The following is a 113716-nucleotide window of genomic DNA, read 5'->3' as shown; positions in this document are numbered from 1 at the left end:
GGCCCCTGATCGCCCGCTCATAGTTCCGGCGAAAATCATCAGAGCCGCATTCGCCGTGGATTTCAGGCGAGAACCCTTTCCGGCGAAAACGGTAACGGCGTTTTTGATGGCGATCAAAATACGCAATCACGCCGGGAAACTCGCGCTTGATCCGGCGAGCCATCAGAGATCACCCCAAGTATCATCCTCATCCTGCAAGGGCAGCGCCGCTGCGTAAACGTACAGCTCATTCACCAGCCACAAGCGACGAGAGCCGACACATCGGGGCTTTGGCATCGCGCCAGATAGAACCAGCTCCGAAAACTTGCCGGGTGATAGGTTCAGCATAGCAGCGGCGGCGGACTTGCTGACGCAGATTGCGGGCGCGTTTGATGGAATTGCAGAGTTTGCCATATTCATACCCAATAAAAGTGCCCGGTGAGGCGAGGATGAACCTCACCGGGGCTTTGAGGGATGCTTGGTCTCAGGCTCCAAGCATCCCGAAACGTGCGACAGGAGGAAGGTTGAAAAAACCTGCCGCACGATCTCAGTGGCGATACGCCGAACCGTCAGCTTATGCCGAGGGGCTCAGATACTAGCCGCGATGTCCCGTGAAACCCGCGCCAAAATCCATGCGAACCTTGTATTCGATGCCATCAACCTCAAGGCCCTCGCGTGTGAAAAGCTGAGGCCCGGTGGCACCATCAAGGTAAGCGTGCTGCAAGCTGTCAGGCACGCCCGGAGCGGCGCAGAGATACCACGCGCTAGGGCTGGCAAGGCGAGGCTCAACAAGCAACCGCAGCTTGCCCGCGAAGGGGTTTGCGTTGGCAACCTAACTTGCTGCGATCTCAGTTAAGACCTGTTCAGCGAGCGTTTCCAGCTCAGGCGGAACCACAAGGAAGGCGGGCACCACATTGATTGCCTCACCTGCCAAGCCGGTTTGGCGACGCATGTTGCCGCAGGGGTTGCCCTGAGCCCGCGCAGAGGACCGGGCTTTGCCAGCCGCCACCCGATCACCGCCCGCGCCTTGATGGATGCGATATGCCTTGATGGCCGGGACATGAAATCAATCCTCAGCGCGGCGGGCTGGTCGGGCCATCAGCGCGACACGGCAACGCTCATAGTCTGCGCTGAGGAATGCCTTGAGGCGATGGCGCAAGCGCTTGGGATCGTCCCGGCCACGACTCGCGCGCAGAGCGAAGAAATCACCGCATCCCAACGGGCTGACCAACAACAACAACCCTGATCTGTAGGTGCAATAATACCCCAATAAAACCGAAAACATGCGGCGCGAATTACCCGCATGAGCCAAGGGGTCAGGAAGGACCCAAGGCTGTCAAGCCGCCCCTTCGACGAGGTAAAAATGACCGCGCGCGCCACCCCGCCCCGTCAGCGTGCTACGCAAGCCAAACCCATCACTCTACGCCTATCACCAACCGGCCCGCATACCCCTGATCGAAGCGGGACAAAACGATCTTTTCCGGTGCTGTACCACCCTGTCCCGGTGATAGTGGAGTGGGACATGGTCTCGACATTGACTGCGCCACCGACGCCGGGATGCAGCCTTGTCAGGGCAAAGGTTTGAGGTTTTGAGCCTGCGCGATGCCGACCGACCAAACGCAACAGGCCAGCAGCTTGCAATGTGCTACGTGCGGCGCGGAGGCGAGGCTTGGAAAGGTTCAGCAGACCCGCCGCCCGCATCGTCAAAATCCGAGGAAAAGCGTTGCCATGATGATGGCCGTGCTGATCCACCAGCAGCACCAGTAACGCGATAGCGTCTCCATTGGCTTCACCGCGCAGCGCATCCAAGGCCAGCCGTTGCACCGGAAAAGCACTGTCACGGCCCCGATAGATGCGGTTTTCAAGTCGGCGCTTCCAAGCCCATGCGGCTATGTCTGCCAACTCACCATCGGGCATGGTTGCAGGATCAATTCACCAATCATCACGGATGCCCGCAAGGTTGGCTTGTAGTTCTTTGTTATCGTCCGCCAGTTCAACCATCCGCATCGCCTCCTTTACAAGTTCAACGTGTCGATGCCCGGTCAAGATGGGGTCAGCCACCTGGCTTGCAGTGCCGCGCAGGCGTGACAGGGCATCTATTCCAAGCAAAGGAAGCGGAGTATTTGTTCGACGCGGATCGATTGATTTAACCGCGAACATCAGGAATCTATGCCGCCCCCTGAGACTGTAACTGTTCAGAACAAAATCCTATTTCGCGCCCACTTCTGATCCGTTCATCAATTGGTCACGGCGATCTACTTTCACCAAACCGCCCTTGCTGGGAGCATCTATGGCTAAACGCGCCCAGCCAGCCAGGTTGCGAGTTCTCGCTGCGCGGCTTCGAGTGTTTCGGTGTTGATCGTGCGGGTTACAAGCGCTCTGTTCAGGGCGCGCACGCGTTTATTGAGAGTCAAGTGCTCGTCCGCTTCCGAAACGACGCCCAGCTTTTCGTAGAGTGACAACAACCGATTCTGGACCGTTCTCAATGACATTCCACGGCGTTCTGCGATCAGTTTGTCCTGAAGCCCCAATGCCAGATCGAGCAGAACGTCGTACTCGCTTTCATCGAGCCGTGTTCGTGGCGACGCGCCGCGTTTTTGCAAACGGTGGATCTCGCGATCGACCATGATCTGCCCTTCAATCAGCACAGCGCGCAAGGCCAGTTTGAGGCGCGCCCGTGACGCCGTTTTAAGGACGTAGCCATAGGCGCTGTCTTCGGGCACGATCTGAGCAATGCCGCGCAGATAGGCTTCATCTGCATAGTTCGACCAGAACAGGATACGGCTGTGCGGTCTTGCCGCCCAGATCGAGCGGGCAGCCTCGATGCCGTTTCGGTTCACCATCTGCAGATCCATCACAATCGCTTCGACCTCGGTCTGGCGCGCCGCGTCTTCGCCCGCAGCACCGTCGATGGCATGAACAATTTCCGTCACTTCCGGCAAGGCTTCGGCCAGTGCGTCCTGAAGATAGGTCGCATGGAATTGATCATCTTCGACAATCAGCACCTTCACAAACGCTCTCCCAACATCACACGCAGCGTGCAGCCGCCGTCGTTCAGCAGGTCGAGATCGGCAGAGATCAGCCTTGCGCGGGTGCGCATGTGGGCAAGGCCAGAGGTTCGCTGCTGCTCTGCCGGAAGGCCGCAGCCATCATCGCGCACCGTCAGGACGAGCCCGGAATTGGCTAGCGATTCAATGCGAACCTCGATACGGCTGGCTCCGGCGTGGCGTGCGGCATTGTTGATCGCTTCTTGCGCGATCCGAAACAACGCAGTGCGCACTGTCGGGGCGAGGCGATCCGGTGCACCATTAGTCGTGTCGACAACCAGAACTTCGATCTGCTGCGACTCGACGGCGCGTTCAAGGTGAACTTGGACGGCATGAACAAAGCCGAACAGCTCCAGCAGCGTGGGCACCGCTGTATCGATGATCCGCCTCAGATCACTGATGATTTCCTTGATGCGGTGGCTCAGATGCTCGCTTTGCGGTGCAGCATCCCCTGTGATCTCGCGGAGCATTCTCGTGAGATCAGCAAGCGTTTGATCATGTAGGTCCATGCCGATGCGTTGGCGTTCCTGTTCCAGCGTCTGGGTCAGTTCCAGCGCACCACGGCGCAAGCCTTCTTCGCGGGCCTGTGCTTCTTGTCTGACCTGTGTGGCACGCTGCGCCTGTTCGGCAGTGTGCAGGGCGTGGAAATAGGGCGATAGCACATCTGCCACGTGTTGGGCCCGCTGGACTGTTTCCTGATCGTATAGCTCGGGGGTCGAGTGTGAAATGTTCAATGTACCGATGTGTTGGCCCATGACCTTCATCAGCACATGTACACGCGACCTCAATTGGTGATTCATGATCGGTTCCGAGCAGGCGTCCTGAAATGTCTGGCGTGGGTCGTGCATCGCATTCTCGCACAACATGTAATCGCATTTTCCGGTGATCAGGTCGCGAATTGGCGAGGCCTCAACCCGTGTACTGGTTCGCGACCAACGGGTCTGAATGCCGACTTCGTAGCTGGAGAGCCAGCCGGGTCTGTCTTTCAGGCACAGGTCGGCATGGGTGAACGGGATGACTTCGGCAATTTCGTCGGCCACGGCCTCGAGCGCCGATGCGATGTCGGTACGCTCGGCGAGATGTGCCGAGATGCGCAGAAAGACATTGCCCCTTGCAGGGGGCTGTATTGGATAGGTCATATCTCCTCCCGTCGCGCGGTGCGCGTCCCCGCAATTCTGGCAAGCATTTGGCGGAATTGGAACACCCGGAACCGTAAAGTCGTTGCGGGAACCCGCAACATCTCTGCGGGGTGCTGCCTTTACAACCGTAGAACCGGACAACATGATCCCCGAACCAGAGCCCTTTTCGGGCCGGTATGCAGCGCATGGATTCATGCGTGACAGGGAGGAAAACATGACGACTTCGAAGTTGCTGCTGAGTGCGGCAGGGCTTGCCATGATCGCTGGACTGGCTCAGGCCGACACCTCTGACAAGCGCATTGCGCTGTCCAACAATTACGCGGGCAATTCGTGGCGGCAGGCCATGCTGCAAACCTTTGAGGACACTGGCAAGCAGGCCGTGGCCGACGGTGCCGTTGCAGCGGCAGACGCTTATACGACCTCCGAGAATCAGGCGACGGAGCAGGCCGCGCAAATCCAGAACATGATCCTGCAAGGTTATGATGCGATCGTATTGAACGCAGCGTCACCGACCGCGTTGAACGGTGCGGTAAAAGAGGCCTGCGATGCAGGCGTCACGGTGGTCAGCTTTGATGGCATCGTGACTGAGCCCTGCGCATGGCGAATTGCGGTAGATTTCGCAGCGATGGGCAAGGAAGAGGTCGATTACATCGCGACACGCCTGCCGGACGGCGGCAATCTGCTGGAAATCCGCGGACTGGCCGGGGTCTTCGTTGATGACGAAATCTCCAAGGGTATCCACGAGGGCGTGGCCGAGCATTCGCAATTTGAGATTGTCGGCTCAGTCCACGGTGACTGGGCGCAGGATGTGGCGCAAAAGGCGGTTGCGGGTATCCTTCCATCGCTACCGGATATTGTTGGGGTCGTAACGCAAGGTGGCGATGGGTATGGCACCGCACAGGCGTTCAAGGCCGCGGATCGCCCGACACCATTGATCGTGCTGGGCAATCGTCAGGACGAATTGCAGTGGTGGGCCGAACAGCGCGACGCCAACGGGTACGAAACCCTGTCCTTGTCGATCGCGCCGGGTGTTGCTTCGCTGGCATTTTGGGTCGCGCAGCAGGTGCTTGACGGTAACGACGTGCCAAAGGATCTGACCGTGCCGTTTCTCAAGATCACACAGGACACGCTTGACGAGTCTCTGACCAGCACGCCGGAAGGGTCTGTCGCCAACGTGACCTATACGCTGGAAGACGCACAGCAGGTCATCGCCGACGCCAAGTGATCCCATTGCGGCGGGTCGTCCTCATCGGCGATCCGCCCTGAATTAACACAGAATGGAGCGCTCATGTCGGATCATGAGAGCACCCCGATCGTGACGCTCGTCGACGCGGCCAAGCATTTTGGCCCTGTTCGGGCGCTGGACGGGGTCAGCCTGATCGTCACTCCCGGTGATTGCATCGGGCTTGTCGGTCACAACGGGGCAGGCAAGTCGACGTTGGTTAACCTGATCAATGGCGGGCTCACGCCGTCCTCGGGTTCCATCGCGTTTTCCTCCGGCGGTAGCGCGCTGGAGGCCGGCGTGCGTTCGGTGTTTCAGGAACTCTCGCTTTGCCCCAATCTGACTGTCGCGGAAAACTTGCGGATTTCGCACAGCGCCCTGAAGGGTCCGAATTGGCGGCGGCCCGCACGAGCCGAAATCCTGAAAAGCTTGGATACCATCTTTCCCGGTCACGGCATCGATGCAAATGCCGAGGTCGATACGCTGTCGATTGCCGAACGCCAGATGGTCGAGATCGTCATCGGCTTTGCCCCGCGTGGCGGCACGGCGCGGCTGGTCATTCTGGATGAACCGACCTCGTCGCTAGATGCAGGCATCGCTGATCAATTGCTGGCGCATGTCAAACGCTTCTGCGCCGAAGGCGGCGCGGTCGTTTTCATTTCCCACATGATGGGTGAAGTGTTTGACGTTGCCAGCCGTATCGTGGTGCTGAAAGACGGCAAGGCTGTGGCCGAACGCGCGACCGACGAATTCACCCGGCAGGGCCTTGTGGATGCGATGGGTCATGTGACGGCCGAAGCCGCCGATGCCACTGGTGTCGCGCGCGAATTTGGACCCGAAATTGTTCGTACAGAACAGGGTTTGTCGGCGCGCAAGGGCGAAATTATTGGCCTGTCGGGTCTTGCTGGGCATGGGCAAGCCGAAGCATTGGCGCAGCTTTATCTGTCGCGGTCGTCGTCCTGGCACGCGGATAAATCGCCCGAATCCGTGTTTGTCGCAGGGGATCGTCAACGCGACGGGGTGCTGCCGCTTTGGTCAATCCTGCGCAACATCTCGATTTCGGTGCTGCAGCAATGTGCAAAACGCGGGTTGGTCGATCACGAGGCGGAGGCCCGGATCGCCGAAACGTGGAAAGCGCGCATCGGTATCCGCACGGACAACATGACAAACCCGATCCTGTCCCTGTCAGGCGGCAACCAGCAAAAGGTGCTGTTTGCCCGCGCGCTTGCCTCGCCAGCCCCGGTTGTGATCATGGATGATCCAATGCGGGGCGTCGATGTGGGGACGAAACAAGATGTCTACGCCATGATCCGTGCCGAGGCTGCAAAAGGCGGGACATTCCTCTGGTACTCGACCGAGACCGAAGAGGTTTGCCAATGCGACAGGGTGTTTGTCTATCGCAATGGCGTGATCAGTGCCGAACTGACCGGGAGCGACATTACCGAGGAGAAAATCCTTCAAGCGTCGTTTGAGATGCAGGAGGCATCATGAGTTTTCTTGCACGTCACCGGATCATCCTGCCGGTGGTCTCGCTGACGATCCTGCTGGCGGCGACATTCTACATGCAGCCGCGCGCGATGAGCTATTTCGGGCTGAACCTCTTGTTCAACCTCGCGGTGCCGATCGCATTGGCAACGATCGCGCAGATGATGATCATCATGGTCAATGACATAGACCTGTCACTTGGCACCTTTGTCAGTCTTGCGGCCTGCGTAACCGCGACGTTTCTCAACGATACGCCGCTGTTGGGGCTGCTCATCCTTCTTGCGCTGATCCTGTCCTATGCGTTGCTTGGGGCGGTGATCCATGCGCTGGAATTGCCCGCCATTGTGGTGACGCTGGGAATGTCCTTTGTCTGGGGGGGACTGGCGTTGTTCATCCTGCCCTCGCCCGGTGGGTCCAGCCCCGAGTGGCTGCGCACGCTGATGACCATAAAGCCGCCATTTGCACCCATGGCCGTGGTGGCCGCAGTCATCATCGCGACCGTCACCCATCTGCTGATCATCCGCTCCGGCATCGGGACGGTGTTGCGCGGTGTCGGAGGCAATGCGCGGTCGGTGCAACGCGCCGGTTGGCCAGTGATCCGGCTCAAGGCGCTGGCCTATGGCTTGGCGGGGCTCTTTGGTGTGCTCGCTGGCATGGCGCTGGTGGGGTTGGCGACCTCGGCGGATGCCAACATAGCCTTACGCTATACTCTGTTGTCAATCGCCGGGGTGATCCTTGGTGGTGGCGAATTCACCGGCGGTAAGGTCAGCCCGACGGGGGCGGTGATCGGTGCGCTGACCCTGACGCTGGCTGCGAGTTTTCTCAGCTTTATGCGCCTGTCGCCGGATTGGCAGATCGGAGCTCAGGGGGCGATCCTTATTCTTGTACTGACTGCGCGCCTGATCTTTAGCAGGAAGGGGACCGGCGCATGACTTTTCTGAGCAAACCCTGGCTCTGGTCCTGGCTGGCCGCTGCCGTCGCCTTTGCCCTGATCCTCGGGCTGACATCGGGCCGGGGTGCTGGTGAATTAGCCTATGCTGCGCTGTCCTTTGGGGCATTCGCCGCCATTGTGGGCCTTGGGCAAATGCTGGTGATCACCTTGGGGCCGGGCAATGTGGACCTGTCCATTCCCGCGACTATGACGCTGTCCGCGACGTTGGCGCTAAAGGGGATGAGCACGGATCCCGGCACCGCGCTCTTGGGTCTTGGCATCGCGCTGGCCGTGGGGGCGGGTGCCGGGATCGCAAATTACGCACTGATCTTTCTGCTGCGCCTGCCGCCGATCATCGCAACGCTGGCCGCCTCGCTGATCTTCCAATCGCTCGCAATCTGGTCGAACCGGGGCCTGCGGATCAAGCCCCCCGAAGGCTTGGCCGACTTTGCGACCGGGCGGTTCATGGGGCTGCCCAATGTCGCGTGGGTGGGGCTGTTCATGGCCATCATTGTCTGGATCATCCTCGAGCGGTCAGTATGGGGGCGCTGGTTGCTGGCGACAGGCCAGAATCTTCGCGCGGCTCGCCTTGCGGGGGTGCCGGTCGAATTGGTGCGTGCTTCAACCTATATCTCGGTTGCCATGTTTGCGGGGCTTGCCGGTTATCTGCTGGCCAGCTTTTCCGGCGGTGCGGCGCTGAACATGGGCGCGGAATATTTGCTGATGTCCATTGCGGTCGTCGTGATCGGCGGCAGCTCTATCGCAGGGGGTAACTCCAACGTGCCGGGCGTCTGGGGTGCGGCATTGTTCATGTTTCTCGTGGTCTCGATGCTCAACAGCTATGGCGCGGGGGCAGGGGCCCGCAATGTGCTGACCGGGGCCATCATCATCACCATTGTCATTGCCGCCAGCACAAGGAGGGCCCGCGCATGATCACCATGCCGTCACATCTGGAAATCCATGACGACCGGTTCGCCAAGCTGGTGCATCCCATGTCGACCCTGGACGTGATCGCCGAGGGGTTCACCTGGACCGAAGGCCCGGTCTGGTTCGGTGACCACGGTTGCCTGTTGTTCTCTGACATTCCCAGCCAGCGCATCATGCGCTGGTCCGAGGCCGAAGGCGTTTCTGTCTTTCGTGCCGGATCATGCTTTAACAACGGCAACACGCGCGATCGGCAGGGGCGGCTCGTCGGGTGCAGACATGGTGCGCGCGACGTGGTGCGAACCGAGTTTGACGGCGCGGTAACGGTTCTTGCGAGCGCGTTTGATGGCAAGCGGCTGAACTCGCCCAATGACGTGGTGGTTAGTTCGGATGGTGCCGTTTGGTTTACCGATCCGACCTACGGCATCCTCTCGAATTTCGAGGGCTATCGTCGCGAACCGGAACAAGCCAATCGCAACGTCTATCGTCTGTCGCCTGACGGAGCGTTGAGTGTTGTCGTCAGCGACTTCACCCAACCTAACGGACTGTGTTTCTCGCCTGACGAAACGACGCTGTACATTTCCGAGAGCGGGTCGAGCCATGCCGATGCCGTTCCCTCTGTCATCCGCCAGTTTGCGGTTGAAGGCGATGCGCTGCGGGAACGTGCGCCCTTTGCCGAGATCGACACCGGATTGCCGGATGGAATGCGGTGTGATGTGCGTGGCAATCTATGGTCCTCGGCCGCGGACGGGGTTCATTGTTTTGGCAAGGACGGAACGCTGCTCGGAAAAATTCTGATCCCGCAGGTGGTTTCGAACCTGTGCTTTGGCGGACCGGACGGCCAGCGGATGTATATCACTGCGACGCGGTCGGTCTATCGCGTCTTTGTGGATGTGGGTGGTGCCGAACCCTGGACACGTCCAAACGACTGACCTTTGGGTCAGGGTTCGAAGTACCAGTGCATGACGAGCAGGGGACCACGCGCAGAGGCTGTTCTTCCAGTCCTCGCTGAACGCCATCCTTTGCACGTAGGTTATGTGCGACTTTTCATGGCAGCCTGGCTCAATCTTGTCGCGGTCGCATGATCGAGCGGTTCGGACGAGGGGGTCATTTGCAATCGGGCGTAAAGCGCGCGGAAAGGTTCTTGCTCCAGCAACTTATGAAATCGCGCGTGACGCCATTCGACGGCGGCCCGATGTAGTATTGCGAGTTTTGGGTCCGCGTGCAGTTGGGCGAGAATGGGGGCGCTGAGCGGTCGGATCTGGGCGATACTGTCGTCGGAATCGGTGTTGAAATTGCGATCGACCCAATAGTCCATGCCCAGCATGTGATCACTGTGGACCGCACGACCCCGATCGGCCTTGAGCACATAGCTTTCCATCGCGCCCAGCGGATAATGGTTAAGTTGCACCAGTTGATAGTTGGAGCGGCCATAGTTGGAGAATAGTCGCCGGGACTTGAACTGATCGTCCAACTCGCGGCCCTCTCCGTCAAACCAGCGCGCATCCGGGAGTTTGTCAGGGTGGGGCGCGCGTGGCCGGTGAACGCCCAGTTTTCCGTAGGTTCCGTCGTTGCGGTAAAACGTCTTGAACATGGCCGATCGCCACGGCCAGAACATGATCACCGGAGCGCAGCGGGTAAAGGTTTCGGTGATCGGGGCGTCGGCATAGCCGCGAACGCCCGCATTGCCAAAGAGCCTCCAGGTCAGCGCAATTGCTGTCGCAGCAGGCAGTGCGGCCAGCAGAGCCGAAAGGGTATGATCGCCTGTGTGAATGTTGACGAACTCGTCAATATCTAGAGACAGAATCCAGTCAGCGGATTGCACGATCTCAAGACGTTCCGCCTGTTTCAGAGCGGTGAACTGGATACCTCGTTTGTCATAAGGGCCATCGTTTCGGCAATGTGTCAGCCAGCCCATCTCGGCCAATCGATCAAGCATCGTGTCCGTGCCATCGTGGCAATCGTTGGAAAAAACGAGTATGTCGGTGAACCCGACGGCACGATGATGAGCGAGCCATTCCAGCAGGAATGCGCCTTCGTTGCGAACCGTAAGAACCGCGAGAAACCTCACCTGCAGAGCCGCCCGTGCATCTCAGGTTTCCATATCGAGTGCGAGCGCATAGGCAACGCGTTCGGTCTCGGTAAGCTTGATCGCCAGCGCCTGTTCATAGAGTTCCTGAAACTCGGGATTCTTGCGAAGCTCGCGGGCCTTGGCGCGGTGCCAGTCACGACCCTTTTCATGCCACTTGCGCAACGCATCATCCTGCATCAACCGGTCATATTCGGCGCGGACTCTTGGAATATTGCGCTTGATCGTGATGTCGCGAAAGTCGGACCAATCCATGCGAATCCAATAGTTTATGCCGATAGAACGGTCTACGTGCAGCGCCCGGCCGCGCTGCCGTTTGATCAGAAAACTTTCCGCACTGCGCAAGGCATAATGGTTGAGCTGCAACAGATCATATCCGATTGATCGGCGCGAATTGCGCCAACCGTTGTTGGCGACCTCCTCGGTCATGTCCTGACCTGATCCGTTCACCCAGCGAACCTGATCGCGCAGGTCTTCGTCAAGCTTGTTGGGCCGATGGCAGCTGATCTTGCCATAGGCGCCGATGTTCTTGAACATGGTCTTGAAACCCCATGCCGTGTGGGGTTTCGGGCAATAGGTCGGGGCACATTTTTCGAACTGATCGATAACAAATTCATCCGCCAGCCGGGTCACACCGTCATGACCAAAGAGCCGCCAGGTCATGGCCACATTGGTCGCATCTGGAACCACGGCGAAAAAGTCGTCCAACGTGCCGTTGCCGGTGCGCACGTTGATGAATTCGTCAACGTCGATGTGGATCAGCCACTCTGCGTTGCGGATCACCTTTTCTTTGCGCGACATGTTCAGCGCGTGTTGCTGTGGTGACTTGCCCCGCCAATCGTCATTGTTGCGATGTTGAACGATGCCCATTTGTTGTAGTCGGTTCAGGATCTTGTCGGTGCCGTCGGTGCAGTCATTGGTATAGATCAGAAAATTATCGACGCCGATGGCACGATGATAGGCGATCCATTCGACGATATAGGGCGCCTCGTTCTTCATGCAGCCGACGATGACGCGCCCGGATGAACCCCTTGGCAGGATGCGTTGAGGTGCCAAGGAATAGGCTGCGGCCAGCTCTTCTTCGTTCACCGCACCCAGACGGTTGTGCGGCGCATAGGAGGATTTACGCAGCTTGTCGAAATTCTGCACGGCGAGCGGCGGCATCACCGCGCGCGCCGCGGGGCTGAGCCCTGCGGCAATATCCGGATTGGTGGATGGAGCGGGTTTTTCTTTGTGTGCGGCATTCGTGGCCTTGTCGATCCGGTACATGAAGGCCAATAAATATTGGGTCGCGCGAAAACCGTTGCCCGGATCGGCCTCGCTCCATTGCTCTTGAGCGGATGGAGGGCGGAGCGTCTCGGCGTTCAGAGCGGGATGCGTCTCGACGAGGTTCTGATTGTCCTTGGCGAACCTGTTCGAGATCGCGGACAGCGTTCGAGGCGCAATCGGTTCACCCTCGATTTCGGTTTCAGCCAGCAATGCCTGCCACAGATCAGGCGGAATGATACGCTGCCCGCTTCTCGTCAGGTGGTGAAACAGCACATTCATCTGTCGCGCGCGTGAAAGCCACGCGGCCGAAGGCGGTGGTGAAAAGGGCTCTGCTTGAGTCTTGCCCAAGGTCGGGGCGATCTCGAACAACGAACGGATGACATCGGGTGCTGTGTCAGAGGTCAGTTTCTGACGGTAGTCTGGGTGCAGCGTGACGCTATTCGGGCCAAAGCCGCTTTCCCAAAACTGAACAACTGCGGCATAGTCGAGCCAAAAGGGCGCGTTATCTGACGTTGGCCCTGTGCCAGAATGACCCGCGCCGTCGATTGCGGATTGCCACCAATCCTTGGATGTCGCGAGGCCCAGTTCCCGTTCAAGCGGGGCGTGCCGCCCGGTCATCACCTGAGCCTCATAGTGCCGGACAAGCGCTCGCGCCTGTTCATCCACTTGCGCAACGATACGGATGTCATCAGAAAACGGGCTGAGCAGGGCCTTAAGCCGCTCCAATTCGCTGGTTAGACAAAGGGTCTGACCCAATTGGGCGTTTGACAGGATCAGCGTATCATGTTGATGGGTCGCAATTTCGCGCGCAAGGTCCGCACTCAATTGCGCATGCAACGCGCCTTGCTGATCCGGGTGCGCCGCATCGCTTTCCGCCATGCCCCGCGCTGCCCGGCACAAGGCGGCGCTGACATTCTGAGGAAACAGGATGCCCTTGGCGATCATTTGCTCGCGTTTGTCGGCCATGACACGCTGAATTCGATCCGAGACCGAAGCGCCCAACCCGATGTGAAGCCAGATGCGCATCAATTGCTCCCGAGACGTTCGCGGATGGGATTGGCGTTGAGATGACCCCACCAGGGCAAATCGCGCCCCAGAAAGACGGATATTCTGGAGCGTGCGTCGGGGTCCGCGATATCAAACTCCAGAAAATTGGGGTCATCCGCAAAGAACCGGGCAAGGGCGGCATAGTGGCCTTCGACCCATTGCATACGTTGTTTGGTGGTGTCGCCATACCCTTGCGGCAGACCGGGGATCACGCTGTCGGGTAGCCGCTTCAGACCCAGATCGGACCAGGCCAGCATGGATTGCGACAGCTCGAATGCATCACGGCGAGAGGCCAGAAAACGCACCTCGGGATGAAATTTTCGGATCGCCAGCAGCAGCGCAAAATCCATCTGCGGCCACAGTGATTTGGCGCCGCGCAGCACGCTCATCTCGGATACCGCGTTGATTCCCGGAAGATGCCTGGCAGGATCGCCGGTTTCGAAATAGCCGCGATAAAGCAGATCAGCGACCAGCATCCCTTTTTGCGCCCGATCGTCTGTATTGCGACCGCGCAGGCGATGATCGGCCACTGCGTATCCCGCCAACCGCAATGCCTTGGCCAGCGTGGTGGTACCGGATTTCGGCAGACCGAGGTTGACCACCTGCAACGTCATGATGCCAGCCCCAAGCTGCTGATCAACGCCTCTTCCTGCGGTGGAAGCGCATTGGCGTTGCGCAGTTGATCGCGCATATCCCTGTATTCGGGTCGTTTAAGGAGCGTATCGCGCCGCGCGATGTGACGGGCGACGCAGTCCCGGTGCAGGGCGTCGATCTCGGGATCGCGACGCAGCTCGGCAAGCGCGGTTTCAAGAGCCGGAAGATACCGATGGATGCTGGTATCGGTATGGCCAGAATCATTGCGTTCGCGCCAATAGGTATCATCAAACGCACGGTTTTCGCGGTTCACGTCGCCTCGGTCGTTCTTGACCAGATAGCTGTCCAGCGAGCGCAGCGCATAGTGATTCAGTGTCGCAAAATTTCGCGCGCCCTGAGCTGGAAAGCGGCGAATGCGGCGGGGATTGGCCGCGACGAGAAACCGGTGCGGCACATCACGCCCGGAGCCATCGGTCCAGCGCGGGCGCCGGTCAGCCGCCAGATTGCCTTTGAAAAACGGTCGGTGTGCGCCGAAATATTGCAGGGGAAAATCTCTGCGGACCAGCGTCTTGACCTCAATCGCGAATTCTCCGCACCAGAGGTCGGGATTGTGCGAGCGGGTGAACTGGGAAATCACAGGCGTGTCTGCGAACGCCTCGACTCCGTTATTGGCAAAGAACTGGAATGTTGCCGATATTGCCTGTGGCTCGCCGCAGGCAGTGATCAGCGCAGGGATCGTATGATCGCCGGTATTAATGTTCAGGAACTCGTCGACATCGGCGATCCAGACCCAATCCGCCTCGGCAACGATGTCTTGCCGCCGCGCGTCTTTCAGCGCTTCCATCTGATAATTACGCCCCTGCGCCGGATTGGGCAGGTGGCGCACCAGACCGCGATCCGCCAGCGCATCAAGCAGATGGTCGGTGCCGTCGCTGCAATCGTTGGAATAGAACAGAAAATCCGTGACACCGATCAGCCGATTGAACGCGATCCATTCCAGCAGAAATGGTCCTTCGTTCTTGACGCAGGTGACGGCGGTGATCCGCATATCCGATTGCTGTCCGCCAGTTGCCATTCATTCTGCCTGATCTGTGGGCGCTGGTTCTGAGCCAATATTGCGCTTTTGTTACGTAATTCATGCCATCCGGACGATATAGGGTCAATCTTCGCGGCCAAACGAGTCGGATTTGAGGCAAATTGATCAAGTCATTGCGGCGTCTGTTTAGGACCAAGGTCGCAGGGCGCTGTGCTTGACGACATGGCGCGACTCATGACCTCTTAGGGCGCAAAGGGAGATTCCATGCAAATACCGCCGTCTATCGATGCCGTGCAAGAGATGTTGTCGGCACAAGGTTATGTTTGCGGTCGGGCTTTGGCCACGGTCGTTTTCCTGTCGCTCAAGCTTGGTCGGCCGTTGTTTCTCGAGGGCGAAGCCGGGGTGGGCAAGACCGAAATCGCCAAGGCATTGGCGGCTTCGCTCAATCGACGCCTGATCCGTCTGCAATGCTACGAAGGGCTGGACGCGTCGAGCGCAGTCTACGAGTGGAACTTTCCGGCACAGATGATCGCCATCCGGACCGCCGAAGCGACAGGAACCGCCGACCGCACAGCGCTGAACCAAGAGCTGTTCAGCAGCGACTATCTGGTGGAGCGCCCCTTGCTTGAGGCGATGCGACCGGATGAAAATGGCGCGCCGGTGTTGTTGATCGACGAACTCGACCGAACGGACGAGCCTTTCGAGGCGTTTCTGCTTGAGGCGCTGAGTGACTTTCAGGTGACGATACCGGAACTCGGCACGATCAAGGCACCCGAACCGCCGGTGGTTATCCTGACCAGCAATCGCACACGTGAAGTGCATGACGCGTTGAAGCGGCGTTGTCTCTATCACTGGGTCGACTACCCGGATTTTGATCGGGAAATGGAGATCCTGCAAGCCCGCGCACCAGAGGCGTCCGATGCGCTGAGCCGCGAAGTGGTTGCCTTTGTTCAATCCCTGCGCACCGAAGATCTGTTCAAGAAGCCTGGCGTTGCGGAAACCATCGACTGGGCCAAATGCCTTCTGGCGCTGGATGTGATCAACCTAAGCCCCGAAGTTATCGCCGACACATTGGGTGCAATTTTGAAATATCAGGATGACATTCAAAAGCTGCAAGGGTCCGAGGCCAAACGTATTCTGGACGAGGCAAGGGCGACACTGGAGCCCGCGTGACACAGCCCGATGTTGTGCTACGCTTCGGGCAGGAGGGCTGAGATTATGGATTTCGAGCCAATCAGCGCTGCGCGAATGGTTGTACTGATGGTCGCGGGCGGTGTGTTTGCAGCAGTGGGATTGTATCTCATGTTGCGCCCACGATCACATGGGGCAGCAAAAATCGAGTTGTTCGGACTGAAATTTGAAAGCTCTTCGGCCGGCTTGTTGGTGTTTCTGATTGGTGCCGCATTTCTTGCGATAACTCTGTTTGTGCCGGAAAAAGTCGAAGGACCTTCCGTCGGTGATCTTCCGCTGTCAAAACCGCCAATTGAGGACCATGGCAAAACAGGAATGCCAAAGGCACCACCCCAAGGCGGTACTGAAGTCGAACCGAATAACTCAGTTCAAACGGCGATACCGATTGCGTCAGATACCACGATTTCCGGCTCCTTGGAGACGACCCGTGACGAAATAGACTGGTATGTCATAGATACGAGTGGCCATCCGGATCAGCAGATCGAGGTCGGTGTTCGTTTTATCGGCGGGATGTCGACACGGGTCACACTGTTTGACGGTCAAGAGGTGGAACAAGATGAGAAATACGCTTCTGACGGTGTCGCGAGGCTCTCGGCATGGGTTGATGGCTCGTCAACGTTCTATGTGCGCATTGTGCCTAACTTTGGCTCGTGGTCCTCAGACGGGATCGCGCGCTATGAAATTTTCCACAATTTTGTCGCGGAATGAAAAGAGTCGATGGCTGAGTACGCTCCAATAGACATTCCGGACGATCCCAAGCTCGTTCACAACATCACGCACTTCGCGCGTGCCTTGCGCAAGGCAGGGCTTCCGATTGGCAGTGGTCGGGTGATTGACGCGATCCGGGCGGTTGAAGCTGCCGGATTTACCGACAAGCGTGATTTTTATTGGACGCTGCATGCCTGCTTTGTGAACAAGCCGGAACAACGGGTGGTGTTCAGGCAGATCTTTCGCCTGTACTGGCGCGATCCGCGGTTCATGGAACACATGATGGCGATGATGCTGCCGGCCATTCGTGGTGTGCAAGAAGATCGCAACGCACAGGCCGCCGAAAAGCGCGCGGCAGAGGCGCTGCTAGATGGGACCAACCCGGACCTGCCTGAGGGCGAAAGCGAGTCGCCGGATGACGAGACGTTGATCGAGGTTGATGCCTCGATGACGATGTCCACCGAGGAACGCTTGCGCAAGCTTGATTTTGAGCAGATGAGCACCGCAGAGGTGGCGCAGGCCAAACGTATGCTGGCGCGTCTTAAGCTGCCTGTAAAACCTATACCGTCGCGTCGCGGCATTGCCAGCTCTAAGGGCGCTCGCATAGATTGGCGCGGCACCTTGCGCGCAAGTATGCGGCAAGGCGGCGAGTTGCATCATCTGGCGCATCTGAAGCCGCGCCTGCGCTGGCCCAATCTTGTGGTGCTTTGCGATATTTCCGGATCAATGAGCCAATACAGCCGGATCATCCTGCATTTTCTCCATGCTGTTTCGAATGCGCGCGGCGCGGGATGGGCCAAGGTTCATGCCTTTACCTTTGGCACCCGGCTGACCAATATCACCCGGCATCTGAATCAGCGGGACGTGGACGCTGCATTGGCGGCGGCCGGGGCCGAGGCGCAGGATTGGGAAGGCGGCACCCGCATTGGCGAATGCCTGCACGCATTCAACCGCGACTGGTCGCGCCGTGTGATGGGGCAGGGGTCTGTGGTCCTGTTGATCACCGACGGGCTGGATCGGGACGATCCGGATGCACTGGCGCGCGAGATGGAGCGGTTGCACCTGTCCGCGCGGCGTCTGATCTGGTTGAACCCACTGCTGCGATGGGATGGGTTTGCACCCAAGGCGCAGGGGATTGCGGCGATGTTGCCTCATGTCGACAGCTTTCGTGCCGGACATTCGGTTGCCTCGATGCAAGAACTGGCAGAAGTGATTTCAAAGCCCGACGATGTGGGCGAGAAAGCGCGGCTGATGGCATTGCTGGACGCGCCGCGTTAGGCGCATGGTGTTTGTGTTCGCCAATGTGCGATCTTATGTAATCCGGGGTGCTTGCTGCCTTGGGGAGGACCGAAATGGACCGATTTGACAACAGCCCTGAAACGGCTCTGGCCTGGCATCGCGAGGGCATCGGGGCAGCCTTGGCCACTGTTGTACAGACCTGGGGCAGTGCGCCTCGCCGGGTCGGTGCGCAGCTTGCCATTGGCGGTGACGGACGGATCGAAGGGTCGGTCTCCGGCGGCTGCGTCGAAGGCGCGGTGATCGTCGAGGCGCTGGAGGCCATCGAAGCAGGCGCGCATCGCGTGCTGGAATTCGGGGTCAGCGATGACGATGCCTTTGCCGTGGGGCTGGCCTGTGGTGGCACCATCAGGGTGCTGGTCGAGCCAGTGGGCGCAGCGTTACCCGAAGCGTTGCTCGCCGAACTGGTCGAGGCCCGCGCCAATCGCGACGCGCTGGCCTATGAAGTCAATCTGGAAAACGGTGAGCGGAAACTGGTACGCGATGGGTATCCGCACCGAATGCGCATGGACCGCTCGGGTTTTGAAGAGGACGGGCAGACATTTGTGGCGGTGCACAATCCGCCCTTGCGGCTGATCGTTGTGGGGGCAGTGCATATCGCACAGGCGTTGGTGCCGATGGCGCGGATTGCCGGGTATGATCCGGTGCTGATCGACCCGCGCGACGCTTTTGGGTCCGATGCACGCTTTCCCGGCGAGACTATTTTTCAGGACTGGCCGGACGAGGCAGTGGCCAAGCTGGGGTTGGACCCGCGGACCGCACTCGTGCTGTTGACCCATGATCCCAAGCTCGACGATCCGGCACTAGAAGCGGCGTTGGCGGCGGACGTGTTTTACATCGGCGCGTTGGGCTCGACCCGAACCCATGCCAAGCGCGTGGACCGAATGAGCGTGGCCGGATTTACGCCGGAACAGATTGCGCGTATTCATGGGCCTGTCGGACTTGATATCGGGGCGGCTGGACCCGCCGAAATCGCGGTGTCCATCCTCGCGCAGATGACGCAGGTCTTGAGACAGGGATGAAGTTCGGCCCGGTTCCCGTAGCCGAGGCGGTTGGGCATGTTCTGGCCCACTCCGTGCAATTGCCAACGGGACGATTGCGCAAGGGTATGACCCTGACTGACGGCGATGTCGCGGCCCTCGCGGGGGCCGGATTCGACCAGATCACGGTGGCACGGCTTGATACCGGTGACATCTGCGAAAATGACGCGGCAGAGGCTTTGGCCAGGGCATTGGTTCCGGATCCGAAGGTGGCAGGGCTGCATCTGAGCGCACCATTCACCGGACGTGTAAATCTTTTGGCTGACGGTCCCGGTCTGGCCCGCATAGATGCGGCCGCTATCAATCGGGTCAATCATGTGCATCCGATGATCACAGTCTCGACGGTGCCGTGCTGGCAACGGATGGATCGCGAAGGCATGGTCGCGACCGTCAAGATCATTTCCTACGCGGTGCCCGGCGCGGCGTTGGCACAGGCCTGTGAGGTGGCGTCGGGTGCTTTGACCCTTCAGCGACCAACGCTGACCCGTGCCGGGTTTATCGAAACCCGTATTTCCGGGCGGACAGAGGGTACGGTGAGCGACAAGGGTTACCGCATGATGCAGGGGCGTCTGGATCGTCTGGACGCACGCCTGTCCGATCCTGTTGCGGTGCCTCATCGTGTTGCTCCGTTGGTGCAAGCGATTGCTGCCTGTGATCACGAACTGATCTTGATTCTGACCGGCTCGGCCACATCGGATCCGACCGATGTGGCACCCGAGGCGGTACGACAAGCAGGCGGCGAAATCATCCATTTCGGAATGCCCGTGGATCCGGGCAACTTGTTGTTTTTGGGTCGGATTGGCGCACAGATGGTGATTGGTCTGCCGGGCAGCGCACGCTCACCTGCGGTCAGCGGCGTTGATTGGGTACTTGAACGGGTGATTTGTGGTCTCAAGGTCGGCCCGGAGGACATCATGGGAATGGGTGTCGGGGGGTTGCTCAAGGAGATTCCGACGCGCCCCCAGCCTCGCAGGCCCAAGAACTGACAACGGGTGTTATGCTAAAGTCCTATAAAATTCTTGTTCTCAATGTGCGGGCAGCATGTTTAACTCCAGCAAAAGCAAACGACACGCACAGGGAGGAATGTGATGGTTGATGTGACCATGACGGTTAACGGTGTTTCAAAGTCCGGTTCGGTTGAAGGGCGCACGCTGCTATCCGGGTTTTTGCGGGATGGTTTGGGTCTGACGGGAACACATGTGGGATGTGATACCTCGCAATGTGGTGCCTGTGTGGTGCATGTGGACGGTGTTGCCGTCAAATCCTGCACGATGTTCGCGGTCGAGGCGGATGGCGCCACGGTTGATACCATCGAGGGTCAGGCGGCGGCTGACGGAACGCTGAATACCATTCAACAGGCGTTTCAGGATCATCACGGACTGCAATGCGGATTTTGCACGCCGGGCATGGTGATGTCGGCGGCGGCACTGCTCAAGGATAATCCAAAGCCCAGCGAAGCGGAAATTCGGGATTATCTTGAAGGGAACCTGTGCCGTTGTACGGGATACCATAACATCGTCAAAGCAATCATGGCGGCGTCCGGTCAGGACACGGCCGCAATCGCGGCAGAATAGAGCCGGGGGCCAGCCCCCGGACCCCCGGAGTATTGTCACAAAGCTGAAGGGGGCGGGGCGCGTGGCGCGGCGATTTGAATAGTGGCGGCAAATCCGCCGGAATTTCAGGGAGGACAGTGAATATGCCCAAAGACAGTGGCATCGGCGCCAGCACCAAGCGGCGCGAGGACGTACGGTTTCTGAGCGGGACCGGCAATTATACCGACGATATCAACGTTCGCGGGCAGGCCTATGTGCATTTCCTGCGTTCGGATGTTGCTCATGGCAAGCTCAACGGGGTTGACACATCTGCGGCGGCGGCGATGCCGGGCGTTGTGCGGATCTTTACCGGCGCGGATTTCGAAGGGATCGGCGGCCTTCCTTGCGGCTGGCAAGTTACCGACCGATTCGGCGAAGTGATGCAAGAACCAGGCCACCCGGTTCTGGCACAGGGCAAGGTGCGCCATGTGGGCGATCCCATCGCTGCTGTCGTGGCAGAGACCTACGAGCAGGCGCGGGATGCCGCCGAAGCGATCGAGGTTGATATCGAAGATCTGCCTGCCGTCGTTGATATGAAAGCGGCACTGGCGGATGGTGCAACAAAGGTTCATGACGATCTGAAAAACAACCTCTGTTACGACTGGGGTTTTGTCGAAGAAAACCGTGATGCGGTGGATGCCGCGATCAAGGGTGCGGCACATGTGACGACTCTGGAGCTGGTCAATCAGCGTATGGTCGCCAACCCGATGGAGCCGCGCGTGGCCGTGGGCGATTTTGACCGCGGAACCGGCGATCACACGCTCTATACCACCAGCCAAAACCCGCATGTTATCCGGCTGTTGATGGGCGCATTTGTTCTGGGTATTCCCGAGCACAAGCTGCGTGTCGTGGCCCCGGATGTGGGCGGTGGCTTTGGCACCAAGATTTTCCATTATGCCGAGGAAGCATTCTGTACCTTTGCGGCCAAGGCGGTGAACCGTCCGGTGAAATGGACGTCTTCGCGGTCAGAAGCGTTCATGTCTGATGCACATGGTCGGGATCATGTGACCAAGATCGAACTGGCGCTGGATGCCGATAACAACTTTGTCGCGCTGCGGACTGATACCCTGGCCAATATGGGCGCGTATCTTTCGACCTTTGCGCCGTCGGTTCCAACCTGGCTGCATGGCACTTTGATGGCTGGCAACTACAAGACGCCGCTGATCTATGTGAACGTCAAGGCGGTGTTTACCAACACGGTGCCGGTGGACGCCTATCGCGGTGCTGGACGTCCCGAGGCGACCTATCAGCTGGAGCGTGTGGTTGACAAAGCCGCGCGTGAGTTGGGTGTGGAACCGATTGCGCTGCGCCGGCAGAACTTTATCACTGAGTTCCCCTATGCGACCCCGGTGGCAGTGGAATATGACACTGGCGATTACAATGCGACGATGGACAAGTTGGAAGAGATGGGCGATTTCGCCGGTTTTGCTGCACGTCGCGCCGAGAGCGAAAAGAACGGCAAGCTGCGTGGGCTGGGTGTGAATTGCTATATCGAAGCTTGTGGCATTGCACCGTCGAATCTTGTCGGTCAGCTTGGCGCGCGCGCGGGGCTGTATGAAAGCGCCACGGTGCGGGTCAACGCGACAGGCGGACTGGTTGTCATGACCGGTAGCCATTCGCACGGGCAAGGCCATGAAACCGCGTTTCCGCAAGTCATTGCCGAGATGATCGGGATCGACGAAAGCATGGTCGAGATCGTGCATGGAGATACAGCCAACGCGCCGATGGGCATGGGCACCTACGGGTCGCGCAGCCTTGCGGTCGGCGGGTCAGCCATGGTTCGTGCCACCGAAAAGATCATCAACAAGGCGCGCAAGATCGCAGCGCACCTGATGGAAGCCGCTGAGGCCGATATCGAGCTGAAGGATGGCGCATTCAGCGTTGCGGGCACCGATAAATCGGTGGCCTGGGGGGATGTCTGTCTGGCAGCCTATGTGCCGCATAACTATCCGCTTGAGGATATCGAGCCGGGACTGGAAGAAACGGCGTTTTACGATCCGTCGAACTTTACCTACCCCTCCGGTGCCTATGCCTGCGAAGTCGAAGTCGACCCTGAGACGGGCAAGGTGAGCATCGAGCGGATGCTGGCGGCAGATGATTTCGGCAATATCGTTAATCCGATGATCGTGTCGGGTCAGGTCCATGGTGGTCTGGCGCAAGGGATCGGGCAGGCGTTGCTTGAACACTGCATCTATGATGATGACGGTCAGTTGCTGAGCGCAAGCTATATGGACTATGCGATGCCGCGTGCCGATGATCTGCCGTTCTACGAGGTGGATCACTCGAGCTGCACGCCCTGTACCCATAACCCATTGGGTGTGAAGGGCTGTGGTGAGGCTGGCGCGATCGGGTCACCGCCATCGGTGGTGAACGCGGTGGTGGATGCGCTGCAATCGGGCGGCAAGAATGTCACCCATGTCGACATGCCGCTGAGCCCGTCGCGCGTTTGGGCCGCGATGCAAGGCTAATCTGAAGTAACGGGGCGGGGGGCCAGCCCCCCGAACCCCCCGGAGTATTTGCACAAAGATGAAGGGGCGGGGCCTCTTCTGGGAGGACTGAAATGTACAGTTTTGAAGTGGACAAGCCGGACAGCGTTGATGCGGCAGTCACGGCGTTGGCGGTCGAGGACGCGCAGGCACTTGGTGGTGGGCAGACTTTGATCCCGACCCTCAAGCAGCGTTTGGCAAGCCCTTCACGGTTGGTGAGCCTGACAGGGATTGCGGCCATGAAGGGTGTGAGCAGCGCTGATGGTGTTGTGACCATTGGCGGCGGCACCAACCATGGGACTGTCGCAATGGACGCGGCGTCGGCCTATCCGGCGCTGGCCGCGCTGGCCGGCAACATCGGTGATCCGGCCGTTCGCAATCGCGGCACCATTGGCGGTAGCCTCGCCAACAATGACCCGGCGGCCTGTTATCCGTCGGCGGCCCTTGCCAGCGGCGCAACCATTGTCACGAATTCACGCGAAATTGCGGCGGACGACTATTTTCAGGGTATGTTCACCACGGCTCTGGAAGAGGGGGAAGTGATCACCTCGGTGCGTTTCCCGGTGCCAGAGGCGGCGAACTACCAGAAGTTTGAGCAGCCGGCGTCACGCTTTGCGCTGGTGGGCGTATTCGTGGCCCGTTTTGCCGATGGCGTACGGGTTGCAGTGACCGGGGCGTCGGAAGAAGGCGTGTTCCGTTGGAGCGAGGCCGAGGCTGCGCTGTCGGGCAATTTTTCGGCAGAGGCGATTGATGGGCTGAGCCTGAGCGGCGATGGCATGATATCGGATCTTCACGGAACCGGCGACTATCGCGCGCACATCATCAAGGTGATGACACAGCGGGCGGTCAAGGCCGCGAGCTGATACGCGAAGACGCAGATCCAATCAGATCACGCACCGCGCCGGATTTTCCTTTTCGGGGGAGAGACCGGCGCGGTGGTGGCAAGTTTCGGCCTCAGCCTGATGCCTTGCCTTCTGTAGAGTTGCCAGCTTGGTGTTGAACACGTATCGTGAAGAGAGATTCAACCAATCGGTGAATTTCTTTTGGCAACAAGAGGGTAGAAGATCATGAAATTCAAGATGTTTGCATTGGGTGCCGTTGCTCTGGGTTTGACCGCCTGTGCACAGCCCGAGCCGGTACCGGTCTATGTTCAGCCGACGTTCGACAAGGCAGGCAATGCAAGTTGTACCGCAGGTTATCAGCTGGCGACAACGGATGCCGGGGCCACTGTCTGCGCACCCATCAGCGGGTAACAAACACTGTTCCGCAGGCAAGGGCGCAACGCTGCGTGTTTGATGCCAGGATCAGAATAGACCCGAAATAAAAAAACGCCCGGCAAGAGTTGCCGGGCGTTTTCTATTCAAGGCATGGTGAGCTGAGCCGCCAGCGTTTATTTGTTCGGCAAAGGCCCGATCAGCATGACCATCTGACGACCTTCCATCTTGGGAAAGTTCTCGATCCGGCCGATGTCCTTGGTGTCTTCGGCGACACGTTCGAGCAACTCGCGACCAAGGTTCTGGTGGGCCATCTCGCGGCCACGAAAGCGCAGGGTCACTTTGACCTTGTCGCCGTTTTCTAGGAACTTGAACACGTTACGCATCTTGACGTTATAGTCATTGGTATCGGTGTTCGGACGGAACTTGACCTCTTTGATCTCGATGGTCTTTTGTTTCTTCCGAGCCTCGGCTTCACGCTTTTGGGTTTCGTATTTGAACTTGCCAAAATCCATGATCTTGCAAACGGGCGGGTTTGCGTTTGGTGAAATCTCGACGAGATCCAGCCCAACTTCGATGGCCATCTCGATCGCGCGGGCAGGGGTCACCACACCTACGTTTTCGCCCTCGGCGCCAATTAGGCGGATTTCGGGGGTGCGGATATTTTCGTTTACGCGCGGGCCGGTGTCACGGGTTGGCGGCGCGTTATGAGGTCTGCGGGCTATGGAATCGTTCCTTTGATCGTTCGAATATCTGAAACGTAAACCTATCTTTGGCGGCGCTGCGGTTCAAGTCGCAATTCTTTGCCGAAATGCCCGAATTGCGGCGTTGGGGCTGCAATTTCCCCTTGATTGTGCGCAACATGAAGCAGATCTAGCGGGCAATTGATACCGCTCGGGTGTCTGTGTTGGAAATTTGGAGAACGTCATGAAACCAGTGATCTGGGTCGTTGCTGCCGCAGCTGTTGCCGGTGCGGGATATTACTACCTGAACAATCAGGAAGAAGTAAATCAAGCTGTGACGGAAGCGGCGGACAAGACCGAAACTGCTGCTGAAGAAGCTGTGACGGAGGCGACGGAGGCCGCAAGCGAAGCAACCACTGCAGTAACTGAGGCGGTTACAGAAGCGGCTGATGCGACTGCGGATGCCGTCGACAGCGCGGTTGATGCCACGACAGAGGCTGTAGAAAGTGCAGTTGATGCCGCGACGAACGGAACAGAAAGTGCTGTGGAAGCGGCGTCGGAGGCAGTGGATAGTGCTACGGATGCGGCGACTACGGCTGCTGAAAGCGTCGAAGGCGCGGCGACGGATGCAGTTGATGCCGTGACTGACACAGCAGCCGACGCTACAGAAGCTGCCAGTGATGTTGCTTCGGATGCGGCCGCAGCAGCGGATGCGGCAGAGCAAAGCGTGACCGACACTGCCACCGAGGCGGCGGATGCGGCGAGCAATACGGCAACCGAGGCCGCCGGCGCCGCGACCGAAACTGCAACTGAAGCGACAGAGGCCGCCAGCGATGCAGCGGATTCGGTTGCTAATACTGCTGCTGAAGCGACTGACGCCGCAGAGGGCGCCGCTACTGATGCTGTGGACAGCGCTACGGAAGCTGCAGCCGAGTCGAGCACCAATCTGACCGAGCTCTTCACAACCGAAGGGTTTGACTATGACAAGGCGACAACCGCGCTGACAGAGTCGGATCTTGGTGCAGCGAAGAAAGCGACACTGTTGGCGGGTCTTGAGCAGGCGAAGAACAACCCGGAACTGCTGAAGGCAGCGCTGGACCAGATTCGGTCGGCATTGGGTCTCTGATCCAAAGCAAAAGGCAGTTATGAGCCCAATTGGTTGGCCGGGAGCGTGTTCGCTTTCCGGCCAACGGTATCGGGAACGCTGACTGCGATAGCGCAGCCATCAACGTACAGACAAAAAACGCCTGCCCAACATCTTATGGGCAGGCGTTTTCACATTTCAGATCGTGGAAAGGTCAGCCGACAAAGGCTTTTTCGACCACGTAATGCTGCGGATCCGAATTTGCGCCTTCGACAAGGCCGAAATCTTCGAGAACCTGTTTGATGTCCTGATTAAAGCCAAGCGAGCCACAGACCATTGCACGGTCGGTTTCGGCGCTGATCGGGGCAATGCCAAGATCACTGAACACGGTTCCGTCCTGAAGCAGGTTGGTGATGCGGCCCATCTTGGGGCTCTGCTCACGCGTGGTGGTCGGATAATAGCGGATCTTGCTCAGGTTCTCGGCGCCGATCAACTCCTGCATCAACTCGTCTGCCTTGAGATCGTCGATCAGCTTGCGACCGTATTCAAGTTCGGCGACATCACGGCAGGTGTGGGTGACGATGACCTCGTCATAGTTCTCGTACGTCGCGGGCTCGCGCAGAAGCGAAGCAAATGGCGCAAAACCGGTGCCGGTGGCAAAGAACCAGATACGCTTGCCGGGAAGCAGCGCGTCGTGGACCAGTGTGCCCACAGGCTTGGGGCGCAGAATGATCTGATCGCCGGGCTGGATATGCTGCAGCTTGCTGGTCAGCGGACCGTCCTGAACCTTGATCGAATAGAATTCCAGCTCTTCGTCCCAGGCCGGGCTGGCAATGGAATAGGCACGCAGGAGCGGTTTGCCGTTGTCTCCGAGCAGACCGATCATCACGAACTCTCCGGATCGGAACCGCAGGCTTTGTGGGCGCGTCACGCGGAAGGAAAACAGCCGGTCGGTCCAATGTCTGACGGAGGTGACCGTCTGGGCATCGGGCAGGGTCGGCGTCTTGACGGGGGTGGCGTCGGTCGTGGCTTGGGTCACGGGGGTCATCTCTGTCATCGTTTACACTGCCGGTCTGCATAACCGACACCTCTGATTAATCTTTGATGTATGTCAGGGAAAGGGGGCTTAGCCGCGCAGGCGCGACTGATAATCGTGTTCCTGCCAGTTTGCACGGGCCAGCCACTGATCTTCGGGTTGCCGATTGGCCAGCGCCTCGTCGATTTCGACCTCGTCAAAACCGGAACGTCGTGCCATCGCGTATTGATCCGCCAGCACATGACCACGCGCGCGCAACCGGCCGGTATAGCCCCGCAGTCGCAATTGCCGCGCGATGGTAAAGCCACGCCCGTCTGCGGAACTCGGGAAATCCACGCGGATCATTTGCAGACCCGAATGCAGCGGTACGTCCGCCGGGTCGGTGTCCGAAGCGATATCCAGTGACACGGCATCATTGGCAGCCTTGCCTGTATCGCAATAGCCGGCGGTCCAGTCATCTTGGCCAAAGCCGGTGTCGGTTACAAGTACTGTCATGTGTTTGCTCCTATACGGACCATCTTGCCATTCACAAAGTGGATGCCGCATTCGTCCTTGTTCTGATCGCGCCAGCGTCCGGCGCGGGGGTCTTCGCCTTCGGCCACGGGTGAGGTGCAGGGGGCACATCCGATCGACGGATAGCCCTGCGCCACCAGCGGATGCCGGGGCAGTCTGTTTTCGTCCATATAGGCGCGCACGTCTTCGGGCGCCCAATGGGCCAGCGGGTTGATCTTGATGCGCCCGGTGCCGTCCTCGACCTCAAAGAAATCAAGGGCGGCGCGTTTGCCGGACTGAAACCGTTTCCGTCCGGTGATCCAGCCGTCAAAAGGTGCCAGCGCCTTGTTCAGCGGCTCTGTCTTGCGCAAGGTACAACACGCGTCCGGATCGCTGCGATGCAGGGTTCCGTCCGGGTCGCGCGCCGCAATGTCACCGGCGCGAATGATCCGCACATTGGTGAGGCCGAGCCGCTCGGACACTTCGGTCTGATAGACCAGCGTTTCGGTAAACAGCATCTCGGTGTCGATGAACAGGATTGGTGTGGACCGATCCGCCACCGCGGCCATGTGCAACAGCACAACCGATTCCGCGCCAAAGCTTGAGACCAGCGCGATATTGCCAGCCTCCTTCAACGCACCCTGCATCACCGCAGTGGCGCTGTGATGCCGGTAACGTGCATTCAGCTCGTCCACCTTGGCCCTCAGCGCGGCGGCATTGAGGCCGCCGGCGGGCGCATTTTCTGCGAGATCAAGCATGGGCTTACTCGGCAGCCACGGCAGCCTGCGGATAGAGCGCAGATTTGAACGGGGCCAACCCGATGCGGCGATAGGTTTGCAGAAAGGTTTCGGCCGGGTCATTGCGCAGGTCGAGATAGGCATAGACCAGCCGCTCGATGGCCGGGATCACGTCGTCGGCGGAAAAGCCGGGACCAACGCGTTCGCCAAGCGCCGCATGTTCGGTGGCATCGCCGCCCAAGGTGATCTGGTAGTTTTCCACCCCCGCGCGATCCAGACCCAGAATGCCGATGTGACCGACGTGGTGGTGGCCACAGGCGTTGATGCAGCCCGAGATCTTGATCTTGAGCGGGCCGATATCGTTCTCGATCTGCAACTCGTCAAACCGCGTGGCGATCTGCTGGGCGATCGGGATCGACCGGGCAGTTGCCAGTGCGCAGTAATCCATGCCGGGGCAGGCGATGATGTCGCTGATCAGACCAATGTTGGCAGTGGCAAGGCCATCCGATTTCAGAGCCGCATGGATCGCGGGCAGGTCGGATTTATGAACATGCGGTAGCACCACATTCTGCTCATGGCTGATGCGCAACTCGTCATGGCCATAGCGCTCTGCCAGATCGGCCATGAGGCGCATCTGATCGGCGCTGGCGTCGCCCGGCGTGGCGCCATGCGCCTTAAGGCTGATCGACACAATGGCGTGGTCGGGATCACGATGCGCGGTCAGGTTGGTGTCGGCCCAGCTGCGGAAAATGGGGTCTGCGTTGTATGCGTCTTCATAGGCCGTGATCGAGCCTGAGCGCAGCGTTGGCAAAGCAAACGCGGCTTCAAGGTCTGGCAACAGGTCCTGATCCGCGCCGGACCAGACCGGACGGAGCCGGTCAAAGATACGCTCGACACGCTCGCGAATGTCGTCGATGCCATGCTCGTGCACGGTGATTTTGATGCGCGCCTTGTACTTGTTGTCGCGCCGTCCCAGCAGGTTGTAGACGCTGAGAACCGCTTCGAGATAAGGCAGCAAATCAGCCTGCGGCAGAAATTCGCGAATGACCTTGCCGATCATCGGTGTACGACCAAGTCCGCCGCCGACGATGACCTTGTAACCGATCTCGCCATTCTGCTCTACGATCTGCAGTCCGATATCATGCGCCTTGATCACGGCGCGGTCGCTGTCGCTACCGGTCACGGCGATCTTGAACTTGCGGCCCAGGAACTGGAATTCCGGGTGGTCAGTCGACCATTGACGGATGAGTTCGGCGACCGGGCGGGGGTCGGCAATTTCATCGGCTGCGGCACCTGCGAAATGGTCCGCAGTCACGTTGCGGATGGTATTGCCGCTGGTCTGGATCGCGTGGAGTCCCACTTCGGCCAGAGCGTCCGACATATCTGGAATGTCGCGCAGTCTCGGCCAGTTGTACTGAATATTCTGGCGCGTAGTGAAGTGGCCATAGCCCTTGTCCCAGCGTTCAGCCAGATAAGCCAGCTTGCGCATTTGCGCTCCGTTCAACGTACCGTAAGGGATCGCGACCCGCAGCATATAGGCGTGCAATTGCAGGTAGACGCCGTTCATCAGGCGCAGCGGCTTGAACTCGTCTTCGGTCAGGGAACCGTCAATCCGGCGTTCAACCTGTGCGCGGAACTGGGCGTTGCGTTCGGCAAGGAATGCGGTGTCAAATTCGGTATAGCTGTACATCTGGTCTGTCCTGTCTGGAGAGGTGACGCGCTGGCTGGCGGTATATCTTACCCGCGCAGCCCGGCCTGTGTTTCCTGTTTGCCGTGGGCATAGTTCGATGGCCCGGTCCGGCGGAATTCCTCTCGGAAATGGGTGGGTTGCGGGCCGCTGGCGGCGGGCTGCATCTCGGCGAGATAAGCACCAACAATGCGGTTGGCTTGACGCTCTGCATCAAGCAGGCGCAACTGTGCGTGGGCCTCGTCGGTGATGATTTCGGCATCTACAAGATCACGGCTCCAGTCATCGTTGGCCGTCAGGTAAATGACATCGCCTTCTAACAGGTCCGATGCGGTGACGACTTTGGGAGTGAATTCGCGGGGCATCCGATTGTTTCCTCAAGACTGCATTGTTTCTGCGCTCTATATAGGAAATTTTCCCATGTTTACGCCAGATACCTTGCCAAATAAGGAATATTGTTCCAAAAGCTCCTCGCAGTAGAACATATGATCTGACCAATGGGGTGAAATCGGAATGGGCGCACGGATCGACGACGTAGATCGGAAAATTCTGGCGGAATTGCAGCGGGATGCGAGCCAGTCGCTGGACGACATTGCCCGCGCAGTCGGCAGTTCCAAGACCCCGGTGTGGAATCGCATCCGCAAGCTGCGCGACGCAGGTGTGATCGGACAACAGACCGTGGTTCTGGACGCCGAGGCACTTGGTTTCGAAGCCTGTTTCTTTGTTTTGATCCGCACATCAGAACACGAGGCCGAATGGCAGGCGATGTTCCTCAAGGCTTTGCGGGATCGACCGGAAGTGCAGGAAGCACACCGGCTTGCGGGGGATATCGACTATATCCTTAAAGTTCGGGTCAAGAATGCCCGCGCCTATGACGAATTCTATCAGGCGCTGATCTCAGAGGTGCGGGTGCACAATGTTACCGCACTCCTGTCGATGGAAGAAATCAAGTCGACAACCATGCTGCCACTATAGGTGCGCTCTGGTCACGACGAGGATGGCCCTGCTAGGGTTTGACGGATGAGCCACCTGCGACATCAACGAACCTGGATGGTGCTGATCTTCCTGCTTGCTGTCACGGCCTTGGCCGGAGGCGTCTGGCGGTACGGGTATTTGCAGGCGTTGGAACAGCTGGCGCGCCGGGCCGAGGCTGATTTGGCGCTGGCAAGCGACCGTTTAAGCACGGAACTGCAGGTCTATCAGGAACTTGCCGTGTTGCTGACCGACCATCCGATGCTTGTGGGGCTTGACGATCCGACCCGACGAAAGGATGCGCAGGCGCAATTGCTGGAAGTGGCGGACAAGACTGCCGCGCTTGATGTTGCCTTTGCTGATGTGACAGGGCGCATTCTGGTCAGCGCAAATGGGCTGACGACAAATGACGTATCCGATGAACCCTATTTTCGCCGTGCGATGCAGGGCGCATTGGGGTCCGATCATGGGCTGCGCGCGCCGCTGGACCGAAGAGCTTATTACTATGCGGCTCCGGCCTTTGATGCGGCGGGGAAGGTGCGTGGGGCCGTGGTGGTCGTGGCCGATGTGGCCAGCATTGAACTGGCATGGCCCGGCAGTGCGCCAGCGGTTTTCTTTACCGATGCAAACGGCGAGGTCTTCGTTACCAACCGCTTTGAGTTGCTGTATTGGACCCGACCGGACAGCGGCGTTGGGCTGGTTCCGCCCGAAGGACCCGCTCCGGAATTTCGGGCGGCGCAGACCGGGGCGCACGACATCTGGAATATCCGCTGGGGGCCCTATGTGCCGACGCGGGCCTTGCATCTTCAGCGGCATTTGCCGGTGGTTGCGTTGACTGGAGAGCTCCTTGTCAACGCTGCACCTGCACGTCGGCTGGCATGGCTACAGGCCTCGGCGGTGGCAGCGATCTGTCTGGCTTTTGGTGCGATGCTGTTTCTCGCCACCGAACGGCGGAGGACTCTGGCGCAGGCCAATGCGGTTCTGGAAAGCCGTGTCGCCAAGCGCACACAGGCATTGTCTGAGGCGAATGTGCATCTGCGTCAGGAAATCAGCGAGCGGATGGAGGCCGAGGCCGCCCTCAAGCGTGCGCAGGCTGATCTGGTACAGGCTGGCAAGCTGAGCGCCTTGGGCCAAATGAGCGCGGGGATCAGCCACGAACTGAACCAGCCGCTGATGGCGATCCGGTCGTTTGCAGAGAATGGCACGCAATATCTCGAGCGTGGGCGCAGCGAAAAGGCGGGTGAGAACCTGTCCCGAATTGCTGATCTGGCACATCGCATGGGGCGGATCATCCGCAATCTGCGCGCATTTGCGCGGCAGGAGAGCGAGGAGGTCCGGCAGGTGGATATCGTTGCGGTTCTGGACAGTGTGATCGAGTTGACAGGCGCGCGAATGCGACAGGACTCGGTCGACATCAGGTTTGCGCGACCGGATCACCCGATCTGGGTGCGAGGGGGGGACGTACGACTGGGACAGGTGTTCGTGAACCTTTTGACAAACGCGGCCGACGCTATGGAGGGGCAGGACGACAAATGCATCAGGATCGACGTAAACGAGACCGGTCCGCTGACCGTGACCGTGCGTGATAATGGTCCCGGCATCGATTTGCCCGACAAGGTGTTCGAACCTTTCTATTCTACCAAGGTGGTGGGTGCCTCCGAGGGCATGGGGCTGGGGTTGTCGATCTCTTATGGCATCGTGCAGAGTTTCGGTGGTGATATCCGTGGCGAAAACGCCCCGGATGGCGGGGCGGTGTTCAGCGTACAGTTGGAACCATGGCAGGCGGAGCAGGCGGCATGAGTGGATTGCGGCAGGTGTTGTTGGTCGATGATGATGCAGCGGTGCGCGAAGCATTGGCGCAAACGTTGGATTTGGCCGATCTCGACGTGACAACGGCGGGATCCTTCGTGGCAGCCAAGGATCACATTCAGCGCGATTTTCCCGGTATCATCCTGTCCGATATCCGGATGCCGGGTCGCGATGGCTTTCATCTTTTATCCTTTGCGCGTGATGTGGACGAGGATCTGCCAGTGGTTCTGTTGACCGGGGAAGGTGATATCCCGATGGCGGTGTCAGCTATGGAAAAAGGCGCGTTCGATTTTTTGGAAAAACCCTGCGCGCCAACCGAGCTGGTCGAGGTTCTGGGCCGTGCGCTTGCGGCGAGGCAGGCAACGTTGGACATGCGGGCAGAACGGGAGCAGGCGCAATCTGGAGATCCGGCGGCGCGTATGATCTTTGGCACATCGACCTTGGTGGAAAACGTTCGGGAACGGGTGCGGCGATTGGCAAAAACCGCCGCTGCCGTGTTGGTGACCGGTTCGCCGGGCAGTGGCGTGTCCAAGGTTGCCGAGGTAATCCATCTATGCTCGGATCAGGCGCGAGGCCCGTTTGAAAAGCGTGCGGCAGCAGGGTTGGATCGCAGAGAACTGCGTCACGCGCTGAGCGCTGCGGCGGGTGGAAGCCTGTTTCTGGATGAGATCCGTAACCTGCCGGCTGACACCCAGATTGCGCTGATCGAGGCGCTTGAGGAAACCGGGCAGGCGCGGGTGATGGCAGGCAGTACGGTCGAGCTCGATGAAACCATGCTGAACGGCGACCTCTACTACCGACTGCAAGCGGCCTCGGTGCGCATTCCGTCGCTGGCCGAACGGCCCGAGGATATTCCGGTACTGTTTCGACGCTATGTGGATCAGGCCAGTGAACAGGCGGGTCTCAGCGTACCGCAGGTGACGCCCGAACATCTGGCGGTGCTTATGGCGCAGGATTGGCCCGGAAACGCGCGCTCATTGATGAGCGCGGCGATGCGATTTGTCCTCGGGATGCCGGAGGATGTGAGTGAAGCGGCGGAGCTTGGGTTGGCCGAGCAGATGGCGCGGGTAGAGCGATCACTGCTGATCGCGGCACTGGGACGGCAGAACGGTCATGCGTCGGATGCGGCGAGGGCGCTCAAGCTGCCGCGCAAGACATTCTATGACAAGTTGGCCAAATACGGGATTCGTCCGGAAGATTTTCGCCGATAGGAGTGTGCGGGTTTTCGCACAAACATCACTTTGACTGTGTGGAATCTCGCACATTCACCTTATGCCAACTGTTTTACAACGTGAAAAAATCTCCGTAACCATCAGCAACAACAAAATAAATACGTATTATGACCGGCGACATCACAAACTGTTGAGTGACACGTTGCAATCCGTTTCACTGCATCCAGCGCGCTGATTCCAGCGCCAGCTTTGGGTGCAGACCCGTATCAAACAAGAAAATTTCGGGAGGAGAGACCGATGAAACTGTTTACCGCTGCCGCAACGGCAATGGCTCTTTCGCTGACGGCAACCGCAGGATTTGCAGCATGCGACGATGGCGAGATTGTCATCAAGTTCAGCCACGTCACCAATACTGACAAACATCCCAAGGGCATCGCCGCGTCGCTGCTTCAGGAGCGCGTCAACGAAGAGATGAACGGCAAGGCCTGCATGGAGGTTTTCCCGAACTCGACACTCTATAACGATGATCAGGTGCTCGAGGCGATGCTGCAGGGCGATGTGCAGATGGCCGCGCCGTCACTGTCGAAGTTCGAACAGTTCACCAAGGTGTTCCGCATTTTCGACCTGCCGTTCATGTTCAACAACATGGCGGCTGTGGACGCGTTTCAGAACTCTGAAACCGGCCAGCAAATGAAGGAATCGATGACCCGTCGCGGTCTCTTGGGGCTGGGCTTTTGGCACAATGGCATGAAACAGATGTCTGCCAACACACCGCTGGTATCACCGGAAGATGCAAACGGTCTGAAATTCCGCGTGCAGAACTCGGATGTGCTCAAGGCGCAAATGGCGGCGATGGGTGCAAGCCCGCAGCCGATGGCCTTTTCCGAGGTCTATGGCGCGTTGCAGACCGGTGTTGTAGACGGGCAGGAAAACACCTGGTCCAACATTTATGGGCAGAAGTTCTTTGAAGTTCAGGACGGCACAACCGAGACCAACCACGGTGTTCTCGACTATATGCTGGTGACGTCGACGGATTGGTGGGACAGCCTGCCAGACGACGTACGCGACCAACTGGGTGCCATCGTCGCTGACGTTACAGCCACACGCAACGCCGCCGTCGGCGAAGTGGATGCCGCAGCGCGTCAGGCTGTGCTTGACGCTGGTGGTGTTATTGTTGAGTTGACGCCAGAACAGCGTACGGCCTGGGTCGAAGCGATGAAGCCTGTCTGGGCCGAGTTCGAAGGCGATGTCGGCACAGACAACATCGCCGAAGCACAAAAGTTCAACGCGATGAACTAAGCGCGTAACGTGCGCACCGGTCCGGTCCCCACGAGGGGCCGGACCCATTTGATTTCGCATCTTGAAACAGGGGGCATGGCATTATGTCGGCCAAATACGAGTCGAACTCGGTCCTGGGCCGGGTGGTCAATGAACTCGAGGAAACCGCGATTGCGATCCTTCTCGGACTGATGACCCTCATCACTTTTGTTAACGTTGTTCTTCGGTATGGCTTCAACACCGGTTTGATCTGGGGTTTAGAGGCGACTTCGTTCCTGTTTGCCTGGCTGGTTCTGTTCGGGGTCAGTTATGCGGTCAAGGTGACTGCGCATCTTGGCGTGGACGCGGTGATCACGCTGTTCTCCGCGCCTGTGCGCAAGGCTCTGGCGCTGTTTGCCGGGGCCGTCTGTATCTTTTATGCGGCGCTGATCATGAAAGGTGCCTGGGACTATTGGGCCCCATTCGCCGGGTTGGATGCCACCAGCGGGCGCTGGTTCCCGACGGGTTTTGCGAACTCGCGCGATCAGGCCTGGTACGAGGTGGTCGATATCCCGATCCCGGAATGGCTGCGCTTTATCGAGCCGATCATGAACGAAGGCGAAAGCTATGAAAAACTGCCTCGCTTTATCCCCTATGCCATCCTGCCGTTTGGCGCGGCACTGCTGCTGTTTCGGTTTGTTCAGGCAACCATTCGGATCGCACGCGGTGAGTCTGCGGGCCTGATTGTCAGCCATGAAGCCGAGGACGCCATTGCGGATGTCCAGCACATGAACCGGGAGGACTGAAATCATGGAAGTCGCCATTCTCTTTCTGATGGTCATCGGTCTGATGCTGGTCGGCGTACCGATCGCTGTCAGCCTCGGCATGTCCTCAATCCTGTTCCTGCTGGTGCTCAGCGATACGTCGATGGCGTCAATTGCTCAGACGCTGTTTCAGGCGATGGCAGGCCACTATACGCTTTTGGCCATCCCGTTCTTCGTACTGGCCTCGTCGTTCATGTCGACCGGCGGTGTGGCAAAACGGATCATCCGGTTCGCCATTGCCATTGTCGGCCATCTGCCCGGCGGGTTGGCGATTGCCGGTGTCTTTGCCTGTATGCTCTTTGCGGCGCTGTCGGGTTCTTCCCCGGCCACGGTGGTTGCGATCGGTTCCATCGTCATCGCCGGAATGCGTCAGGTGGGATATTCCAAGGACTTCGCAGCCGGCGTGATTGCCAATGCGGGTACACTGGGGATCCTGATCCCGCCATCCATTGTGATGGTGGTCTATGCCAGCGCCACCGACGTATCTGTCGGGCGCATGTTCCTCGCAGGTGTGATCCCGGGGCTGATGGCCGGCACCATGTTGATGTTCACCATCTACCTGATCGCTAAGGTTAAAAACCTGCCCAAAGGTGAATGGATGGGCTGGGGCGAGGTGTTTTCCTCGGGCCGCGATGCCGGCTGGGGCCTGTTCCTGATCGTCATCATCCTTGGCGGCATCTATGGCGGCATCTTCACACCGACAGAGGCAGCCGCTGTGGCTGCGGTCTATGCCTTCCTGATCTCCTGTTTCGTCTATCGAGACATGGGGCCGCTGACCCGTCCAGAGGGCGAACGCAACCTGACGCTGCTCGACAAACCGGTGGCGATTATCACGGCGTTCTTTCACAAGGATGTACGCAATACGCTGTTTGAGGCAGGCAAGCTGACCGTCACGTTGATGTTCATCATCGCCAACGCGCTGATCCTTAAACATGTTCTGACCGACGAGCAGATTCCACAGCAAATCGCAGGCTCGATGCTGGCCGCAGGGTTCGGACCGGTCATCTTCCTGATGATTGTCAACGTGATCCTGTTGATCGGCGGGCAATTTATGGAACCCTCGGGCCTGATCGTGATCGTTGCGCCTCTGGTGTTCCCGATTGCCATCGAACTGGGGATCGATCCGATCCATCTGGGCATCATCATGGTGGTGAACATGGAAATCGGAATGATCACACCACCGGTCGGTCTCAACCTGTTCGTGACCTCGGGCGTCGCTGGCATGCCGATGATGCGGGTTGTGCGCGCCGCGCTGCCGTTCCTGGCGGTTCTGTTCGTGTTCCTGATCATCGTGACCTATGTGCCGTCGATCAGCACCTTCCTGCCCAATACGTTCATGGGGCCGGAGATCATCGTCAAATAGTCTACAGTCGCGTACGTTGACTTTGAAAAGACATGCAAAGGCGTCGCCCCGAGTTCTGGGCGGCGCCTCAGTTGTTTCTGTCAAGCGTTTCACTCCCGTGCTAGCATCCTGCTGCTGACCGGATTGCATCTTAGGGGAGGCCACCTTGATACCTGAATTGAACCTGAAGGCGCTGAATGCGCGCGATCCCGGCGAGATGGCACAGCTGGGCCGGGCCGTGCGGGACATTGGGTTTCTGACAGTAACCGGCACCAGTCTGACGGCCTCGCGGGTGTCCCGTGTGCTTGACCTGTATCGTGCGTTCTTTCAGATGCCCGAAGAGGAAAAGCGCCCGGTAGATATGGCTCGCACCGGGGCGAACCGGGGATGGGGTGCGCCGGGGTCGGAGCAGGTCGACCCCAAGGCAAACCCGGACTTCAAGGAAGTCTTTGATTGCGGTTATGAATTGCCTGCACGGCATCCGTTGGCATCCCGGAACCTGAGCGTCTATGCGCCAAACCTATGGCCGGCTGTCCCGGCACAGTTTCGCACCGAAATCCAGGCCTACTATGCCGAGGCGCTGGAGGTCGGGCGGCAGGTTCTTGCGGCTATTGCCGATGCGGCCGGGGATGATCCCTTTGGCTTTGCTGGCGCGTTTGACGCACCCATGGCGTTGTTGCGGGGCAATTATTACCCGGAGCGGCCGGGTTGGGCAGGGGCCAAGGATTTCGGGATTGCCGCGCATACGGATTACGGCTGTCTCACACTGCTGGCGATGGACGGGTCGCCGGGTCTTACGGTGCAGATGCCGGATGGCAGTTGGCAGGCCATCAATGCGCAGCCCGGTGTCTTTGTGATCAATTTTGGCGAGATGCTTGAGATGTGGACCGGTGGGCGGGTCAAGGCCACGCTCCATCGGGTTGTCGGGGGTGCAAACGAACGCATCTCGGTGCCGCTGTTTCTAAATCCGTCCTACGACACCAATGTGGCGCCGCCGGGATCAAGTGAAACCATTCTCGCAGGTGACCATCTGTCCCGTCGTTTCAACGAGACCTATCTACACCTGAAATCTAAGGCTTAAACGGGTTCAGGCCGCGCTGTCAGGAGAGTTGAACTTGATCGACTCACCACAGCCACAGGCCTCGGAGACGTTGGGGTTGTTAAACCGGAAACCGGATTCCAGCAGGCCGGTTTCATAGTCGATCTCGGTGCCGAACAGGAACATCTGTGCCATCGGCGCAATCATCACCCGTGCGCCGTCCTGTTCCACGACTTCATCATTGGGGTCCGTCGCCTGGACGTACTCCATAGTGTATTCCATACCCGCACAGCCACCTTTCTTGACGCCAATGCGCAGGCCGGAATGGTCGTTCTTGGCCATGAGTCGCGCAATTTGGGCGGTCGCTGCGGGCGTCAGGGTGACGGCCTGTTTGCCGGGGATGCCGAACATTTTACTGTTTCCTCAAAACGGTTTGCACGCCGTTCTTTACATGAATCCAAGTTCCAGACGGGCTTCATCGCTCATCATTTCCATACCCCAGGGCGGCTCCCACGTGAGCTCGACATCGACCTGTTTGACACCGGGGATCGGATCGACCGCATCGGCGACCCAACCGGGCATTTCGCCTGCAACAGGGCAGCCCGGCGCGGTCAGGGACATGATGACCCGCACCTCGTTTTCCGGCGATATATCAATGGTATAGATCAGGCCGAGTTCATAGATGTTCACCGGGATTTCCGGGTCATAAACACTGCGGCACGCCTCAACCACCGCGTCAAAGAGCGGGTGATCGGTGGTAGAGGGCGCAATCAGCGGCGCACCTTCGAGCGGTTCCGGGGCGTGGGTCATTTGGGCCTCTGGGTTGTTCCTGACCGATTATATAGGAATTGTCGCGGAAACGTCCAGTGGGCGCGGCGACGCGGGCTGGGGTTATTCTTGCGAAACGGTCCCGGGCAACGGGTCAGAGTGCCATGCGCAGTCAGATGGCGGCGGGATGTCGGCAATGTCGCGCCAGTCTTCTGGGACTGACGGGAGTTCACTCCAATCATCATCGTCCCATTCCGGGTCAAGCGTCAACCAACCGCGCCAGCGCCCGAAATATTCCTTGTCTGGCAATGGATCAGGGTTTTTGGCAATCCATCCCCAGAGACAAGTTTGCCCGATTTGGGTCTTTTTGTTGTTTGGCACAAGGACGGAGCCATCAAAAAATGCATTGCGCCAGTCCGTAAGAGCATCAATTTTTGCAGAGCGCAGGTCCACGAACCTCAGCGCGCCGCCATTGATTGTGCGCGCGCTGAGGTTCGTGTCCGAAGCGAGGTTCGGGTTTTCAAGGGTGCCTGTCAAGAGCGTCCCGAAGAGGTCCGCCCCCTGCATCTGCGCCCCGCTGAGGCGCGCCCCCTGCATCTGTGCCCCGCCAAGGTCAGCACCGGAGAGGAATGTTTCTGATAGGATGGCGTTGCGAAAATCGGGCGGATCGGCGTTGGGGGTGCTCCAGCGCGGTTTTTTAAGCGCGGCGAGGGCGGCGGTGCGTCGCGTTTTCCACTCGGCTTCGAAGGCCGCTGGTTGATTAGAGGCAGGGGTGGGCAACGCGGGTGTGTCGTCTTTGCCAAAGAGGAGACCGGGCAGGCGGCGGATCAGGCCGGGAACCGCAGCTTTCGGCGGATCGCAGGCCGGTTTCTCGCGGGCGCACCATTCGGACAGAAAATCCGCGCGGGCGATGTCATAGGGAAGCCAGTCGGCAGGTTTCTCGACCAGCGCGGCGCCGGTGAGGTTGATCTGAGCGAGGGTGTCAATGTCACCACGTGTTCGCCCCGTTGTCACGCTGCCAATCGCCAAAGCGAACACCGTGAGGGCGACCAACGCGCTGTCGTCCCAAACGTTGTGGACGCGGCTTTCCTTGTCCGATGCCATGCGGCGTTGCATCATCGAAAAGCTGGCATAGCCAAAGGCAAGCGCGAGGATCAGACAGATTCCAGCAAGACCGGTCATGACCCAGTCGCGGGCGGGCATCGAGGCCCACCAGAGCCAGCCGAGGATCGCGGGGCCGGCGATCCAGGCAAAGAGGGTGTTCCAGATGGCGTTTGGGATCTCCATGGCGCGGGGGGTTATGCAGGTGGGGTCGCGATAGGTGGCGTGCAGCTTCAGCGCAACGTCGCTGACCAGCCATGGGGTGATGGCGTCACCAAGTGGGGTGCCGTTGATGATAGGATCGGCGTCGCCGAGGGCGTCCCAGAGGCGGATCAGGTAGAGGTGGAAATAGCCGTAGACGGCGGTGATGAGCAACGGTGCTGCGTAAAAGAACAGCCATGTCGGAACCGAGACATTGACCAGCGGCAGGGCGGTGGCGCGGTCCACCCCGTAGAAATCGATATGCTGCACGCCCATCAGGGTGATGGCGACAAGGACTAGTACACCCAAAAGAACGAACCATGTGTTGCGCGCGTTGGTGGTGAGCGCGTTGATGCGGGCGACGGGATCGGGGGTGTCGGTCATGGGGTCGCCTGTGCGTGCAAGGGTCAGGGTTGGCGGGGGCCGCGGATGTTCCAGTAAAAGGCTTCGAGCTTGCGGCTGGGTTCTTCGAAGAATGTGTTTTCATAGGCGGTGTCGAGCAGGGACGGGCTGACCACGACCTTTTGTGACAGGATTTCAAAGAACCGGGCGATGTGCAGGTCGCGGATCTCGGCGCCTTTGCGGTGACTGATCTTGCCATAGATTGCATAACGGTCATTGGAATAGGTCTGACCCGCGCCTTCAATCTCGGCACCACATCCGGGGATGTTGCGGGCGTTGTAGGTAATGATCTCGCGGTCACCGATGTAATAGTAGAATTCGCCATTGCAGAAGGCTTTGGCGGCTTTTTCGTGGGTCTCGTAGCTTTGAACGACATAGCTGGTACTGAGCGCGGTGCTGCAGGCATTCGTCTGGTCACGGACATACGCGCGCAGCAGTTCGGCATAGCTCTTGAGTTCATTGGCCTCCAGAACCTTGGGAATGCCCGACAGCGCAGCGGTCGTGCTGCGCACGTATCCGATCAGCGGCTTTGCGGGGCAGGTGGCATTGCCGATCGTTGCGGTGCCACGGTTGATCAGCCCCATGCCCGACAGAAACAGCGGCGGAGACAGGATAAAGCCGTGACGGCGGGCATTTGTGATTGTCGCGGGATCGCAGAGGATGTCAATCTTGTCGCCGAGATACTCCAGACGGCTGGGTTTGGGGGTGCCATTGCGTTCGTCTTGCTGAATCAGGCAATCAACGTCCACGACCTTGACGTCCGAATAGCCAAAACTGTTTGAGTCTGCGGGGCGCGTGATCTGCATGTCGGCGAGGACTGCGTCGCAGATTTTGCTCATGTATCCAGTGTAGTTGCGCAAGGCCAACGGGGCCTGCGGTGCGGCGCTCCAGACTTCCCGCAGGTTTTCGGAGAAATAGGAAAAAGGTCTGGCGTGACGCCGCACACCGATGCGAAGCGACGTGATGTCGATCCGATCCGCAGGGTCTGGTTGCTGGCAGGTGGCGTTTTCGGGCGGAGCGTCTGGTTCGGTTTGCTCCTGTGCACTCACAGATGTTGCCAGCAACAGAAGAGCGAAAAATGTTGGTATTGTCGCACGGCTCATTCTTTCGGCTCCTTGCTGTTTTCGTCGGCACCTTCGGCGTCCTCGTCCTTGCCCTTGTTAAGGCGCGTGCCGGGGGTTTCGGAAAACTCGACGAAAAAGGCAAAGAGGATCAGGAACAGCACTGGCAGTTGGGTCAGGATCAGCAGGTCACGAGCGACATAGGAGGTCAGCCAGAAGGTTTCGGCAGCCAACGCTTCTCGGAAAGAGCCGGTGTTCCACCAGGCCATCCAAAAGCTGGTAACGTCGATGGGCGGCAGGAACCGTAATGTGGCCATCGGCACCAGCCAGACGGAAAAGACATAGATCGCAGAGGCCAACAGGGCGACAGACAACGTAGCGGGGAGCGTCCAGTCGTCATGCTTGTCGATCAGAATAAAGGTCGAGATCGACAATACAAAGCACGGCACAAGGTAGGCGATGAAATATTGCCAATTCTCGACAAATAGAAATTCAATCTGCGAGGTCGTGACATCAAATTCGGCATTCCAGAACAGGCGCAGAATAAATCCGATCGACAGGGCGAATACCCCTGCGAGCGAAGGAAGGATTGCGCCGGTCAATAGCCGCACATAGGGCACCCGTTTCATAGTCCATCGTCGCCAGGCGTTCTGGTCCATCTGAACGTCTTTTTCAAAGATCGACATTTGCACCACCGCAGCGACCATCAGCAGCAGCGCCAGATTGTCAAAGAATGTCCAGGCCATCATCTGCGATTTGGAGTCTTTGCGGTAGGCTGCAAGCCCCTTGTCAAACGCCGTTTGGCAAACCTCCTGCGTAAGCATTGGGTAGTCCTCGGGCCGTTCGTTTTTGTTTGGCTTGTCTGTTGTTTGATAGTGATCGTGCCGGCAGGCGAGATAGCTGTTTTCTGTGCGGCCAAGCCGATCATAGATTTGCTCGGCCATCAGGTTGGGATAGGTCTGGACCTCTTGTAACTTGAAGGACTGGTGAATGAAAAAACCGGAGAATGTGGCAATCACCGCAGCAAAGAACAGCGAGCCGGCAAAGGAATTCTGTTCTACCTTGTAACCGCGATCGGCAAAGGCCCGAACCTTCTGCAAGGCGCTTTGACGGTCGACGTTCAGGACCGTGCGGCTGTTGCAGATGAAATAGACGGCAAATACGGCTCGGGCGCTGTTGGCGACCTCTATGGCTTTTTCGCGCAAGCGTTCGAGACTGGCTTCATCGTATTTCTTGAAATCGTTGATTTCGTCATGCAGCGTCTTGGGGCTCTCGTCATTGGGCTTGCGTTTGTTGCCGGGTCTGCCGATCGAGTCATCGAGGTTCGTCGAAATATCACCCAGCTCTTTCATCCCGAGGAGCGGGAAATGGGTGGCCCGTTGGCCACCGATAATCGCAGGGCGCAGCAGGTCGATGACGCGCAATGCCTTGCAGATATCAAACAGGTACTGCTCTTTGCCCTTAGGCCGATTATCCTCGACTTCTGGTCCCAACCGGGTCTGGGCTTGGCTCAGCAATGAGGCGAACAGGCCTTTTGTGTTTTTGGATTTCTTCGCAGGGCGACCGGGCTCAAGGGGTAGGGTCGTGACCGTCATGAGATCGCTGATTGATTTTGGCGCGATTTCCTCGTCTTTTAGCGGTTTAAGCTTTTCCCGGAAACTGGCCATCAACGGTCCTGTCGGCGGGGTCGTTTCCGACAGAAAATCCGGATCCTGAAGACGGTCGAGCACCTGATAGACTCCGCGCGGAACTCCGGCGAGGCGGTGGGCGAGGGTGCGGATATGCAACTCAATGTTGCGCGTGGCACCTATCGAATAGAATGCGATGATAAACGCAGAGATAAAAAGCGGCTTGCCGTAGTTGGTTCCGGACAGATTAAAGGGATCGCTCTCCGGGCCAAGCGTTGTGCCGGTGGCCCCGACGAGATTGGCAGCGGCGTTGGAATTGTAGATCAGCTCGAACAATTCTGTAGAGGACAGAAGGACTGCATAGCTGATCAGGTACAGCAGCGAATAGACATAGAACCCGAAGTTCCATTCTCTGGGTGAGCACAGGTGCCGCGCCTCGAGATGCTCAAGAATGCCGTAAAAGGCGAAGGGGTGATGCTTGGCCGAAACCGAGTAATTGCGCCGCGCCTCGATCACAAGCGTAATGGCGCCGAAGAGGACTACTCCGGCGTAAATCAGATTGTTCATCTTTCAATCTTTGTCAGGCGCTAAGGGCAGCGTTCGACAGTCGGATTGCACGGTCCCGCGGCAGGGTCGCCGGGTCCGCCCAAGGGATCGACTGGCATGACCAGCACTGCAAAGATGACGCTAAAAAATGCGTACTTCATGTTTCTGCTCCAAAAAATATTTGTGGCAATAAGGGGTTAGGCTAACATGATTCTCGATTTTCGGCAACTTTGACGCGAATTGCACACAGCTTCGCCCTCAACCCATGGCGTGAGTGCGTTGAGGTGGTGCGATACAAGGGATAGTTGCCTGGTGGTGCTAAAGTCAGAATGGGCTGATCTCGTCCGGCCAGCGACGTGGGTGTTCGGTGATGACCAGCAAGACATCCGCACCGGGCAGATCGGTACGCACGTCCTTGATCATACGCAGGTTGATTTCGTCCACCTTCGATGCGGTCACAGGCTGGCCGGGGTCAAAATAGACAGTGACCAGATGGCTGCGCCCGAGCTTGGTAACCGAAAGATCGGTGAGGGTGCCGCCATGTTCGGCGATGGCTGGGCGGATCGCGCGACGGGCAGTGGCCAGCGTTGCGGGGCTTGCGGTGACCCCGGCGAGCTCGCCCAGACCGGCCATCAGATCGCGCCGGTACTGGCCAACCACAAAGAGGCAAAGGATGAGCACAACGATCGAGTCGCCAATAGGAGCGATCGGCGCCAGAAAGCCATCGCGGTAAACATAGACCGCGCCAAGGCCAATGGCGGCAGCGGCGGTGATGATCCCATCAAACATCGATGCCTTTGCCTCGAGCCGCAGGATATCGCTGGTTTTTCCAGTGCGGGACCACGTCCAGTGATGCAGTGCCCAGAGCAGGAAACAGGTTGCACCGATCAGGACGAAATAGATCAGCAGGGGTGCAAAGACCAACTGGGGTGGCGTGCCGCCGGACAGATATTTGTAGATGCTCATGCAGGCCGTGGCGACCGCAAAGAACACGAGACCCAGCAATGACAGGGCGCGAAACGTGGTAAAGAGCGCCTCGTCGGCGGCATATCCCATCGGGCGAACACGGTCCGGGCCGGCCTCGACATTCTGGCTGATACGGCGACCGAGGAAGGCGGCGGTAAAGCCTATCAGCGAGAACAGGCCATCGGTCATGATCGCGATCGAATTTGACAGGATGGCGGCTACAATCCCGGCCACGGCCATGAACAGGTTGCCCCACATCGCAATCTGCAACGAGCGGCCTTCGAGTTTGAGGATGCGCGCGGCGTCCATAGGTGGAGATGGAGCGGGGGGCGTGTCAGCCATTGATGTCGTCTTTGAACGTCTTGACCTGACCTTTGGGCAAAGCAAAATAGCGACGCAATGCAAGCCATGTGACAAGTGACAGTGCAGCAAAGATCAGGAGTAGGGCGGGCAGCGAAACCGACAGGCCAATCGCCAGCAACAATGCAACGACAACCGCCCCGATTGCGAAACCCAGAAAAATGAAGCCCGGGATCAGCATTTCGGCGATGCCGAGGATCAGCGCTAGGCAAAGCCAGACCCACCAGAGCGAGGCCAGCGTCATCAGCTACCGCCTTTCAGCATCTTGAACGCATCGCCAAACGCCTCAAGTGCGTTGGCAGGGACGAGGATGGTCTGTTTGCCATCGCCCGAGCCCAGTTTGTTGAGCGCCTCGACCTGTTTCAGTGCGACTTGATATTGTGCCGCCTCCAGCCCGTTTTCCTTGATCGCCTTGGCAACAACTGCGGTGGCATAGGCCTCGGCATCGGCCTGAATGCGCCGGGCTTTGGCGATCTGCTCGGCGGCGTAAAGCTCGGCATCCGCATTGAGTTCAACAGCGCGTTTGGTGCCTTCGGCCTCGGTCACCTGCGCCCGGCGCGCGCGCTCGGCGTTCAATTGTTGCAGCATGGCGTCGCGGGTGGCCTGATCAAGATTGACGTCGAGGATCTCGGCACGGGTGACTTCGATGCCCCAATCGTCCACGGCGTCCTCGACACTCGTCTGTATCTGGCCGATCAACTGGGCGCGGTTGGATTGCACCTCGTCCAGATCCATCTTGCCGATCTCGGCGCGCACGATTCCAGCAACTGTGGTGGCAATGGCGCCGTCAACGTCACGGATGCGATAGACGGTCTTTTCGGGCTCCAGAATGCGATAGAACACGGACGTGTCGATCTGCACCAGTACATTGTCCTTGGTAATCGCGTCCTGTGTGGCATTGGGCAGTTGACGTTCAAGGATCGAGATCTTGTGTTTCACTACGTCCAGAAACGGCACAATAAAGTTGATGCCGGGGCCGAGTACGGAATGGAGTCTGCCAAAGCGCTCGACCACATGCTTTTCTGACTGCGGGACAATGCGGACCCCTTTGAAAATGACGACAATGAGAAGAAGTGCGCCAAAGATAAAGATGCCACTGTCGCTGAGCAGGGCGTAGATCTGGTCTTCGGTCATAGGACTTCCTCCGGGATTGCCGGTTTGGTTCTGACTGTTGGTCGCGCGTTTATCAAGCCCAACCGGATCTCTCCTGCAGGGTTTGCCCGTTGGAGGGGTGAAGTCGCGTGTGCTGGTGCTAACAATGGGGCGACCGATAGTGGGCTGGATCGAGATGTCTGCCCCGTGCTTGCTGCGCGCGCGAAACCAGAGCTGCGCGTAGCGTGATGCTGGATGGATTGCGAACGTGCGGGAGAGCCGCCCATTCTTAAGCGCCGGGTCTGTGTGTTCTTACCGATGAGGCGGGCGCCCTTGAGGTGCTGACCCATGCGGGTTGGCAAGCCGAGGCTGCGACTGTCGAGATAGATAGGCTGTGATAGTACGGGGCGGGAAAAAACCGTGTCAGCAGAAATCCACTATTTCAGAGTGGATTCGCCGGGCGTGTACTCTGACCTTTGCCTTTTCGCCAAGAGGGCGGTAACGGAGGCGGATGACTGACAGATTTTCATTTGCGTTGAACGCAACCGATGGCAGCGCCCGCACGGGGGTGATTTCGACCCCAAGGGGTGAAATCCGTACGCCAGCCTTTATGCCGGTTGGCACGGCGGCGACCGTCAAGGCGATGCTGCCCGAAAGCGTCGCGGCAACCGGTGCCGATATTCTTTTGGGTAACACCTATCATCTGATGCTGCGCCCAACGGCCGAACGCATTGACCGGCTGGGCGGGCTGCACCGTTTCATGAACTGGGACAAACCAATCCTGACGGACTCCGGCGGCTTTCAAGTGATGAGCCTTGCCGGGCTGCGCAAGCTGACCGAAGAAGGCGTGACCTTCAAATCCCACATTGACGGTTCGAAACACGCGCTGACCCCGGAACGCTCGATGGAGATCCAACGTCTTTTGGGCAGCGACATTGTCATGTGCTTTGACGAATGTCCGGCCTTGCCCGCCGACAAAGCGCGCATTGCCGAAAGCATGCGCCTGTCGATGCGATGGGCGAAACGGTCGCGCGACGCATTCGGAGATCGCCCGGGGCACGCTCTGTTTGGTATTCAGCAAGGTGGGCTTGAATCTGACCTTCGGGCCGAGAGTGCCGAAGCACTGCGAGAGATCGGGTTTGATGGCTATGCTATCGGCGGTCTGGCCGTGGGCGAAGGCCAGGAGGCGATGTTCGGCTGTCTTGATTTTGCCCCTGACATGTTGCCCGAAAACAAGCCTCGCTATCTGATGGGGGTTGGCAAGCCTGATGACATCGTCGGCGCGGTGGCGCTCGGGGTGGACATGATGGATTGTGTGTTGCCAAGCCGATCTGGCCGTACCGGGCAGGTGTTCACCCGGCGGGGCGTTTTGAATATCAAAAACGCCCGTCATCAGGATGATCCGCGACCGTTGGACGAGGATTGCGGATGTCCTGCCTGCCGCAACTACAGCCGCGCCTATCTGCACCATGTTTTTCGCAGTCAGGAGATCATCAGTTCGATGCTGCTGACCTGGCACAATCTGCAATACTATCAGGATTTGATGGCCGAGATGCGGGCGGCAATTCAGGCCGGTAAATTTGCTGCTTGGGAAAGTGCATTTCACAGCGCACGCGCTGAAGGAGACATCTCACCTTTGTGACCGGACGGCGATCTGGGGATAGCGTTACAGTATTGCGCATGTTTGTTGCGCGATGACTGTTCGGGTTCTAGGCTGGCAGGTGTCGGTGTGGTGCAAACTCCTACACTGCGCAGCATCGGCATCTTGGCGTTTCTGCGAATCGGGAGGATTTTGGGATGAAGCATTTCTTAATTGCAGCATGTGCGGTTTTCTATGCTCTGGCAGCGCACGCAACCGTGACGGCCTCTGAAAAGGAGGCACTGGAAACCTACTGCAAACCGGATGCTGAACGGCTCTGCAAGGGTGTCGGGTTGGGGGGCGGCAAAATGAAGGCCTGCCTTGAGAAAAATGAAAATGAACTATCGGTTGGATGTGCCAAAGCCTTGCAAGCGCTCAAAGAGGGCTAGGCGACGTTTTGACTGCGTGCGAAGATTTTTCGTGGGGGCCGCCGCCCAACATAGCTTGTGTATGCCCAATTCAATTGAATTGGATGGCCGTGTTGAACCGGGTGCGATTCACGCTGTCAGGTGCTTTAAGATCCATTTGATTGGCTCCGAATAATCGTCGATCTAAGTCCTTTTTGCATGGGCTTTTAACAACGGGTGATCGCCACGATTTGGCTGCGGGTAGAACGCGCAGCCATCCGGGAATGTGTGTTTCCCGTGCCTTTTCTGTGCTCAACTGTTCAGACGATGCGCTAAATCGCGACTCCTGCAAATCCCATCCAATTGACGCCTTGCCCTCGGAAGGTGCGCACGTCATTGTGTCGGCCCAGAGATGTATAGAGGTTGAACTGGCGGGGGAAGGCCCCACCTTAAACACCTGAGACCGGAGATGGCCGGGCGTTGCCGCAGAGCGGGACCAGTGTCATCTTGCCAATAATAAGGACAGAGCATGCAAGACCCCCTGAATTCCTCCTATCCCGTGCTGCCGTTGCGTGACATCGTCGTGTTTCCACACATGATCGTCCCGCTGTTTGTTGGCCGCGAAAAATCGGTGCGTGCCTTGGAAGAGGTAATGGCGGATGACAAGCAGATTCTGCTGTCGAGCCAGATCGAACCCGGTGAGGACGATCCCGATACAAATGGCATCTATGCGGCTGGCGTATTGGCCAACGTGCTGCAATTGTTGAAATTGCCCGATGGCACCGTAAAGGTGCTCGTCGAAGGGCAGGCGCGTGTACGGATCACCGAATACCTTGAGAACGAAAGCTTTTTCGAGGCGCGGGCCGAGTATCTGACCGAAATGCCGGGAGATGTGACCACCACCGAGGCACTGGTGCGCTCTGTCGGTGATGAATTCGAGCGCTATTCGAAAGTGCGCAAGAACATCCCTGAAGAGGCGTTGGCAGCAGTCGGTGAATCCACCGAGCCCGCCAAACTGGCGGATTTGGTAGCTGGCCATCTGGGGATTGAAGTCGCGCAAAAGCAGGAACTGCTTGAAACGCTTTCGATCAGCGAGCGGCTGGAGAAGGTCTATGGCCTGATGCAGGGCGAGCTGAGCGTGTTGCAGGTCGAGAAAAAGATCAAGACCCGCGTCAAGAGCCAGATGGAGAAAACCCAGCGGGAATATTACCTGAATGAGCAGATGAAGGCCATTCAGAAGGAGCTTGGCGATGGCGAAGAGGGCGAAGGCGAGATCGCCGAGCTTGAGGCCAAGATCGCCGAGACCAAGCTGAGCAAGGAAGCCCGCGAAAAGGCCGATGCCGAACTCAAGAAGCTCAAGAACATGAGCCCAATGAGTGCCGAGGCCACCGTTGTGCGCAACTATCTTGATTGGATGCTGTCGATCCCGTGGGGCGTGAAGTCGCGCGTCAAGAAGGATCTGGGCAAGGCGCAGAAGGTGCTGGATGACGATCACTATGGCCTGGAAAAGGTCAAGGAGCGGATCGTCGAGTACCTCGCAGTGCAGCAGCGCAGCAAGAAGATGAAAGGCCCGATCATGTGTTTGGTCGGCCCTCCGGGTGTCGGTAAGACGTCGCTTGGCAAATCGGTTGCACGGGCCACCGGACGCGAGTTCATCCGCATCAGCCTTGGTGGTGTGCGCGACGAATCCGAAATTCGGGGCCACCGTCGGACCTATATCGGCTCGATGCCGGGCAAGATCATCCAGGCGCTGAAGAAGGCGAAAACCACCAATCCGCTGATCCTGCTCGATGAGATCGACAAGATGGGTCAGGATTTCCGGGGCGACCCGGCGAGCGCGATGCTCGAGGTGCTGGACCCTGAGCAGAACAACACGTTCATGGATCACTATCTTGAGGTTGAATATGACCTCAGCAACGTGATGTTCCTGACCACGTCGAACTCCTACAACATGCCGGGTCCGCTATTGGATCGGATGGAGATCATCCCGTTGGCTGGATACACCGAAGACGAAAAGCGAGAGATCGCCAAACAGCATCTGATCGAAAAGCAGGTCAAAAACCACGGTCTGAAAGCCAAAGAATTTGAACTGACCGAAGCGGCGCTGACCGAGATTATTCGCACTTATACCCGCGAAGCGGGTGTGCGGAATCTCGAACGCGAAATCGCCAAGGTCGCGCGAAAGAGCCTGACCAAGATCATCAAGGGCGAAGCGGAAAGCGTTACCGTGACACCTGAGAATCTGGGTGACCTGCTGGGTGTGGCCAAGTATCGTTATGGGCTGGCCGAGCAGAAGGATCAGATCGGGGTGGTGACCGGGTTGGCCTATACCAGCGTCGGTGGTGAATTGCTGCCGATCGAAGCGCTGCGCCTGCCCGGCAAGGGCCGGATGAAGACCACCGGCAAACTGGGCGATGTCATGAAGGAAAGCATCGACGCGGCCAGCAGCTATGTGCGTTCGATCAGCCCGCAGATCGGGGTGAAACCGCCACGGTTTGACCGGCTCGACATCCACGTTCACGTTCCTGATGGCGCGACGCCAAAGGACGGCCCAAGCGCCGGTCTTGCCATGGTCACGTCGATTGTGTCAGTTCTGACCCAGATTCCGGTGCACAAAGACATCGCCATGACAGGCGAGGTCAGTCTGCGGGGCAACGCGATGCCAATCGGTGGGCTCAAGGAAAAACTGCTCGCGGCATTGCGTGGTGGCGTTAAGACCGTGCTGATCCCGGAGGAAAACGAAAAGGATCTGGCCGAGATCCCGGACAACGTGAAGGACGGGCTCAAGATCATCCCGGTTAAACACGTCTCCGAAGTTCTCAAGCATGCGTTGGTGCGCCAGCCCGAAGCGATCGAATGGGATGAAGCGGCAGAAGAAGAAGCCGCTGCCGCGCGTGCAGCGCTCACTCCGGCGGACGATGGGTCCACCGCCAGAGCGCACTGATATTGGGCAGATGACAATAGGGGCGCTCTGGCAACGGGGCGCCTCTTTCTGTAACTGGCATTCGTTTGGCTGATCCGATAGATTTGCGGCAGGGCGGAGCACATGAGAGGTAACCGTAAATGACTATTTCCAGTTCGACCGAGGCTGGCGACGCTGTGACCGACGCGGCCGCCGAGCCCGAGGCCGCATCGACCGAGATGAAAAAGAAAGAACTCGTGGACCTCGTGGTCACCCGGTCCGGAATTAAGAAGAAAGATGCCAAGCCTGTTGTCGAGGCAATGCTTGCGGTTCTGGGCGAATCCATCGCCGAGGGGCGTGAGATGAACCTTCAACCCTTTGGCAAGCTGCGCATCAACCGCACGGTCGAAAAGCACAATGGCCGGATTACGGTTTGCAAACTGCGCCAAAGTACGAATACGGCCAGCGATACGACAGCTCTTGCAGAGACTGCGCAGGACGGTTAATACCCCGCCTCACGGGTGATTAGCTCAGTGGTAGAGCGCTTCGTTCACATCGAAGATGTCAGGAGTTCAAATCTCTTATCACCCACCAGATTTCGGGGCGCTGCCAGTGGCGGCGCCCCTTTTCATTGAGAGACTGACATGTCCTTGCCCGAATTTCTGATCCTGCGTCACGGAGAAACCGAGTGGAATCGCGAAGGTCGCCTCCAAGGGAGACTGGACTCAAAACTGACCGCGATCGGGCGGACGCACGCACAGCGGCAAAACGCGATTCTGCAGGAGTTCGGCGTCACGGGATGGGCCTGGTGCTCCAGCCCGCAAGGGCGCGCGATGACCACAGCACAGATCGCCGCGCAAGAGCTCTCAGCCGAAATCGTGCCAGATGTGCGATTGCAGGAAATCGACGTCGGCAGTTGGACGGGCTTGCGCCGCGACGAGATCGCAGAGCAGGTCCCACACCTCTTTGAAACCGAGGGATTGGCCTGGTACGATCACGCGCCTGATGGTGAAGGGCTGATCGCGCTCGAACGACGGGCAAAGGCATTTCTTGACGAGATGACTGGGCCGACCGTGATCGTGACACATGGCATCACCTCGCGCGTCATACGATGTCTCGCACAGGGTTTGCCTGCCGAGGCATTCGACACTGTTGGCGGCGGGCAGGGGGTGGTTTACCACATTCGAAATTACGAGAGCAGATTGCTGTCATAAGGGCTTGCACGCCCCCGCAGCTTTTCGTAAACGCTGCAGAACGGGTGATTAGCTCAGTTGGTAGAGCGCTTCGTTTACACCGAAGATGTCGGGAGTTCGAGTCTCTCATCACCCACCATTCACATCCCCGAAAAATCAAAAATTTGAAATGTGAAAACTAGGCCTGCGGGCTCTCGTTTTGAACGGGGGAGCCTGTGGGGCAGGCTACCAGAGTAACCTTGTTTAGAAGTGCATTTGCTAGGGCGATGCGGCAAACCTCAGCCTGGCGGCTCGGTGCTACTCACGCTTGGCAGAGCGGCACCCTCATACGCCTGTTTGACGATGATAGTGGGATTGCCACACGCCGCAACGCAATACGGCCCGCAGGATGTCTGCGGGCCGGCATCAAGATTGTTGTGGAACGAGCCTCATTCAAGGCCAGCGATCAGCGGTTCTCGATATCCACATAATCGCGCTCGGTTTCGCCGAGGTAGAGCTGACGGGGACGTCCGATCTTGTTCTGTGGATCGGCAATCATTTCTTTCCACTGGCTGACCCAACCGACGGTCCGCGACACGGCGAAGATCGGCGTGAACATTGAGGTCGGGAAGCCGATCGCTTCGAGGATGATACCGGAATAGAAGTCGACGTTCGGGAACAGTTTCTTGTCCGCGAAATACGGATCCTCCAGCGCCTGTTTCTCCAATTCCTTTGCGACTTGCAGGACCGGGTTGTTTTCGATGCCCAGCAGGTCGAGAACTTCGTCAGCGGACTGCTTCATAACCGTCGCGCGCGGATCGAAATTCTTGTAGACGCGGTGCCCAAAGCCCATCAGACGGAACGGATCGTTCTTGTCTTTGGCGCGTGCAATGAACTCCGGGATGCGATCGGGCGTGCCGATTTGCTTGAGCATCTCAAGGCAGGCTTGGTTCGCCCCGCCATGTGCCGGCCCCCAAAGACAGGCAATACCAGCAGCGATACAGGCGAATGGATTTGCGCCCGAGGATGACGCCAGTCGCACCGTCGATGTCGACGCGTTCTGTTCGTGATCTGCATGCAGGGTAAAGATACGGTCCATGGCGCGGGCAACGATCGGATCGACATGGTATTCTTCGGCCGGAACCGCAAAGCACATGTTGAGGAAATTCGCGGCATAGCTCAGGTCGTTGCGCGGATAGACAAACGGCTGACCAACGGAGTATTTGTACGCCATCGCAGCAATGGTCGGCATTTTGGCGATCAGACGGTGCGTGGCGACTTCGCGCTGGTGCCCGTCGGCGATATCTGTGCTGTCGTGATAGAAGGCTGACATCGCGCCGACCACGCCGACCATGGTGGCCATAGGATGCGCATCGCGGCGGAACCCGCGGAAGAAGTAATGCATCTGTTCGTGGATCATCGTGTGACGGGTGATCGTGGTTTCGAACTCTTCCAGTACCGAGGCTGTGGGCAGATAACCATAAAGCAGCAGGAAGCAGACCTCGAGGTAGTGGGATTTGCTGGCGAGCTGGTCGATCGGATAGCCACGATGCAACAGTTCGCCCTTGTCTCCGTCGATAAAGGTGATGGTGCTGTCGCAGCTCGCAGTCGACGTAAATCCGGGATCGTAGGTAAAGACGTCGGCTTGGGCATAAAGTTTGCGAATGTCGAGTACGTCAGGACCCGCTGTAGGCGAGTATATCGGCAGGTCGTAAGACGCACCGTCAATGGTCAGTGTCGCGGATTTCGTCGATTCAGTCATGGATGTCCCTTCCTCTTATGGTCCACGGGGCGGGGCATCGCCTGACCCGTGCGGGGGCTTGCCGTACACGGTGGTACGGCACTGCTGGTATCGGCGTCGTGTGACCGGGACATGAACCCCGAATTAACCGGACGCGTCGTTAAGCCGGTCCAGGGTTTCTTGACGTCCCAGAACCAGCATCATGTCGAACACCGAGGGCGTAACGGCCCGACCTGCCAGCGCTGCCCGAAGCGGGCCGGCCAGCTTGCCGAACTTAGTTCCCTGTGCTTCTGCAAAGCTGTTCAGGGTCGCCTCGAGATCGTCTCGGGTCCAGCTAGCAGTTTGCAACTGCGGCGTCAATTCTGCCAGTATACCATGGGATACTGAATCAAGCGCTTTTGCTGCCTTTGCGTCCGGAACCACGGGTCGCTTTGTCAAGACAAAATGGGCCTTTTCAAGCAGTTCCGGAAACGTGCGTGCGCGATCCTTGAGGCAATACATCGCAGTTTCTAGGCGCTCTCCTTGTGCCGATGTCAGCGGTTCAAGCTGCGCAGCGGCCAGATAGCCTTCAATTTCTTGCCGCAACGCGGCATTTTCTGACACCGCGATATGCTGCCCCGAGAGATTCTCGAGCTTCTTCAGGTCAAATCTTGCCGGGCTTTTGCCGATCCCGTCAAGATCGAACCACTCAAGCGCCTGCGTATCGGTAAAGAATTCATCGTCACCGTGGCTCCACCCCAGCCGCGCTAGATAGTTGCGCATGCCGGCAGCGGGATATCCCATCGCCTGATATTCCTGGGCCCCAAGCGCACCGTGACGTTTGGACAGTTTCTTGCCATCCGGGCCGTGGATCAGCGGAATATGAGCCCAAACCGGCACTGCCCAGCCCATGGCGTCATAGATCATCATCTGGCGGGCGGCGTTGTTGAGGTGATCATCGCCGCGGATCACATGTGTGACGCCCATGTCGTGGTCATCCACAACCACCGCGAGCATGTAGACCGGCGACCCATCAGCGCGCAGCAGGACCATATCGTCAAGCTGGTCGTTGCGAATGGTGACATTGCCCTGCACCTCGTCACGGATCACGGTTGTTCCGTCCTGAGGGGCCTTGATGCGGATCACATAGGGGGCATCCGGATGGGTCGCCGGATCAGCGTCGCGCCACGGGCTGCGAAAGAGGGTGGATTTACCCTCGGCTCGCGCCGCGTCGCGAAACGCGGCGATCTCATCCTGCGTGGCGAAACATTTATAGGCCTTGCCCTCGGCCAGCAGTTGGTGCGCGACCTCTGCATGGCGAGCAGCACCGTCAAATTGGCTGATGACCTCGCCGTCATGGTCCAGACCCAACCACGAAAGCCCCTGTAGAATCGCTTCGGTCGCCTCGGGGGTGGATCGTGCGCGGTCGGTGTCTTCGATCCGCAACAGGAACTTGCCTCCACGACCGCGCGCATAAAGCCAATTGAACAGCGCCGTGCGCGCGCCGCCGATATGCAGAAATCCGGTGGGAGACGGCGCAAAGCGAGTAACTACGGGGTCGGACATGTGCGGGGATTTACCTCTTGGCAACGATTAGATGTATTTCTGGGCGCGAGATCACGGGGCTGACAAAAATCAAGAGATGCGCTTGCTAAGCCCGCTCGCCACGGTTCAGAAAGGCGGATACATTTTTTTACCGTGAAACGAAAGGCTGCCGTGAAGGTGATTTCATCTGGATTGAAATGCGCCAGCCAGAGCGGTCAGATATTTTAATGGTTCGCATCGGCGCCAATTGCTGCTTGCCACACCCGGTTCGCAAAACCAATGTATCCGGGTGGGTATCGATCTTGGACCAACCGACGAACCTGTTGTTCAGAGGTTGGGTTAAGGGGACTATGCCGGGCGCGGTGTCTGCGACAGGACCAGATTGAGGAACTTAGAGGATGAAACTGCGCGTCGCGAAACCCGAAGAAATGGACATCATTCTGGGATGGGCGGCCAAGGAAGGATGGAACCCGGGGCTTGCGGATGCTCATGTCTTTCTTGCCAGCGATCCAAAGGGCTTCTTTGTGGCTGAAAACAAGTCTGACATCGTTGCCGCCATTTCGGTGGTCAACCATTCCGAGGATATGGCGTTTCTGGGGCTATACCTGTGTCGTCCCGATTTTCGCGGGCAGGGAATTGGCTATGCGCTGTGGCAACATGCGCTCGCGCATGCCGAGGGGCGAACCGTCGGGCTGGACGGTGTCGCCGAACAACAGGCGAACTATGCCAAGTCTGGGTTTATTCGGGCCGGTTCCAGCATCCGGTTTGAAGGACAAATGCCGCAGGAAGCCGATCCGCGTGTACGCGCTGCGCGGTCAGAGGATCTGCTCAGGCTCATCGAACTGGACACAACCGCCAACGGATATCCGCGATCGGATTTCCTGACTGGCTGGTTGTCAACGACCGAAACCAGACGAACCGTGGTTCTCGAGGCGTCCAGATATTGCACCGGCTTTGCCACCGTTCGAAGATGCCAGAGCGGCGTCAAGATCGGCCCGATCATTGCTGATAACACGTCAGATGCGCTGGCTTTGGCAGGTGCTGCAGTCGCGGAACTTCCCTCGGGGGCCGTGATCATCGATGTGCCGTCCGAGAATGCAGACCTGTGTTCTGCTCTTCAAGACCTTGGTTTTGTCGAGACATTTGCGACCGCCCGAATGTATCGCGGAGCGGCACCTGTGAGCGGGTCAAACCGGCAGGCGATCGCAACGATGGAGTTGGGATAGCGCTGAACTCCTTCTGCGAGCGCTGAACCCGCCACGAAATTGCGGGGCTTGAAGAATATTCGGTAACCATTTGATAACCGAGAGCCGGATAGGCTTTGGGCATGTGCGATGATCCGGACGGCGGAAAGCAGACATGAACGGCCTGAAGCGAGGGTTGATCTGGGGCGACATGGTGTTGCTTCGCCAGAGGGGGCATCTGTTCCCGTGGGCGCCGGTTTGTCTCGCGATAGGTATTGGCAGCTACTTTGTGCTTTCGGTCGAACCTGACGCGCTGGTCTATGCAGCGTTTGGCGTGTTGGGAAGCATCTGTGCGGCAGCTGCCATGCGTTGGCCAGGGGGCTGGGCAGCGCTGGCATGGGCGGTGGTTCTGGCGGCAACCGGGTTTGGTTTGGCCGGACTACGCGCCCATCAGGCCGCCGCACCGGTGCTGGACTGGCGTTATTACGGTGCTATCGAAGGCCGCGTCGTGGCATTGGATCGGAGCGCATCTGATGCGATACGGGTCACGCTGGACCGCGTTATGCTAGAACGCGTTGCGCCCGCACGGCGGCCAGATCGGGTTCGAGTATCACTTCACGGTCCACCGGCAGAATTAAAGCCCGGTCAGCGGATCATGACAACAGGGCATCTTTCACCGCCGCAAGGGCCGGTTGAACCCGGCGGTTTCGATTTCCGCCGCCATGCCTGGTTTCAGGGACTCGGCGCTGTGGGGTACACCCGCAACCCCGTCCTGACGATTGCGCCAGCGCGCGCAGGTCAGGAGGGGCTGGGCATCTTTGCCTTGCGGATGGAAGCCTCGCGACGTGTGCGTGAGATATTGCCGGGTGATGTCGGTGGCTTCGCTGCCGCTGTCACTACCGGTGATCGCAGCGGCGTCGGGCAAGAGGCGCTCAATGCACTGCGGGCGAGTAATTTGGCGCATTTGCTGGCGATTTCCGGTCTGCACATGGGCCTGTTGGCAGGTTTTGTGTTCGCGGTCCTGCGCGTGTCCTTGTCGTTGGTGCCTTCGGTCGCCCTTCGCATTTCGGTCAAGAAGGTTGCGGCCATCGGAGCACTTGCGGCGGCCGCTGTCTATCTGGCGCTCTCTGGCGGCAATGTCGCGACCGAGCGTGCCTTTATCATGGTCGCGGTCGTCCTTCTCGCAGTGCTCGTTGACCGGCGCGCCTTTAGTTTGCGGGCGGTGGCCATGGCGGCTCTGATCGTGCTCTGTCTGAGGCCACAGGCGATGATGGGACCGGGGTTTCAGATGTCATTTGCGGCAACAACTGCGCTGATTGCATTCTTTGGCTGGCTGCGCGACGCGGATCTGCCGAAGGCTCCGGGTTGGGCGAAGCCAGTTTTGGGGGTGTTGATGTCCTCGGCAATTGCAGGGCTGGCAACGGCCCCGGTGGGGGCCGCGCATTTCAATACATTGTCGCATTACGGGTTGATCGCGAACCTTGTTTCGGTGCCGCTGATGGGAGTTCTGGTGATCCCTGCAGCCGTAGTGGCGCTGTGCCTCGCACCGCTCGGGCTGGAGGCAATCGGACTTACCCCAATGGGGTGGGGGCTCGCCTGGATACTGGGCGTGGCTCGGACAGTTTCCGATCTGGAAGGATCGCAAGGGTACGTGGCCGGGCCGGGGCCGACGGTGTTGCCGATGATGGCGTTGGGCATGCTCTGGCTGATGCTCTGGCAAGGGCGCGCGCGCCTTGCCGGGGTGCTGCCAGTTGTGGCTGCGTTCGCGATCTGGTCACAGGCGCAACGCCCGGACGTTCTGGTCGCAGACACCGGCGGGTTGGTCGGGGTCATGACAAACGAAGGTCGCGCACTCAGCAAACCGCGCGGGGCAGGGTTTGTGGCGCAGAACTGGCTGGAGAACGACGGTGATGGGGCGGACCAGGGCAATGCGGCCCTGCGCTGGCCGGGAGCGGCGGGCAAGGTCAGGGTCATGACTGCTGGCACGGCAGAAATCATTCATGTGATCGGTAAGACCGGCGCGGCGCAGGTCTCGTCGTGCACGGAAAGTCAGGTGGTGATCGCATCTGTCCCGTTGCGCCTTGATGGGCCTTGCGACGTTTTTGATTCAAAACGCCTGCTGCGCACCGGCAGCCTTGCGATAACGGACAAAGGTATCACCACCGCCCGTCAAGCGGCGGGGCAGCGGTTATGGAACACGCGCGCCGCGCCGAAAATCCAGTATGCCAAGGCTCAGTAAGTGCGGATCAACCCAACGAGCTTGCCCTGCACCTTGACCTGATGTTCGGGCAGGACGCGGGTTTCATAGGCCGGGTTCGCCGCTTCAAGTGCAATCGCACCACTGCGACGGAAGAACCGTTTCAGCGTCGCTTCATGGCCTTCAACCAATGCGACGACGATATCGCCGTCATCTGCTGCTGCGGTTTCGCGGATCACGACCACGTCGCCGTCATTGATCCCGGCGTCGATCATGGAATCGCCACGCACCTCAAGCGCATAGTGATCACCGGAGGACGACAGCATTTGCGATGGCACCGTGACCTGGTTTTCCACATGGCTGATCGCCTCAATTGGAACACCTGCGGCGATCCGGCCCATCATCGGCAGCTCTACGGCACTGACGGTGACCGGATTGACGTTGGCCGGGCGTGAGGCAGAAGGTTTGTCGCCCTGTATGACCCGTGGGGAAAAGCCCGTGGTCGGCTCGCCACCAAGGCTTTCGGGCAAGCGGACCACTTCGATTGCGCGCGCGCGGTGGGCGAGGCGACGAATAAACCCTCGTTCTTCGAGTGCGGTGATCAGCCGGTGAATGCCCGATTTGCTGCGCAGGTCGAGCGCGGTCTTCATTTCATCAAAACTGGGGGGAACACCATCGCGCTGCACGCGCTTATGGATAAATTCCAACAAATCCAACTGCTTCTTGGTCAACATTGCCTGAACCTCTTGCCTGTGGGTTTGCGTTTGTTCTAGACATGTTCTCGTTTTGTGTCAACCGCTTTGCCGGTTTTGCTAGAGCGGGAGGTAGTTGACCGAAGCACCGGCAGCCAATGTAGGATCATTGGGTTCTCTGACGAGCAGGGCGTTGGCCTGAGACAGGATTGTGAGCAGTGAGCTGTCTTGATTGTCAAAGGCGGTCACTTTGCCATCCGCCACAACTGCGCGCATATAGTGTTCACGCGGACCGTTTTGCGCAAGCGGGCTGTCGAGTGTTGCGGCGCGTAGCGACGGCAATTCAGTGCCAAGTCCGAGCATGGTGCGGATCATTGGGGCAAGGAATATGTGCCCGCAAACCATTGCTGAAACAGGATTTCCCGGCAAGCCGACCATGGCCGCGCCATTCAATCGGCCAGCCATCAACGGCTTGCCCGGGCGCATGGCGACTTTGTAAAAGGCGCGCTCCATCCCGAGATCCGCTGTGGCCTGCGCCACCAGATCGTGATCGCCAACCGATGCGCCGCCGATGGTCACGATCAGGTCCGCGCTGCTGGCCAGATCAAAGGCAGTGCGCAGCGAGGACAGAGTATCGCGGGCAATCGGCAACAGCCGCGCCGTCGCCCCGAGCCGCTCGACCATTGCCTTGAGGCCAAAGCTGTTGGACGCGATGATCTGATCGGGGCCGGGAGTCTCTCCGGGCATGACCAGTTCGTCACCAGTGGCGAGGATCGCGATAACCGGTTTGCGTGTCACAGGAACGCGCGCAATATTCATTGAGGCCAGCAACGCGATGTCTTGCGGTGCAAGGATGCGGGGCGCTGAAACGACAGTACCGACCGTAAAATCGCCGCCTGCGGGACGGATGTTGGTTTTGGTTCCGGGCTCGTCCGTAATCGTGATTAGATCTCCGGTTCGGCTGACATCCTCTTGAATGACAACGAAATCTGTACCCTCCGGGATCGGCGCACCGGTAAAGATGCGGACCGCCTGACCGGCACCGACGGGTGCCTCAAACCGATGTCCGGCGGCGGCTTCGCCGATCACCTTGAACATCGCATGCAGCTCGACTTCGGCGGATTTGACCGCGTAGCCGTCCATAGAGGAAGCTGCGAATGGGGGCTGGTCACGTTGCGCCTGCATCTCCCGCGCCAACACGCGGCCTGCCGCGTCGACGAGGTCTACTTCTTGCGAAGGCAGCGGAGCGATCAGGTCAGAAAGCGCTGCGCGGGCTTGGGCGACAGTGATCATGACGCTGTGTATCGCCCTGATTTCCCACCATCTTTCAGAACGACACGGATTTCTCCAATCTGCATCGTTTTGTCGACGGCCTTGGTCATGTCGTAAACGGTCAGCGCGGCGGTGGACACTGCCGTGAGCGCCTCCATTTCAACGCCGGTTTGGCCGGTGGTCTTGACGGTCGCTTCGATCTGCACGCCGGGCAGTAGCGGATCGAGGGTCAATTCAATCGCAACCTTGCTGATCGGCAATGGATGACAGAGGGGGATCAGTTCGGGTGTCTTCTTGGCACCCATGATCCCGGCGAGGCGGGCAACGCCCAGAACGTCTCCCTTTTTGGCCTTGCCTTCTGAAATGATATCAAAGGTTTCTTGCTTCATGCTGATGTGGCCACGCGCGACGGCAACACGTGCTGTCACCGCCTTGTCAGAGACATCCACCATATGTGCATCGCCTTGCGAGTCAAAATGCGTCAGGGGCATCATATGGCTCCGGGGGTCAGAGGTCTTTCCAACAAGCCTCGGGTCGCCGCCGTAACATCATCCTGCCGCATCAGGCTTTCGCCGATTAGAAAATCGCGCACGCCATAGCGGGCCATATCGGCCAACTCTGCAGGGCTGTTCAGCCCGCTTTCGCAGACGATGACGCGGTCTGCCGGAACCAGCTTGCTGAGCTTTCGTGTCACATCAAGTGAGGTTTCAAAGGTCTTGAGATCGCGATTGTTGATCCCGATCAGCGGGCTTTTCAGGACCATCGCCCGTTCCAACTCCTCGGCATCATGCACTTCGATCAGCGCATCCATGCCCCATTCCACAGCTGCGGCTTCAAGCTCGGCGGCCTGATCATCGCTGACACTGGCCATGATGATCAGGATGCAATCGGCGCCAAGGCTGCGCGCCTCGACCACCTGATAGGGATCATACATGAAATCCTTGCGCAACGCGGGTAGGGCGCAGGCATCGCGGGCTTCGGTCAGAAACGCCTTCGCACCCTGAAAGCTCGGGGTGTCAGTCAGAACGGACAGGCAGGTCGCGCCGCCGGCCTCGTAGGCCTTTGCAAGTGCGGCGGGATCAAAATCAGGGCGGATCAGTCCTTTGGACGGGCTGGCTTTCTTGATCTCCGCAATCAGGCCATAGCCACCCCTGCTCGCTTGCTGCAGCGCTTCGGCAAAAGGGCGCACCGGGCTGGCTGAGCGAGCGGCGACCTCCACCTGATCGATCGGCTGCGCGGCCTTGTCAGCGGCGATTTCCTCAAGCTTGTAGGCTTTGATCTGATCGAGAATGGTCGTGGTCATGCGGGCTCCTGGGTAATGCGCGCGAGGTCGGTGATCTTGCCGCGGGCTGCGCCGCTGTCGATGCTCTCCGCAGCCATGGCAACACCATCGCGCAAGGTGTCAGCGGCGTCGGCAACCACAAGTGCGGCGGCTGCATTCAACAGAACCGCGTCGCGGTAGGCGGACGGGGCCCCGTCCAGCAGGGCGCCAAAGGCGCGGGCGTTGTCTTCGGGACTGCCGCCAAGAATGTCTTCGAAGGGATGAACGGGCAGACCTGCGTCCTCGGGGTGCAGTTCAGCTTCTTTCACCGCTCCGTCTTCGAGTGCGGCGATCCAACTTACGCCTGCGATGGTCAACTCGTCGGTGCCGTCACTGCCATGCACCAACCATGCGCGTTCTGATCCCAACGTTCCGAGGGTCTCGGCCATAGGGCGGATCATTTCGCGCGAGAATGCACCTGTGAGTTGGCGTTTCACCCCGGCCGGGTTGGTGAGCGGTCCGAGGATGTTAAATATGGTGCGCGTGCCAAGCTCGGCCCGACTGGGACCGACATGGGCCATGGCGGGATGGTGCATAGGGGCCATCATGAAGGCGATGCCAACCTGTTCCAGAGCCTTTTCAACGACTTTCGGGCCAACCATCACGTTGATTCCCATCTGCGTCAGGGCATCTGCCGCGCCGGATTTGGAGCTGAGATTGCGATTGCCATGTTTGGCGACCGGGACACCGGCGCCTGCGACAACAAAGGCCGTGGCTGTTGAAATGTTCAACGTTCCCTTGCCGTCACCGCCGGTGCCAACGATGTCGATTGCACCATTCGGTGCTTTGACGCGGTGGCATTTGGAGCGCATGACGGCGGCTGCAGCGGCAAACTCATCTACCGTTTCACCGCGTGTGCGCAGGGCCATCAGCAGGCCACCAATCTGGCTCGGCGTTGCCTCGCCTTCAAACAGGATGGTAAAGGCGGTCTCTGCCTCGTCGCGGCTCAAAGGGCGGACGGCGGCGGCACCGATCAGCGGTTTCAGCGCATCGCTCATGCCGGGACTTTCAGTTCGTTCAGGAAATTCTGGAGCAGCGCATGGCCGTGTTCCGATGCAATCGATTCCGGATGAAACTGGACCCCATGAATTGGCAGGTCGCGATGTTGCAGGCCCATGATGGTGCCGTCCTGCAACGCGGCCGTGATGTTCAGACAGTCGGGCAGGGTGTCCCGTTCCACGATCAGCGAATGATAGCGCGTCGCCTCAAACGGGCTGGGAAGGCCGGCAAAGAGACCTTTGCCCACATGTTCCACCTGACCCATCTTGCCATGGACGATTTCGTGACAGCGCACGACCTTGCCACCAAAGGCCTGACCAATGGTCTGATGACCCAGGCAAACACCCATCAGCGGTGTTCCGGTTTCCGCCGCAGCCTCGGTCAGCGCAAGACAGATACCAGCCTGATCGGGATCGCAAGGGCCGGGGGACAACAGAATGCCCGCCGGGTTCATCGACATCGCCTGCTGCACATCCAGCGCATCGTTGCGGTGGATCACCACATCAGCACCCAGTTCGCCCAGATAGTGCACGAGATTATAGGTGAAGGAGTCGTAGTTATCGATCAGCAGCAGCATGGGGCATTCATTCGGCAAAGGGTGTCGATTTTGGCGCAGTTTTCTCGGTGCCCATACATGTTCAGGGTTGCCGGGCAGCGTCAAGTGCGCAAAACCACGGGCGTCGTTGCAGAGATTGGCATCCTGTCGTCCGGTGCAACGCCAGAGAGAAAACAAGGGGCAAAGGGTCATGCGCGGGTTTTTGGGTGGAATCGTCCTGGGGCTGGTCCTGTGCGCGGTGGGGCTGGCCACATTGTCGCTCTGGTCGCCGCTGGCGCCCACGCCTGAGGTCGCGCCCGAAGCAACTCAACCGGTTGCGCCCACCAGCGCTCAGGCAGGGATCGCGCGCCAACAGCCGGATCCAGCGATCACAAACGCGCCGCCGGTGTCACCGTTGGCGAGCAAACCCGAAGCTGGTGATCTGGGCAGCATCATTCAGATCGAATCCCAGTCGATGGAGCGGCCAGCCGTAGATGCACAGGCCGATGATCCTGTTTCGCCGGAAGCCCCCGCGCCGATGCCTCAGATGCCTGCCGCACCCGAAACCGTTGATCCGACCAATACACAGGTGGATGCACCCGTTGCCCCTGTGCAGGACAGTGATGTCGGCGTCGACAGCTCTGCGCCAGATGTGCCGGCAGCCGAGGAAAGCCTTGGGTCCACCGACATCTTGTTTGCAAACGAGCCTGAGGTGGCCGGGGCTTCAAACGTCAACACCACCCGTGATCTTGCGATCAATGGTTCCGCACCAGTACAGGTGACGGTCGATGCAATCGCCGACGCGGCACCAGAAACGACTGTCGATCCCGCACCGCAACCCCAAGTCACCAAGGGACCGGAAATGTTCGCGCGATCCGATATTGCCGCGCCTGAACTGCCCGGCACGATCGAGACGTCTCCGGATGTGACCGCTCCGCGCGCCTCGGTTGCTCCGGTTCCCGACACTGCCACCACGGTTTCGGATCAGACAGAACAGGCGCTGCCAAGAATTGCGCCCTTGCCGCAGGCGGGTGTCGCAACCGAGACAACGGGACCGACGATCGGAAAGCGTGTTGTTCCCTTGACCGAGCGGCACAAGGCTGCGGCCGCGCAGAAAGAAGACCCTTTGCAATCCGGAAATGTGGCACCTCTGGATCTCCATGCAGAACCGTTCGAGAACTTGGATGGCAATCCTTTGATGTCGATCATTCTTGCGGATGACGGTGAAATCCCCGCGATCGAGGCAATGCAAGAGCTGACGTTTCCGATCACCGTCGCCATCGATCCGACATTGCCAAATGCAGCCGAACGAATGGCACGCTATCGCGATGCTGGCCACGAGGTGCTGATGTTGGTCGAATTGCCGAAATTCGCAACCGCCCGCGATGTCGAGGTTTCACTGGCCGCAGGATTTGACGTCCTGCCCGACACAGTGGGCGTATTGGAAGGGGCCGACTTTCAGGCCGACAGGGAGATATCCGCACAGGTTGTCGCCGTTGCCAACGGCACGGGACGTGGGCTGGTCGCGCAGAACACCGGCCTGAATTCTTCCCTGAAGCTTGCGCATAACGATGGCGTGCCCGCGACTGCCGTCTACCGTGAGTTCGACCGGGCAGGGCAGGACACGCCAGCGATTGAGCGTAGCCTTGATCAGGCGGTGTTCCGTGCCAGCCAGGATGGCAGCGTCACGGTGATCGGTCGCCTGCATCCGGCAACGCTCCAGATCCTGCAGGGATGGGTCGCCGACCACCGTGCGAGCCGTGTCGCTCTGTCACCAGTTTCCGCCGTGTTGCGGCTGAGCGGCGGCGCGTCCTGACACGATCTAGGCGGTGAACAAAAAGCTCGGGAACCGGGTCAGCGCAGCCTCGGAGGTCAAACTTCCGGCGTCGCTTTCGCACTCGCCGTAAAAGCTCAGCATTTTAGAAAGCGCGGCCATGCGGTCAGCCCGCTCCTTGGGCGGCAGAAAGGACGCGTGGGTCGACAGATAGAGCGCCGGGCGCTGTGCTTTCAACCAGGGCAGAAGGGCTGGCAGGACATCGAACTCCGCGCCTTCGATATCCATCTTGACGAGCGATACGCCCGACAGGTCAACAGACCCCGCGAATTGTGCCCAGCTGATGGTCAGCACGTCTGATCCGTTTGCACCCTCGGCGTTCAGCAGGCTGGTCATGCTGTCGCCCTTTTCGCCACCGAAACTGGCCATGCGGGCGATGCCGACATCTTCGCTGATGGCAGCGGCGAAGGCGCTGACATTGTTCAGATCATTCAGGGCAATGTTCCAGGCCAGCGCACGAAAGGCTTCGGGATCGGGTTCAAAACACCAGACATGCCGTGCCTTGCGCGCGCCGTAGAGGACGGTCGGGCCAATCCACGCCCCGATATCAAGATAGTCGTGATCCCGGTCGAGGAACCGGTCGAGCACCGCGAATGTGTCCGGTTCCCATTGGCCTGCCGTGGCCTTGCGCCAGAACTTGCTGTGATAGGGGTCGAGCCGAAACCGTTCGCCCGCCAGAGCGCCGTCATAGTAGCCGCGTGCACGGTACATCATCTTTCGCACTCTGGTCAGCAACTGCGCGCCTCCTGCTGTGTTTCGCCTGCCAGCCCTTGACCTACCCCGTTCATCACCGCATGTAACGGGGAGGACCGAATTAATTCAAAGTGGGGGGCCGACCATGGCTTTTGAACTACCTGATCTTCCTTATGCACACGACGCGCTGGCAGCCAAGGGCATGTCGAAGGAAACGCTCGAATATCACCACGACCTGCACCACAAGGCCTATGTCGACAACGGCAACAAGCTGATTGCCGGAACCGAGTGGGATGGCAAATCTCTGGAAGACATCATCACCGGAACTTATGACGCGAATTCGGTTGCCCAGAACGGCATCTTCAACAACATCAGCCAGTTGTGGAACCACAATCAGTTCTGGGAAATGATGGGTCCGGGCGACGCCGGGATGCCGGGCGAACTGGAGAGCGCGCTGACCGAGAGCTTTGGCAGCGTTGACAAGTTCAAAGAAGAATTCTCGGCCGCTGGCGCAGGCCAGTTCGGCTCGGGCTGGGCGTGGCTGGTCAAAAAGGCTGACGGCTCGTTGGCCGTGACCAAGACCGAAAACGGCGTAAACCCGCTTTGCTTTGGTCAAACAGCACTGCTGGGCTGTGATGTGTGGGAGCATTCCTACTACATCGATTTCCGCAACAAGCGTCCGGCCTACCTGACCAACTTCCTCGACAACCTGGTCAACTGGGAAAATGTCGCCGGTCGCATGTAAGCCAAGCTGACAGGCAGATCGAACAACAGCCCCGTGCGTTTGCGCGGGGCTGTTTTCTATTCTGCGCGCCCGGTTTCTTGCGGCTTGTCCGAGCGCCATTGAAGTTGCGCAAGAAGCGGGTCGCGAAAGCTGGCGTTGACCGGCTGTGCTTGACCACCTGACTTGGTCGTGTGATGGCTGAGGCAAGGCGCAAGGAGGACGCATGACCGAAACCGGAAAAGGCATCCTTGCCATGATCAGCGCGGCGGGGCTCTGGGGTATATCGCCGCTTTATTACAAGCTGTTGTCCCATATTCCTGCAGCCGAAGTCATGGCGCATCGGACCGTCTGGTCACTGGTGTTTTTTGCCGGTCTGCTGGCCTTTCAAGGCCGGTTGGGAGAAATGGGATCAGTATTGCGGAACCCACGCCGCTTTGGTCTGATCGTTTTGGCATCGCTGATGGTTTCGACGAATTGGTTTCTGTTCATCTATGCCACCCTGACTGAGCGCAATACCGAAACCAGCCTTGGCTACTACATCTATCCGCTGGTTGCGGTGTTTGTCGGGCGGTTTGCCTTTGGCGAACGGCTTGGTGTGGCGCAATGGCTATCCGTGTCTCTGGCTGCTGGGGCGGTTGCGGTGCTGGCGTTTGGCCTTGGCGCATTACCCTGGATCTCGCTCACACTCGCGGCAACCTTTTCGCTCTATGGCGTGATCAAGAAGCTTTTGCCGGTCGGGCCGATCGTCTCTGTGACTTGCGAAGTACTCGTCGCAGTCCCCATCACGCTTGCTGTACTGTTTTGGCTATATGCACGGGGCGAGGTCAACCTGACGTATTCCACGGTGGATATGCTCCTGCTGATCGCGTCCGGCCCAATCACGGCCTTTCCACTGATCCTGTTCACCATTGCCGCACGCCGGGTGCCGATGACCACGGTTGGCCTGCTGCAATATCTCAATCCGACATTGCAATTTTTCTGCGCGGTGGTGTTGTTCGGCGAGATCTTCACGCCCTATCACCAGATCGCATTTCCGATGATCTGGATTGGCCTCGCCATCTATTCGGTTGCGACATTGCGTCAGGACAGGGTGGCGCGCAGGGCATCCATGGCAGTCGTTGGTGTTTCGACCCAGGTGACGAATTCGGCCAAGGAGGCATCGGCAAAACCCTGATCGATGATATGCGTGATCAAATCGCGCAATGGCTGCCAGTAGCCATCGCTGCTCAGCACGAGAATCGGTTTGTCATGTAGGCCAAGCTGTCGCCATGTCAGTGCCTCAAAAAGCTCATCCAATGATCCGGCGCCGCCCGGCAACACAACCACGGCATCGGCATTCATGATCATCACCTTCTTGCGCTCGTGCATGGTTTCGGTGACGACGTAACGAGTCAGGTCGGTCTTGCCGACTTCGAGATCGACCAGATGTTTTGGGATCACACCGAACGTGTCGCCACCGGCCCTTTGTGCGGCACGGGCGACCTCACCCATCAGACCCACATCACCTGCGCCGTAGACCAGCCGCCAGCCTTCTTCTGCGATGGCCTGCCCCAGCGACACGGCGGCCTCAGCATAGGCGGGCTGTGCCCCGTTTCTTGATCCGCAATAGACACAGATGGACTTGACGGGCATGGTCGGGCCTTTCGGGTTGATGTGCGGGGAAAACAACAGGTTTTGACCCGTGATAGCCGGATTGATAGGCTGGCTCAACCGCGCGCAACGGCTCGTGTGTTGCTGGCGGCGATGAAGGGATGAAGATGGCAGGGAATTCCGCAGGGGCAGGTTTGGGCTCAACCGGTTGGGTGGTGGCGCTTGTGACCGTCGCAGCGCTTGGGGTCGCCGGTGTCTATCTGGGCGGGTATTTCACGCCACAGAATGCGCCGGATGCGGCAATCACCACCCAGATCACCCCGCCGACTGAGACAGCGTTGACGGACGCGGCCACGGATGCTGCGGAAACCGAGGTGTCGGATCCAAAGCCGATGGCAACAACCCAATCCCAACAAGCAGACGCCAACGCTCTTGCCGCGCCGGTCTTTGATGTCGTCAGGGTCGATCCTGATGGAAATACCGTCATTGCGGGCTCGGCCGCTCCGGGCAGCCGCGTGGTCATCCTCATGGATGAGGATGAACTTGAAGCACCCGAAGCCGGTGCTGATGGTGAATTTGTCAGCCTGCTGTCCTTACCGCTCTCAGATGCGCCGCGTGTGCTGACCTTGCGCGCCGAACTTGACGGCCAATCGGCGATTTCCAAGGATCAGATCATCATTGCACCCACGCCTGCCAGCGCGCGCGCGGCACTTATCATGCCAGCCGGTGATGCCGTGCCCACAGCAGGGGATACGCCGCCCTCGGCGCCGGTTGCGACAGTCAACGTCGAGACGGTAAAGGCCACGGCTGAATTACCGCTGACCCCGTCGACCGATACGCCTGCCGAGGTCGTTAGCACCGCCCTCGCACCGGATGCCCCAACCCCACCGGAGACCGAAGCTGGCCCCGAACTGACCCCCGTGACAGTGTTGCGCGCCAATGAAGATGGCGTCGAGGTGATGCAATCGTCAGCCCCCCAAAAGTCCGCAGCCTCGCAAGTCACGCTCGATACGATCAGCTATTCTGCCGAGGGCGAGGTCTTGCTGCGCGGCACCGCCGAGGATGGCGCGGCGGTGCGGGTTTACCTCGACAACAAGCCAGTGACTGATCTGGACACCAATGCCAAGGGTCGGTTTCGCGGCAAGATCGGTGCCGCAGAGCCAGGCATTTACACGCTGCGTCTGGATGAAGTCGATGCGGACGGGCAGGTTCTGAGCCGACTGGAAACGCCGTTTAAACGCGAGTCGCCCGAAGTGTTGCAGCCCGCCGAAGACACGTCCGAAGACTCGGATTCTCCGGTCCGCGCGGTCACGGTACAAACTGGTGATACGCTTTGGGCAATCTCACGCGATCGCTATGGCGACGGTGTGTTGTACGTTAAGGTGGTCGAAGCCAACCGGGACAGCATCAAGAACCCCGATCTGATCTATCCCGGACAGGTTTTCGCCATACCGGAGTGAACCGGCGCCACTGGCAAAGCTGGCGCTCAGGCATTATGTGACTGCAAACCTTCCGGGAATCCTCATGCCACCATTCCAAGACACAGACGCTCGCGAGGCGCGCTTTTCAGGCTTGCGGACCATTCGCCGCGTGGCCCCGTATCTCTGGCCGGACGATCAGTCGTGGGTCAAACGCCGGGTAGTGCTGTCGCTGATCATTCTGGTTCTGTCCAAGCTGATCGCGGTCTATACGCCGATCCTCTACAAGGACGCCGTTGACAGTCTTGCCGGTGATGCTGTGTCAACACTGGCACTGGGAGCGGTGGGGCTGACGGTCGCCTATGGCATGGCCCGCCTGATGAGCGTTGGCTTTCAACAGTTGCGCGATGCGGTGTTTGCCCCGGTGGGACAGCGCGCGTTGCGTCGTCTTGCGCTTGAGACATTCCAGCACATTCACCGGCTGTCGATGCGCTATCACATCACGCGCAAGACCGGCGGGCTGTCGCGGATCATCGAACGTGGCGTCAAGGGCGTCGAATTCCTGCTGCGCTTTCTGATCTTCAGCATCGGCCCCCTGATTCTGGAATTGTTGCTGGTCGGGATCATTCTGACCGTGCTGTTCGACATCTGGTATCTTGTTATCGTCACCGTCACCATCGCGCTTTATGTGGCCTTTACCTTTGCTGTCACAGAATGGCGGGTAAAGCTGCGCCGCGAGATGAATGATCAGGACACGGACGCCAACCAAAAGGCGATCGACAGCCTGCTGAACTATGAAACGGTCAAGTACTTTGGCGCGGAAAACCGCGAGGCTGCGCGCTATGACGTGGCGATGAAGGGTTATGAAACCGCAGCACTTAAAACGGCCTATTCGCTGGCATTCCTGAACTTCGGCCAGTCGTTGCTGATCACCGGCGGACTGGTCGGCGTGATGATATTGGCAGCACTCGGCGTGCAGGCCGGCAGCCTGACGGTCGGTGATTTTGTTATGGTAAACGCCTACATGATCCAGATCACCGTGCCGCTGAACTTTCTCGGCACCGTCTACCGCGAGATCCGCCAATCGCTTGTGGATATGGGTGAGATGTTCGACCTGCTTGAGCAACCCGCCGAGATCACCGACAAACCAGATGCCCCGGCGCTCAGCGTCAATGGGGGCGAGATTACCTTGTCCGGGCTTCATTTCGGTTATGATACCAAACGGGAAATCCTGAAAGGCGTCGATCTGACCGTGCCAGCGGGGCAGACCGTTGCCATCGTCGGGGCCACCGGATCGGGCAAATCCACAATCGGCAGGCTGTTGTTCCGGTTCTATGACGTCACTGGCGGGGCACTCAGGATTGACGGGCAGGACATTCGGAATGTGACGCAGGACAGCCTGCACGCAGCCATCGGGGTCGTGCCGCAGGATACCGTGCTGTTCAACGATACCATCCGCTACAACATCGCATATGGGCGCGAAGGGGCCACTCAGGAGCAGATAGAACAGGCAGCGCGCGACGCGCAGATCCATGATTTCATCGCAAGCCTGCCAGATGGATATGAAACCGCTGTGGGGGAACGTGGGCTAAAGCTGTCCGGTGGTGAAAAGCAGCGTGTGGGAATTGCACGAACCCTGCTTAAGGATCCGCCGATTCTGTTGCTGGACGAGGCGACAAGCGCGCTGGACAGCGAAACCGAACGCGAAATCAAGGATGCGCTTGATCGTGCGGGCGAAGGCCGGACCGTGATCACCATCGCGCACCGTCTCTCTACGATTGCCGAGGCGGACCAGATCGTGGTGCTGCATCACGGCGAGATTGCCGAAATGGGTACGCATGACGAATTGCTTGACCGCGACGGGCGGTATGCCAATCTGTGGAACCGGCAACAAAACGACCAAGACGCGGCATGATCCTGCGGCATCGCTGTGCCGTCATCGGCCCGTGCGGGACCAAATGGCAATAGCCGATTTGATCGACTTTGTGCGGCTGTCGGATGTGCCTACCGAGGCAATTGTCCGGCATATGTCGGATCCTCGCATGGCCCAACACATGCCTTTGCTTGAGGGGGAATGGGACAGGGATCGCGCCATTGCCTTTATCGCGACGAAAGAGACCTGTTGGACCCGCGATGGTCTGGGGCATTGGGCCTTTTTGCACAAAGGGGACTATGTCGGGTGGGGTGGCTTTCAGAAGGAAGGCGAGGAATGGGATCTCGGTCTGGTTCTTGTGCCCGAGCATTTTGGCCTTGGACCACGCATCGTGCAGAAGGCGCTTGCCTTTGCGCGTGCTGACGCTCGAATTCCCCATGCCACTTTCATGCTGCCCCCGTCACGTAACAACTTGGGTGCTCTGGCACGATTGGGGGCGACGCGGGTTGCGGACGTTATCCATGATGGAAAACGCTTCCTGAAATTCCGCCTCAACACCGGCTAGGTCCGGTTGCGGGGCGCATCCGTCCGTTTCGTCACGGTGATACAGAAGCGGTTGGCCTATTCAGCGGCCCGCAACGGAGTCTCGGGCGGTGGCGCGTCAGGCGGTGACTGGGTGTCAGCAGAGCCTTTCGCATCACCACTTTGAGGAGCCTCGGGAATCTCTGCCGCAACCTCTTCCCAGATGATTTCGTCCATCTTGATCTTGCGCGCGGCCCGGTCCAGCCGCATGTCGCGTGCGGTCTGTGTTTCCTTACCGCCGGTTACCCGCACGATCAGATGCCCGATCCAGGCCGCATAGGTCGAGAACCAGACCCGAAGGGCGAGGAACGAAGGCGTTACGATCAATGTCAGTACCGTTGCAATCCCCAGACCGAACACCACGGCGGTTGCCAGCTGTTTCCACCACAGCGACGTCGGGCTGTCGATCGAGTATCCGCCGTTGATGAAATCGAGGCTCAGCCCGAACATCATCGGCGCGAGGCCAGCCATGGTCGTGATCGTGGTCAGCAGAACCGGACGGATACGCGCCTCGGCAGTGCGGATGATCGCCTCGATGCGGGGCATGTACTGGCTGAATTCCTGATAGGTATCGATCAGAACGATGTTGTTGTTCACAACGATCCCCGCCAGCGCGACGATGCCGGTGCCGGTCATGATGATCGAGAACGGTTGCTGCATCACCATCATCCCGATCAGCACGCCGGTGGTGGACAGCACCACGGCAAGCAGGACCAGAACCGAGTTGTAAAAGCTGTTGAACTGCGCCAGCAGGATGATGAACATCAGCCCCAACGCGCCGAGGAATGCATTTTGCAGGAAGGCACCGGATTCCTCCTGTTCCTCCTGATCGCCGGTCCATTCCCAATCTATGCTCGCAGGAAGCGGATTGGTCTCGAGCCATTCGGTAATCACCGCGATCCGCTCGTTGGCGTTGACCGGTATGAATTGGGCATCGCCCGCCGAGAGTGCCGTGCGCAGGTCATCGACCCGTACCCCGTCACCAAGGTCGACGATTTCAAATGCCTCACCGGCGGCATTTTCAAGCGTCGCCCCTTGGGCGACCGCGCCAGCCTCCAACGCGCGCACCATCGCCAACCGATCTTCGCCGTCAGTCTCAGGATTTTGTGTCACGATCTTGAACAGGGCGCTGCCGACATCGGCCTTAACGTCAAAGATGCGTTGCTGATCGACACGGTTGATCTCGGCCAGTTTTTCGACCGGCTTGCGGGTGATGAAATTGCTCAGCGGGACCAGCCCGTCGCTGGTGCGCACCTTCATCGAATCCAGCGTACTCAGCACCCGATCCTGTTCGGGCAGGCGCACGCGTATTTCGATTTCCTCGTCGCTGCTGTCGACCCGCATGGTGTCGAGCAGGATACCGCGCGTGACCAACTGCACCATGCCGCCAACCGTGGCGACATCGGCGCCATAGCGACCGGCCTTTTCCACATCGACGTCGATCTGCCAGTCGATGCCGGGCAGGGGGAGCGTGTCTTCAACCTTGATCAGACCGGGCAGGGTGTCGAAATAGGCGCGCGCTGTATCTGCGGCTTCAGTCAGATCGCCCCAGTCGTCGCCTTTCAGACGCAGGTGGATCGGTTTTCCCGAACCAGGACCCTGTTCCAGCGGCAGGATTTCGGCCTCGAAGCCGGGCAATTCCTGCAGTTTGGCGTTAAGCTGATCAATCACGAAATCGCCGTCATAGGCGGGTGCGGTCACATCGCGTTCCAGCTTGCCAAAGAACCAGCTTTCGCGCGCGGTCGGGCGGTCTTCCCAAGGGATGATCTCAAACTGGACCTGGCCAACGGTATCCTGCGGGCTTTGCTGGCCGGGGCCACCGGTGTTCAATCCGCCGCTGCCAGCAAAGGCAAAGACGTTGATGACGGCCGGATGGGCGCGGATGACTTCTTCGACTTGGCGCACCATTTCGTCGGTTTCATGCAGCGAAATGTTGCCGCGTGCCCGGACATAGACGTTGGCCTGTTCTGGTTCTGACTCGACAAAGAATTCAACACCCCGTGAATTCGCGGGGAAAAGCACGGCGGCCACGTAGAACACGGCGGCAAACACCGTCGCGATGGCGACGATGGGCATGATTGGATTTCCGGCAATGAACTTGATGAAATGCCCGAACGGCGACAGCTGATGGCCAGATCGGACGGCGCGCGGGGGGCGTTCGATCCGGGCGGCACCCAATGTGACCGAGGCCGCGAAAGAGCCAAAGAGGAACAGACCCGCGCCGAACAGCACCGCCGCGAGCCCTGGAACGCCCGAAGGCAGCAGATAGGCCGGGTTCAGAACCTGCATCGCGCCGAGGAACATCATGTACATCGCGACGGGCACCAACAGCGCCCGGACCACCCAGGGCAGGCGTGCGCGCAGGACATGCGAAATGCGGCCAAAGAGGCGGCTCATCCGGCCGGTGACGCCCCCCATGACCGGGAGATAAACCAGCGCTACGATCAGCGATGCGGACAGCACAAAGATCAACGTAACGGGCAGCATGCCCATGAATTCGCCGGGCACGCCGGGCCAGAACAGCATCGGAAGAAACGCGCACAAGGTCGTCGCGGTGGAACTGACGATCGGCCAGAACATCCGCTGCGCCGCTTCGACATAGGCGTGCATCGGGCCGACGCCTTCCTTGATCCGCTTGTCGGCGTATTCGACCACCACGATGGCCCCGTCTACCAGCATCCCGACCGCGAGAATCAGGCCGAACATCACGATGTTGGAGATCGTGACGCCCATGATCGCAAGAAACATGAAACACAGAAGGAAGGACGTCGGGATTGCAAACCCAACCAACAACGCGGCACGGCTGCCAAGTGCGCTCAGCACCACGATCATCACCAGCGCCACCGCCGTCAGAACCGATCCTTCAAGCTGGCTAACCATGGAGCCGACAACGCGGCTCTGGTCATTGCTGGTGCCGACCTTGACCACCGCCTGCAGCTCTGCCGGCCACTTGGCCTTGCTCGCGGCCAGCGTTTCCTTGACCAGCGCAACCGTGTCGATCAGGTTGAATCCTTTGCGTTTGACCACCTGCAGGGCGACGGTGCTTTCGCCGTTGAACCGCGCGGTCCCTTCGCGATCTTCAAAGGTGAAATTGATCTCGGCCAGCTCGCCCAGCGTAACGACGCGGTCCCCATTGGTCTTGATCGGCAGGTTGTAGACATCGCGCGGCTCGTCAAAGCTCGACGGAATCTTGACGCTGAACTTTCCTTGTTCAGTCTCGACTTCACCTGCCGCGATCAGCTGGTTGTTGTTCTGCACCACATTGATCAGTTCCAATGCAGTGATGTTGTAGGATTCCAGTCGCAGCGGATCGATCACAACCTCAAGCATTTCGTCACGATTGCCCGCGATCCCGGCCTCAAGTACTGCGTCCAGCGCTTCAAGATCGTCCTGCAAAGACTTGGCAATGCGGGCCATCGTGCGTTCAGGAACCGCTCCGGTCAGATTGACGATGACAATCGGAAACTCGGAAAAATTGATCTCGGTGATGGTGTATTGCTCGGCCCCGTCAGGAAACTCGGCTTGCGCAGAGTTCATCGCGTCGCGGACATCCGCCATGATCGCGGTCTTGTCCCAGCCGAAATCGAATTCAAGCGCGACACCGGCGTAATTCTCTGCCGCCGTGCTGGAGATGGTCTTGAGCCCGTCCAGATCGGCCAGTTCGGTTTCCATCGGCTTGACGAGCAGGCTTTCGCTGTCTTCCGCTGAAATGCCGGGAAACTGCACTGATACAAACAGGGCAGGGATCTCGATATCCGGCTCGCCTTCCTTGGGCAGGTTGGCATAGGCAAAGCCACCGATGATCAGCGACAGCGCGATAAAGGCCAGCACCATACGGGCCCGTTCCGAGGCCCAGGTGACGATCCCCGTCATTGGGCGGCCTCGCGGTAGGCCGGTTTGACGAGCACGCCTTTGGTCACGAATTCCTGCCCAACGACAATCACGTCGCTCTCTTCGTCAAGACCTGTGACCCAGATTCCGTCCACGTCATCACGCACCAGCCGGACTGCGCGGAAATCCACGATATTGTCAGGGAGCACGATGCGCACCCCCAATTGACCGTCATTGTTCAGGGTCAGCGCCGAAGCCGGTAGGCGGTGCGCCTTGGTTCCATCCGCGGCAATGGCGATCGCTGCGGTTTGCCCGTCGCGGATCGACATGTCCGGATTGGGCGCTGTGATTTCAACCTGAAACGTGCGGGTCATGGAATCAGCGGACCGGCTGATGAATTCGACCGTGCCCTGAACCCGGCGACCATCGGTCAGTTCGGCCCCTGCCATTGCGCCCAGATCGATCCGGTTGACGTCCGCCTCGGGCACATAGCCGACCAGCTTGATCGGATCGAGCTGGATGACAGTGGCACAGAGGCTGCCCGGCTGCATCAGGCTGCCCAACTCGGCGGTATCGGATTCCAGCAATCCGTCAAACGGGGCCCGGATGGTCAGGCGCTCGATCTCGCGCTCTGCGGCCGCGACCGCCGCCGCTGCACCTTGGATACCAGCCTTGGTGGTTTCCAGCCCAGATTTCGCTGTTGCAACCCCGGCTTCAGCCGAGCGGACCGCCGCCTGAGTCGAGGCCAGCCGTGTCTCCGATGCGTACCCGCCTTTGGAAAGCTTGTCCGCCGCATTGTTGTTGATTAGGGCTTCGGCGAGCAGCGCCTCGGCCTCGGCCATGCGCGCCTCAGTTTCCGGTACGCGCGCCTTTGCCTCGGTCAACCGGGCATGGGCCTCAGCAAGGGCGGCCTCGCGTGTTCCGATATCAAGTTGGCACAGTACATCTGACGCGTTCACGAAGTTACCTTTGCGCAGAGGGGCCGAAACGACGGTCGCCGATGTTTCGGCGCGGACCTCTACCTGCCTGTGGGCAGCGGTCTGCCCGCGCAGGATGACCGCACTGTCGATCTGTTTCGCGACGCTGCGCAAGACAACGACGCCAACCGCATCAGGGGCGTCTTCGGCGACGGCTGTTCCGTCAGCTTCCGATGTGATGGCGTCGGTTTCGGCATCGTCGCCGGCACGCGCAAAGGCAAACAGCGCTTCGCGCTCGAATACCACTGCATAAAGTCCAAGCGTCACCAAAATTGCGGTGAGTACGGGGATCAATCGCATCTTGCGCCTTTCCACAGAAATTCAAATGGTCATAATCAATGCCCACAAAACGCGGACCTCTTGGCATATAGGGCTCTTTTTTACTAAACTAACCAGTTCAGATCAATTTTTTTCCAAAGAATGCGCGGGCAGCGGTGAATTTGCGTCACAGCGGCCACTTGGCTTGCCTCTGCATGCAGGCTAAGAGGGGGCCGTTGCCCGATTTCAGGGCAAAACAGCGTTCCGTAACCGGGGCATCACACGGCCAGAGACAGGGCAGAGCATGAGCGACAGCGACAGTTTCATCGAAGAAGTGACCGAAGAGGTGCGCCGCGATCGGTTGTTCCTGATGTTCCGTCGCTACGGCTGGATTGCGATTGCTGCGATCGTGCTGATTGTGGCAGGTGCGGCGTGGAACGAATATTCCAAGGCCCAGAAGCGTGCTGCCGCCGAAAGCCTGGGTGATGGTATCATCGCGGCACTTGCTGCAAACGACCCTGCCGAGCGGGCCATTGCGTTGTCTGAGGTCGAGACCGATAGCGCGGGTGGAGAGGCTGTGGTCAACTTGTTGATTGCCGCCGCCGAGGTCAACTCCGGTGAAACCGCCGGGGCGGTCGCCCGGCTGAACCAGATTGCCACAAATGGCGATTTGCCCGAGATCTTCCGTCAGATCGCCAGCTTCAAGGCGCTCACCATGCAGACCGACAGCATGCCTGCCGCTGAGCGTCGGGTTCAGTTCGAGGCGCTTGCGCAACCGGGGGCGCCGTTGCGACTGCTGGCCGAAGAGCAACTTGCCCTGATCGACGTCACCGAAGATGAAGTGGACGCGGCGGTCGTGCGGCTGCAGGCCATACTGGATGACGCCGAAGTCACCTCGGACTTGCAACAGCGGGTCTCTCAGTTGATGGTGGCGCTTGGCGCCACGCCACAAGTGCCTTCTCGCATCCAAGGATGAGGGTGGTTGGAACTTGGCCGCAGGAATAGAAAGACAGGCAGGGATTTTGTAGATGGTATCGTTTCGAGCGTCCCGCACCGGGTTGGCCCTGTTTGGCGTCCTGCTTCTGGCAGCCACAGCCTGTTCCGAAAAAGAACAGATTCTGGCGGGACCGCGCGAAAACATCCGCCCGACCGAAGATGGCGCAGTTGCGACCGCTGCCACGGTTGTCAATGAAAACCGCGCAATCCGGCTGCCGTCCCAATCCGCCAACACCACATGGGCCCAGTCCCTTGGTACACCGGCCTACCGCACGGCAAATGCGGCATTGCGATCTGCACCGCAGCGCATCTTTTCCACCTCGATCGGCTCTGGCAACAGCCGCAAGCAACGCATCACGGCATCGCCTGTTGTTGCGGGCGGGTTGATCTATACGCTTGATAGCGCTGCCCGTGTTTCGGCCGTTGCTCCGACCGGAGGGATCGTCTGGAGCACTGACTTGATTCCGTCCAGCGACAAAGAAGGTCAGGCCACGGGTGGGGGCATGGCCTATGACAACGGCACGCTATACGTGTCGTCGGGGTATGGGCGGCTGGCCGCACTTGATGCGCGCACGGGTGCGACTCGTTGGATCCAGAAACTGGACTCGACCGGCAGCGGCACGCCGCTGGTGCGCGACGGGCTGGTCTATCTGATTGCGGGCGACAATATCGCTTGGGCGATCAACACATCTGACGGCCGTGTGGCATGGCAGCTTGAGGCCAGCCCCAGCATAACCAACGTGCTCGGCGCACCTTCGCCGGTGCTGGCCGGAGACTACGTTGTCTTCGGTTTCGGTTCCGGAGACATCGTGGCGGCGTTCCGGCGTGGCGGACTGCGCCGCTGGAGTGCCACGGTGGCGGGGCAGCGCACAGGGCGCGCAATCGCCAAGATCGGCGATGTCACCGGTGGGCCGGTCGTCGTCGGGAACCGGATTTATGCCGGTAACCACTCTGGCCGGATTGTCGCGCTGGATGCCGCGGATGGCGAGCGCATATGGACCGCGCGCGAAGGTGCGCTTGGTCCGGTCTGGCCAACGGGCGACAGCATCTTCTCGGTGACCGACCAGAACAAGCTGGTGCGGATCAATGCCGCCGATGGTGGTGTGATCTGGGCCGTTGACCTGCCGAACTTCGTTAAGGACAAGCCCCGCAGGCGGGGTGCCAGCTTTGCCAACTACGGCCCGATTCTGGCCGGCGGCCGCATCATCGTTGCGTCGTCTGACGGCCAGTTGCGGTTCTTTAGCCCCGAAAACGGGGTGCTGACGGCATCCGTGCCGGTGCCCGGCGGTGCAACCAGTGCGCCGGTTGTTGCCAACCAGACGCTCTATGTGATGGGCGGAGATGGTGAACTGCACGCTTTCCGTTGAGGCGCGGATGCGCTAAAGGGCGCTCTCAGACTTTTTGAAAGCAGACCCGATGTCCTTCACCCTCGCTATCGTGGGCCGCCCGAATGTGGGCAAATCCACACTGTTCAACCGCCTTGTTGGCAAACGCCTGGCGCTTGTCGATGACACGCCCGGCGTGACCCGCGACCTGCGCGAAGGCGAGGCACGGCTGGGTGATCTGCGATTCACGGTGATCGACACCGCCGGACTCGAAGACGCTACGGATGACAGTCTGCAGGGCCGGATGCGGCGTTTGACGGAACGCGCAGTGGATATGGCCGATATCTGCCTTTTCATGATCGACGCGCGGACCGGGGTCACACCGACCGACCAGCTCTTCGCCGAGATCCTGCGCAAACGCAGCGCCCATGTGATCCTTTCCGCAAACAAGGCCGAAGGGTCCGCCGCCGATGCCGGCGTGATCGAGGCCTATGCGCTTGGTCTGGGCGAACCGATCCGGATGTCCGCAGAACATAACGAAGGACTGAACGATCTGTATTCTCAGCTTATGCCGCTGGCAGATGGCTTTGCCGAGCGCGCTGCGGCGGAAACGCCGGAAACCGATGTCGCGGTCGATGATGACGCCGACGACGAGGCCGTACCGACACCGACCATGGACAAACCGCTGCAAGTTGCCGTGGTGGGACGCCCCAACGCCGGAAAGTCGACGCTGATCAATCGCATTCTGGGTGAAGATCGCCTGCTGACCGGCCCCGAAGCGGGCATTACCCGCGATGCCATCTCGCTGACCACCGATTGGGATGGCACGCCGATGCGCATCTTTGACACGGCGGGGATGCGCAAAAAGGCCAAAGTGCAGGAAAAACTGGAAAAACTTTCGGTTAGCGACGGGCTGCGAGCGGTCAAGTTTGCTGAGGTTGTCGTCGTGCTGCTCGACGCCGAAATACCGTTTGAGCAACAGGATTTGCGGATTGCTGACCTCGCCGAACGCGAAGGCCGTGCCGTGGTCGTTGCGGTGAACAAATGGGACGCCGAAGAAAACAAACAGGAAAAGCTGCGTGATCTGCGCGAGTCCTTTGAGCGTCTGTTGCCGCAACTGCGGGGTGCGCCGCTGATCACGGTCAGCGCGCTGACGGGCAGGGGGCTGGACCGGCTGCACACGGCCATCCTGCGCGCTTACGAGGTGTGGAACCGCCGGGTGCCGACCGCCGCCCTGAACCGCTGGCTTGCGGGCATGCTGGAACAGCATCCGCCTCCGGCGCCACAGGGCAAACGGATCAAGTTGCGCTATATGACTCAGGCCAAGACAAGGCCGCCGGGTTTTGTGGTGATGTGCTCGCATCCTGACAAAATGCCTGCCAGCTATTCACGGTATCTGGTAAATGGGCTGCGCGAGGATTTTGACATGCCCGGTGCGCCAATCCGGCTGCATATGAGGGGACAAAACGATCAAAACCCCTATAAGGGCCGTAAGAAGAGTGGGCCCAGCAAATTGCGCAAGCATATATCGGGGCGCAAAACCTGACCCCTAGCTAAGACGTGGACATCAATTGGACCTGCAAACCATCATTCGCGAATTCGTAACGCTGTTCGTGGTAATCGATCCGATCGGGACCATCCCGGTATTCCTGTTCGCGGCGGCGGGTGTGTCACCGAGACTGCACAAGGCATTCGCGATTCGCGCAGTGCTGACGGCTGCTGCTGTGCTGCTGGTTTTCATGATCGGGGGACAATTCCTGCTCGAAGCGCTTGGTCTGCGGCTTGGAACGTTCCAGATCGCGGGAGGGATCGTGTTGTTCCTCTTTGCGCTGTCCATGATTTTTGGCGACTCAAAGGCCGAACACGATATTGAGGAAGCCACGAACGAAGACCTTTCGGGCGCAGTCTTTCCCTTGGCCATTCCGTCAATTGCGTCGCCTGGCGCCATGCTCGCCGTTGTGATTCTGACGGACAATCACGGCACGTCGATTGGTAATCAGGCGATAACTGCGGTGCTTCTTTTGGCGGTGCTGTCCGTAACGCTGGTGGCCCTTTTGCTGGCAGGTCATATTCTGCGGCTCATCGGAAAAGGTGGCGCGAATGTGGTTAGCCGCGTGATGGGGATGATTCTTGCAACCGTCGCGGTGGATTCGGTGCTGGTCGGACTGGAGACCATGGGCGTTCTGCATCTCAGCCCGGCGGGTATGTAGGCAGTCACCCTAACGTTTTGGTTGTTTTGGCGCGTTGCCGCAGTGGCAAATATGTGATACTTTCCATGCATTTGCTAAAGGTATTTCAACATGAAACGTATTGCGGTTTTTTGCGACGGAACGTGGAATTCTCCGACCCGGCTTGACTGGACCCATGTTGTCAATCTCTACAACGCGGTCGATCAGCAGGCGGATGTTCAGATCGCCCATTACTTTCGAGGCGTCGGCACTGAAACCTCTAATGCCGGGTTTTTTGGCGGGCTCTTGAACCGGATCGGCGGCGGTGCATTCGGCTGGGGGCTGGAGCTTAACATCAAGCAAGCCTACGCCTATGTCTGCAAGGTCTATGAACCGGGCGACGAGATCCTGATTTTTGGCTTTTCACGTGGTGCCTATACCGCGCGGTCGCTGGCCGGGATGATCCGCAAATGCGGCATACTTGATGATTACAGCAGCTCAGCGCTGAGCGAGGCGTTCAAACTCTACAAGGCTTCGGGCGAAGGAAACCGCCCGGATTCACCAAGTGTTATGGCAAAGCGCAAACAGAAATCGCCGCGATTTGCTACATCTGAGGCTGAGCGCGCACAGCGCAATGACGGTTCTTCTGTCGTCAAGATCAGCTATATCGGCGTCTGGGACACGGTGGGATCGCTGGGCATCCCGTCGGTTCTGCTGGGCAGTATCGCGAGCCTCTGGAACAAGAAATACGAATTTCACGACACCGATCTTTCCAGCATGGTGACCAGTGCGCGGCACGCGCTGGCGTTGGATGAACGGCGGGCATTCTTTCTGCCGTCGCCGTGGAACAATCTGGATGACAGCGACGAAGGGCCGGGGTTGAATCGCGGCGATACTTCGGACGATCGACCCTTTCAGCAGCTTTGGTTTGTGGGCGATCACGGCATTGTCGGGGGCACCGGTGACAGCGCCAGCCTGTCGGCCATAACGCTTCAATGGATCGCCGAAGGCGCAAAGAAAGCCGGACTAACCTTGCGTCCGGACGCCAATATTCCGGCGGTGGATCCCAACCCCGCAGATGATGTGCCGGTTTTGCGCGATCCTTCACCCATCTACGGTATTTCGCCCGACCTGCTGGTGTGGCGAGACGGTCCGGCCATCTCGACCGATGCGTCGCCAACCGTAAAACAACGTCTGGATGCGATGAACGCTTATCGACCGCTCAGCCTGAAACGTCTGTTTCCTGACCTGTTCTGAAGTCGCCTGCAACCAGTACGAATGGTGCCGAGGCATGTGTGACGCGGTCGGCAAACGGCCAAATTGTCGCTCATCCCGGCGAAGTTTCGCCAAATGATTGAAAAGGAGCGCGAAATTTGTCAGATATCTGACAACAAGTGCTGCTATCAACCAATAGGGCGATCTGCCCTTTTCGCTTTGGGTACTGACATGAACTTGCGCGAGCATACACGGAAATACTGTGACAAGGACAACCGCCTCGCGAGCCTGAGTTTCTTTGGCACGTTTGTGGTTTATTTCACGTCGCTATGGTTGGCGATCAGCCAATCGGGGCATTGGTACGTGCTGATCCCCGCCGTTGTTGTTCATGCGTTTTCTGCCGTGCGTCTCTATGTGCTGCAACATGACACGGGTCATCACTCGCTGTTCGCCACGCGGGAGCTGAACGAGCTGGCCGGACACGCGCTGTCGCCGTTCACCTTTGCGCCGTTCGAAGTGATGAAACAGAATCACAATCTGCATCATGCAGGTGTCGGCAATCTGGATCATCGCGAGACCGGTGAAATCAACACCATGACCCTGCGCGAATGGAACAACGCGGGGTTCTGGTCGCGCCTACAGTATCGGCTCTATCGCAATCCGTTCATTCTTGTGCCTGCTGGTGCGTTGTTCACCTATTTCATTCGCTATCGCTGGCCCAAGAATACCATGCGGTTCGGCTGGAAAGGGGTTGTCCTGCATAATGTCGCGGTTCTGGCATGGGTTGGATTGATCTACGTGCTGTCGGGCTGGCATGGGTTGGGTATCTATTTCGCGGCGTCGATGGTTGGCGGCATGCTTGGCGTGTTCCTCGTCTACCTTCAGCATAACTTTGAAGACACCTATTGGGACCGACGCCCCGACCTTGATCCTCAGATTGCGGCCATACAGGGTTCGTCCTGCCTCGATTTTGGCGCGTGGTTCGATCACGCTGTGGCCTGCATCACACTGCATGATATCCACCACCTGAACTCGCGTATCCCGTCCTATCGTCTGCGCGCCTGCCACTATAGCCTGCCCGAGGAATTTGCTCCTCGCCGCATCAAGTTCCTCGAAGCTGTCGCGGCGCTGAACCTCAAGCTATGGGACGAAGAGCAGGGCCGGCTGGTGCGGTTTCCACGCGCAGAAGATCGGGTCAGAAGCACTGCGGATTCAATCGTCGGGTAGGCCCTGATCGTGTTGGTGGCAAGCGCCCCGGCGCTTGCATGGCGCAGCCAAGATCATGCAGTCTTGAGAGCCTTGCTGCTGCCAAGTTTCAACAGGACATACCCCATCAAAGTGGCCATTCCGACATGCCCGATGAACGACGATTGCGTGTAGGCCCCAAAGCCCATCATGAAGCTGCGACCAACAGCAGGTGCAAGAACGCCCTGGGCCACGAACCACAGTACGAAACCGGCGATGGCACCGGAGAGAATCAGATTGGCCTTTGTGATCAGGTGGGTGATCCAGACGAAGGTCGAAAACCCGACCGCGCCGATCATGAAATGAATGATGAAGCCCGCCCAATAGGGCAGAGCAATACCAGCCGTGATGTTCCCCAGAGCGACGATCAAATTCGCCGGCCCGAGTGCGACTCCGAACAGCAATGGCGAGACAAGCCAGGCATAGGCCTCAAACGCGATTTCACCTGCCAAGCCGGCTAAGATCAGGTTTCTGAGTGTGATATGTGATGACATCCGAGTTGGTCTTTCCTTTGGGCGTACACGTTCCGCGCAAGACATACTGACTTCATCCTTGGACAACAGGCCTGCCACCAGAGCGTGTTCGTATGTGAGAAGCCGTGAGCGCAAACATCGCGCAAAATCCACGAAAAGCTGCCGTTTCGTTCATATGGGTCTGCTGATGCCATCACGCGTTCGAACGTCATTGAAACAATTCCGCCGATGACCGACAGGGTTTGTCAGGCACCATGATCGCCGCGATTGCATTGTTCTTGAAATCTGGGCCATGGTCAGACCGAAACATCGCTCCTCTGCAGGGCGCGACAACGCGAGATACGCCGATGACCTTAAATGCCGATGCCAACACCAAGAACGCGATGGCCTTTTATGACCTGATGTTCAACCAGTGCAAACCGCGCGAGGCGATCGAGCGTTACGTGGGCGACGCCTATATCCAGCACAACCCGCATGTCGCGGATGGCAAAGAGGCCTTTGTCGACTATTTTGAGCGCATGGCGGCCGAGTACCCTGACAAGCACACACGATTTGTGCGCACTGTTGCCGAGGGCGATTTGGTGGTGTTGCACTGTCATCAAACATGGCCCGGCAGTGATGACTATGCTGGCATGGACATTTTCCGCTTTGACCCGCAGGGCAAGATTGTCGAGCATTGGGACGTGCTGCAGGTGATCACGGACACATCGCAGAACGATAACGGGCTGTTCTGACGGGCGGTCTGTTCCACCCCGGCGCACATTGAAAAATGGTTACGTTCGGGCGCGCCGGGCTGCTGAGAGCGTCACACCAGCCACCAGCCCGGCACCGGTTGCCGCCAGCCATGTGACTACGGTTGCATCATCCCAACTCGCGACCGTGACCGCGATCAATGCCCAGACAACAGAAAATCCGAACTCCGGAAAGTTGCCCGCGAAACGCAGGACCGCAACAGATATCGCAAGGGCCAGCAAGAGGGCCAGGATTGCTGCGGCCGTTTGACCCATGATCCCGTAGCCTGCCAATACCAGGCCGACCGAAACACAGCTCGCTGCGGTCAGCCAACCGGCGTACAGCCCGACAGGGGCGTGTGCGAGCAGGCGATCAAGTTCTGGCGTTCGCAGCAATGCGATGATCGCCGTGCCGCACATGATCCAGATGAGAGCGGTCGCGCCAAGCGGGCTGACCATGGCCACCGGCAACCATGCCGCACCGATCCCAACCGACAGCGCAAGGGCAGGGCGCATGGGCATCCAATCGGCCGCACGCGCCCGGGCGAACAACCCGAAACCGGCGCTGACCACCAGCCAGAGATAGATCACACCCCAGATCGCAAAGGCATATCCCGCAGGCTGTACCGGGGCATTGTCCTGCGGCACCGGGAACAGGTTCGGGTCAAAGCCACCAAAATCCGGCACCAGCAAGGGTGAACTCACAAAAGCGAGCGTTGTTGCGGCGACCAGCACCGCAGGCAGCAATGGACCCCGTTCAATCACGCCAGTACACCCTCGGCGGTCAGCATCTTGCGACCGCCCAAATAGGGTGCGAGCACATCGGGCAATACTACCGATCCATCCTCTTGCTGGCCGTTCTCCAGAACCGCAATCAGGCATCGCCCAACCGCAAGCCCTGATCCGTTCAGCGTGTGCACGAACTCGGGCTTGCCACCGCCTTCGGGGCGGAACCTTGCATTCATGCGCCGCGCCTGAAAATCGCCGGTGGTCGACACGCTGGAGATCTCGCGATAGGCATCCTGCCCGGGCATCCACGCCTCGATATCAAACGTCCGCCGCGCGCCGAATCCCATGTCGCCGGTGCACAGGATGATCGTGCGATAGGGCACACCCAGCTTTTCGAGCAAGCCTTCGGCACAGCGCAGCATCCGCTTTTGCTCAGCGTCGCTGTCGTCCGGATGGGTCACCGACACCATCTCGACCTTTTCAAACTGGTGCTGGCGCAGCATCCCTGCGGTGTCCTTGCCCGCACTCCCGGCTTCACTGCGGAAACACAGCGTGTGTGCGGTCATCCGGATCGGCAGCGCAGCCGCTTCCACAATGTCGCCCGCCACCGAATAGGTCAGCGGCACCTCGGATGTAGGCACCAGCCACCAGCCATTGGTGGTCTGATAGCTGTCCTCACCAAATTTCGGAAGCTTGTCAGTGCCATACATCGCCTCGTCGCGCACCAATACGGGCGAGTTCATCTCGGTCAGGCCATTCTCGTCCACATGGGTGTCGATCATGAACTGTGCCAGCGCCCGGTGTATCCGCGCCACGGCACCTTTCAGTACCACGAACCGGCTGCCGCTGATCTTTGCCGCCAATTCGAAATCCATCGACGCAGCCACGCCAGCAAGCTCGAAATGCTCTTTTGGTGCGAAATCCAGCGCGCGCGGTTCGCCCCATCGGCTGATCTCGACATTGTCGTCTTCATCGGCCCCGTCCGGCACATCATCCGCCGGGCTGTTGGCGATCCGGGCGAGCTTGTCGGTCAACTGCGCGTCCAGTTCCTTGGCCTCGGCCTGCATCGCCGCCACCTCGGCTTTTTTCTCCGACACAAGCGCCCGCAACCGCTCAAACTCGGCCTCATCGCCCTTGGCTTTGGCCGCTCCAACCAGCTTGCTGGCCTTGTTCTGTTCGGCTTGCGCAGTTTCGGCCGCAAGGATCTTGGACCGCCGCGCCTCATCCAGCGACAACAATGCCGACGCTTCAGGCGCATCACCGCGCCGCGCAAGGGCTGCATCAAAAGCATCAGGGTTTTCGCGAATGGCGCGGATGTCATGCATGGCGGTCTTCCTTGGTGAGCGAGTCGTTTGCCGCGTTATGCCTTATCATCCAGTTCTATGGTAGGGTGCGGTTCACCGCCGAACGGGTTACCACGTTTTGGGATCATCCGGGTCAAAGCCGATGATCTTCTGTCACGCGCAACATTGCCTTCAAACACCTCACTCATCGTGCCTTGCAAACCCACGGCTCTGCGCATAGGTTCCGCCGACATCGCGGGCCGGGGTCCGCCCTTCAATCAAAGGAACATCTCATGGATGGTGGCGCACTTGCCCAGTTTCTCCCGCTCATTCTAATCTTTGCGATCATGTATTTCCTGCTGATCCGTCCGCAGCAGAAAAAGGTCAAACAACACCAAGCCATGGTCGAAGCCGTGCGCCGGGGCGATCAGATCGTCACTCAGGGCGGGCTGATCGGCAAGGTGGTCAAGGTCAAGGACGACAACGAGGTCGAGGTCGAGCTGGCCGAGAATGTCAAGGTGCGCGTTGTCAAATCGACCATCGCCACGGTGATGAGCAAGACCGAGCCTGCGAGCTAACTTCGCGTCTCACCCCTCTGAAAAGGCAGGGTAATGCTGCAATTCGAATTGTGGAAGAAAGTGCTGATCTGGTCGGTCTGCGCGGTCGGATTATGGCTGGCGTTGCCCAACGCGTTTTATACGCGGGTTGAGCAGCACAACGATGCCGTTGCGGCAATCGAGGTGCAGGGCCAGACAGAAGCGCTTGAGGCAGAGGCCAGCCAATGGCCGAACTGGATGCCGAGTGCGCTGGTGAACCTCGGGCTTGATCTGCGCGGTGGTGCGCATCTACTGGCCGAAGTGAAGGTCACCGATGTCTATGAAAGCCGGATGCAGGCCATGTGGCCGGAGATCCGCGACGCCCTGCGACCCGAGCGTGCGACAATCGGGACGATCCGCCTCCAACCGTCTGATCCGCAAGAGATTCGCGTCAAGATCAGCGAGCCAGAGGGCATGGGCCGCGCGCTCGAAGTGGTGCGTGAACTGGCGCGTCCGATTCAGACCCTGACGGGTGTCGGCTCAACCGACATCGAAGTGAGCGGCGATGGCGACGTCCTGATCGTAACCTTATCCGAAGCCGAAAAGCTCGCCAGTGATGATCGCACCGTGCGTCAATCGCTCGAGATCATTCGGCGCCGGATCGACGAGGTCGGAACCCGCGAACCGACGATTCAGCGGCAGGGCGAAGATCGCATTCTGATTCAGGTGCCCGGAATCGGCAGCGCCTCGGAGCTCAAGGAAATCATCGGCACGACTGCGCAATTGACGTTCCAACCGGTCGTTGGACGCGGCAGCGACGCCAATGCGAACGCCGGCGTCGGCAACGTGATCGTTCCGTCGCTGGATGAACCCGGTGCCTTTTACACGCTGGAGTCAGCCCCGGTCGTTACCGGCGAGGAACTGGTCGATGCGCAGCCAGCGTTCGATCAAAATGGTCGCCCTGCGGTCAATTTCCGGTTCAATACCTCTGGGGCACGCAAATTCGGCGAATACACGCTTGAAAACATCGGGAGCCCCTTTGCCATCGTGTTGGACGACGAGGTCATCAGTGCGCCTGTGATCCAGAGCCACATTCCCGGCGGTTCCGGTATCATCACAGGTAACTTTACCGTCGAAGAGAGTACCAACCTCGCGGTTCTGCTCCGGGCCGGTGCCCTGCCTGCGGGTCTAGAGTTCCTCGAAGAACGGACCATCGGCCCGGAACTCGGTCAAGACAGCATTGAAGCGGGCAAGATCGCCACGATGGTCGCCTTTGCCGCCGTTCTGATCTTTATGGCGCTCAGCTATGGCTTGTTCGGTCTGTTTGCCAACATCGCATTGATCCTGAATATTGGCCTGATTTTCGGTCTGCTCTCGCTGATCGGTGCGACGCTGACCTTGCCGGGGATTGCCGGGATCGTGCTGACCGTCGGCATGGCGGTGGATGCCAACGTTCTGGTGTTTGAGCGTATCCGCGAAGAGCTCAAGACGTCTCGCGGACCGGCCCGGGCAATTGAATTGGGGTATGAAAAGGCGCTGAGCGCAATTTTGGACGCCAACATCACCACCTTCATCACGGCTGTGATCCTGTTTGCCATGGGGTCGGGCCCGGTGCGTGGGTTTGCAATCACGCTGGGGCTGGGCATCCTGACCTCGGTATTCACCGCGATCTATGTGACGCGTCTGATCATCGTGACATGGTATGATCGTCGCCGCCCTAAATCCATCGAGGTATGACATGCGACTGAAACTTGTTCCGCAGGAAACCTCGTTCGATTTCTTCAGCCACTGGAAGGTCTGGCTGGGGATCTCGGCGTTTCTGATGGTTGTGGCTTTCGGCTCGTTCATGGTGCGCGGGCTGAATTACGGGATCGACTTCCGTGGCGGCACCACAATCCGTACTGAAAGCGCGCAGCCCGTGGATGTGGGGGCCTATCGCGGCGTGCTCGACGATTTGGACATCGGCGATGTGCTGATCAGCGAGGTGTTCGATCCGGCCTTTGGCGATGATGAAAACGTCGCAATGATCCGTATTCAGGCGCAGGATGAACAGGAAGCGGCAACCCCCGAGACGATTGCAGCCGTCGAGGCCGCACTGGCTTCGGTCGCTCCAGATATCAAATTCGTTTCGGTCGAGTCCGTAGGGCCAAAGGTGTCTGGCGAACTGATCCAGACGGCAGTTATCGCGGTGGTTTTGGCGATTGGCGCGGTGTTGATCTACATCTGGCTACGGTTTGAATGGCAGTTCGCGCTTGGGGCTGTCGTGGCGCTGGTCCATGACGTAATCCTGACAATCGGCATTTTTTCAGAGCTTCAGATCAAGTTTGATCTGGCGATTATCGCGGCCTTGCTTACCATTGTCGGCTATTCGCTGAATGACACAGTGGTGGTGTTTGACCGGGTTCGGGAGAACTTGCGAAAATACAAAAAGAAATCCCTTGCCGAAGTGTTGAACCTGTCGATCAACGAAACCCTGTCGCGGACGTTCATGACCTCGGTCACGACGTTGCTGGCTTTGGTTTCATTGTTTGTGCTTGGTGGTGACGTGATCCGTGGATTCGTCTTTGCCATGATCTGGGGTGTTATCGTCGGAACCTATTCCTCAATCTTTGTGGCGTCGGCGGTGCTGCTGTATCTGGGCGTCAAGCGTGATTGGTCCAAACCCAGCAACACATCCGGAAATCAGTTTGCCAACGTCGATGCGTGACGCAGTGGCAGTGGGACCAAGGCCCCGCTGAACTGGGCCGAATCGCGAAACAATCAGGGCTGGTGCTAGAGCGTATTGGCATCTGGCCCTAGCGGTTCGTCGGCGAGCGGGGCAGGGTCCGGCAAATGGATTTTCTCTATTCTCTGATGACACCCGACCTTCTGTTGCTCGCCTGTGCGGCACTGACGGCGGGAACGGTGCGGGGATTCGCCGGGTTTGGCACAGCACTGATCTATCTGCCGATCGCAGGTATCGTGCTTGATCCTGTTGCGGCCGTCATCACGCTCGCGACCATGGATGTTCTTGGCCCGCTGCCGACCTTGCGGCGTGCAGCACCCGATACCCATCGCGGCGATCTAGCGCGGCTTGCCTTCGGAACCCTGCTAGCGCTGCCGCTGGGCCTTGCGGCGCTGTTTGTTCTTGACCCCGATATCTTCCGTTCCACCGTCTCGTTGGTGTCGCTGACCATGCTTTGCGTGCTGATGTTTGGCTGGCGCTATTCCGGCACCTTGCGCCCGGCGGCGGTGTTTGGGACCGGCGCGGCAGCGGGGTTTCTGGGCGGAATTGCGGGCATTCCAGGCCCGCCCGTGATCTTTGCCTATATGGCAAGCCCGCATCCGGCGCGGGTCATTCGGGCGAACATGACGTTCTACCTGTGCTTCTATGACGGTGCCATTCTGGCGATGTTGTTGGTTGCGGGGCGACTTGCGCCGGAGCCCTTTTTCACCGGTCTCTTGCTTGCCATCCCAAACATGGTTGGCAATCTGCTCGGTGCCGCGCTATTTCTGCCCAGATATGAACGGGTTTACCGCGGCGTCGCCTATGCGCTGATCTTTGGTGCGGCTTTGGCTGGGCTGCCGGTTTGGGGAACGGGACACTGACATGCGCCTAAATGAGATCACATTTTCCAATGCGTTGCCGGTTGATGGCTATGGACCGGGATTCTATCGGATCGGAGGCACGGTGCACAAAGGCGCGGTTCTCACCGGGCCTGACGGGCCCGCCGCCTGGGGTGGACTGGATGACACCGCTGCATTATTGGCGCTCGCGGGCAAGATCGACGTTTTGTTCATCGGAACAGGTCCGGAAATTGCGCACATTCCTACCGCTTTGCGCACACAGCTTGAGAGTGCCGGCATTGGTGCAGAGGTGATGAATTCGCCCGCTGCCTGTCGTACTTACAACGTGTTGCTGGCCGAAGGGCGGCGCATCGCGCTGGCGCTGCTCCCGGTTTAGGCTTTTTCGCCAACCGTCAATCGGTTATTCGCCACTCATGACCCTGTCCGTCACAGAGCTTTGCATCGCACGCGGTGGCGTGCCCGTCCTCGAAGGCTTGAGCTTTGTGCTCGCTCCGGGTCAGGCTCTGGTGGTGCGCGGACCGAACGGGATTGGCAAGACAACACTCTTGCGCACCCTTGCGGGTCTTCAGTTGCCGATATCGGGGCAGATCATTGGGGCAGAGGACAGCATCGCCTATGCGGGCCATTCCGATGGCATCAAGCCGACCCTGACCGTGACCGAGAATCTGACATTCTGGGCCAGTGTATATGGTGCGTCAGGTATTGACCCGGCGTTGGACGCGTTTGACCTAAAGGGCCTGTCAGACCGACACGCTGGCAATCTGTCTGCTGGCCAGAAACGGCGGCTTGGCCTGTCGCGCCTGCTGGTCACCGGGAGGCCGATCTGGATGCTGGATGAGCCGACCGTGTCACTCGATGTTGCAGCGGTGGCGTTGTTTGCCGATGCGGTTCGGGCGCATCTGGGGCAGGGCGGCAGCGCGCTGATTGCCACGCACATTGATTTGGGTCTGGACGCCGACATTCTTGATCTCGCTCCGTTCAAGGCAGTGCCTCGCGCTGTCGATGATTTTGACGGAGATTTTCTGTGATTGCCCTGTTGCTGCGCGATCTGAAACTGGCGTTTCGCGCCGGCGGGGGCTTTGGGCTGGGACTGGCGTTTTTTCTGATTCTCACGGTGCTTGTCCCGTTCAGCGTCGGGCCGCAATCGTCCCTTCTCGCCACCATCGCGCCCGGCGTGCTGTGGCTCGGTGCGCTATTGGCCTGCCTGCTATCGCTGGATCGGTTGCTGGCGCTGGACTGGGAGGATGGATCACTTGACCTTCTGGCCACTGCGCCCCTGCCGCTAGAAGCAGTCGTCACGATCAAGGCGCTGGCGCATTGGATCACGACCGGGTTGCCGCTGGTGCTGGCGGCGCCTGTGCTGGGGGTTCTGTTGAACCTGCCGGGGCCGGGGTTTTTCTGGCTCGTCGCCTCACTGTTGGTTGGCACTCCGGCCCTGTCTGTGATTGGTACATTTGGCGCGGCTCTTACAGTAGGTCTGAAACGGGGCGGGTTGCTGTTGTCGTTGCTGGTGCTGCCGCTTTACGTGCCGACGTTGATTTTTGGGGCCGAGGTCGCGCGGCGCGGGGCCATTGGCATGGACACGGCCACACCGCTGTTGATGCTGGCCGGGATCACCGCCGCGACGGTGGCTTTGCTGCCATTTGCCAGTGCCGCGGTGCTGCGCGTCAATTTGCGTTGACCTTTGTCAATTGAGAAGCGCCCCAACTCGGACTAGATAACTCTCATGTCACTCGCAACCAAAGCCAACGCCCTCTGGGAATACGCCAACCCGAAAAAGTTCCTGACCACGTCGGAGCGGGTTCAGCCCTATGTCTGGAGCGCGGCAATTGCCTGCCTCGTTGTCGGATTGGTCTGGGGGTTCTTTTTTACCCCGGATGACTATCGGCAGGGATCGACCGTCAAGATCATCTATCTGCATGTGCCTGCCGCGCTGATGGCAATCAATGCGTGGCTGATGATGTTGGTCACATCACTGATCTGGCTGGTCCGTCGGCATCATGTCAGCGCGCTGGCTGCACGCGCCGCAGCACCCATCGGCGTGGTAATGACGATGATCGCGCTGGCCACTGGCGCGATCTGGGGCCAGCCCATGTGGGGTACGTGGTGGGCGTGGGATCCGCGCCTGACGTCGTTCCTGATCCTGTTCCTGTTCTACTTGGGCTATATCGCCTTGTGGGAAGCAATCGATAACCCGGACACAGCCGCCGATCTGACATCGGTTCTGTGCCTTGTCGGCTCTGTTTTCGCGATCCTTTCACGCTATGCTGTGAACTTCTGGAACCAAGGGCTACATCAGGGCGCATCAATCATGCGCACCGGGGCTGTAACCGGAAGTGATACTGAGGAAAAGGTGAGCAACGTGTTCTTTTACCCGCTGTTCCTGTGCATCGTCGGATTCGTCCTGTTGTTCATCGCGTTGCTGCTCTATCGCACCGGAACCGAAATTCGCGCTCGCCGCATCAAGGCGTTGCTGGCGCGAGAAAGGGTAGGGGCATGATGCCTGATCTTGGCAAATACGCAGACACCGTGATTTCGGCGTATGTCGCGTCCATTCTGTTGTTGGCGCTGTTGGTTGCCTTGAGCCTATGGCGCGGGCGCCGTGTGCGTGCCGAGATGGCGGAGATTGAAAAACGGATGTCGCGCAATGGCTAAAATTTCGCCCCTGATGATCGCCCCGCCGCTGATCTTTGCGGGCTTTGCGCTACTGGCTGCCGTCGGCATGTTCCGCGACGACCCCGAGGCTTTGCCTTCTGCGCGCAAGGGCCAACCCGCGCCGCCGGTGGTGTTGACTGAACTGCCAAACAAGGTTTCGTTTGACGATGCCACATTGCGTGGCGACGGCGTTAAGCTGGTCAACTATTGGGCAAGCTGGTGCGCGCCCTGCCGGGTCGAACATCCCAACCTTGAGGCGCTCGCTGAAGAAGGGTTGCCGATCTACGGCGTGAACTACAAGGATGAAACGGCCAATGCGATGGCGTTCCTGACTGAGTTGGGCGATCCCTATGCGCGAGTCGGCGCTGACCTCGAAGGTCGTATGGCGCTGGACTGGGGGGTATATGGCGTGCCTGAAACCTATCTGATCGACGATTCGGGTACGATCCTCTTGCGCATTGCCGGGCCGGTTACCCAACGGATCATCGACGAAACGCTGCGGCCCGCGATCGAAGCTGCAACCGTGCAATAGGCGCTTTTACAGACGATATCCGCCGGACACCGTCAGCACTTCGCCGGTGATGAAACCTGCGGCATCTGACGCAAGGAACCGCACGGCCTTGGCGATGTCTTCGGGGCGGCCGATGCGTCCCAATGCCGTGTTGTCGACAAACAGCTGCGTCAGGTCCGCATCGCGTGGCGCATCCGGCGTGTTGATCGCTCCGGGCGCAACAGCGTTGACGCGTATCCCCTGTGCACCAAGGTTCCTGGCCATCCCGCGCACCCATGTGTTCACCGCCGCCTTGCTTGCGGAATAGAGAACGGCCGACATCGCGGGCAAGGTCGCATTCACTGACGATATGGCGATGACCGAGGCACCGGGTTTCAGATGCGGCAGCGCTGCCTTTAACAAGGCGTCATTGGCCAACAGATTGACTTGAAACACCTCGCTTGGGTCAGGTGCGTCATCAGCCGATATGGCACCAGCATTCAAAACCAGCGTATCGATACGCCCGTACTTGGCGAGGATGGCATCAATCACCTGCTGCGCCGCATCCGGTTGGGTGAAATCGGTCTTGATGGCAAGGGTGTCCGGATGGTCGTTCAGCAACCCGGAGGGATCGCTGTTGCGATAAGTGATTGCCAGCGCGTGATCCTGACCGAGATCCGTGGCAATAGCGCGGCCTATCCCTCGGGCGGCTCCGGTGATCAAGGCAACCTGTTTCATTTCGTTCCTTTCATCACATGAAAAGGGCGCCTCGTGGGGCGCCCGATCAGTCAGGATAAGAGCTGGATCAACCGGCTTTGGCAAGGTTGCGCAGCACGTAATGCAGCACACCACCGTGTTCGACATATTCGATTTCGATTGCCGTATCGATCCGGCACTTGATCGTGATTTCTTTTTCGGAGCCATCGGCAAAGGTGATCTTGCACGGCACGTCTTCCAGCGGCGTGATCGTGTCCAGCCCCGAGATCGAGACCGTCTCGTCACCAGTCAGACCGAGCGACTTGCGTGTGTCGCCGCCCGTGAACTCGAACGGGATAACGCCCATGCCGACGAGGTTCGAACGGTGGATCCGCTCAAAGCTCTCGGCAATCACAGCCTTGACGCCCAGCAGGGCTGTACCCTTGGCTGCCCAGTCCCGACTGGATCCTGCGCCGTATTGCTCGCCGCCAAAGATCACCAAAGGCGTTCCGGCCTCTTTATACGCCATGGCCGCGTCAAAGATCGATGTCTGCTCACCATCGGGCCCTTTGGTATAGCCACCTTCGACCCCAGTCAGCATCTCGTTCTTGATGCGAATATTGGCAAAGGTGCCGCGCATCATGACCTCGTGGTTGCCCCGCCGCGAACCGTAAGAGTTAAATTCGCGGACAGGCACCTGATGGCTGATCAGATATTGACCGGCGGGAGTTTCTTCCTTGAAAGATCCCGCAGGGCTGATGTGGTCGGTTGTGATCATGTCGCCCAAAAGCGCCAGAACGCGGGCGCCTTCGATGTTGCTGATCACGCCCGGCTCGGGACTCATGCCCTGAAAGTAGGGCGGGTTCTGCACGTAGGTCGATGTCGGCGGCCAGTCATAGGTCTCTGCGTCGGTGGTTTCGACCGAACGCCATTTCTCGTCGCCCTTGAACACGTCAGCGTATTTTTCCTGAAACGCCTCGCGGGTGACGGTGGCGGCAACGAGATCGGCAACTTCTTTGGATGTGGGCCAGATGTCTTTGAGAAAGACGTCATTGCCATCCTTGTCCTGACCCAACGGGTCATTAACCATGTCCACGTTCATGTCACCGGCGAGCGCATAGGCCACGACCAGCGGCGGGCTCGCCAGATAGTTGGCGCGCACATCCGGGCTGATCCGGCCTTCAAAGTTGCGGTTGCCTGACAGCACGCTGGTGGCCACCAGATCGCCGTCGGAAATGGCTTCGCTCAACTCCTTCTGGATCGGACCAGAGTTGCCGATACAGGTGGTGCAGCCATAACCCACGAGGTTGAAGCCGATGGCATCAAGATCTTCCTGCAAACCGGCGGCTTCGAGATAGGCGGAAACGACCTGCGAACCGGGTGCCAGCGAGGTTTTGACCCATGGCTTGCGATTGAGCCCCAGAGCGCGTGCCTTGCGTGCCACCAATCCGGCGCCGATCATCACATAGGGGTTGGAAGTATTGGTGCAGGAGGTAATCGAGGCGATCACGACCGAACCGTCGCGCAATTCATAGTCTTCGCCTTTGACCTTCGCCGATTTCCGCGGATCTCGTGTCAGAACCGGGGTGGGCCCTTCATCCGCCATGTCCAAAGCGGCATCATGGGTGTCGATGCCGCGATACTCGGCAACAACGTCCATGAACGCCGATGCGGCCTTGTCCAGTGTTGTGTAATCCTGCGGACGTTTTGGGCCGGAGATGGCTGGAACGATGGTCCCCATGTCCAACGACAGCGTGTCGGTATAGATCGGGGCGTAGTCGTCACCGCGCCACATGCCATTTTCCTTGGCATAGGCTTCGACCAAGGCAATCCGATCTTCGTCACGTCCGGTGTTCCGCAGATAACGCAAAGTTTCATTGTCGATCGGGAAGAAACCGCAGGTCGCACCGTATTCCGGCGCCATGTTGGCGATGGTTGCGCGGTCGGCCAATGGAAGGTGATCCAGCCCCGCGCCGTAAAATTCGACGAACTTGCTGACCACACCTTTTGCGCGCAGCATCTCGACCACTTTCAACACCAGATCGGTGCCGGTGGTGCCTTCGACCATCTGACCTGTCAGTTCAAAACCCACGACCTCAGGAATCAACATCGAAATCGGCTGACCCAGCATTGCCGCCTCGGCCTCGATCCCGCCAACGCCCCAGCCCAGAACCGCTGCACCATTGACCATGGTCGTGTGGCTGTCGGTGCCGACCAGGGTGTCAGGATAGGCGACCTCTTCGTCATTCTGGTCGACGTCTGTCCAAACGGTCTGCGAGAGATATTCGAGGTTCACCTGATGGCAGATACCAGTTCCCGGTGGCACGACGCGGAAGTTGTTGAAGGCCGATTGCCCCCACTTGAGAAAGGTGTACCGCTCAAGATTGCGTTCGTATTCACGATCGACGTTCATCTGGAACGCGCGCGGGTTGCCGAATTCGTCGATCATGACCGAGTGGTCGATCACGAGGTCCACGGGGTTCAACGGGTTGATCTTTTGCGGGTCACCGCCAAGGGCAACGATCCCGTCGCGCATCGCGGCCAAATCCACGACTGCGGGAACGCCGGTGAAATCCTGCATCAGGACGCGGGCCGGCCGATAGGCGATCTCGCGCGGGTTCTTGCCGCCCTTTGCTCCCCATTCGGCGAAGGCCTTGATGTCGTCAATGCTGACGGTCTTGCCGTCCTCAAAGCGCAGCATGTTCTCCAGCACGACCTTCAAGGCCGCCGGAAGATTCGAGAAATCTCCAAGTCCGGCCTCGGTGGCGGCGGGGATCGAGTAATAGGAAATCGTCTTGCCATTCACGCTCAGCGTTTTGCGTGCCTTGGCTGTGTCCTGTCCAACGGTAATGGGCATCTTTGGCCTCCCTCTGAAGAGTCGTGGAAATCGGAATTGGCTAGTATTTGTGTGCATCAGGACCGGCGCAGGATCAATAGTGATCCGCTTGGTGCGACGTTTCACAACGCGTGCATGCCAAAGGGGATGGCAGCCTGCGCATGCCGGTTCTGTGATTTCAACAAACCTTGATTGGTCATTCTATGTTTCCATGGATAGACCGGTTTGCACAACAGGGAAGACAATCCATCATGAAGCTGATTTTAGTGGCAACGCTCGCCTATTGTGCGCTCTTTTCGGCATCTCTGAGCGCGCAGGGCCGAACTGTAGTTGTCGAACTCTTCACTTCTCAGGGCTGTTCGTCCTGTCCGCCGGCCGATGCCATCCTGCACAAGCTTGCAGAGCATAAAGGAGTCATCGCGCTGGCGCTCCATGTGGACTATTGGGACTATATCGGCTGGAAAGATGAATACGCCCTCGCGTCCCATACCAAGCGTCAGAGGGGCTATGCCCACGTGGCAGGTCGTGAGGTGGTCTATACCCCGCAGATGATTATCAATGGCGTCGACGATGTCGTTGGGGCGCACCCGATGGAAGTCGCCGAGATCATTGATCGCGAAAAATCATCTCCGGCGGTCGTCGCCTTGAGCGCAGAACGCAACGGATCACGCGTGACCATCCGCGCCGCGCCAGTGTCTCGACCGCTTGATGGGCCTGTGATGGTTCAGCTTGTTCGGTATTCGCCTTTGAAGACGGCGAACATCACACGCGGTGAGAATGCCGGTCATAAGCTGGACTATGCTAATGTTGTCGAGGATTGGACCAATTTAGGCGAATGGGACGGTGCAGAACCCTATGAGGTGCAGACTGATCTGGAGGGAGACCTGCCCGTCGTCGTCCTGTTGCAAAGTACCGGGCCGGGAGAAATCGTGGCGGCGGCCGTTGCCAAATAGCTCTAAGCCGCTTTCCAGCGCCGGTGAATCCAGAACCATTGGTCCATATGTTCACGGACCAATGCCTCCAACCCGTTATTGATCTCTTGGGTCATCGTCACAGGATCGGAATGTGCGATCGGTTCGTGCATCACGATCTCAAAATTGAGACCGTCGGGTTTGCGGATAGCATAGACCGGGATCAGCGCAGCATCCTGCTTTAGCGCTAGTTCAGCAGGCACTGTCGAGGTAATTGCGGGCTGGCCAAAAAAGTCGAGTTCAACGCCTTCCTGCACGTGCAAATCACCCACAATTGCAATGATGCCGCCCTGTTTAAGATGACGCACCATTTCGATCATGCCGCGGCGGCCCTGTTCAAACATTGGCGTTCCGATGCCTGAAATCGTCTTGACATAATGTTCATGGAAATAGGGGTTGGCCATGCGGCGGTAGAGCGCCCCCATTTCAAACCCCATCGAGATCAATTTGGCGCGTGCGGCGTCATAGTTGCCGAAATGGCCTGTCATCAGTATGACGGGCCGCCCAGCCTTGCGGGCCTCATGGAGGGCTGACAGCCCGGGCCCGCTGACATCAGCGGCCTTTGCATGGTCAACAAAGGCCTGGCCCGAATAGAGTTCTATAAGAGACCGCCCGGCGTTGTTGGGCACCGCTCGGCACAAGTGGCGGACTTCGGCTTCGGTCAGGTTAGGACAGGTCAGCCGGAGATTGTCCCTGACCCGTCGGTCAAATCCTGCGAGTGGGGCCATGACGCGGGCAACCAACCAGCCCATTGCACTGACGCGTTGAGGATAGGGAACCAGTTTGAAACCGCCGATCAAGGTGCGCAAAAACAAGTTTGCCGTGTAGTATTTGACACGTTCAAGTCGGGAAAGATCAGAAAATTCTGCCGGCATTCAAGGCTCTCAACGGCGAAAGGTTTCGCGGTGCCAGACATATAGACCCGCTCCTGCGATCACAAGAGCGCCAAAGATGGTCCACGCGTCGGGCAATTCGGCAAAGAACAAAGCTCCCCATAGAGCAGCAAAAACCAGCCCGGTGTAAGAGTAGGGAGCCAGCATGCTGGCCTCTCCCTGACTGAACGCACGGATCAGCGCGAGCTGCCCAAAGGTACCGAAAAGGGTGATCAGGCCGATCAGACCCCATGCGATCAGATCGGGCGTCTGCCAGACAAAGGGGACCACGAGCGTCAACAAGACCGTGCCGACGAGCCCAGTGTAGAAGAGCGAAGTCCAGACGTCTTCTGCAGCCCCGAGCCGCCGGGTGAGCAAGGAATAGGCCGAGTAGCAGCCAGCAGCAGCCAACGGCAGCAAGGCCGACAGTGAAAACACCGAACTGCCAGGACGGATGATGATCAAGGCACCGATCAGTGCAACGATGATGCCGCCAATACGGCGCACGCCAAGGGGTTCGCCCAGGAACAGAGCGGCGCCAAGGGTAATCAGAACCGGATTAAGCGCCATCAGCGCGGCCGCGTCTGACAGAGGGATCATGCTTATGCCGGTAAAGAAGAAAGCTGTTGCGCTCATCAGCAGGATCGAGCGAAGAAACTGCAGGACCGGCTGGCTCGTCCGGGCTACGGTTTTCAGACGAGGTGCGACGAGGATCAGCACCAGAGCCATCTGCCCGGCATAGCGTGCCCATACGGTTGGGAGGACCCCGATGCGCGGGGCGAGAGCCTTGGCCGAAGCATCCATCAAGGTAAAGCAGAAGATCGCCATGATCATGAGCAGAATTGCCCGATTGCGCACATCCGTGATAGCGAGATCGCTCATCTCAACGCCCAGTTTGCGGTTCTAGTTTGTTTAGGTCGGGCTGCGCACATGCTCATCGGACCCTGATAGGCGCTGCTTGCCTCAGTGTCTATCGGGCAGCAAGGATGTGTAGCGCTTGATTGGCAATAGTGGGTTGACTGGCTGACTAGTGTGCGTGATCTCGAAGTTCACGAACCGGCCATCTTAGACAAGTCCGTAAAGCGTTCCGGCCTGGAGATGGATCATCTAAACCTTATTAAAATCAATTTCTTAAGATCGTTAGCTGATGGAAAATGTAGTAGGCTCACCGACCATACCGGTATGTTTCACTCCTGCTCTTGCTCAGGAACGATCAGTTCCAGTTCCCCGGCCTGTTCCTGTATCCGGATTGCCGCAATTATCTCGGTCATAGCCGCTTCGCCGTCCCGCGCCTTGACCTTGCCTTTTTCTTGCACTTCTTCACGGACACTGTCGGCAAGACGGCTGGGCATGTTTCCAAGCAGGAATTCGGCGGTCGCCTTGGTGCCATCGTCGCTGGCTGCGGCAAGAGCTGTGACCAGAACATTCTGATCTACTGCTCGGACAAGTCCCGGCACATCGCGCGGCCGTACCCGTTCGGGAATATGGGTAAAGATAAAGATTGATTTGCGCACCGTTGTGGCGAATTCAGAATCCGTCTCGTCCAGCCCTGTCAACATGTCGTCACGTGTCGCAGCAGCAGATTGATTGAGAATGGCGCCGATTCGTGCGCCAGGAGCGTCATCAAAGGCGACCGGTGCCTTGTGATCCAGCTGCGCGGCGAGCGACAGGCCGATCCTGTCCACGGCATCAGGGGTAACATGTCCTGTTTGTGACACCGCATAGGTGATGCGCCGCGCCAGCGGGCCGGGCAGGGCGCCAAGCAACGCAGCCGCCTTGGGGGTATCGAGTTTTGACAGCAGAACCGCGGCAATCTCGGTGCATTCAGCCTGTGCTACGCGAACGAGGTCTTCGATGGGTAGCAATTTCAGGCGTGCCCACGGATCACCGGCCTGCCGCACACCTGCCTCTTTGCGCAATCGCGCGGCGGTTTGCGGGCTGATCTTGCCATCCATGACCGAGATCGCTTCGGCCAGTCCATTAGGAAAGGAAAGCCCTACGCCATCCAGAACATCGGCGAACTCTTCGACAACGGAATGTAGCGTGGTCCTGTCAACCAGCCCCATTGACCCCATCTGCTGGATCAACCGGGCTTGCAGATCGTCGGGCAGATCCTCAAGTGGTAGATCGGCTCCTTCGTTCAGGAGGAGCCGTACGACAATCGCGGCCTTCGCCTTGGTGTCGAGCACCGCACTCGGCTTGGTCAGTTGAGACGGTGTGGCGACATCGCGTGTTGTCGCCATCGGCAATGTTGAAACCTGAGTATTTTGCTGCATGCTCTGGCCGCGCCCTTTTGACCTGATCCGTGAACCAAATCAGACTAGGCCAGAAGCTGTAAACAAAGCCTGAAAATCAGTAGCTATACGTCGTCCCTGTTCGGATTGCCTCGCGCAGCGATGCTTCGGCCCAACTGCCGGTTCCGTCACGATCCTTGATCTCGTGCCATTGCGCGATGGCGTCGTCCATCCGGCCTTCCTCAACAAACCCTTGGCCCATGTAGGAGCGGGCCAAAATGTTGTCCGGATTCTGCGCAATCGCCTGCTCGTAAAAGACGTTGGCCAGCTCAAGATTACCGAGCTTGCGATGGGTGAAACCCCAATAGGTCAGAACCCGGTCATCCGCCTGGTCCGCCATCGCGGCCAGTACACCCTGCGCATCATCAAAGCGCCCTGCATAGGCGAGTTCGCGCGCCGCGTCGTAGAGGATGTCGCTGTCCAGAGATGCATCTTTGGGCGTAACGCATTGTTGCGTTGCCGGGTCCCATACCTTGACACCCTCGCAGGACTTGGTCGTGTTGGTCGGTTTTGGCGGGGGATCATCACTTGCGGCAAAAGCCACTCCGGGGATCGCCATCAGAAAGGGGATAAGTATACGCATTTTCGGCTCCAACATGTTCGGTTTAATCGTTGTTTCGAATACTCGTGACGTGCGTGTCGGGCAAAAACATATCCTGCCCGCGCGAAGAACATCGGCGAACCGATCAATCAGCTGCTGGTTTGAGCGATACAGCTTTGGGATACGGCATCCCACGTCATGCCCGGTGCACAGGATTGTGCCTGATGTTCGCGGTCCGAACACATGGCAAAGGACAGGGCCGGGACGGTAATAAGCACCAGTGCTGCTGCGACAGTCTTGAGGGTCATGAATGATCTCCAATCAGGTTTCGAGCAATTGATCTTGGGCATTGGAGGAGAGTGTAGCGCGCATCTCGGGTTTAACAAAACGAAAATGGCCCACATTGGCGTGAGGTCGCCAATGTGGGCCAAGGTTGTAAAGAAATTCGGCAGTTCTAGTCTTTGAAGACACGCGCAAAAATCGTGTCGACATGTTTGGTGTGATAGGCGAGATCAAATTTCTCCTCGATCTCTTCAGCGCTCAGCGCCTTGAGCACGTCGGCGTCGGCCAAGAGTTCGGTTTTGAAATCCTTGCCTTCTTCCCAGACCTTCATTGCGTTGCGCTGCACCAGTTTATAGGAATCCTCGCGCGACACACCCGCCTGCGTCAGCGCCAAAAGCACCCGCTGACTCATCACAAGCCCGCGGAATTTGTTCATGTTGGCCAGCATGTTGTCGGGATATATGACCAGCTTGTCCACAACCTGTGTCAGTCGCGCGAGCGCGAAATCCAGCGTGATCGTTGTATCGGGCCCGATGTTGCGCTCGACCGAAGAATGGCTGATGTCCCGCTCGTGCCAGAGTGCCACGTTCTCCATAGCGGGCACAACGGCCATACGCACCAGACGCGCCAGCCCGGTCAGATTTTCGGTCAGTACAGGGTTGCGCTTGTGCGGCATTGCGCTGCTGCCCTTTTGCCCCTTGGAAAAGAACTCTTCGGCTTCCAGAACCTCGGTGCGCTGCATATGGCGGATTTCAGTGGAAATGTTCTCGATAGAACTGCCGACAACGCCGAGTGCGGCAAAGAAGGCTGCATGACGGTCGCGTGGGATGACCTGAGTGCTGATCGGTTCCGGTTCCAGACCGAGCTTGGCACAGACATGCTCTTCGACCGCCGGATCGATATTGGCAAAGGTGCCAACTGCGCCGGAAATTGCACCCGTCGCGATTTCTTTGCGCGCCGTTTTCAGGCGCGTCATGTTGCGGTCCATTTCCGCATAGAACCGTGCAAAGGTCAGACCCATCGTCGTGGGTTCGGCATGAATGCCGTGGCTGCGCCCGATGCGCACGGTATCCTTGTGCTCGAGCGCGCGCCGTTTCAGAGCGGCGAGCAGCCCTTTCATGTCTTCGATAAGGATGTCGGCGGCGCGCACCAGTTGCACGTTGAATGTCGTGTCGAGCACGTCCGAGCTGGTCATGCCCTGATGCACAAAACGGGCTTCATCATTACCGATGATCTCGGCGAGATGGGTGAGGAACGCGATCACGTCATGCTTGGTCACGGCTTCAATCTCGTCGATGCGGGCGACGTCAAACTCGACATCCCTGGCTTTCCACGCGGCTTCTGCGTTTTCGCGCGGGATCACCCCCAGATCGGCTTGGGCATCGCAGGCATGCGCTTCGATCTCGTACCAGATGCGGAACTTGGTTTCCGGGCTCCAGATGGCGACCATGTCAGGGCGGGAATAGCGGGGGATCATTGGCAGCGGCACCTTTTTATGATTGTGCAGGACTTGCGCCGCCTCATAGACCGGCGGTGCAGTCGCGACAAGTCAGGAGACAGAAGATGAGACGGTTTTCCCATGTTCCCGTGGTGTATCATGCCTGATCGGCCGAGATGCTTGCCGGATTTCGAGGGCACGTGGGCGTTGAACCGTCGGATCGAACATTCCGACGGAACGCTGGCACATTTTGACGGGCAAGCCATCTGGGTTCCTGACGCGGAGGGGCTGTGTCAGGAGGAATCTGGAACGCTGCGCATAGGGAAGGGTACGCCGATCGTGGCGAAACGCCGTTACCTCTGGCGACCGGAGTTGTCGGTCTATTTCGACGACGGGCGGTTCTTTCACGATGTCCCGCCATTGGGAGGCAAGGCGGCGCATTGGTGCGCGCCGGACCGATACGACGTCATTTATGATTTTGCATCATGGCCCGAATTCCGGGTGACATGGCAGGTGTCCGGCCCGCGCAAGTCCTACAGGATGGACAGCACGTATCGCCGAACACACGGTTGATTTCAGGCTCTAGCGGCGGCGCAAGGCATCCAGTGCCGGTTTGTTAACGCAATACATCGGTGCCGCATCCAAGTGAGACGAGCGACGTTGCAGGCGGTTACAGTCGGCCTGAGCAGGGCATCTGTTACATTTGATCGCCATGGTGCGCAGCACCGGCGCATAGCGCTGAGGGTCTTGGGTCAGCAACTCGGCCAGCCCGGTGCAAAGGCGCTCGGCCATGCCATTGACCAGATCGGTGCTCTTGGAAAGATTCGAGAAAAAACCCATGGGGTGCCTCCTTGACGGGCGTGGGAATTGATCATTTTGCCCCGCTATCATGGCACAAATCAGACGTGCCCGGATTGACTTGAATCAAGCCCCGATGTGCAGTTGCAGCAAATTACACTTGTTGCAACGCGGCATCTGCGGCATCAAGGCGGTCAAACAGATCGCAACACAGGATATTGCAAATGACCCAAGCTGTTCTCACACAGGCCTTCGGCCCGCAATCCGGCACTGCGCTGCGCCTGAAACAGGCTGCACTCGTGTTGGTTGGCGTTCTCGCCCTAGCGATTGCCGCCAAGATCAAGGTACCGATGTGGCCGGTTCCGATCACGATGGGTACATTTGCAGTTCTGTCGATTGGCGCGGCCTATGGCGCACGGCTCGGGCTGGTAACGATCCTCGGTTACATGCTGGTCGGTGCGCTTGGGTTTGACGTATTCGCGGGGTCATCCGCCGAAGCCGCGGGCCTGACCTATATGATGGGCGGAACCGGTGGTTATCTGGTTGGATATGTTCTGGCGACCCTTGCACTTGGTGCGCTTGCCGCGCGCGGTTGGGACCGGTCGTTTGGCATGATGGCGCTGGCGCTGCTGATCGGTAACGCATTGATTTACCTTCCCGGACTTGCATGGCTGGGCCATCTCTATGGTTGGGACAAGCCGATCGTCGAATGGGGTCTGACACCGTTCCTCGTTGGTGATGCAATCAAACTGGCGCTTGCGGCTGTGCTGTTGCCCGCACTGTGGAAAATGGTCGGCTCTGTTCGTCGCTGAACAAATCTTGATCCAGTAATACCGAGGCCCCGGAGATCGCTTCTCCGGGGCCTTTTTCATGCTCTTTACAGCCACGCTTGGCAGTGAAAGGATCAAACCAACCGGAGGAAAAGTTTGAATGCCGATGATCCCAAGACTGTCAATCGCCACATTCGCTGCTGCGCTGAGCCTGAGTGCCCTTGTCGCGCAGGCAGACACGCCTGTGAGCTATACTGAAAAAGGCAAGGCGCTGTTCTCTTTTGACGCGCCGGATTTCTGGACAGTGCATGTCGGCGGACCGCGTGACCTTTCGGACCCAAAGGTAAATCAGTCCCGTTCGGTCAGCCGTCTGATCGGTCTGCAACCGGCGACTGAGTCAAGGATCTGGGTTGGGTTTATCTCTCCGGCGGGCGTAACCGATTTTGCGGACGCCAAGGAGTATCTGTCGGAGATCGGACCATTTCTGGTCAAGAACGCAGAGATCGAAAAACGCGCCGAAAAAGTGATCGGCGGGCGACCTGCACGAACAGTGTCCGGCAGCGGCAATCGCGATGGCAAGGCGGTGAACTTCACTGCCATCGCGATCGACTTGCCGCACAACAGAATGGCGATATCGGTCGTGGTGATGGAGGCAGGGTTCGGTCAGGACAACCTTGCCGGGGTCAACCGCATGTTTGCGTCGTTCCGGGTCGGAGGGTAGCACATGGGTCGAATATCAAACAAATTGCGTAAGTCGTTGATGGCAGTTTTGTTCACCGGTGCGTTTGTCGGTCTCACCGCCTGTGATCCGGCGTCTACCAGCGTCAATGCCGGTGTTGGTGTCTATTACGATTCAATGCTCTGGAACGATTACTACTATCATGGCGCACGGCCTCCGCATCGTCCACCACCCGGCACACGCCCGCCGCCCGGTACGCGACCTCCACCATCAACGCGCCCGCCGCGCCCCTCACATCCGATTGCCAGACCGCCCACGGCGCGACCACCAATTCATCGTCCTCCCGGAGGAGGAGGGCCGAGAAGGCGTTGAGTCTAGGGTCGGAAACAATCAAGGAATGGCCTCCTGAATTGTTGTGTCGTGCAGTGTCAAAGACGCGTCGTTCATGACTGATCCCGGCATTTGGTGGTGCGCTTGATTTCCGCTACAAGTTGACTTCGATTTGATATGCAGCCAGACTTGCCCGCTGATCGGCATGCCGCTGGATCTGGTGCGAAACAACCGCAAGTCAGGCTGTTTTCAACGATGGGTTTTCGTTTTCTGAAATGATGGCGGGCGCCCCGATCGGGTGCCCGCCCATCTCACGCCAGATGGGGCCTGGGCCAACCGACCAAATCGTCTTCTGGTCGCTATTCTGCGCGTTGCTTTGTCTGTACACGCGCACCATGTTCTAGCGTTTGGTGCACCGGGCATTTGTCAGCGATTTCCATCAGTCGCTGGCGTTGGGCTTCATCCAGATCGCCCACTAATCCAATTGTCCGAACAAAAGTATCGATGCGATTTGACTTGCCGGTCTCGGCATCTTGTGCGTGAACTTTGTTGTGCGTCACATCAACAGTCACATGATCAAGCGGCCAGCCCTTGCGACGGGCATACATCCGGATCGTCATCGATGTGCAAGCCCCCAGTCCGGCCGCAAGCAGACCATAGGGGGATAGCCCCCGATTGGTGCCGCCAAATTCCTTGGGTTCGTCAGCATAAATATGTGTCGCGGGGCCGGATTGTACGTCTTGCAGAAAACCTTCTGGGTCAGCCTCGGAGACACGCACAACGCCTTCTGGCGGGCCGTCGGCTGTGGCGGGTGGCGACAGATCGACATAGCGGGTCAACCACGCCGCGATCACGTCCGCTGCGTATTCGGAATCCTTCGCCCGCGAGATCAGGTGATCCGCATCGTCCAACGTCACAAAGCTCTTTGGATGTTTGGCCGCTAGGAAAATCTGGCTGGCATTCTCAATTCCGACCGTTTCGTCACCGGGCGCATGCATCACCAAGAGCGCCGCGCGAAGTGATGCAATCGCTGGCGCAAGTTTTTCTGCGCAGACGTCATCGACGAACGCCTTGCTGATCGTGAAGGGGCGGCCGCCGAGGGTGACTTTCGCGGACCCTTCCTCCTTGATTTCGGAGAGTGATGCCGAAAAGTTATGGGTCACATGTCCAGGATCGAACGGCGCGCCCAATGTTACAACAGCCTTTATGCCATGGATTTCATGCGCAGATTTCAGAACCGCGCTGCCGCCAAGCGAATGCCCGATGAGTACATCCGGCGCCATGCCCCGTGCCTTCAACCAATTCGCGGCCGCGACCAGATCCTGTACATTGGAGGAAAAGGACGTATTGGAAAATTCCCCATCAGAGTGACCCAAACCGGTAAAATCAAAGCGCAGCACCGCAATACCCATACTCGCGAGCCGCCCGGCAATCCGGCGTGCAGCAGCGATGTCTTTGCCACAGGTAAAACAATGGGCAAACAAGGCAGTTGCCAATACCGGGCCATCGGGCAGATCAAGTCTCGCGGCGAGTTCGCCGCCATCATGACCTGGGAATGTAATTCGTTCTGTTGGCATGGGGACCTCCGATTTCTATGGATACATGAAATGTTGGACCCACGCAGGAAAAGGGGTGTCACGACAATGTGTTATCTCGCGACATAGGAGCATACGTCAAAAAAAGTCGGAACGGCTTTGTCGGTACCACGCTCAATCCAAACGGTCGGCTGGCGGGGCAACCAACCTCAGCACCGAGACGGAGCCATCAGTATTCAACGAAGTATGCGCGGACCACGGGGCCGGCGTCAGCGCCCCATCAGCGCCGCGTCAAACGGATAGGTCGTCAGGTTTTCATACCCGCCTTCGGTGATCAGAACCTGATCTTCCAGTTTGATCGAAAAATCTCCACCGACCTCGCCAACGCAGGCTTCGACACACAGCACCATGCCGGGTTCCAGCGCATAATCGAAAGCCCCGGGCACAGCCTTGTCGGGATAACATACCAATGGCCACTCGTCGCAAAGGCCAACGCCGTGCATGATACAGCCGTATTTCTGGGCCTGAAACTTGTCGTCCAGCAGGTGCGCGTTGGCGGTGAGTTCAGGAATGGTGACGCCGGGCTTCAACATCTCCATGTTGGTCATGATGTGCTCATGTGCGTGTTGCATGGCGTACACCATGTCAGATCGCGGCTTTTGATCGCCGATCCACCAACTGCGGGAAATGTCGACACAGATGCCGAAGGACCCGATCAGGTCGGTATCAAACGAAATGATCTCGTTGGGTTGGGCGATGCGCGGGCCACATTCCTGAAACCACGGGTTTGTGCGTGGCCCAGAGGCGAGCAGGCGGGTTTCGATCCACTCGCCGCCGCGTCGAATATTTTCAGCGTGCAGAACCGCCCAGATATCATCTTCGGAAACTTCTGCATCCGGCACCTTGGCACGTGCGAATTCTTCCATTGCTTGAACAGCGGTTTCGCAGGCATGGCTGGCACATCGCATGGCGAGAATCTCATCCGGGCCTTTGATGGAGCGGGATTTCTCGGTGACCTCTTCGCCTTCCTTGATGTCGAAACCCTGTGCCTGAAGCGCGTAAAGCCCGTGCAACATGACCTTGTCGACCGCCAGGCGCGTGTTGCCGGGGGCATGTTCGTTCATCAGGACGCGCACTTCGTTGGCAAAATTGTCGGCGGCGATGTCGACCTTGTCGCCCCGGTCGAAATAGAACAGGTCCGCGCCGGAACGCTGTTCACGCACCAAAGGGTTGAATTTGCTGAGGAACGGCGCGTTCTTGTAATCCCACATCACCATGTAACCATCCGCGCAAAGCAATACGGCACGAAATGGGTTGTGCGTGTTCCAGAGCTGCATATTGGTGCTGTCGGTGGCATAGCGGATGTTCAACGGGTCAAACATCAAGAGCCCGCCATAGTCCCGATCGACCAGATGCTGCGTCAGCCGTGCCCAGCGATAGTCGCGCATTGCTGGCAGGTTGGGCAGGGTCAGGCCCGCTGTATGCCACTCTGACAAGGCCAGCCGGGTCGGGCCGATTTCGATGCGGTCCTGATTGTTCGGCGTACCGTCCCTCAGAGTGTCGCCCTGCGTCGGGTCGATCTTGCGCATGTCGCGGTAATGGGTGTTCATCACGCACCTCCTTGGCGATTAGGGTGCGGCGTGGTGTTTGGCATTTCCGTTCAGAAAGCGACGGGGAACGTGTCGTTTTGAGGCCCCATCGCGCAGCCGGATTGGTGCCGAGACAGAGAACGGCTGGCGTCACAACACGGTTCCAACTCAGCCGGGTTGATCATTTGCTAAAGCTCATCGGCAAGGTGAACGTAGAGACCGAATTGGGTAGGCCCTTGGGCGCAGCTGGAAATTTGCGGGCGGACTGTACGGCGCGTAATCCGGCCTGATCGATATGCGCATTGCCTGAGGATTTGGCGACAGAAACGCCCTGCAGGGTACCGTTGGACGCGACGCTAATGCGCAGCCTGACGGTACCGGATGCGCCACGCGCAGCCCGCGGGTATTTCTTGCGGCGCTCGATGCGGGCGCGGACCTGCGCACCCCATTGGGACATCAGGGTCTGACGTTGTCCTTTGCTGAGCGTGGCCGCAGCAGACGTGTTGCCTAGTCCGGCCTGTTGCCCGCCACCCTGTCCGGCGGCGCGTTGAGCGGCACTTTCGGCGGAATTTTGGCTTTGCTTCTTGGCCTCTTGCGTTGGTTTCTTCCGGGCCGGTTGCTTGGGTCTCGCTGGTCTTGATTGCGGTCGTGTCGCAGCGATTTCAGGCTGCTCTTGCTCCACTTCTTCTGGCGTTTCCTGTTCACGTTCAGGCTCTGGCACGGAGGGAGGGGGTGGTGCAGTTGCGTCGGCTTCTGGGAGCGCCTCAGGCTGTGGCAGGGCGAGACCTGCCACTTTGGGCAAAGCCGGGAGAGAGGGTGCATCCGCCGTCGTGGGTTGGGGGAGCGTGGGCGTTTCGATCTTGGGTTGCGCAAGTTTTGGTGGCGTCCGTGGCGCAGGGGTTTCGGGCGGCTTTTCCCATTGCTCGACCATTTCCGCGATACTGGCCGTCGAGGCCTGAAGCGACATCAGCGCTTCGCCTCCTTCGCCCGATGCGACAAGGCCGGTCTCCGGAGGCCGCAGGCCGAGGGCGATCAGGTGCACCGCGAGGGCCACAGTCACAAACGCCACAAGTTCGGCGAGACGTCTCATTGCTTGGCCGTCACCAGTTGCACGACGCGGAATCCTGCGGCGCCAAGTTTCGGCATGAGAGCGGCCAACCGGGTGGCATCGAGTTTGGCATCTGCGCGCAGGATCAGGGGCGGTGGCGTATCCTGGGGGCAGGGTTCGGCGGCGCAATAGCTTTCGCGCGCGGCGGTAAGCGCGGCCAATACCTCGACCTCGCCAAAAACGTCGAGGTATCCCAGTTGACCCTCGGCATCCATGTACAGGCGAAATTCTCCCTCTGCGGAGTCGGTTTCGTCCATCACGGGAGGCTCGACGTCGAACGGTTCCGGTGGCGCGATCTGTGCCGACATCAGGAAAAAGATCAAAAGCAGGAACACGACGTTGATCATCGGAACGATGCTCTCAGTCGGTTGGCGGCGTGGGGGGACGGAAAACTGCACGGGACTATTCGATCAGCACAAGTGCCGTGTATCCGGCGCCCGACAACGTTTCCATGACCGCAATCACCCGTTGCAGATCTGCCCCGTCGGCGGGACGCAGAATGATCGTGTCGCCCGGCTTTTTCGTAAGGTCACTGATTTGCGCGAGCAGGGCATCTGGTGACAATGAGATGCCGTTCAACAAGAGCGAGTCCGGCGCGATGTCGATCAGGCGGGGCGGACCGGAATAGCCTTCTCCGCTGGCGGATCCGGCGACATTCAGCGGGATATGCATGTCTATGCCAAAGCGCGATGCCAGCATGAAAAACACCAGCAAAAGGAACACCACGTCGATCATCGGCGTCAGGCTGGGTTTGCGCCGGGGGCGATCTTCGGCGAAATCGAACATTATTCTGCAGCGGCTCTGAAGCGTGGTTCGCCGCCATTGACGGTCGGGCGCAGAAAGATGCGGGTGGCGGCGTCTTCCATCTGCAGGCGCAGGCGATCCACGATGCTTTCAAACCATGTCAGTGCGGCCGCTGCCGGGATGGCCACGGCCATGCCTGCCGCAGTGGTCAAGAGCGCCTCCCAGATGCCACCGGCAAGGGTGGCGGGATCGGCGCTGCTGCCGGCCTCTTGCAGGGCTTGAAAGGCGGCGATCATGCCCATCACCGTGCCCAAAAGGCCCAGAAGCGGGGCGATTGTTGCGATCAGTTCCAGTGGACGCAGACCCGAGCGTGCTCCGGCGATGAGGTTGCGGGCGACGCGGCCGGTCTCTTCGCGAGCAGCGTCTTCGTCCAGCGTCATGTCGTGACGGGCGGTCATTGCCGCGCGGGTCAGAACCGCGCGACAGGTACGGCGGTTTTCCAGCAAATCGAGGGCCGCTTCTTCGTCGCCATCTGACCACAGGGCCACGGCACGTTTTGCGCGTGTGCCGCCAGTCCAGGCACCAAGGATTGCCAGACGCCAGATTTTCCAGAGGATCAGGGCCAGCGCGACCACACTGAGCGCGGAAATCGCCCAGATCGCCGGGCCTCCAAGCAGGATAAACTCATAGAGTTTGCCCAGTTGCTCGGTGCCGAGAATTGTCGATCCGTTGAAATTCATATCGCGTCACTTTCAGGGTTGCTCCATGAAACGCCTTTGTCGCTATTTTGGCAGAGTATTTTTGTCAAGATTTAATGCAGAGTAATTCTGTCAAGATACGAGCGGGGAGAGGTTTGACCGTGTATCCGGACGGATCAATGGAAATCACGACTGGGGAAAAGCTGTTTTGCCTGTTCGCGCGGATGGCGCGCGCCGTTGCGATAGCGTGGCGGGCGAGGGGCGTCGTC

At 58.9% G+C, this 113716-nt stretch carries 114 protein-coding genes and 2 tRNA genes (2 of these 116 only partly in view); 59 read left to right on the top strand and 57 right to left on the bottom strand.

Going from position 1 to position 113716, the window contains the following annotated elements; genetic code table 11:
• The 3 genes from ABJO75_RS26900 to ABJO75_RS26890 all read right to left on the bottom strand — a co-directional run.
• Positions 1-163, bottom strand: part of the annotated coding region (locus ABJO75_RS26900; RefSeq protein ID WP_348125680.1) for a tyrosine-type recombinase/integrase (this coding region is incomplete at its 3' end). Its footprint begins 796 nt before the window's first position; 163 of its 959 annotated nt are in view.
• Complete coding sequence (locus tag ABJO75_RS26895; protein ID WP_348125678.1) at positions 163-393, bottom strand: hypothetical protein; 231 nt, start codon at positions 391-393, stop codon at positions 163-165. The genes ABJO75_RS26895 and ABJO75_RS26900, both read right to left, overlap by 1 nt.
• Before the next feature lie 181 nt (positions 394-574).
• Positions 575-775, bottom strand: coding sequence for a hypothetical protein (locus tag ABJO75_RS26890; RefSeq protein WP_348125676.1), 201 nt, complete (start codon positions 773-775; stop codon positions 575-577).
• 144 nt (positions 776-919) lie between these two features.
• Here ABJO75_RS26890 and ABJO75_RS26885 point away from each other — a divergent pair, with 144 nt between their 5' ends.
• On the top strand, positions 920-1225 hold the full coding sequence (locus tag ABJO75_RS26885) for a hypothetical protein (RefSeq protein WP_348125674.1): 306 nt from the start codon (positions 920-922) through the stop codon (positions 1223-1225).
• A 143-nt stretch (positions 1226-1368) separates the two neighbouring features.
• Here the strand turns inward: ABJO75_RS26885 and ABJO75_RS26880 are convergent, their stop codons facing one another.
• The 4 genes from ABJO75_RS26880 to ABJO75_RS26865 all read right to left on the bottom strand — a co-directional run bounded on the left by ABJO75_RS26880 (position 1369) and on the right by ABJO75_RS26865 (position 4165).
• Positions 1369-1896: a hypothetical protein gene (locus ABJO75_RS26880; protein ID WP_348125672.1), complete on the bottom strand. Its 528-nt coding sequence runs from the start codon at positions 1894-1896 to the stop codon at positions 1369-1371.
• A 15-nt stretch (positions 1897-1911) separates the two neighbouring features.
• Positions 1912-2139: a hypothetical protein gene (locus ABJO75_RS26875; RefSeq protein ID WP_348125670.1), complete on the bottom strand. Its 228-nt coding sequence runs from the start codon at positions 2137-2139 to the stop codon at positions 1912-1914.
• A 134-nt stretch (positions 2140-2273) separates the two neighbouring features.
• Positions 2274-2990, bottom strand: coding sequence for a response regulator transcription factor (locus tag ABJO75_RS26870; protein ID WP_348125668.1), 717 nt, complete (start codon positions 2988-2990; stop codon positions 2274-2276).
• On the bottom strand, positions 2987-4165 hold the full coding sequence (locus tag ABJO75_RS26865) for an ATP-binding protein (RefSeq protein ID WP_348125666.1): 1179 nt from the start codon (positions 4163-4165) through the stop codon (positions 2987-2989). Before ABJO75_RS26865 ends, ABJO75_RS26870 begins: the two co-directional genes overlap by 4 nt.
• Positions 4166-4379: 214 nt before the next feature.
• On the opposite strand from ABJO75_RS26865, the gene ABJO75_RS26860 reads away from it, so the two are divergent.
• The 5 genes from ABJO75_RS26860 (at position 4380) to ABJO75_RS26840 (ending at position 9659) form a co-directional block, all read left to right on the top strand.
• A complete protein-coding gene (locus tag ABJO75_RS26860; protein WP_348125664.1) occupies positions 4380-5390 on the top strand; it encodes an ABC transporter substrate-binding protein in 1011 nt (336 codons plus the stop codon).
• Positions 5391-5453: 63 nt separating this feature from the next.
• Complete coding sequence (locus ABJO75_RS26855) at positions 5454-6878, top strand: sugar ABC transporter ATP-binding protein (RefSeq protein ID WP_348125662.1); 1425 nt, start codon at positions 5454-5456, stop codon at positions 6876-6878.
• Complete coding sequence (locus ABJO75_RS26850; protein WP_348125660.1) at positions 6875-7804, top strand: ABC transporter permease; 930 nt, start codon at positions 6875-6877, stop codon at positions 7802-7804. Before ABJO75_RS26855 ends, ABJO75_RS26850 begins: the two co-directional genes overlap by 4 nt.
• Positions 7801-8736, top strand: coding sequence for an ABC transporter permease (locus ABJO75_RS26845; RefSeq protein WP_348125658.1), 936 nt, complete (start codon positions 7801-7803; stop codon positions 8734-8736). The genes ABJO75_RS26850 and ABJO75_RS26845 overlap by 4 nt, the downstream gene beginning before the upstream one ends.
• Entirely contained in the window at positions 8733-9659 is a 927-nt protein-coding gene (locus ABJO75_RS26840) for an SMP-30/gluconolactonase/LRE family protein (RefSeq protein ID WP_348125656.1), read from the top strand. The genes ABJO75_RS26845 and ABJO75_RS26840 overlap by 4 nt, the downstream gene beginning before the upstream one ends.
• A 101-nt stretch (positions 9660-9760) precedes the next feature.
• Here the strand turns inward: ABJO75_RS26840 and ABJO75_RS26835 are convergent, their stop codons facing one another.
• From ABJO75_RS26835 to ABJO75_RS26820, 4 genes are read right to left on the bottom strand one after another with little or no spacing between them, the layout of a single operon-like run.
• Entirely contained in the window at positions 9761-10798 is a 1038-nt protein-coding gene (locus ABJO75_RS26835) for a glycosyltransferase family 2 protein (RefSeq protein WP_348125654.1), read from the bottom strand.
• 21 nt (positions 10799-10819) lie between these two features.
• A complete protein-coding gene (locus ABJO75_RS26830; RefSeq protein ID WP_348125652.1) occupies positions 10820-13111 on the bottom strand; it encodes a glycosyltransferase family 2 protein in 2292 nt (763 codons plus the stop codon).
• Positions 13111-13746, bottom strand: a complete 636-nt coding sequence (locus ABJO75_RS26825; protein WP_348125650.1) for a hypothetical protein — start codon at positions 13744-13746, stop codon at positions 13111-13113. The genes ABJO75_RS26830 and ABJO75_RS26825 overlap by 1 nt, the downstream gene beginning before the upstream one ends.
• Complete coding sequence (locus tag ABJO75_RS26820) at positions 13743-14774, bottom strand: glycosyltransferase family 2 protein (protein WP_348125705.1); 1032 nt, start codon at positions 14772-14774, stop codon at positions 13743-13745. The genes ABJO75_RS26825 and ABJO75_RS26820 overlap by 4 nt, the downstream gene beginning before the upstream one ends.
• Before the next feature lie 252 nt (positions 14775-15026).
• Here ABJO75_RS26820 and ABJO75_RS26815 point away from each other — a divergent pair, with 252 nt between their 5' ends.
• From ABJO75_RS26815 to ABJO75_RS26775, 9 genes are all read left to right on the top strand, one after another.
• Positions 15027-15935, top strand: coding sequence for a MoxR family ATPase (locus ABJO75_RS26815; protein WP_348125649.1), 909 nt, complete (start codon positions 15027-15029; stop codon positions 15933-15935).
• Between the two features lie 45 nt (positions 15936-15980).
• Complete coding sequence (locus ABJO75_RS26810) at positions 15981-16661, top strand: hypothetical protein (RefSeq protein ID WP_348125647.1); 681 nt, start codon at positions 15981-15983, stop codon at positions 16659-16661.
• 9 nt (positions 16662-16670) lie between these two features.
• Positions 16671-17939, top strand: coding sequence for a VWA domain-containing protein (locus tag ABJO75_RS26805; protein WP_348125645.1), 1269 nt, complete (start codon positions 16671-16673; stop codon positions 17937-17939).
• 74 nt (positions 17940-18013) lie between these two features.
• Entirely contained in the window at positions 18014-18979 is a 966-nt protein-coding gene (locus ABJO75_RS26800) for an XdhC family protein (RefSeq protein WP_348125643.1), read from the top strand.
• Entirely contained in the window at positions 18976-19983 is a 1008-nt protein-coding gene (locus tag ABJO75_RS26795) for a molybdopterin-binding protein (protein WP_348125641.1), read from the top strand. The genes ABJO75_RS26800 and ABJO75_RS26795 overlap by 4 nt, the downstream gene beginning before the upstream one ends.
• A gap of 102 nt (positions 19984-20085) precedes the next feature.
• Positions 20086-20571 (top strand): (2Fe-2S)-binding protein, encoded by a 486-nt coding sequence (locus ABJO75_RS26790; RefSeq protein ID WP_348125639.1) that lies wholly within the window; start codon positions 20086-20088, stop codon positions 20569-20571.
• 122 nt (positions 20572-20693) lie between these two features.
• A complete protein-coding gene (locus ABJO75_RS26785) occupies positions 20694-23057 on the top strand; it encodes a xanthine dehydrogenase family protein molybdopterin-binding subunit (RefSeq protein ID WP_348125637.1) in 2364 nt (787 codons plus the stop codon).
• Positions 23058-23149: 92 nt separating this feature from the next.
• A complete protein-coding gene (locus ABJO75_RS26780; protein ID WP_348125635.1) occupies positions 23150-23938 on the top strand; it encodes a xanthine dehydrogenase family protein subunit M in 789 nt (262 codons plus the stop codon).
• A gap of 204 nt (positions 23939-24142) precedes the next feature.
• Positions 24143-24328 (top strand): hypothetical protein, encoded by a 186-nt coding sequence (locus ABJO75_RS26775; RefSeq protein WP_348125633.1) that lies wholly within the window; start codon positions 24143-24145, stop codon positions 24326-24328.
• 137 nt (positions 24329-24465) lie between these two features.
• Here the strand turns inward: ABJO75_RS26775 and infC are convergent, their stop codons facing one another.
• Positions 24466-25014, bottom strand: coding sequence for a translation initiation factor IF-3 (infC, locus tag ABJO75_RS26770; RefSeq protein ID WP_348125704.1), 549 nt, complete (start codon positions 25012-25014; stop codon positions 24466-24468).
• A gap of 202 nt (positions 25015-25216) precedes the next feature.
• On the opposite strand from infC, the gene ABJO75_RS26765 reads away from it, so the two are divergent.
• Complete coding sequence (locus ABJO75_RS26765; protein WP_348125631.1) at positions 25217-26098, top strand: translation initiation factor 3; 882 nt, start codon at positions 25217-25219, stop codon at positions 26096-26098.
• Between the two features lie 172 nt (positions 26099-26270).
• Here ABJO75_RS26765 and ABJO75_RS26760 read toward each other — a convergent pair whose 3' ends face one another.
• The 5 genes from ABJO75_RS26760 to ABJO75_RS26740 form a co-directional block, all read right to left on the bottom strand.
• Positions 26271-27113 carry a ferredoxin--NADP reductase gene (locus tag ABJO75_RS26760; RefSeq protein ID WP_348125629.1) on the bottom strand — a complete coding sequence of 281 codons (843 nt, stop codon included), beginning with the start codon at positions 27111-27113 and terminating at the stop codon, positions 26271-26273.
• 69 nt (positions 27114-27182) lie between these two features.
• On the bottom strand, positions 27183-27587 hold the full coding sequence (locus ABJO75_RS26755) for a DUF934 domain-containing protein (RefSeq protein WP_348125627.1): 405 nt from the start codon (positions 27585-27587) through the stop codon (positions 27183-27185).
• The gene (locus ABJO75_RS26750; RefSeq protein ID WP_348125625.1) at positions 27584-28342 is read right to left on the bottom strand and encodes a phosphoadenylyl-sulfate reductase; all 759 of its coding nucleotides are present in this window, start codon (positions 28340-28342) and stop codon (positions 27584-27586) included. The genes ABJO75_RS26755 and ABJO75_RS26750 overlap by 4 nt, the downstream gene beginning before the upstream one ends.
• A gap of 4 nt (positions 28343-28346) precedes the next feature.
• Positions 28347-30011: a nitrite/sulfite reductase gene (locus ABJO75_RS26745; RefSeq protein ID WP_348125623.1), complete on the bottom strand. Its 1665-nt coding sequence runs from the start codon at positions 30009-30011 to the stop codon at positions 28347-28349.
• A gap of 47 nt (positions 30012-30058) precedes the next feature.
• Positions 30059-30373 carry a DUF2849 domain-containing protein gene (locus tag ABJO75_RS26740; RefSeq protein WP_348125621.1) on the bottom strand — a complete coding sequence of 105 codons (315 nt, stop codon included), beginning with the start codon at positions 30371-30373 and terminating at the stop codon, positions 30059-30061.
• Positions 30374-30521: 148 nt separating this feature from the next.
• Here ABJO75_RS26740 and ABJO75_RS26735 point away from each other — a divergent pair, with 148 nt between their 5' ends.
• The 7 genes from ABJO75_RS26735 (at position 30522) to ABJO75_RS26705 (ending at position 38465) form a co-directional block, all read left to right on the top strand.
• On the top strand, positions 30522-30983 hold the full coding sequence (locus ABJO75_RS26735; RefSeq protein ID WP_348125619.1) for an Lrp/AsnC family transcriptional regulator: 462 nt from the start codon (positions 30522-30524) through the stop codon (positions 30981-30983).
• A 45-nt stretch (positions 30984-31028) separates the two neighbouring features.
• The gene (locus ABJO75_RS26730) at positions 31029-32780 is read left to right on the top strand and encodes an ATP-binding protein (RefSeq protein WP_348125617.1); all 1752 of its coding nucleotides are present in this window, start codon (positions 31029-31031) and stop codon (positions 32778-32780) included.
• Positions 32777-34000, top strand: coding sequence for a sigma-54 dependent transcriptional regulator (locus tag ABJO75_RS26725; protein ID WP_348125615.1), 1224 nt, complete (start codon positions 32777-32779; stop codon positions 33998-34000). Before ABJO75_RS26730 ends, ABJO75_RS26725 begins: the two co-directional genes overlap by 4 nt.
• A gap of 258 nt (positions 34001-34258) precedes the next feature.
• A complete protein-coding gene (locus tag ABJO75_RS26720; protein WP_348125613.1) occupies positions 34259-35260 on the top strand; it encodes a TRAP transporter substrate-binding protein in 1002 nt (333 codons plus the stop codon).
• Between the two features lie 83 nt (positions 35261-35343).
• Positions 35344-36024 carry a TRAP transporter small permease gene (locus ABJO75_RS26715; protein WP_348125611.1) on the top strand — a complete coding sequence of 227 codons (681 nt, stop codon included), beginning with the start codon at positions 35344-35346 and terminating at the stop codon, positions 36022-36024.
• 4 nt (positions 36025-36028) lie between these two features.
• The gene (locus ABJO75_RS26710; RefSeq protein WP_348125609.1) at positions 36029-37405 is read left to right on the top strand and encodes a TRAP transporter large permease; all 1377 of its coding nucleotides are present in this window, start codon (positions 36029-36031) and stop codon (positions 37403-37405) included.
• 145 nt (positions 37406-37550) lie between these two features.
• Positions 37551-38465 carry a 2-oxoglutarate and iron-dependent oxygenase domain-containing protein gene (locus ABJO75_RS26705; protein WP_348125607.1) on the top strand — a complete coding sequence of 305 codons (915 nt, stop codon included), beginning with the start codon at positions 37551-37553 and terminating at the stop codon, positions 38463-38465.
• 6 nt (positions 38466-38471) lie between these two features.
• Here ABJO75_RS26705 and ABJO75_RS26700 read toward each other — a convergent pair whose 3' ends face one another.
• From ABJO75_RS26700 to ABJO75_RS26665, 8 genes are all read right to left on the bottom strand, one after another.
• On the bottom strand, positions 38472-38834 hold the full coding sequence (locus tag ABJO75_RS26700) for an iron-sulfur cluster assembly accessory protein (RefSeq protein WP_348125605.1): 363 nt from the start codon (positions 38832-38834) through the stop codon (positions 38472-38474).
• Between the two features lie 36 nt (positions 38835-38870).
• Positions 38871-39233, bottom strand: a complete 363-nt coding sequence (locus ABJO75_RS26695) for an SUF system Fe-S cluster assembly protein (protein ID WP_348125603.1) — start codon at positions 39231-39233, stop codon at positions 38871-38873.
• Between the two features lie 81 nt (positions 39234-39314).
• On the bottom strand, positions 39315-40877 hold the full coding sequence (locus ABJO75_RS26690; protein WP_348125601.1) for a pentapeptide repeat-containing protein: 1563 nt from the start codon (positions 40875-40877) through the stop codon (positions 39315-39317).
• 23 nt (positions 40878-40900) lie between these two features.
• Positions 40901-41998 carry a hypothetical protein gene (locus tag ABJO75_RS26685; protein ID WP_348125599.1) on the bottom strand — a complete coding sequence of 366 codons (1098 nt, stop codon included), beginning with the start codon at positions 41996-41998 and terminating at the stop codon, positions 40901-40903.
• Positions 41995-44151, bottom strand: a complete 2157-nt coding sequence (locus ABJO75_RS26680) for a hypothetical protein (RefSeq protein WP_348125597.1) — start codon at positions 44149-44151, stop codon at positions 41995-41997. Before ABJO75_RS26680 ends, ABJO75_RS26685 begins: the two co-directional genes overlap by 4 nt.
• A 303-nt stretch (positions 44152-44454) precedes the next feature.
• On the bottom strand, positions 44455-45438 hold the full coding sequence (locus ABJO75_RS26675; protein ID WP_348125595.1) for a cation transporter: 984 nt from the start codon (positions 45436-45438) through the stop codon (positions 44455-44457).
• On the bottom strand, positions 45431-45700 hold the full coding sequence (locus ABJO75_RS26670) for a hypothetical protein (RefSeq protein WP_348125593.1): 270 nt from the start codon (positions 45698-45700) through the stop codon (positions 45431-45433). The genes ABJO75_RS26675 and ABJO75_RS26670 overlap by 8 nt, the downstream gene beginning before the upstream one ends.
• The gene (locus ABJO75_RS26665) at positions 45700-46590 is read right to left on the bottom strand and encodes an SPFH domain-containing protein (RefSeq protein WP_348125591.1); all 891 of its coding nucleotides are present in this window, start codon (positions 46588-46590) and stop codon (positions 45700-45702) included. Before ABJO75_RS26665 ends, ABJO75_RS26670 begins: the two co-directional genes overlap by 1 nt.
• 469 nt (positions 46591-47059) lie before the next feature.
• Between ABJO75_RS26665 and tgt the strand changes: the two genes are divergently transcribed.
• The 7 genes from tgt (at position 47060) to ABJO75_RS26630 (ending at position 52768) form a co-directional block, all read left to right on the top strand.
• Positions 47060-48190 carry a tRNA guanosine(34) transglycosylase Tgt gene (gene tgt, locus ABJO75_RS26660; protein WP_348125589.1) on the top strand — a complete coding sequence of 377 codons (1131 nt, stop codon included), beginning with the start codon at positions 47060-47062 and terminating at the stop codon, positions 48188-48190.
• 155 nt (positions 48191-48345) lie between these two features.
• On the top strand, positions 48346-48576 hold the full coding sequence (locus ABJO75_RS26655; protein WP_348125587.1) for a cysteine rich repeat-containing protein: 231 nt from the start codon (positions 48346-48348) through the stop codon (positions 48574-48576).
• Positions 48577-49063: 487 nt separating this feature from the next.
• The gene (lon, locus tag ABJO75_RS26650; protein ID WP_348125585.1) at positions 49064-51478 is read left to right on the top strand and encodes an endopeptidase La; all 2415 of its coding nucleotides are present in this window, start codon (positions 49064-49066) and stop codon (positions 51476-51478) included.
• 119 nt (positions 51479-51597) lie between these two features.
• A complete protein-coding gene (locus ABJO75_RS26645) occupies positions 51598-51942 on the top strand; it encodes an HU family DNA-binding protein (RefSeq protein WP_348125583.1) in 345 nt (114 codons plus the stop codon).
• Between the two features lie 13 nt (positions 51943-51955).
• Positions 51956-52030, top strand: a tRNA-Val gene (locus ABJO75_RS26640).
• 50 nt (positions 52031-52080) lie between these two features.
• Positions 52081-52650, top strand: coding sequence for a histidine phosphatase family protein (locus tag ABJO75_RS26635; RefSeq protein WP_348125581.1), 570 nt, complete (start codon positions 52081-52083; stop codon positions 52648-52650).
• Between the two features lie 42 nt (positions 52651-52692).
• Positions 52693-52768, top strand: a tRNA-Val gene (locus ABJO75_RS26630).
• A 306-nt stretch (positions 52769-53074) separates the two neighbouring features.
• On the opposite strand, the gene ABJO75_RS26625 is transcribed toward ABJO75_RS26630, so the two are convergent.
• The gene (locus ABJO75_RS26625; protein WP_348125579.1) at positions 53075-54370 is read right to left on the bottom strand and encodes a citrate synthase; all 1296 of its coding nucleotides are present in this window, start codon (positions 54368-54370) and stop codon (positions 53075-53077) included.
• 123 nt (positions 54371-54493) lie between these two features.
• Complete coding sequence (gene gltX / locus ABJO75_RS26620; protein WP_348125577.1) at positions 54494-55894, bottom strand: glutamate--tRNA ligase; 1401 nt, start codon at positions 55892-55894, stop codon at positions 54494-54496.
• A 377-nt stretch (positions 55895-56271) separates the two neighbouring features.
• Between gltX and ABJO75_RS26615 the strand changes: the two genes are divergently transcribed.
• Together ABJO75_RS26615 and ABJO75_RS26610 are read left to right on the top strand one after the other, a co-directional pair.
• Entirely contained in the window at positions 56272-57099 is an 828-nt protein-coding gene (locus ABJO75_RS26615; protein ID WP_348125575.1) for a GNAT family N-acetyltransferase, read from the top strand.
• Positions 57100-57232: 133 nt separating this feature from the next.
• Positions 57233-59296: a ComEC/Rec2 family competence protein gene (locus tag ABJO75_RS26610; RefSeq protein ID WP_348125573.1), complete on the top strand. Its 2064-nt coding sequence runs from the start codon at positions 57233-57235 to the stop codon at positions 59294-59296.
• Here ABJO75_RS26610 and lexA read toward each other — a convergent pair.
• The 6 genes from lexA to ABJO75_RS26580 all read right to left on the bottom strand — a co-directional run bounded on the left by lexA (position 59290) and on the right by ABJO75_RS26580 (position 64115).
• Positions 59290-59988: a transcriptional repressor LexA gene (gene lexA, locus ABJO75_RS26605; protein ID WP_348125571.1), complete on the bottom strand. Its 699-nt coding sequence runs from the start codon at positions 59986-59988 to the stop codon at positions 59290-59292. The genes ABJO75_RS26610 and lexA overlap by 7 nt on opposite strands.
• 78 nt (positions 59989-60066) lie before the next feature.
• On the bottom strand, positions 60067-61239 hold the full coding sequence (gene glp / locus ABJO75_RS26600; protein ID WP_348125569.1) for a gephyrin-like molybdotransferase Glp: 1173 nt from the start codon (positions 61237-61239) through the stop codon (positions 60067-60069).
• On the bottom strand, positions 61236-61709 hold the full coding sequence (moaC, locus tag ABJO75_RS26595) for a cyclic pyranopterin monophosphate synthase MoaC (RefSeq protein ID WP_348125567.1): 474 nt from the start codon (positions 61707-61709) through the stop codon (positions 61236-61238). The genes glp and moaC overlap by 4 nt, the downstream gene beginning before the upstream one ends.
• Entirely contained in the window at positions 61709-62521 is an 813-nt protein-coding gene (trpC, locus tag ABJO75_RS26590) for an indole-3-glycerol phosphate synthase TrpC (protein ID WP_348125565.1), read from the bottom strand. The genes moaC and trpC overlap by 1 nt, the downstream gene beginning before the upstream one ends.
• Positions 62518-63537, bottom strand: coding sequence for an anthranilate phosphoribosyltransferase (gene trpD, locus ABJO75_RS26585; protein ID WP_348125563.1), 1020 nt, complete (start codon positions 63535-63537; stop codon positions 62518-62520). The genes trpC and trpD overlap by 4 nt, the downstream gene beginning before the upstream one ends.
• On the bottom strand, positions 63534-64115 hold the full coding sequence (locus ABJO75_RS26580) for an aminodeoxychorismate/anthranilate synthase component II (RefSeq protein WP_348125561.1): 582 nt from the start codon (positions 64113-64115) through the stop codon (positions 63534-63536). Before ABJO75_RS26580 ends, trpD begins: the two co-directional genes overlap by 4 nt.
• A 169-nt stretch (positions 64116-64284) precedes the next feature.
• Here ABJO75_RS26580 and ABJO75_RS26575 point away from each other — a divergent pair, with 169 nt between their 5' ends.
• A complete protein-coding gene (locus ABJO75_RS26575) occupies positions 64285-65889 on the top strand; it encodes a divergent polysaccharide deacetylase family protein (RefSeq protein WP_348125559.1) in 1605 nt (534 codons plus the stop codon).
• A gap of 6 nt (positions 65890-65895) precedes the next feature.
• Here ABJO75_RS26575 and ABJO75_RS26570 read toward each other — a convergent pair whose 3' ends face one another.
• A complete protein-coding gene (locus tag ABJO75_RS26570; RefSeq protein WP_348125557.1) occupies positions 65896-66642 on the bottom strand; it encodes an FkbM family methyltransferase in 747 nt (248 codons plus the stop codon).
• Positions 66643-66745: 103 nt separating this feature from the next.
• Here ABJO75_RS26570 and ABJO75_RS26565 point away from each other — a divergent pair, with 103 nt between their 5' ends.
• Positions 66746-67345, top strand: a complete 600-nt coding sequence (locus tag ABJO75_RS26565) for a superoxide dismutase (protein WP_348125555.1) — start codon at positions 66746-66748, stop codon at positions 67343-67345.
• A 202-nt stretch (positions 67346-67547) separates the two neighbouring features.
• Positions 67548-68498, top strand: a complete 951-nt coding sequence (rarD, locus tag ABJO75_RS26560; protein WP_348125553.1) for an EamA family transporter RarD — start codon at positions 67548-67550, stop codon at positions 68496-68498.
• Here the strand turns inward: rarD and ABJO75_RS26555 are convergent.
• On the bottom strand, positions 68405-68956 hold the full coding sequence (locus ABJO75_RS26555; protein ID WP_348125551.1) for a TIGR00730 family Rossman fold protein: 552 nt from the start codon (positions 68954-68956) through the stop codon (positions 68405-68407). The two genes, rarD and ABJO75_RS26555, sit on opposite strands and share 94 nt — an antisense overlap.
• A gap of 125 nt (positions 68957-69081) precedes the next feature.
• Between ABJO75_RS26555 and ABJO75_RS26550 the strand changes: the two genes are divergently transcribed.
• The 3 genes from ABJO75_RS26550 to ABJO75_RS26540 all read left to right on the top strand — a co-directional run bounded on the left by ABJO75_RS26550 (position 69082) and on the right by ABJO75_RS26540 (position 72770).
• Positions 69082-70374 (top strand): LysM peptidoglycan-binding domain-containing protein, encoded by a 1293-nt coding sequence (locus ABJO75_RS26550; RefSeq protein ID WP_348125549.1) that lies wholly within the window; start codon positions 69082-69084, stop codon positions 70372-70374.
• A gap of 64 nt (positions 70375-70438) precedes the next feature.
• The gene (locus ABJO75_RS26545; protein ID WP_348125547.1) at positions 70439-72247 is read left to right on the top strand and encodes an ABC transporter ATP-binding protein/permease; all 1809 of its coding nucleotides are present in this window, start codon (positions 70439-70441) and stop codon (positions 72245-72247) included.
• A gap of 43 nt (positions 72248-72290) precedes the next feature.
• Complete coding sequence (locus ABJO75_RS26540) at positions 72291-72770, top strand: GNAT family N-acetyltransferase (RefSeq protein WP_348125545.1); 480 nt, start codon at positions 72291-72293, stop codon at positions 72768-72770.
• A gap of 56 nt (positions 72771-72826) precedes the next feature.
• On the opposite strand, the gene ABJO75_RS26535 is transcribed toward ABJO75_RS26540, so the two are convergent.
• Positions 72827-76660: an efflux RND transporter permease subunit gene (locus ABJO75_RS26535; protein ID WP_348125543.1), complete on the bottom strand. Its 3834-nt coding sequence runs from the start codon at positions 76658-76660 to the stop codon at positions 72827-72829.
• Positions 76657-77895: an efflux RND transporter periplasmic adaptor subunit gene (locus ABJO75_RS26530; protein WP_348125541.1), complete on the bottom strand. Its 1239-nt coding sequence runs from the start codon at positions 77893-77895 to the stop codon at positions 76657-76659. Before ABJO75_RS26530 ends, ABJO75_RS26535 begins: the two co-directional genes overlap by 4 nt.
• 262 nt (positions 77896-78157) lie before the next feature.
• Here ABJO75_RS26530 and ABJO75_RS26525 point away from each other — a divergent pair, with 262 nt between their 5' ends.
• The 6 genes from ABJO75_RS26525 (at position 78158) to ABJO75_RS26500 (ending at position 84784) form a co-directional block, all read left to right on the top strand.
• Complete coding sequence (locus ABJO75_RS26525; RefSeq protein WP_348125539.1) at positions 78158-78829, top strand: hypothetical protein; 672 nt, start codon at positions 78158-78160, stop codon at positions 78827-78829.
• 52 nt (positions 78830-78881) lie between these two features.
• Positions 78882-80216 carry a PQQ-binding-like beta-propeller repeat protein gene (locus ABJO75_RS26520; protein ID WP_348125538.1) on the top strand — a complete coding sequence of 445 codons (1335 nt, stop codon included), beginning with the start codon at positions 78882-78884 and terminating at the stop codon, positions 80214-80216.
• Between the two features lie 49 nt (positions 80217-80265).
• Complete coding sequence (gene der, locus ABJO75_RS26515) at positions 80266-81720, top strand: ribosome biogenesis GTPase Der (RefSeq protein ID WP_348125536.1); 1455 nt, start codon at positions 80266-80268, stop codon at positions 81718-81720.
• Positions 81721-81745: 25 nt separating this feature from the next.
• Positions 81746-82384, top strand: coding sequence for a MarC family protein (locus ABJO75_RS26510; protein ID WP_348125534.1), 639 nt, complete (start codon positions 81746-81748; stop codon positions 82382-82384).
• A 90-nt stretch (positions 82385-82474) separates the two neighbouring features.
• The gene (locus ABJO75_RS26505) at positions 82475-83599 is read left to right on the top strand and encodes a DUF2235 domain-containing protein (RefSeq protein WP_348125532.1); all 1125 of its coding nucleotides are present in this window, start codon (positions 82475-82477) and stop codon (positions 83597-83599) included.
• Positions 83600-83788: 189 nt separating this feature from the next.
• Positions 83789-84784, top strand: a complete 996-nt coding sequence (locus ABJO75_RS26500; RefSeq protein WP_348125530.1) for a fatty acid desaturase — start codon at positions 83789-83791, stop codon at positions 84782-84784.
• A 53-nt stretch (positions 84785-84837) separates the two neighbouring features.
• Here ABJO75_RS26500 and ABJO75_RS26495 read toward each other — a convergent pair whose 3' ends face one another.
• On the bottom strand, positions 84838-85296 hold the full coding sequence (locus tag ABJO75_RS26495) for a hypothetical protein (RefSeq protein WP_348125528.1): 459 nt from the start codon (positions 85294-85296) through the stop codon (positions 84838-84840).
• Positions 85297-85622: 326 nt separating this feature from the next.
• On the opposite strand from ABJO75_RS26495, the gene ABJO75_RS26490 reads away from it, so the two are divergent.
• On the top strand, positions 85623-86009 hold the full coding sequence (locus ABJO75_RS26490; protein WP_348125526.1) for an ester cyclase: 387 nt from the start codon (positions 85623-85625) through the stop codon (positions 86007-86009).
• 39 nt (positions 86010-86048) lie between these two features.
• Here ABJO75_RS26490 and ABJO75_RS26485 read toward each other — a convergent pair whose 3' ends face one another.
• Both ABJO75_RS26485 and serS read right to left on the bottom strand, forming a co-directional pair.
• Positions 86049-86771, bottom strand: a complete 723-nt coding sequence (locus ABJO75_RS26485; RefSeq protein WP_348125525.1) for a hypothetical protein — start codon at positions 86769-86771, stop codon at positions 86049-86051.
• Positions 86768-88060: a serine--tRNA ligase gene (gene serS / locus ABJO75_RS26480; RefSeq protein ID WP_348125523.1), complete on the bottom strand. Its 1293-nt coding sequence runs from the start codon at positions 88058-88060 to the stop codon at positions 86768-86770. Before serS ends, ABJO75_RS26485 begins: the two co-directional genes overlap by 4 nt.
• A 251-nt stretch (positions 88061-88311) precedes the next feature.
• On the opposite strand from serS, the gene yajC reads away from it, so the two are divergent.
• The 10 genes from yajC (at position 88312) to ABJO75_RS26430 (ending at position 95308) form a co-directional block, all read left to right on the top strand.
• Positions 88312-88596 (top strand): preprotein translocase subunit YajC, encoded by a 285-nt coding sequence (gene yajC, locus ABJO75_RS26475; RefSeq protein ID WP_348125521.1) that lies wholly within the window; start codon positions 88312-88314, stop codon positions 88594-88596.
• A gap of 33 nt (positions 88597-88629) precedes the next feature.
• The gene (secD, locus tag ABJO75_RS26470; protein ID WP_348125520.1) at positions 88630-90291 is read left to right on the top strand and encodes a protein translocase subunit SecD; all 1662 of its coding nucleotides are present in this window, start codon (positions 88630-88632) and stop codon (positions 90289-90291) included.
• Position 90292: 1 nt separating this feature from the next.
• Positions 90293-91261, top strand: a complete 969-nt coding sequence (gene secF, locus ABJO75_RS26465) for a protein translocase subunit SecF (protein ID WP_348125518.1) — start codon at positions 90293-90295, stop codon at positions 91259-91261.
• Between the two features lie 125 nt (positions 91262-91386).
• The gene (locus ABJO75_RS26460) at positions 91387-92142 is read left to right on the top strand and encodes a sulfite exporter TauE/SafE family protein (protein ID WP_348125516.1); all 756 of its coding nucleotides are present in this window, start codon (positions 91387-91389) and stop codon (positions 92140-92142) included.
• A gap of 1 nt (position 92143) precedes the next feature.
• On the top strand, positions 92144-92497 hold the full coding sequence (locus ABJO75_RS26455; protein WP_348125514.1) for an Mth938-like domain-containing protein: 354 nt from the start codon (positions 92144-92146) through the stop codon (positions 92495-92497).
• A gap of 37 nt (positions 92498-92534) precedes the next feature.
• The gene (gene ccmA, locus ABJO75_RS26450) at positions 92535-93149 is read left to right on the top strand and encodes a heme ABC exporter ATP-binding protein CcmA (RefSeq protein ID WP_348125512.1); all 615 of its coding nucleotides are present in this window, start codon (positions 92535-92537) and stop codon (positions 93147-93149) included.
• Positions 93146-93802 carry a heme exporter protein CcmB gene (ccmB, locus tag ABJO75_RS26445; RefSeq protein WP_348125510.1) on the top strand — a complete coding sequence of 219 codons (657 nt, stop codon included), beginning with the start codon at positions 93146-93148 and terminating at the stop codon, positions 93800-93802. The genes ccmA and ccmB overlap by 4 nt, the downstream gene beginning before the upstream one ends.
• 45 nt (positions 93803-93847) lie before the next feature.
• Positions 93848-94621, top strand: a complete 774-nt coding sequence (locus ABJO75_RS26440) for a heme ABC transporter permease (RefSeq protein WP_348125508.1) — start codon at positions 93848-93850, stop codon at positions 94619-94621.
• Positions 94618-94776, top strand: coding sequence for a heme exporter protein CcmD (gene ccmD / locus ABJO75_RS26435; protein WP_348125506.1), 159 nt, complete (start codon positions 94618-94620; stop codon positions 94774-94776). Before ABJO75_RS26440 ends, ccmD begins: the two co-directional genes overlap by 4 nt.
• Positions 94769-95308, top strand: coding sequence for a DsbE family thiol:disulfide interchange protein (locus ABJO75_RS26430; protein WP_348125504.1), 540 nt, complete (start codon positions 94769-94771; stop codon positions 95306-95308). The genes ccmD and ABJO75_RS26430 overlap by 8 nt, the downstream gene beginning before the upstream one ends.
• A 6-nt stretch (positions 95309-95314) precedes the next feature.
• Here ABJO75_RS26430 and ABJO75_RS26425 read toward each other — a convergent pair whose 3' ends face one another.
• A complete protein-coding gene (locus tag ABJO75_RS26425) occupies positions 95315-96004 on the bottom strand; it encodes an SDR family oxidoreductase (RefSeq protein WP_348125502.1) in 690 nt (229 codons plus the stop codon).
• 67 nt (positions 96005-96071) lie between these two features.
• Entirely contained in the window at positions 96072-98819 is a 2748-nt protein-coding gene (gene acnA / locus ABJO75_RS26420; protein ID WP_348125500.1) for an aconitate hydratase AcnA, read from the bottom strand.
• A gap of 230 nt (positions 98820-99049) precedes the next feature.
• Between acnA and ABJO75_RS26415 the strand changes: the two genes are divergently transcribed.
• Positions 99050-99751, top strand: coding sequence for a DUF1223 domain-containing protein (locus ABJO75_RS26415; protein ID WP_348125498.1), 702 nt, complete (start codon positions 99050-99052; stop codon positions 99749-99751).
• Between the two features lie 2 nt (positions 99752-99753).
• Here the strand turns inward: ABJO75_RS26415 and ABJO75_RS26410 are convergent, their stop codons facing one another.
• The 6 genes from ABJO75_RS26410 to purB all read right to left on the bottom strand — a co-directional run bounded on the left by ABJO75_RS26410 (position 99754) and on the right by purB (position 105235).
• A complete protein-coding gene (locus tag ABJO75_RS26410) occupies positions 99754-100644 on the bottom strand; it encodes a lysophospholipid acyltransferase family protein (RefSeq protein ID WP_348125496.1) in 891 nt (296 codons plus the stop codon).
• Positions 100645-100653: 9 nt separating this feature from the next.
• Complete coding sequence (locus ABJO75_RS26405; protein WP_348125495.1) at positions 100654-101523, bottom strand: DMT family transporter; 870 nt, start codon at positions 101521-101523, stop codon at positions 100654-100656.
• A 305-nt stretch (positions 101524-101828) separates the two neighbouring features.
• Entirely contained in the window at positions 101829-102917 is a 1089-nt protein-coding gene (locus tag ABJO75_RS26400) for a FliG C-terminal domain-containing protein (RefSeq protein WP_348125493.1), read from the bottom strand.
• A 76-nt stretch (positions 102918-102993) separates the two neighbouring features.
• The gene (locus ABJO75_RS26395; RefSeq protein WP_348125491.1) at positions 102994-103518 is read right to left on the bottom strand and encodes a hypothetical protein; all 525 of its coding nucleotides are present in this window, start codon (positions 103516-103518) and stop codon (positions 102994-102996) included.
• Positions 103519-103625: 107 nt separating this feature from the next.
• A complete protein-coding gene (locus ABJO75_RS26390) occupies positions 103626-103784 on the bottom strand; it encodes a chitin-binding domain-containing protein (protein WP_348125489.1) in 159 nt (52 codons plus the stop codon).
• Positions 103785-103930: 146 nt separating this feature from the next.
• Positions 103931-105235: an adenylosuccinate lyase gene (gene purB, locus ABJO75_RS26385; protein WP_348125487.1), complete on the bottom strand. Its 1305-nt coding sequence runs from the start codon at positions 105233-105235 to the stop codon at positions 103931-103933.
• Between the two features lie 141 nt (positions 105236-105376).
• Here purB and ABJO75_RS26380 point away from each other — a divergent pair, with 141 nt between their 5' ends.
• Positions 105377-105769, top strand: coding sequence for a DUF6314 family protein (locus tag ABJO75_RS26380; RefSeq protein ID WP_348125485.1), 393 nt, complete (start codon positions 105377-105379; stop codon positions 105767-105769).
• A gap of 9 nt (positions 105770-105778) precedes the next feature.
• On the opposite strand, the gene ABJO75_RS26375 is transcribed toward ABJO75_RS26380, so the two are convergent.
• Entirely contained in the window at positions 105779-106036 is a 258-nt protein-coding gene (locus ABJO75_RS26375; protein ID WP_348125484.1) for a DUF6455 family protein, read from the bottom strand.
• 182 nt (positions 106037-106218) lie between these two features.
• On the opposite strand from ABJO75_RS26375, the gene ABJO75_RS26370 reads away from it, so the two are divergent.
• Together ABJO75_RS26370 and ABJO75_RS26365 are read left to right on the top strand one after the other, a co-directional pair.
• Positions 106219-106806 (top strand): biotin transporter BioY, encoded by a 588-nt coding sequence (locus ABJO75_RS26370; RefSeq protein ID WP_348125482.1) that lies wholly within the window; start codon positions 106219-106221, stop codon positions 106804-106806.
• Between the two features lie 118 nt (positions 106807-106924).
• Positions 106925-107485, top strand: coding sequence for a hypothetical protein (locus tag ABJO75_RS26365; RefSeq protein ID WP_348125480.1), 561 nt, complete (start codon positions 106925-106927; stop codon positions 107483-107485).
• 103 nt (positions 107486-107588) lie between these two features.
• On the opposite strand, the gene ABJO75_RS26360 is transcribed toward ABJO75_RS26365, so the two are convergent.
• The 8 genes from ABJO75_RS26360 to ABJO75_RS26325 form a co-directional block, all read right to left on the bottom strand.
• Positions 107589-107837, bottom strand: coding sequence for a hypothetical protein (locus ABJO75_RS26360; RefSeq protein WP_348125479.1), 249 nt, complete (start codon positions 107835-107837; stop codon positions 107589-107591).
• A gap of 295 nt (positions 107838-108132) precedes the next feature.
• Positions 108133-109350, bottom strand: coding sequence for a bifunctional alpha/beta hydrolase/OsmC family protein (locus ABJO75_RS26355; RefSeq protein ID WP_348125478.1), 1218 nt, complete (start codon positions 109348-109350; stop codon positions 108133-108135).
• 227 nt (positions 109351-109577) lie between these two features.
• On the bottom strand, positions 109578-110918 hold the full coding sequence (gene dddP, locus ABJO75_RS26350) for a dimethylsulfonioproprionate lyase DddP (protein WP_348125476.1): 1341 nt from the start codon (positions 110916-110918) through the stop codon (positions 109578-109580).
• A gap of 160 nt (positions 110919-111078) precedes the next feature.
• On the bottom strand, positions 111079-111987 hold the full coding sequence (locus tag ABJO75_RS26345) for a TonB family protein (RefSeq protein ID WP_348125474.1): 909 nt from the start codon (positions 111985-111987) through the stop codon (positions 111079-111081).
• Entirely contained in the window at positions 111984-112403 is a 420-nt protein-coding gene (locus ABJO75_RS26340; protein ID WP_348125472.1) for a biopolymer transporter ExbD, read from the bottom strand. Before ABJO75_RS26340 ends, ABJO75_RS26345 begins: the two co-directional genes overlap by 4 nt.
• Before the next feature lie 4 nt (positions 112404-112407).
• Entirely contained in the window at positions 112408-112791 is a 384-nt protein-coding gene (locus tag ABJO75_RS26335; protein ID WP_348125470.1) for a biopolymer transporter ExbD, read from the bottom strand.
• Positions 112791-113489, bottom strand: a complete 699-nt coding sequence (locus ABJO75_RS26330; RefSeq protein ID WP_348125468.1) for a MotA/TolQ/ExbB proton channel family protein — start codon at positions 113487-113489, stop codon at positions 112791-112793. Before ABJO75_RS26330 ends, ABJO75_RS26335 begins: the two co-directional genes overlap by 1 nt.
• 134 nt (positions 113490-113623) lie before the next feature.
• Positions 113624-113716: the 3' portion of an error-prone DNA polymerase gene (locus tag ABJO75_RS26325; RefSeq protein WP_348125467.1), read on the bottom strand. Its footprint extends 3252 nt past the window's final position; 93 of the gene's 3345 nt are visible here — the last part of the coding sequence; its start codon lies off the right edge, out of view; it ends in the stop codon at positions 113624-113626.

Origin of the sequence: Sedimentitalea sp. (assembly GCF_039973035.1) — a bacterium.
Taxonomy (GTDB): domain Bacteria; phylum Pseudomonadota; class Alphaproteobacteria; order Rhodobacterales; family Rhodobacteraceae; genus Sedimentitalea.
Note: the sequence above shows the minus strand (reverse complement) of the source record. Positions and strands in the feature narration are given on the sequence as shown.

Coding starts and splice junctions, on each gene's coding strand:
- ABJO75_RS26895 (WP_348125678.1), bottom strand. CDS start 393: ATGGCAAACTCTGCAATTCCATCAAACGCGCCCGCAATCTGCGTCAGC.
- ABJO75_RS26880 (WP_348125672.1), bottom strand. CDS start 1,896: ATGCCCGATGGTGAGTTGGCAGACATAGCCGCATGGGCTTGGAAGCGC.
- ABJO75_RS26875 (WP_348125670.1), bottom strand. CDS start 2,139: ATGTTCGCGGTTAAATCAATCGATCCGCGTCGAACAAATACTCCGCTT.
- ABJO75_RS26865 (WP_348125666.1), bottom strand. CDS start 4,165: ATGACCTATCCAATACAGCCCCCTGCAAGGGGCAATGTCTTTCTGCGC.
- ABJO75_RS26860 (WP_348125664.1), top strand. CDS start 4,380: ATGACGACTTCGAAGTTGCTGCTGAGTGCGGCAGGGCTTGCCATGATC.
- ABJO75_RS26855 (WP_348125662.1), top strand. CDS start 5,454: ATGTCGGATCATGAGAGCACCCCGATCGTGACGCTCGTCGACGCGGCC.
- ABJO75_RS26850 (WP_348125660.1), top strand. CDS start 6,875: ATGAGTTTTCTTGCACGTCACCGGATCATCCTGCCGGTGGTCTCGCTG.
- ABJO75_RS26845 (WP_348125658.1), top strand. CDS start 7,801: ATGACTTTTCTGAGCAAACCCTGGCTCTGGTCCTGGCTGGCCGCTGCC.
- ABJO75_RS26840 (WP_348125656.1), top strand. CDS start 8,733: ATGATCACCATGCCGTCACATCTGGAAATCCATGACGACCGGTTCGCC.
- ABJO75_RS26830 (WP_348125652.1), bottom strand. CDS start 13,111: ATGCGCATCTGGCTTCACATCGGGTTGGGCGCTTCGGTCTCGGATCGA.
- ABJO75_RS26825 (WP_348125650.1), bottom strand. CDS start 13,746: ATGACGTTGCAGGTGGTCAACCTCGGTCTGCCGAAATCCGGTACCACC.
- ABJO75_RS26820 (WP_348125705.1), bottom strand. CDS start 14,774: ATGCGGATCACCGCCGTCACCTGCGTCAAGAACGAAGGACCATTTCTG.
- ABJO75_RS26815 (WP_348125649.1), top strand. CDS start 15,027: ATGCAAATACCGCCGTCTATCGATGCCGTGCAAGAGATGTTGTCGGCA.
- ABJO75_RS26810 (WP_348125647.1), top strand. CDS start 15,981: ATGGATTTCGAGCCAATCAGCGCTGCGCGAATGGTTGTACTGATGGTC.
- ABJO75_RS26805 (WP_348125645.1), top strand. CDS start 16,671: ATGGCTGAGTACGCTCCAATAGACATTCCGGACGATCCCAAGCTCGTT.
- ABJO75_RS26800 (WP_348125643.1), top strand. CDS start 18,014: ATGGACCGATTTGACAACAGCCCTGAAACGGCTCTGGCCTGGCATCGC.
- ABJO75_RS26795 (WP_348125641.1), top strand. CDS start 18,976: ATGAAGTTCGGCCCGGTTCCCGTAGCCGAGGCGGTTGGGCATGTTCTG.
- ABJO75_RS26790 (WP_348125639.1), top strand. CDS start 20,086: ATGGTTGATGTGACCATGACGGTTAACGGTGTTTCAAAGTCCGGTTCG.
- ABJO75_RS26785 (WP_348125637.1), top strand. CDS start 20,694: ATGCCCAAAGACAGTGGCATCGGCGCCAGCACCAAGCGGCGCGAGGAC.
- ABJO75_RS26780 (WP_348125635.1), top strand. CDS start 23,150: ATGTACAGTTTTGAAGTGGACAAGCCGGACAGCGTTGATGCGGCAGTC.
- ABJO75_RS26775 (WP_348125633.1), top strand. CDS start 24,143: ATGAAATTCAAGATGTTTGCATTGGGTGCCGTTGCTCTGGGTTTGACC.
- ABJO75_RS26765 (WP_348125631.1), top strand. CDS start 25,217: ATGAAACCAGTGATCTGGGTCGTTGCTGCCGCAGCTGTTGCCGGTGCG.
- ABJO75_RS26760 (WP_348125629.1), bottom strand. CDS start 27,113: ATGACAGAGATGACCCCCGTGACCCAAGCCACGACCGACGCCACCCCC.
- ABJO75_RS26755 (WP_348125627.1), bottom strand. CDS start 27,587: ATGACAGTACTTGTAACCGACACCGGCTTTGGCCAAGATGACTGGACC.
- ABJO75_RS26750 (WP_348125625.1), bottom strand. CDS start 28,342: ATGCTTGATCTCGCAGAAAATGCGCCCGCCGGCGGCCTCAATGCCGCC.
- ABJO75_RS26745 (WP_348125623.1), bottom strand. CDS start 30,011: ATGTACAGCTATACCGAATTTGACACCGCATTCCTTGCCGAACGCAAC.
- ABJO75_RS26740 (WP_348125621.1), bottom strand. CDS start 30,373: ATGCCCCGCGAATTCACTCCCAAAGTCGTCACCGCATCGGACCTGTTA.
- ABJO75_RS26735 (WP_348125619.1), top strand. CDS start 30,522: ATGGGCGCACGGATCGACGACGTAGATCGGAAAATTCTGGCGGAATTG.
- ABJO75_RS26730 (WP_348125617.1), top strand. CDS start 31,029: ATGAGCCACCTGCGACATCAACGAACCTGGATGGTGCTGATCTTCCTG.
- ABJO75_RS26725 (WP_348125615.1), top strand. CDS start 32,777: ATGAGTGGATTGCGGCAGGTGTTGTTGGTCGATGATGATGCAGCGGTG.
- ABJO75_RS26720 (WP_348125613.1), top strand. CDS start 34,259: ATGAAACTGTTTACCGCTGCCGCAACGGCAATGGCTCTTTCGCTGACG.
- ABJO75_RS26715 (WP_348125611.1), top strand. CDS start 35,344: ATGTCGGCCAAATACGAGTCGAACTCGGTCCTGGGCCGGGTGGTCAAT.
- ABJO75_RS26710 (WP_348125609.1), top strand. CDS start 36,029: ATGGAAGTCGCCATTCTCTTTCTGATGGTCATCGGTCTGATGCTGGTC.
- ABJO75_RS26700 (WP_348125605.1), bottom strand. CDS start 38,834: ATGTTCGGCATCCCCGGCAAACAGGCCGTCACCCTGACGCCCGCAGCG.
- ABJO75_RS26695 (WP_348125603.1), bottom strand. CDS start 39,233: ATGACCCACGCCCCGGAACCGCTCGAAGGTGCGCCGCTGATTGCGCCC.
- ABJO75_RS26690 (WP_348125601.1), bottom strand. CDS start 40,877: ATGACCGACACCCCCGATCCCGTCGCCCGCATCAACGCGCTCACCACC.
- ABJO75_RS26685 (WP_348125599.1), bottom strand. CDS start 41,998: ATGAGCCGTGCGACAATACCAACATTTTTCGCTCTTCTGTTGCTGGCA.
- ABJO75_RS26680 (WP_348125597.1), bottom strand. CDS start 44,151: ATGAACAATCTGATTTACGCCGGAGTAGTCCTCTTCGGCGCCATTACG.
- ABJO75_RS26675 (WP_348125595.1), bottom strand. CDS start 45,438: ATGGCTGACACGCCCCCCGCTCCATCTCCACCTATGGACGCCGCGCGC.
- ABJO75_RS26670 (WP_348125593.1), bottom strand. CDS start 45,700: ATGACGCTGGCCTCGCTCTGGTGGGTCTGGCTTTGCCTAGCGCTGATC.
- ABJO75_RS26665 (WP_348125591.1), bottom strand. CDS start 46,590: ATGACCGAAGACCAGATCTACGCCCTGCTCAGCGACAGTGGCATCTTT.
- tgt (WP_348125589.1), top strand. CDS start 47,060: ATGACTGACAGATTTTCATTTGCGTTGAACGCAACCGATGGCAGCGCC.
- ABJO75_RS26655 (WP_348125587.1), top strand. CDS start 48,346: ATGAAGCATTTCTTAATTGCAGCATGTGCGGTTTTCTATGCTCTGGCA.
- lon (WP_348125585.1), top strand. CDS start 49,064: ATGCAAGACCCCCTGAATTCCTCCTATCCCGTGCTGCCGTTGCGTGAC.
- ABJO75_RS26645 (WP_348125583.1), top strand. CDS start 51,598: ATGACTATTTCCAGTTCGACCGAGGCTGGCGACGCTGTGACCGACGCG.
- ABJO75_RS26635 (WP_348125581.1), top strand. CDS start 52,081: ATGTCCTTGCCCGAATTTCTGATCCTGCGTCACGGAGAAACCGAGTGG.
- ABJO75_RS26625 (WP_348125579.1), bottom strand. CDS start 54,370: ATGACTGAATCGACGAAATCCGCGACACTGACCATTGACGGTGCGTCT.
- gltX (WP_348125577.1), bottom strand. CDS start 55,894: ATGTCCGACCCCGTAGTTACTCGCTTTGCGCCGTCTCCCACCGGATTT.
- ABJO75_RS26615 (WP_348125575.1), top strand. CDS start 56,272: ATGAAACTGCGCGTCGCGAAACCCGAAGAAATGGACATCATTCTGGGA.
- ABJO75_RS26610 (WP_348125573.1), top strand. CDS start 57,233: ATGAACGGCCTGAAGCGAGGGTTGATCTGGGGCGACATGGTGTTGCTT.
- lexA (WP_348125571.1), bottom strand. CDS start 59,988: ATGTTGACCAAGAAGCAGTTGGATTTGTTGGAATTTATCCATAAGCGC.
- glp (WP_348125569.1), bottom strand. CDS start 61,239: ATGATCACTGTCGCCCAAGCCCGCGCAGCGCTTTCTGACCTGATCGCT.
- moaC (WP_348125567.1), bottom strand. CDS start 61,709: ATGCCCCTGACGCATTTTGACTCGCAAGGCGATGCACATATGGTGGAT.
- trpC (WP_348125565.1), bottom strand. CDS start 62,521: ATGACCACGACCATTCTCGATCAGATCAAAGCCTACAAGCTTGAGGAA.
- trpD (WP_348125563.1), bottom strand. CDS start 63,537: ATGAGCGATGCGCTGAAACCGCTGATCGGTGCCGCCGCCGTCCGCCCT.
- ABJO75_RS26580 (WP_348125561.1), bottom strand. CDS start 64,115: ATGCTGCTGCTGATCGATAACTACGACTCCTTCACCTATAATCTCGTG.
- ABJO75_RS26575 (WP_348125559.1), top strand. CDS start 64,285: ATGCGCGGGTTTTTGGGTGGAATCGTCCTGGGGCTGGTCCTGTGCGCG.
- ABJO75_RS26565 (WP_348125555.1), top strand. CDS start 66,746: ATGGCTTTTGAACTACCTGATCTTCCTTATGCACACGACGCGCTGGCA.
- rarD (WP_348125553.1), top strand. CDS start 67,548: ATGACCGAAACCGGAAAAGGCATCCTTGCCATGATCAGCGCGGCGGGG.
- ABJO75_RS26555 (WP_348125551.1), bottom strand. CDS start 68,956: ATGCCCGTCAAGTCCATCTGTGTCTATTGCGGATCAAGAAACGGGGCA.
- ABJO75_RS26550 (WP_348125549.1), top strand. CDS start 69,082: ATGGCAGGGAATTCCGCAGGGGCAGGTTTGGGCTCAACCGGTTGGGTG.
- ABJO75_RS26545 (WP_348125547.1), top strand. CDS start 70,439: ATGCCACCATTCCAAGACACAGACGCTCGCGAGGCGCGCTTTTCAGGC.
- ABJO75_RS26540 (WP_348125545.1), top strand. CDS start 72,291: ATGGCAATAGCCGATTTGATCGACTTTGTGCGGCTGTCGGATGTGCCT.
- ABJO75_RS26535 (WP_348125543.1), bottom strand. CDS start 76,660: ATGACGGGGATCGTCACCTGGGCCTCGGAACGGGCCCGTATGGTGCTG.
- ABJO75_RS26530 (WP_348125541.1), bottom strand. CDS start 77,895: ATGCGATTGATCCCCGTACTCACCGCAATTTTGGTGACGCTTGGACTT.
- ABJO75_RS26525 (WP_348125539.1), top strand. CDS start 78,158: ATGAGCGACAGCGACAGTTTCATCGAAGAAGTGACCGAAGAGGTGCGC.
- ABJO75_RS26520 (WP_348125538.1), top strand. CDS start 78,882: ATGGTATCGTTTCGAGCGTCCCGCACCGGGTTGGCCCTGTTTGGCGTC.
- der (WP_348125536.1), top strand. CDS start 80,266: ATGTCCTTCACCCTCGCTATCGTGGGCCGCCCGAATGTGGGCAAATCC.
- ABJO75_RS26505 (WP_348125532.1), top strand. CDS start 82,475: ATGAAACGTATTGCGGTTTTTTGCGACGGAACGTGGAATTCTCCGACC.
- ABJO75_RS26500 (WP_348125530.1), top strand. CDS start 83,789: ATGAACTTGCGCGAGCATACACGGAAATACTGTGACAAGGACAACCGC.
- ABJO75_RS26495 (WP_348125528.1), bottom strand. CDS start 85,296: ATGTCATCACATATCACACTCAGAAACCTGATCTTAGCCGGCTTGGCA.
- ABJO75_RS26490 (WP_348125526.1), top strand. CDS start 85,623: ATGACCTTAAATGCCGATGCCAACACCAAGAACGCGATGGCCTTTTAT.
- serS (WP_348125523.1), bottom strand. CDS start 88,060: ATGCATGACATCCGCGCCATTCGCGAAAACCCTGATGCTTTTGATGCA.
- yajC (WP_348125521.1), top strand. CDS start 88,312: ATGGATGGTGGCGCACTTGCCCAGTTTCTCCCGCTCATTCTAATCTTT.
- secD (WP_348125520.1), top strand. CDS start 88,630: ATGCTGCAATTCGAATTGTGGAAGAAAGTGCTGATCTGGTCGGTCTGC.
- secF (WP_348125518.1), top strand. CDS start 90,293: ATGCGACTGAAACTTGTTCCGCAGGAAACCTCGTTCGATTTCTTCAGC.
- ABJO75_RS26460 (WP_348125516.1), top strand. CDS start 91,387: ATGGATTTTCTCTATTCTCTGATGACACCCGACCTTCTGTTGCTCGCC.
- ABJO75_RS26455 (WP_348125514.1), top strand. CDS start 92,144: ATGCGCCTAAATGAGATCACATTTTCCAATGCGTTGCCGGTTGATGGC.
- ccmA (WP_348125512.1), top strand. CDS start 92,535: ATGACCCTGTCCGTCACAGAGCTTTGCATCGCACGCGGTGGCGTGCCC.
- ABJO75_RS26440 (WP_348125508.1), top strand. CDS start 93,848: ATGTCACTCGCAACCAAAGCCAACGCCCTCTGGGAATACGCCAACCCG.
- ccmD (WP_348125506.1), top strand. CDS start 94,618: ATGATGCCTGATCTTGGCAAATACGCAGACACCGTGATTTCGGCGTAT.
- ABJO75_RS26430 (WP_348125504.1), top strand. CDS start 94,769: ATGGCTAAAATTTCGCCCCTGATGATCGCCCCGCCGCTGATCTTTGCG.
- ABJO75_RS26425 (WP_348125502.1), bottom strand. CDS start 96,004: ATGAAACAGGTTGCCTTGATCACCGGAGCCGCCCGAGGGATAGGCCGC.
- acnA (WP_348125500.1), bottom strand. CDS start 98,819: ATGCCCATTACCGTTGGACAGGACACAGCCAAGGCACGCAAAACGCTG.
- ABJO75_RS26415 (WP_348125498.1), top strand. CDS start 99,050: ATGAAGCTGATTTTAGTGGCAACGCTCGCCTATTGTGCGCTCTTTTCG.
- ABJO75_RS26410 (WP_348125496.1), bottom strand. CDS start 100,644: ATGCCGGCAGAATTTTCTGATCTTTCCCGACTTGAACGTGTCAAATAC.
- ABJO75_RS26405 (WP_348125495.1), bottom strand. CDS start 101,523: ATGAGCGATCTCGCTATCACGGATGTGCGCAATCGGGCAATTCTGCTC.
- ABJO75_RS26400 (WP_348125493.1), bottom strand. CDS start 102,917: ATGCAGCAAAATACTCAGGTTTCAACATTGCCGATGGCGACAACACGC.
- ABJO75_RS26395 (WP_348125491.1), bottom strand. CDS start 103,518: ATGCGTATACTTATCCCCTTTCTGATGGCGATCCCCGGAGTGGCTTTT.
- ABJO75_RS26390 (WP_348125489.1), bottom strand. CDS start 103,784: ATGACCCTCAAGACTGTCGCAGCAGCACTGGTGCTTATTACCGTCCCG.
- purB (WP_348125487.1), bottom strand. CDS start 105,235: ATGATCCCCCGCTATTCCCGCCCTGACATGGTCGCCATCTGGAGCCCG.
- ABJO75_RS26375 (WP_348125484.1), bottom strand. CDS start 106,036: ATGGGTTTTTTCTCGAATCTTTCCAAGAGCACCGATCTGGTCAATGGC.
- ABJO75_RS26370 (WP_348125482.1), top strand. CDS start 106,219: ATGACCCAAGCTGTTCTCACACAGGCCTTCGGCCCGCAATCCGGCACT.
- ABJO75_RS26365 (WP_348125480.1), top strand. CDS start 106,925: ATGCCGATGATCCCAAGACTGTCAATCGCCACATTCGCTGCTGCGCTG.
- ABJO75_RS26355 (WP_348125478.1), bottom strand. CDS start 109,350: ATGCCAACAGAACGAATTACATTCCCAGGTCATGATGGCGGCGAACTC.
- dddP (WP_348125476.1), bottom strand. CDS start 110,918: ATGAACACCCATTACCGCGACATGCGCAAGATCGACCCGACGCAGGGC.
- ABJO75_RS26345 (WP_348125474.1), bottom strand. CDS start 111,987: ATGAGACGTCTCGCCGAACTTGTGGCGTTTGTGACTGTGGCCCTCGCG.
- ABJO75_RS26335 (WP_348125470.1), bottom strand. CDS start 112,791: ATGTTCGATTTCGCCGAAGATCGCCCCCGGCGCAAACCCAGCCTGACG.
- ABJO75_RS26330 (WP_348125468.1), bottom strand. CDS start 113,489: ATGAATTTCAACGGATCGACAATTCTCGGCACCGAGCAACTGGGCAAA.